This window comes from Streptomyces liliiviolaceus (genome assembly GCF_018070025.1).
GTDB classification, from domain to species: domain Bacteria; phylum Actinomycetota; class Actinomycetes; order Streptomycetales; family Streptomycetaceae; genus Streptomyces; species Streptomyces liliiviolaceus.
The window spans coordinates 2,240,594-2,355,936 of the sequence record NZ_JAGPYQ010000002.1 but is presented as its reverse complement, the minus strand read 5'-3'; the positions used below and the strand labels follow the sequence as shown (position 1 = coordinate 2,355,936).

Sequence of the window (115,343 nt, the reverse complement as noted above, 5' to 3'; positions counted from 1 at the left end):
GCACTCGGGCGGACTCTTTTGCCGAACAGGGCTGTCGCGGTGAGGACTGCACTCGTCAACACTGGTCCCGGACCTTCGACCTCGGCCGCGTCACCTTGCGTCGCTGCGGGCCTTCGTTTGCTGTTCATGCTCGAACTCCCATCGCTGGATCTCGCTCTCTTCAAGGCAACCGCTGTGAGTGAGATGACGCCGGACTTCGCCCCGGACTTTTGGCCGGACTTTCCGCATGGAAGGACTCGTGACGATTCATTACCGCTACCGTCGGGATACGACGTAGCACCGGAGGCACGAAGTGACCGACCCGACGAACTTCGATCTCGCATGCTCAGCACATGGTTGGGACAAGCCCACGGACTTCCTGCGAGCATTCGACATGACCGCGAACGTGCTCGGCGAGGCCGTCACGTTGACGGAACGCCAGTTCCGGCGGTGGCGTCTTCCGAAGCCTCCCGGCCCCCGTGCGCGCTCTTGGCGCGTCCTGCACGCGATGTTCGGAGTGAGCCCGCAAGAGCTGGGGTTACCCGGCCCTCCACCGGGTGTGGCGGTGGGCTATGCCCCGCCCCGCATTACTCAGGAGAATCTCACTGTGGGCCGACGCGATTTTCTGGCCGACTCGATTGGAGCCGCCGCGTCTGTCGGTTTGCCGCAATCCGGACTGACGAGAGCACCGTCCGGCCGGTCCGACGCCGTCGGCACTCCGCACCTGCTTGAACTGCGTGAGGGCCTGCGCTCGCTCTACCACCTCGACAATGCGTATGGCGGCGGGGACGTCTTCCGTCTCGCGGAACGGCACCTGCGGCGGGTGCGCCGTGTCATTAACACCGGCCGATACCCCGACACGATCGGCAAGCAGCTGCATCTGCTTGCAGGGGAGACCGCGGAGCACTGTGCATGGCTCGCCTACGACGGCGACCGCCAAGCGCAGGCCCGTGCCTACTGGGGCGAAGCGCTCACCACGGCGGCGATGATCCGCGATTCGTCGCTGGAGATCCTCGTTATGTCCGGTCTGAGTCTGCAGGCCAGTTACGAGGGCCGTCCCCGAGAGGGACACGACCTTGCCCGAGCTGCACAGGAACGCGCCGCTGCCTTTGACTCACCCATCCTGCAATCGGTCATGGCCTCGCGGCGGGCCCGTGCTCTCTCTGTGCTGCACGATGCGACGTCAGCCCGCCAGCAGCTCGCCGACTCAATGAGATTGGTGGACCGCGCTGGCCGCGGTGGCAGGCCTGGCCCTCAGTGGGCTGCCTTCCACGGGCACGCCGAACTCGAATACCACCAGGGCCTCATGTGGGCCGAGCTCGGACACCACGGCCGTGCTGTTTCCTTTCTGCGCGCCTCGCTCGAACATCAGGACCGCATCTACGGTCGCAACCGCGCCCTCTACCGGCTCACACTCTCCCGGAGCCTGATTGGCGCCGGTGAGGTCGACGAAGGCGCCGACCATGCCGTCAGCAGCCTCGGCCACCTCGACGAGGTCGAGTCCGGCCGTGTCCTGCGCCGACTCGGCGAGGTGCGGGCGAGCCTCGACAGCGAAGATGCTGTCGCAGCCCGCGAGGCTTCCGAGGCCCTCGCGGAATACGTAGAGGAAAGGGCAGCAGCATGACGAACGCGATTTCGTACCACCGGTATAACAACGGCGAAGCAGCCGACCAACTTGACACGTTTATTTCTGCGTACGAGGAGGTCTACGCAGAACCCCCGTACAGCGAAGGACCGCGAGACGTCGCCGAGTTCATCGAGCACTACGGGACACACGCCGCCAGGCCAGGCATGCGCCTCGTCCTGGCCCAGGACGGTGCCGAGATCGTCGGCTTCACCTACGGGTACTACCTCGATGCCGAGACTCGGTGGTGGCGCAACCTCATAGACGTCAAACTACCCAAAGAGTTCATGCACGAGACCGGCTTTCGCACATTCGTGATCATTGAACTCGCGGTACGCAAGGCGTGGCGCCGCCGCAGTATCGCAGCCGGTCTTCACACGCAGCTCCTCGACGAAGTCGGCGCCGAGCGGGTCACCCTAACTGTGCGGCCCGAGCCCGAAGCCACCGCCGCGCAGTCCGCCTACACCGCATGGGGCTACCAGCCCATCGGCACATCCCATCCGTGGCCCGATGCTCCCCTCTACACCTGCATGGTCCGCGAACTACGCAAGGGTCATGTCCTCGGCTCGTAGCACCCCAAATACGTGAGTCCCGGAGTCTGCAACTCCGGGACTCACACGGTACTGGCTCCAGGTCAGGCGTACTTGGACCTGAAAGGTGCCCCATCCGACCTCACGGTCGAGGCCCACGCTGGCGGCTGCCGCGCCGCCGACAAATGACAGCGCCCCGTGGACCGCGACGAAGCCCGCCGATTTCTCACTTCAGGCTCCCGAAGCCGTGGACGAGTGGTCGCGGGCGCGCTTTCGGGCTCTTGGAGCGTGGCGGAAGCGGACGCTGACTGCTACGGCGGGAGTATCCACGGCGTGCGTACCTCTTGGCATGGGACGCAGGCACTGCCTCCGCCGACGACAAGCCCCGGCCCCTGCCCGTAGCATCTTGCCGCCCGGGGGCGATAGCAACCAATGGCCAACGGTGCCGCATACGGCAGGTTGAAAGTTGGTTTCACTCTGGCCGAATGAGGGGCCCTGCTGAACTAGGGTCTCATGGAGACGCCATAAGTGGTGCTGCTATCTAGTCAGTGCAGAGAATGTGGCACGATTTTCGAGAACCTACAGCTGAGTAGAGGCAGTATTTCGCCGGAGGCAGACAGGGAAAATCACCGAAAGACTGGCCAACGCTTCGACAGCATGTCAACGTGGGTGTCTTCTTGTAGGAAGTTCCGGTTAAATAGGTGGTGCTTCGTGATTTACGCTCCGGTGAGTCGAGTATTTTGGCATCATCGTTGATCTGCTGCGCCTATTCCTGCATGAGGGGCGACTTGGGCTGTTTGGTCCATTTTTTGGGTCGGTTCTTTGCTGGCAGTTCCAGCTTCACTGAGGACGTCCGCGCCGATTATCGTGTCTGTAGCAAAGAGAAAGGCTTTTCCTCGATTGGTTCCCGCCGGTCGTCGCAGAGCCGACGGCGTCACATCACTGGCATGGTCCGCGCACATGGCTGTCTGGTGCTCTTCGGCGTGACCACGCTGGTCGATATTGTTGCTGCGGTGAACTCGCTGGCGCAGGCAATATCGCTGTCCTGTCCGTAACCCCTTCAAGGAGATGTCCGTGACACATAAAGAAATGACCGTTGGTGAGCTTATCGATTTTCTGTCCGGCTGCGACCGTTCCGCTCCCGTACGGCAAGCCATGAACCCCTTTTTCCCCATGGCTCACCGCCTCGAACAGGTAGTGCCGTTCACGGACAAGGAGGGGCAAATGGTCGTCTATCTCGCTGAAGGCCGGGACGCAGAAACTCAGCTCGGGCATCTTCCGCCCGAGGTGGCTGTGCTGCTGGCCTGGCAGTCCCCGGTTCAGCCGCCCCCGCGCCGCCCTCGACGCCGCGCCGGCGGCAATTGACTCACTCAGCCTTTGGAGGCGCCCCTGAACACCGACTTTTCCCTCGGCCCGTCCCTCCCGAACCCGGCCCAGCGCATGTACTGGGTCGGCCCTCGTCATCTGAGCGGTGATGACGGACGCCTCTGCGACACCGTCGCCGACACGCTCGCTGGCCTCGGCTGGACGAGCCTGACGATCGTCCGCGGACGGCGGGAGCCGGACGAGGATCCGGATGACCGGCAGGTCCTGCGCAGCACCGTGCTGCACCTCAGCCCTGACAGGCTGCGATGGGCGCAGTGGGTTTTGGCGGACGAGCCGTTCCACCTTGGCGGCCTGCCGATCGCCTGGCAGGTCAGCGCCCGCCAGGACGTGAGCAGCCCGCTTGCCCAGTGGTCCGCCTACTTCACTCCCGACCTGCCCGGAGAAGTCCTCGCCGACTTTCTCACCGCCCTCGATGCCCGTGAGCAGCCCGCCACTCCACTCGGTGACCCTGGGCGGGTGCTCGACGTGGTCAGCTCGCGCGGCTGGATCCGCGACATCGACCAGCCTGCTACGACAGCGATCGACCCGACGTTCGCCACGCACATCCGCCTCGGTGAGATCCCGCCGCTCATCCAGGATGCCGATCCATGGACCTTGACCGGCGAGGTGGATGAGCCGGGATTGGCCGGCTGGCAGGCATGGTCCGAACCGGTGCCGGGTGAGGGCTGCCTGTGGGCGGCCTCTTTCAGCGCCAGCGTGCCCCACGACCTCGTTGCCGCGTTCGCCGACTTCCTCAGCTCGACCGTACCGGTCCTGCGCCGTGTGCTGCCCGACAGTACGCGGGAGCGGCTCCTGCGTGCCCCGGCTACCTGACAGCAGCCGTACGGCGGGGTGGGCAGCCCTCATATATGCCCGTGGGGCCGGACCACCCTGTAGAGGGGTGGTCCGGCCCCACGGGCATGCGGCGTACAGGTCGGGGCGTCAGCGGGGTTCTGTCACCTTGGCGAGGGCTTTGTCGAGGTGGAACTCGACGAGGGTCGGGGAGCCCGAGAGGACCATGAGGACGGTGTCCGTGCGGATCGCCGTCTGTTTCACCGTGGTTGTCCGCCCGCCGGTCGTGAAGGTCAGGAGTTGGCTCCACCGCTCGGTGCCGAGCCGGGGCGCGGCCAGCTCCTGGGTGCTGACGTCGATCGCGGTGCCGTCAACGAGGACCTGGTACGCGGAGCAGCCGGTCATGGCACCGAAGATCTTTCCGGCTCCGGTGGACAGCTTCTTGCTGGTGTCGCTGTACAACTCCTCAGACAGCTCGCCGTCGCTGCCGTCGTCGTAAACGAAGGAGGCTTTCGCCTGCCGGGGAAAGCCGAGCGAGCCGAACATGGCCGTGTCGTCGCCCAGCTCGTCCAGCGCCGGGCAGCCCAGGACGGTCACCTCGCTGTGCCTGGTGGGGCTTTGGGGCTTGAGGACGTAGCCGTCGCCGAGATCGTGACGCGTAAGCAGCCGTGCTCGCAACGCGGTCGACGACAAGGGAGGGTTGGTGCTGCCGTCGCCCTGATGCCGAGGGCTGGCGACTGGTGCCGTGGTCGCGGGCTGGGTGGTGGCTCCGGGGGAGCAGGCGGGCAGGGCGAGGGCAAGGGCGGTGGTGCCGAGGATGGCGGCGATGCGAACGCGCATGCGGAGTTAACCCCTTGTGCTTGGCATGGGCTGGGCAGTGCGAGCCCTGGGGCCCGGCGGGGTCGTAGGAGTGGTGGTCAGCGCCCGAGGTGACGCAGGCAGTCCTCGAACGTGGCGTGAGTCGCGTCGGCGGGGCCGGTGCTGCGGTTGTACCAGGCGGTGTCGAGGCGTGACTCGTGTTGCTGGTGTCCAGCCCGGCAGCGCAGCCAGATCTGGTCGCGGCTTGAGATGATGAGCCAGTCCCGGTACGTACCGCACTTGGTGCAGGCGATCATCTGCTCGTCGAGGACGAGCGGCCACGGCCACGCCGTCATCCGGCCGGCCACCTGGTCATGGCTGGGGACGCGTAGGTCCGGTGGGAGGAAATCGTCGACGACGGTCGTCTGTCGATCGACTTTCTGGTGCCCGGCCGACATCTGCGACTCCTCGGGCACCTGGCCCGGCCGTTTGCCCCGCAGCTGCTGGTGCATGCGGAGGTGCTCGGTGAAGTCTGTGTTGCTCCTGGGGCGCATCCGGTTGAGCACTCTCATGGTCCTCCTCGGCCTTGTCCTCCTCGCGTCGTGATCGTGCCCCGGAGTCTCAGACGTCTTCAAGTCACAAATTCCACAGTCAGGAATGCCCACGTCGTGGTGTTGGCCGACGGGGTGGTCGTCCGGCTGCCCGGCGGTTGGGTCTCTGCGCCTTAGGCGTGACGGGTATGGCGTCGCTGGTGTCGGCGGGGAGATTGGCGGTGCGGCGTAGCCGCCAGACGAGGACGTCGCTGACGGAGTCTGCGGTGCCCAGTTCCCGGCGGCTGGCGGCGTGGGCCAGGAGGGCGGCCGGGTCGTGTCCGGCTGCTTCGGTGTCGGCGAGGGTGGCGGCGAGTGCGTACCAGCCGGGTTCGGCGATGACCTGTTCAGCCAGATCCGGCAGCGTTTCGTGCAGCAGTGTGGCTTGCCGTTGTAGCAGGAGGCGGCTCAGATGCCGACCATGCTGGTGGAGGGCACTGAGAGGAGGGGTGCTGGCGGATTGGTAGGCGGTGCGCAGGTGTTGGGCTGCCTGATGGGCGGCGGCGGCCTGCTGGGCGTGGCTTTTCTTGGCGTGCCAGTGGCCGATTGCGGTGACGAGGAAGAACAGCATGTCGATGACCATGGCGGTGGTTGCGCCGTCCTCGCCGCGGTCCAGCGCGGGACCGCTGTGAAGGAGGTCGCGGGCTGCCTGCCGCAGCCCCCGGTCGTGGCCGCGCTCGGCCCGGACGTGGGAGCGGGAGGCGCGCTCGAAGACGGCGGCAGCTTCGCGCAGCGAGTGCCAAGTGTGGGCGGCCGAAGTCAGGGCGAGGGCGTCCAAGACCTCGCCGGCCGCGGCGATGTGCGCGGCGGCGACCGCATCCGGGCCATGGTCGACGATCAGCACCGCCTGCCACGCGGCCGAAGTCGTGCGTCGCCGGGCGCCGGCCGGGCCACCCCCTGCCGCAGGCGAGGCCCCCGCGGGGACGGCCGAGGGCTGTTCGAGGGCGCTGGTGGACCAGCGCTCCCGGATACGGGGCAGAGAGAGGTCGGGGGCGAGGCGGGCGCCGGGGTAGAACACCGGCTCTCCGTCCTTGTTGCGGTCCTCAGGCAGAGCGACCTTGTAGCCGAGCAGGTCGCCGGAGGGAGCGGCTCGCTTGCGGACAAGGAGGCCGGCGGCGGCCAGTCGGCCGAAGAACTCCACCTCGCCGGATGTTCCGGCCACCGCATGCCGCACCGTCTCGCGCAGCTCCTCCCGCGCAGTGCGCTGCCGGCCCAGGCGCTTGGCCTTGTGGCGCTCCGCACTGGTCGGGCGCTGCGCTGCGGTTTTGTCGCCCTTGTTGAGCTGGCGCAGGCCCAGTTCGGCTTCGAGCGTGCGGGCCTGGGCCTGGACCCGGGCGGCGTCGTTGTGGAGGTCAGGCTTGTAGCCGTCCTCACGGACAAGCGTGGCGATGATGTGGATGTGGTCGTCGGCGTGACGGACGGCCACCCAGCGGCATCCTGCCCCCTGCTCGGGGTCGTCGATACCCGCAGCGGTGACCATGCGGCGGGCGATGTCGCCCCACTCCTGGTCGTCCAGGATGCGGTCTTCGGCGGCGTTGCGTACGGACACATGCCAGACGTGCTTCTTCGGCCGCTCGGATGCATCGATGTTCTCCAGAGGCTGGTCGAGTAGCTGCTGGAGCTGTTTGAGCGTGGCGTTCTGGTCGCGGCCGGGATCGAGAGCGTTGCTGTCCCAGGATGCGACGAGGTGGGGGTCGGTGTGCTCCTCGAACTTGCCTGGCCCGTAGAGGTAGTACAGGAGTCCGAGGGTGCGTTGCCCGCGTTTGTGGATCCTCGGGATCATGCCGGTGCTGCGTCCTGGTCCTGCTGGAGGAGCTGGTCGGTGGCGCGCTGGACGCGCTGGACAGCGCGCCGGGTGGCGGCGATGACGGCGTCCAGTTCGGGCGGGTGAGCGCCGGCGTTGATCGCGCGCGTGACCTGGTTGAGGTTGTTGCCGACATGGCCGAGATGGCGACGGGCGGCGAACAGTTCGGCGACGAGTTCACGGTGGCTGGCAATGGCGGCGGTGGTCGCGTCGAGGTCGTGAGCGGCAGCGAGGCCGCTGCGGGCGAGGAAGGCGGGCAGGGTGGTACGTGCGGTGGTCGCGGCGGCGACGAGTCTTTTCTTCTCGGAGTCGTTCAAGCGAACGCTGCATACGTAGGTGCGTTTGTGGGCAGGTGGCTTCGGCGAGCGCTTGCGCGAGGGCTTCTTCGTGGCGCGGCGCTCGCGGGGTCTCGGCTCCTGTGGCTGCGATCCTCTTTCGGTTACTGCCTCCCGGTCCAGCGCCCCCCGGTGCTGGACCGCTCCCGCCACCCCAGGGGCGGGCTCCGGCCAAGACGCCTTCCCCACCGGGGAAGAGTGTCTTGGCCGATAACTTGCTCGCCCCGGGACCGAGGTGGAGTCGGGAGCGGGTCTCGGGGTGGAGCCGTGTTCGGGCGGGTTCGTCATCGAGATTCTGACCTCATTGTGGTTACTGATCTATTCGGGGTGTTGTCGGAGGGGCTGACGGGGGGTGATCCCTGCGGTAGGCCGGTGGTATGAGGTATGCGCAGGGCGGCGGGCTGACCGCCGAGCGGCGGCAGTTCAGGGAACAGATCCGGTTCGAGGCCGGTGATCGGTTCGAGCAGGGCGAGAGAAATGCGGCCATTGCGAAGGACCTGCGGGTGAGCGAGCGGTCGGTGGAGCGCTGGCGGCGGGCCTGGCGTGAGGGCGGCAGGGCCGCGCTCGCATCTGCGGGAGCGCCGAAACTGCCCAAGCTCAGTGATGACCGGTTCACCGAACTCGAGAAAGAGCTGGCCCGGGGCCCGGCCGAGCACGGCTGGGAGGACCAGCGCTGGACCCTGGCAAGAATCCGGGCACTGATCTCATGGCGGTTCCAGCTGGACGTCTCGGCGGCGGCGGTGTGGCGGTTGATGCACCGGCACGGCTGGTCCTGGCAGTCGCCCACCCGCCGGGCTCTGGAACGAGACGAGGACGCTGTCGGGTTGTGGAAGAAGGACGTGTGGCCGCAGGCGGAATGACCGCGGCGGAGCTGGGGGCGTTCATCGTCTTCGAAGACGAAGCCGGGTTCGGGATGACTGCGGCACGGGCTCGGACCTGGGGCCGACGCGGGCAGACACCGCTGGTGCGGGCGCGCGGCCGGTCCTGGCGCCGCTACTCGATCGCCGCCCTGTGCTGCTACCGGCCCGGCGAGTCCTCCCGACTGATCTACCGGCCCCGCCGGCACCACAAGTACCGCGGTGTGGGACGCAACAGCTTCGCCTGGACCGATTACCGCGACCTGATCGTCCGCGCCCACATCCAGCTCAAGGCCCCCATCGTCCTCATCTGGGACAATCTCAACACCCACCGAGCTGCCGGAATGCGCCAGTACGCCGCCGCCCACGACTGGCTCACCATCGTGCAACTGCCTTCCTATGCACCGGACCTCAACCCGGTGGAAGGCGTGTGGTCACTGCTGCGGCGCGGCCCGCTGGCCAACATCGCCTTCACCGACGACGACCACCTCGAACGCACCCTCCGCCGCGGCCTGCGACACATCCAACACCGCCCACACCTGATCGACGGCTGCCTCACCGGCACCGGACTACAGCTGACCCACCACCCGACAACATCCCGAAGAGATCAGTAGGACGCGGCGCTGGATAATGGCAGGAGGCGCGTCTACGTCAGCCAGTTCCGGAAAGACACGGACAGACCTTTCGGGCCCCTCGACAAAGCACTGGCCGGTCGGCGCGAGGACGGCAACGTGTTGCAGTCGCCGGCGGATCAGGACGTCCGTCCAGACACCGGCCTCGGCAGCCGTGGACTGGTAAAGCGCTCAGGACGCTCCATCAAGTTTTGTCTCCTTGAGTTGAGATGAGGCCCGCTGCGGAAGTCAGGCACCCGGTACAGATAGAAGCGCCGGACTGCGGCGCTGGGCAGTTCAGCCGCATTCGAGGCAGCACTCGACGTGACGGCTCAGAACCCGAGCCATCTGCTGCTTCGTCGAAACGGCCCGCTTCGCGCTCAACTCGCTGCCGGCTTGCCTTTGTGCGGATCGGAGTGAGCGAGCATGAAACGGAGCTCCCGCTCGTACCGTGAACGGACGGTATTGAACCGGCGGCAGGTCTTCAACGCGCGGTGCTCCTTGTCGTCGTGGTGGCGTTACTTCGCAGCCCCTGGAGAACGAGACTCAGACGGTCGTTCCGGCCCCCTTTCAAGTTTTCGCGGCGGAGAATCTCCCGTAGCTGGACCCGGGTGATGGACTCATTACCGTCTCGTTCAAGCACGGCGGGAACATGGGGACGGACCTTCTGGATGAGCTGCTCCACCGACTGCTCCGGCTCGCGCGGCCGGCGCCGCATCTGTGGGATGCTGGTCTGATAGCCGTTTTGCTGCCCCGTGCCGGTCCCCGTGCCGGTCCCCGTGCCGGTCCCCGTGCCGGTCCCCGTGCCGGTCCCCGTGCCGGTCCCCGTGCCGGTCCCCGTGCCGGTCCCCGTGCCGGTCCCCGTGCCGGTCCCCGTGCCGGTCCCCGTGCCGGTCCCCGTGCCGGTCCCCGTGCCGGTCCCCGTGCCGGTCCCCGTGCCGGTCCCCGTGCCGGTCCCCGTGCCGGTCCCCGTGCCGGTCCCCGTGCCGGTCCCCGTGCCGGTCCCCGTGCCGGTCCCCGTGCCGGTCCCCGTGCCGGTCCCCGTGCCGGTCCCCGTGCCGGTCCCCGTGCCGGTCCCCGTGCCGGTCCCCGTGCCGGTCCCCGTGCCGGTCCCCGTGCCGGTCCCCGTGCCGGTCCCCGTGCCGGTCCCCGTGCCGGTCCCCGTGCCGGTCCCCGTGCCGGTCCCCGTGCCGGTCCCCGTGCCGGGCCCCGTGCCGGTCCCCGTGCCGGTCCCCGTGCCGGTCCCCGTGCCGGTCCCCGTGCCGGTCCCCGTGCCGGTCCCCGTGCCGGTCCCCGTGCCGGTCCCCGTGCCGGTCCCCGTGCCCCGATGCGGTTCGAGGCTCTTAGCAGGAACTTCTCGCGTAGGGGGACTCGTCCCAGCGTTGCTGGTGTCCTGCTTAGCAGCCTCCATGTCCGTAGCCCTGGTCCCCGTTCCGCGTACTGTGTCGTCACCGTGCGCTGCCATGCCTCCCGGAACGGTGGTCCCCTCGTTCTCAGGGACAGGCTCCTTCGGCGGGAGCGGTCTGCGGTGCCCGGTTACCTTGCCGGGACTGAGAGAACCGGCTCCGTGAGCTGGAGTTTCCGAGGTCTTTGGCGAGGGGATCGTCGCTGCCCTGGGGGCGCCGGGGACCGGGGACCAGGGAGAGGGAAGCGCAACCGTGGCGAGCGCGAGTGCATGCCGACGCGCGGCGAGCTGGTCGAGCAACTGCGCCCGTTGCGCAGGATCCGTGCCGACCGAGGCCCTGCCGACTGCCTTCGACAGCCGCCGGGACAGCCGCCGTCCGCGCCAGTTGTGCTGCTGCTCGGACGTGCGCTCGGCAAGGCGGGCGGCCAGCGTGACGGCGTGGATGGTCGCCCGGTCCCTGGTGATCTGCGCGGCGTCCCGGTCGCGTGTAGCGATACCCAGGCGGGACAGCAGTCGCTCGCGCGCCTCTCGTCCCAGGACGGCGAGCAGGCCATGGGAAGCGGCGCCGGGGGTGCGCAGGCGCAGCTCGATGCCCATGGCCTGGTGCCACAGCATCGCCGCCATCACCGGGCCGACGACGGCGCGGACGGTACCGCCGATGAGACCGCTCTCGGCGTAGGCGGGGATGATCTGCACGCCGGTGATTGCCCAGACCAGGGTGCCGGGGAGACCGGGGGATCCTTGCACAGCCAGGTTCTGACGGGCCATCAGCGCGGTCGCGAAGAGAGCGAGTTCGGCTGCTGCGAACATGCCGATACGTTCTGCGGTGCCGGCCATGTTGAGATAGTCGGCGGCGAAACGCCATGAGGTGTCGGCGCTGTAGGCGGTGCAACCAAGGGCTGCGAGTGCAGCGACCTTCACCGCCGAGTTGGTTGGATGTTTCCGCGGGCGGATGCTCCGACGCCGCACCGCCCAGGTCGTCAGCACCAGAGCGAGGGTGCCGGTCACGCCGACGGTGAGGAGGAAAGGCAGGTTCGGAGTGGCACCGAGGATCATGAGGTTGGGCATTCGGCCTTTCCGAGAGACGCAGGCGTCGATGCCGACGCCGCTGGGCGGGACACCGGCTGCCGTGTGCCGGGTTTAGCGGGAGCGGAACCGGCTTTGTTTGGGCCAGCCTTCTTTCGCTGGTTCTTAGGCCGTGGCACGCCGTAGGTGCGGTCGCGGTCGAAGACTCTGTTGGCGGCCTTCCGAAGCAGGTCACGGGCGTGTTTGTGGCTGATCTGCAGGGCGCCGGCGAGCCGGTCGGGACGCCAGCCGCGGACGTAGGCGTGGTCGATGACGACCTGTCTTTCGGCCTTGGTCAGATGCACGTCGCGTCCGTTGAAGAAAGCCGTCACACGCTGGTAGTCGATGCGCTGGGACAGCCCCTCGTGCCACGGTCGACGCTCGGCCTCCGTGAGCCCGCCCCAGATGCCTTCTTTGAGGCCGTTTTCCAGGGCGAAGTCGAAGCAGTCGCCACGCACGGGGCACCAGCCGCACAGCTCCTTCGCTTCGGCGATGGCCTCATGGTCCCGGGGGAGGGGGAAGAACACGGCGTCGGCGTCCTCGAAGTCCATGCCGTGGCACGCTGCGCGGGTGTGCCAACTGGTGCCGGCGATGCTCCGCAGACCGGTGTTCGGTTTCTCGTGCGCGGTGATGTGACGCAATGCAATCTCCGAATGTGCTGCCAGACCGCACTGTGCGGTGCGAGGCGGAAGTCGGGACCCGGCTTGGGTCAGATGCGGCATCAGGCGTGCCCGCATCCGGAGCGGGAGTGTGATGTGGAGCGGGTTCTCCGCAGGACGCACGACGGCTGGTTGCGCTGGTCAGGTCCGCGTGGACTGCTGGGCCCGATCCGGCTGTCGGGCGGTGGCGAGGTCGAGGCGGCCGGGGTGTGGAGTGGCCCGCGGGGCGGTGATGCGAACGTTGGCGTCGGGGCCGATCCGACGGCGGCGGCACGGCTCACCGGCCGGGGCCTGGCACCACTCGCAGCGGACACTCAGGGCGTCGGGCAGGCCCTGCGCGATGGCGGCTTCACGGGCTGCGCGGGCAGGCCGGTGTGGGGCCAGTGCTGCGCGGGCGGCGGGCGGTATACAGGAGCCGATCTCATTCAGCCGCGCCTTCAGCCGGGGGTCGATGCCGTTGCGACCGCTGGTGATCGCCCGTGCCTGGGCGGGTTGTGCGGTGCCGGCGGCGACCGCACGGCGGGTGCCGAGGAGTTCGGCGGTCCAGGCGGCCTGGTCGTCCGGATCGGCGGACGGCGTGGGGTCGGTATGCCGGGCCAGCCGGTCATGCCGGTAGTTCTCCCAGGGCCGGGCGATGTCCGCGGGCAGCATCTGGTACGGCGAGGTGCGGATGTGCTGTCGGGCGGCGACGCGGGCATCCCAGCCGTGCTGGGTGGTCATCGGCACGTCGCCGATCAGCTCGTGCCACTGGGCGAGCTGGTCGCGGGCTTCGCCCTGATCGGTGCGTATGGTGCGGGGGTCGAGGCGGCCGATGTAGGCCAGCAGGGCGGCGATTTCGCGGCGATCCATGGGTGGCTACTCCGTTCCGGTCGGCTCGTCGAGGGCGGCCAGGAGGGCGGCGGTGTGGGCCTCCACCCGCGTCATGCCTCCGGGCGCGGCGGTGTTCTTTCCGGGCACGGCGTAGAGGTTCGGGCGCCTGGGGGCGTGCTCTCGGGCGATCCAGGAGCACCAGTCGGTAGCCCAGGCATCCGCCGATTTCGGCGTGTGACCAGCCCGGTGGGCACGCCACTTCGCGTCGGCGGCCTGCAGACCCTGCTCGCCGAGGCGGTCGAGGTGCCCGTGCTGGCGGGCCCAAGCGTGGGTTGCTGGGTCGACCTGCCACTCGGCGGCTGAGATGACGGCAGCGCCACCACTGCTGTACCTCCGGTTCAAATCAGGTTCACTACGGTTCTGTATGCCGGTGACCGGTACATCGCTATGCCGGTGGCCGATACGTCGCTGTGCCGGTTTCCTTCTGGACCTGCCGGTTTCCGGTACTGCCGGATCCCGGACCCTCGTAGGGGATTCCGGCACCTCACGCGGGCCGATTCCGTACCTCCGCAGAGCCGAGAGTCGGATCCTCACAGGCCCGACGGGCTCGTCGGACACCACTGCGTTGCCGTCCTCCACCTTCTCCCGCTGCTGTTCTCGCCTGGCCTGCGCGGCTGCTTCGGCGGCAAGGGGCAGGCGGTAGACGGTGCTGCGCTGCGGGCCTACCAGGTCGTCAAGCTGTTCGAGTTCGCCAGCGACGAGCAGCCGTTCGATGGCTTCGCGCACCGTAGAGACCGAGGCACGCGTACGCTTGGCCAGGCTGGTCAGCGAAGCCCAGGAGATGCACTGGTCGTCGGCCACCCGGTCGGCGATCGACAGCAGGACCAGTCGCGCTGCCCCTCGGCTGGAGCTGTGCTCCCAGACCCACTCGCGGGCTTCGCTACTCATCGGCCGCTCCCAGTAACGCGGCGAGACTGTTGGTGCATCGCAGCGGGTGGGGTGTGCTTAGGCCCAGTGCGCAAAGGCGCCGAGACGGAGATGACTGCCGCCCAGACGAAACATATGGGTCTTCTGCGTAGGCTAGGAGGCATGCGAGGATCTCCTTCGGTGTTGCCACGCTGAGACGCCCCGTGGAAGGGATCAGCGTGGTGATGGTGGCGATGTCCGCCCTTGCCGGGGCGGCATGCCATTCAGGGGTCGGTGCCCGAAAGTTGCTGCTTTCGGGCACCGGCACCTTATGTACTGCTGGGCTTATGCAGGCTGGCGTTTTCCTGGTTTTCTGCTTGTTCGCGCAGACGGCCTGCCTGGCGGGGGACGACGAACATACGCACGGCTCTCTACCAAGGTCCAGACTTAGTTCTCAAACTCTGTAGAAGTCGTGTGAGCTGCGGGTGCGAGAGCGCAGAGAGTCGCGAGACAGTTCTTAACGCCTCTACATGCTAGGAAGCGCAGGGGAGGGATTCACTCGCCCGGCGCTGCCGCAACGAGAGCGTCAGGGAGTTGGCTGGCCAAACGCGTGCGCACGGTAGATGAAGATCGCCAGCCAAACCGGCATTCATGACGCGCATTGCAAAATTCGGATGGGACTGGCGCTGCGGGCCTCGGCCTACCCAGCCACTCAAATACCTGCCCGTCAGGCTCGGCCACCATGGCGAGAACGATGAACTCCTCCTACGGGGACCGGTCACCCAATTCGACCTTTCGAGGGAAGGTGTGGGGTGTCCGATGCCACCTCGTCAAGATGCTCTCGACGAATCCCGATGTCTTCAAGGATCGCAAGCGCCACTAGCTTTCCTGAGCGGACACTGTTGAAGCCTGGCCGCTCCAGTTGCGGACGGCAGTAAACAGCAAAATCACCGCATCCGCTGGCCACCATCGGTGTCTGCGGCGAGTGGTCTCGCCGGATTTCATGGCCCCTCGCATACACCTGGCATACCCGCTGCCGATTGGCGTCATCGGCCGTCTCCTGGGCTTCCCTGAGGACCAGCGGCTAAAGGGTTGTCTCGTAAATGATCTCTGAGTGGCTTCGGGCATGGTGAGCTGCTGTACGGCGAGTGGCTATCCGGCGAGGGCGAGGTTGCGCAATCGTGCGATACCGAGCATGGCGCGCTGGACGCCGTCGTCTCTGAGGCGGCAGTCACGGAGGAACCTCCAGTTGTTCTTACGGGCTAAGACGTACTCGACCGAAAGCTTTGGACCCTTGACCGGACCGGCACGTGTGCCCAGGTCGCGTGCCCGGCTTCGTCTCCGCGGTACTGCCCGATCTCGGCAGTGAGGCGGGGCACGAGGAACAAGCCTCCTCCGAGTCAGGTAGTGGTTGATTCATCTCTCCGATAGTGATCAGGAAGGGAATCCCGCCGTGCGAAATCTGGCCACTCAGTCGATGCCGGTGCGGTGCGGTGACGTCGACGCGCCAGGTCAATACGGCGAGAGCCTTCTCCTCGACAACGTTGGCATTGGGCGCATCGGTGAGCAGTGCCGGCAGCTTCATGGCAGCGAACCGGTCCGAACGGCGCATGGTGTCGGCGGCCCCGTGTTCGGGGCCGATCCGGAATTCTAGGAAGTTCTCCATGCCGAGAATGTGAGGCGCGGTGGGTGTCGTCCCGGCTGCAGTTGTCCGCAGGGTGGAGGGCAGGGGCGTGGCGTCGGGGGTCGCCACAGTCGTTCCGTCCTGTCGGATGGCGCGTGATCGAGCGTGGTTCGGTAGTGGTGAGCGTGCCGAGGGGCGGGAGCGTGGGATGAGGCTTCCGGCCGCATGCGAGTGACGTTGCCGCTTCGAGGGGTCGCACCTGGACGTCGTGTTCGCCGCGAGGTGGCGGTCGGCGTCTGCGCCAAGTAGGCCTGTAGGCAAGTGAGTTCCTCTCTAGTGCTGCGGCAGGGGAGCCGAGTGAGGCATATGCGTGCTGCCCATTCCCATGTGGAAAATTGATTTAACAGTGGCGTAGAGTGATCGCGCAACTAGCTAACGTGCACCACCCGCTTGCCGGGCACCGTCACCCGACCTGCGCCGTTGCACGACTCCTCGTGCTCGCAAGTCGCCTACGCCGGAGGTGGGTTGGCGCCTACACGGTCCTGCCTTGCGCGATGTCTGGCGGACCGTGATCTATCCGTGGGGAGCGCAATGGATGGTCGGGAACCCGAGCAAGAGCCGCAGACCCTGGCCGAGAAGATGGAATATTTGATCGACAACGCCTTCGCGCCGGGTGAAGCGCCCTGGGGTGACAGAGCCTCCGACCGTGCTGTCGCGGCGGCCATCAACGGCTTTCACCGGCGCACGGTTGTCTCGCACGCCACCATGGGCAAGATGCGGTCCGGTGCCATCGATGGGAGCACCTCGGGGCCGTACGTTCCCGGACAGCCCATCATCAACGCCGTCGCGGAGTTCTTCGACGTTGACCCGCTGTTCTTCAAGCCGCAGCACGAGGTCGTGAAACGAGTCTTCGAGTCGCTCAACTTCCTGCGCGCAGTGCACCGCGGCGATGTGCAGGGTCTCGCCGGCCGTGGAGTCACCAGCGGCCTGTCGGCTGACCTTCTCGCCTATCTCAACGACGTGGCAGCCGAACTGTCCGACGACACACCGCCGTCGTAGCGCGTGAAGCGCCCTGCTGTTGACCTGCGTCCCGAGAAGCGTTCCTGAGCGGGCAAAGACCCCGCGCTCTCCCACCCGAGGTGCCTAATGTCTTCCCTGCGCCGGCTGCGCAAACAGCTTGTAGAAGACCTCGACGGCTTCCCCATCCCTCAGCCCTTCAGCATCCCCGCTCTGATCCGAGCGATGGAAGGGCAGCTCGACCGCCGGATCCTATTACGGCCCATGCCGCCAGAGCTCACCGCGCCCGGATCGGCATGCGGGCTCCGCGTGAAGATGGCCAACGGGGCAAGCCTGGTTCTGTTTCCCCTGCGCAGCACCCAGTACCACCAAGAGCACGTCATTCTGCACGAACTCGTCCACGAGTGGTTCGACCACGGCGGCACCATCAGCCCCGTGGAGTTCCAGCGGATGACCCCACACGTGGGTACCAACCTGATCAGACGCTTCACCCGCGATATCCCCATCGCAGCGCGCACCACGTACGAGTCCGAACAGGAACTCGCCACGGAGGTTTGCGCCAACATCATCCGCGATCTTGCCGCGCGCCAGAACCGAGCCACCGACGACCTGGTCGGCCGCTTAGAAGCCAGTCTGTCCCACCCGTTCGCCCGCCGAAAAAGAAGGAAGAACCAATGAGTATCGCCCCGTATGTCGTCGCACTCCTGTTCTGGTTATCCGCCTTCTGGCGTCTGTCCTCAGCGCTCTGGGGCGACCACCGCCGCCGTGCCCTATGGGGTATGGTCATCGCCTTCGCGGCGGTCTGGACGCTGAAGACGCCGCTGGTCGACTACGGCATGGACCACAGCGGTATCAACGACCTGTCGAGCATCGTCAAGCACGTCATCGCGATCGGCGGGATCTACTCGCTACTCAGCTACGTCCTCGCCATGTACGGCAGCCAGGACGAGGCTTCGGGTGAGCGGTACGTACGCGTCTCCCGCATTGCGTCAAAGGTCGCACTGAAGGCGGCCCTCGTCACTATCGCCTGCCTTATCTTGCTGTTCGCATTCACCATCGACCGTGGTAAACCGACCGAACACTTTGTCACCGGTCACGCCGGCGAGATCGGCATGACGGTCTACATGTCGCTTGTGTACCTCTACATGAGCGGCGCCGCAGCAGTCGCCGCTTACCAGTGGGGCAGTGCCGTCCGCCGAACCACGAACCGGCTCATGCGTGTTGCGCTCGGCATGATGTGCACCTCCATGGGCCTGGCCGTCCTCTACGCCCTGATCCGCACCGCGTACGTCTTCTACGTCACGGTAGCCACCCCTACCGATCAGATCGCAGACCTTCAGGAGAGCATCACCGAGCCCCTGCAAACCGCGCTGTTCCCGCTGCTGCTGCTCGGCCTCACCGTTCCTGCGTCGCGTGCGCTCGTCGACCATGTTCGCGCCCTCACTGCGCTCGCCCGCCTGCACCCGTTGTGGCGTGACCTGGCCGTCGCTTTCCCCGGCCCGATCATGCTCAAGCCGACTCGGTCCAAGCTCGGAGCCACCGCCGACCGCCTCCACGACATATTCCGTTTGGACCAGTCCGCCAATGATCGCCTGGCTCGGTACGTCACCGAGATCCGAGACGCCATCGCTGAACTCCAGTACTACGCCCCAGCCGATCTCCTCGACCAAGCCCAGCAGTACGCCCGCGATCACGCCGCACGGGAAGCCACCGACACGGACATAGCTGCCGTCGCTGAGGCCTACTGGATCCGTACCGCACTCGCACTCAAAGCCCGAAGCACCTCGCCCGCTCCTACACAAGCCGACTTCTCCTCCGCCTCCGGCGGCAACTTCGACAGCGAAGTGCCCTGGCTTCAGCAGGTCTCCACGCACTACCGCACCGCTGGCGGCGCTGCTGCGGAACTGTCGTCGGCCCCGCAGCCGGCCGCCTCATGACCACCGCGACAGCCGACCTCGACGTTCACGTCATCCTCCGCCAGGGCTCGGAGATCCTCCTTGCCTTGCGGGCTGGCGATATCTACGGCAGCGGCCAGTGGGCCGCGCCCTGCGGCAAGGTCCACCCCGGCGAGACGCTGGCCGAAGCTGCCGTACGCGAGGCCACCGAAGAACTCGGCATCACTATCGATGCCGGCGACCTCGCCGTCGCTCAAACGGTCCATATGCGGCATGGTGCTACCGACCACCTCGGCGTGTTCTTCGAGGCGCGCACCTGGCAAGGGGCCCTACGAAACCGCGAGCCTGACAAATGCGCGGCCGTACGCTGGTTCCCCCTTACCGGCCTGCCGCACCCCGTCATGGACTACTCGGCCGCAGGTATCCATGGCTACCTCACCGCTCCCGGCGCTCTGAGCAGTTATAACGACGCGAGGGAGGCCAGGACAATAAGGCCGGCCGCTGGCACACCTGCCGGACATGACGCTCACGATTAGCGCCGCTTCCCTCGAACCACCCGCCCAGCACTCAGTTTCATCGCCGACGGCGACCGACATCGAACCGAGGCGGTCCTCGATCTCGCCGCGGCTGCGGGTGTGGCCTCGTATCGGCCAATTCGATGCATACCTGTACGCCCGTCGCTACGGCCTTCGTACTGGTCAAGTGCATCTGTGACGGAACACAGGATCAGACGAAGGCCACTCTCACGTCCGGCGCACAACCCGAACGTCCAGCAAGCTCGAGGCCGCGTTCGACCGCAGACGTTAAACGCCAAGCTAAGTATCAGCCGCGCATCGTCAGTATGACCTCACGCGTGTTGCTCTGGGAGAGTGCGTTGAGGCTGCCGAGCATCACGGTGCGTTCGTCGATCACTGCGATCTTCTGGTGCATGACGTGAATGGAGACAACAGTCTGATCGATGGCGCGCAGATAGTCGCGCTGCTGCCGTCGACCATGCTCACTTTCGTCGTTCAGGTAGGGGGCGGGTCAGGAGGTAACCGGAGATCGGGCCCAGATCCTCGTTCGCTAGAAAACGGGCGTCTGACCAGTCGCGTTGCTGGATGGGTGCGAGCAAGGACTCGATCGTGCACGACCATGCTTGGCACAGCGCTCGCAGGAAGAGTCCGTACAGGTCTCCCGACCAACGCCACCACTGCTTCTGCCAGGTGAGCGTGCGGTCATTGCGGGCCGATTCGTAAGCAGGGTCGCACGCCGTGACGCTTGGGAAGACATCGGCCAAGGGTGGGGCGAGTATCGAGTTGAAGATGGCGAGCCAGTTGTCGGGCAGCCTGACTGTTTTCCCGGACGCGAAGATGTAAGCCACTGGGGGTCGGCTCCGCAGGGCCAGAGGTGTACCGGCGGCCAAAAAAATCTCGGTCTTGCTTGCGGCCCAGTCGGCTATATCGTCTGGTCTCAGTACACCCTCTGATATGAGAGCGAAGGCGATGTCGCCGGGGAGTTCGTTGAACGCCTTCGTGAAGGTGTTGGCCAACTCAAGTTGCACGGGGTCGCCGAACTCTCCGTTCTCACGCAGTCGCTGTTCCTGTCGTCGCATCCAGAGCCGGACCTGGTCTTGGTCCGCGACGAGTTGCGCCTTGTCCCGGGAGGCGCGACTGGGCCGGCCGGCGAGATATCCGGAGAAGGACGTCGACGTGTCGGCGAGCAGGCCGTTCACTGTGACAGTGCCCCTGAAGGTGCGCCGTGTCGTGTGACGCAGGCTGTTCCAGAGTGTGGCGAGCCCGATGCGTTGTCCTTTGTCGTCCAGTAATTCGGTGGCTTGGCTGGTGAAGTCATCTCGTACCTGAAGGCGCTGCTTTTCCTCCCCGGTGCGCCGGCTGACGGCTGAGGGGGGGTAGAGGCGGTCGAAGACTTCCTCTGGTGATCCCGCAGCCAGCGAGAACGGGGTGAGGATATCGGGGTCGGTGGAACCGGGCTCCCAGGTGTGGATGGGAACTGAGTTCTCCAGGGCCAACCGGCGGACGAGCTGGGTGAGTAGGTCATCCTCGGTTTTATAGAGCAAGCCAAGTACGTCGTTGGGACTTCTCTTGAGTGTGACACGGACGGTTGTCCCCTCCGGGACCCAGTCGTGCAAGGGCAGTGGTGTCAGGAGGGGGCGATGGGAGGGGCCCTCGAAGGAGAGGCGTCGGGCGTCCTGCGTGGAGGAGTCATAGCGGCGGGTGATCAGCTCGATGCGGTCACCTAGCAGGAAGACGGAGAAGAAGCCGATGCCGAACCGGCCGCTGGGCTGGAAACCGCCGTCGGCCAGTCCGGGGAGCTTATTGCGGATGTCGGGGGAGCTCCAACCGCTCCTGCCGAAGTCGAGGAGACCGTGAATGAGAGTCTCCTCATCCATGCCCACGCCGTTATCGCGCATTTCGAAGCACCAGGCGCCGTCAGCTTCGGTGAGTTTGACCTCGATGCGTCCGTCAGCGAAGCCGGGTTGCAAGGCGCGCCGGGCCTGGACCGCGTCCTGGGCGTTCTGCAACAGTTCCCGGACGCCAACCTCGGGTTCGTCCCCGTACAGCTGTTCGCCGCCCAGCCCTTTGACCAGTGCGGGAATGTCCGAGACCTTGATCGTCGCGTCGATGGGACGCCAGCCCTGTACGCGGAAGAGTTCGGCGAAGCGCTCGGGGGAGTCCACTCCGGCGACCGCACGAGCCGCCAATCGGTCCCGGCCGAGGTCGTGCAGGAGGGAGTCGACCGACCTCAATTCCCGGTCCACACCGCGGAGATATTCGAGAGCCAGCCACCAAGAGGCGGCATCTCGCGGGGTGAAAGGGCGCAACGAGGTGTACCGGACGCGGTCGCCCTCGCGACGCGGGCGACTGACGTGCTCCTGGAAGCGCCAGTGCTCGCGTGCCGTGCCCTGTGGATCACGCAGGGAAAACAACAGAGTTGGAGCCCGGCGGCTGTCGATCTGGGTCGCGTCGGCCAGCCGGAGGACGCAGGCCAGCTTGAGCGGCTCGATGGTCCATTCACTTGGCTGCCAGGGCAGCGACCCAATCGTGTGGCGGAACTCGCCTGGCAACCGGCTTACAGGCCACCAGTGGCTGGCGGCGAGGTCGCCGATCAGGGGGCCGTACACCTCGCGAAGGGGGACCTCTCCGATGAGGTGGATCTCGTTGCCGGTGCTGGTAGGCCAGGGCTGGTCCACCAGCCGCCGTGCCTGCTCCGCATGCGTTTGACGGATCGCGGCCGCCCGGCATGCCTCGGCTATTTCCGCAGGCGGCGCGTTCAACTCGTCCGGCTCGGGCCAGCAGCCCCTCCGGTCGTAGTAGGCCACCGACACCAGATCATGCCAGCGCTTGCCGCCCAGAGTCTCTTGCACGCTCGTCCCGTACGCTGCGGCCCCCATCGCCGTGTCGTGCAGGACGAAGGCGCAGGCCAGCACGTACGCCTCGGCGGGGTTGAGCATCACCTCGCCCCCGCACACGAGATCGGCCGTTTCCCACAGGGCATCGACATGACTGATGTCGTGCACTGTGAAGTCGGGCATGCTGTGCTCGTTCTCCTTGAGGAGAACCGCGGCCTTACGGCGCAGCTCGACATACGACGTACGGAGCTGCTCGCGCTGTTCGGCGTGGATGTCCCCGTCAGGACGTGCGGAGAGAGTTTCGCGCCACAGGGACGTGCTGGTGTAGCTGTGCTCGGGCACCGTGAACAGTCACCTCATAGCCGGCAGAAGGAGAAGTGCGGCGAGCACCCACATGGCGATCACCGAGACGATGATGAAGAGCAGCACATAGGTCTCGTACCAGCGCAGGAAGTTGCCCGGACGCGGACGCTTACGGAATCCGGGACCGACCACCTCGTCGGTGATATCGCACTCCTCATTGCGGAAATCGAGCCAGGCCAGGGCTCCCACCAGGATGAGCGTGCTGGTGAAGGCGGCAACCACCGTAGCTAGGATCAGCAACCCGATGACCCCGCCTCGTGCGGTGGAGGCCGGCACGTCCCAGTTCCGGTAGCCGACGAAGAGGGCCAGTGCCGCACTGACAAGTGCCGTGGCCAGCGTCTGATAGAGCGCCAAGAAGCGGTGCGCATTCTCGTTGACCGCGTTGATCTGTTGAAGGATGTACCGGTACCTCTCCAGCGCGAACTCGCGACGGACCTCGTCGGCTTCCGGCCCCGCTTCCCCCGATGTCATTCCGCCCCCGCCTGTATGACCCCTCGTCAGAATAGATAACTTGCGTCTGCTTGGCATCCTGTGTGGCACAGCTGACAAGGACCATGGTGGAGAACCACGAGATCCACGCCGCGAACGCCAAGATGCTCGGCCACGGGCCGGTGGTCGCCGGAGCTGCTCCCCTTGCGGCCTGGAACCGCGGCTTGGGGCCGGCTGTTCTCTGGGCGAGCCGAGCGGCCGCACTGATAGCCGCTACCGCGCTCTGTCTCAATGCCCGCACCGCGGCTGGCCGCCGTCTGTCGAAATTCCCTCCAGCTGCCTTGGCACCGAAGTTTCGGTCGCAGCCAAGCGAACGGTACGACAACAGAGCCCCTACAGGATCCCGACGAACTCGCGGGCGAAAGCATTCCTATGAGTGCGGGAACCAGTTGCCGAGGATCGCCTGGATTAGTCCATCCCCTGCGGGCACGTGGAACAGACCTTCGCGACTACCTCGGCAAGCCAACCGATGCCATCCCCGCACGCGCGGGGAGTATGTGAAACTGACGCCCTGCCTGGGGCCATCCCCGCTCTAGCGAGGAATTCGTGCATTCTCGAAATATTTTCGGGTTACGGAAAAATTAAGCTCCTGCCTGGCGGACGCTTCCGTGTGCGATGGGCAGGGGAGCAGGTGTGTCCGGTGCTTTTCATACGTCAGACGATTGCATGTTGCTGACGCCTTGCCTGTTGGGTTTTCTAAATGGTTAGCAGATTGATCGTCTCGTCGGAAAGTGCGAAAAATTTTGACCGAAGCGACAACTGTAGAGACAGGTCGCGGATGCTGCGTACGGCTCACCACTGTATGGGCGGAGGTGGCACTTGATCCGTATACCCACGCTCGCATTCCGACGGGGCCATGCCCGCATTCGCGGAGAGTAGCCTGCGAGGGCAACCAGTCACCGCATGAGCCGGGGGCCTCCCCGCGTGTGTGGGGAGCAGTACGCCATCGAGCAGGGCCTGCCGGTCGTGGCGGGTCCATCCCCGCGTGCGTGGGCAGCAGCGCATCCTCAGCTACACCCTCCACCGGATCGCGGGTCCATCCCCGCGTGCGTGGGGAGCAGGCCGTGGAGGGACTTGGTGACGTCCGGTTCCAGGGTCCATCTCCGCGTGCGTGGGGAGCAGTCCCGCAGCTGCGACGCCGCTTCCTTCAGGTCGGGTCCATCCCCCCGTGCGTGGGGAGCAGGTCATGTCGACGGCCCAGCAGGGCGTCTCCGGGGGTCCATCCCCGCCTGCGTGGGGAGCAGAGCTGCACCGCGACGGTGTCGCCGGAGGCGCGGGGTCCATCCCTGCGTGCATGGGGAGCAGCTCCGTGACCTGCGCGTTTACCGTAATCCAGCTCGGTTTCTGAGTACTTTCACTGACTCTGGCAATTTGCTTGAATTGGGCATTGGTTGCATTTAGTTTCTGCCGAATCGGCGGCGCTTTGATGCTTTGCTCCAGCCGGGTGGGGGTTCGCTGTTCTGGGGTGGGGTGTTGTTGTTCGGGCGTCGGATGAGGGTGAGGCCTTCGTGGTCGGTGGGGTGCCAGGCGTGGTCGTGGGTGCGGAAGGTGAAGCCCTGTTCGTTGTTGGTGGTGTGGGCGAGTAGGGCGCGGCCTTGGCCGGCGTATTGCTGGACTTCGTCCCACAGGGCGTCGCGGATTCTGGCTGACGGGTTGCCGATGAAGACGCCTGCGGAGATTTCCAGGAGCCAGCGGGTCAGGAATCCGCGGAGGCCGGGCGGGCAGTTGGTGAGGACGATGACGGTCACCAGATGACTGCTTCGTCGGCGTCACCGTAGTTCCGTCCGGCGGCGACTTCGTGGCCGCCGTCAGTCTGGAGCGTGACGCGGTCTTCGTCGCTGTGCCTGTTGCTGCTCGTGTCGTTCGGCAGGAGGAGGTGTTTGATGTCGTTGACGCAGCGGTTCAGCAGCCCGGTGTCGTTGATGCGGTCCCGTAGGGCGCGGCGGGTGCGGGGGCCGACGTCCTCGTCTGCTTCGGCCGCGATGTCGAAGGCGAGGGGGATGCCGATCTCGGTTTTGTAGAGGTCGGCGATGTCCAGGACGAAGGAGAGCTCGTGGCCGGAGTGGACGAAGCCGAGTCCGGGGCTGCATCCCAGGGAGGTGACGACGGCGTGGGCGATGCCGTACATGCACTGGGCGGCGGCGGTGATGGCCTGGTTGACGGGGTCGCCGCTGGTGAAGTCGCCGGGGGTGTACTTCCTGCCTGACCAGCGGACGCCGGTGCGGGCGGCTTGGACGCGGTAGCAGTCTTTGACGCGGTCGCCTTCGCGGCCGAGCAGCTGTTGGCGGGTCAGGCCGTCCGGATCTTCGTCGGGGAAGCGCAGCCGGTACATGGCGCGGGCGACGGCGAGGCGGCTGCTCATGTTGGCCCACCTGGTGGCCTGGGCTTCGAGGAGGGCGGCGGAGCGGCTCAGTGCCCTGCCGCCGGCGTAGTAGCGGACGCCGTGTTCACCGACCCAGACGACGCCTGCGCCGGTTTCGCCGAGGACGCTCATTGCCTGGTGGGTGATGCGGGTGCCGGGGCCGAGGAGGAGGGTGCCGATGGTGGCGGAGGGGATGTGGGTGGTGCCGTCGGCGTCTTCGGCGGTGATGGCGTTGGCGTCCCGGTGGATGGTGCAGCGTTCCAGGTAGATGAAGGAGAGACGTTCTGCGGTGCGGGTGAGGTGGCGTGGGGTGAGTGCGGTGCGTTTGCCGACGGTTGTCACGGGCTCACTCGGTGGTCGTGGGCAGCGGGGCGAGGGTCATCAGGCCGCAGCCGTATGCCTTGGCTTTGCCGAGACCCTGGGTGAGGGTGTGGCGCAGGGCCTCGGGGTCGGTGACTTCGAGGCGGCCGTCGAAGGTGGCGGTCACCACCGTCACGCGGTGCCGTTTCGGGCCGGCTTCGTCGGATTTGGAGAATGCCAGGGAGCGTGGCTCACGGACGGTCAGCTCGTGCCGGTCACCGTGGTGACGGTGGCCTTTATGTGTTGTGCCGCTGGGCAGGAGCCGGTTCTCGTCGCTCTTCTCCACGATCCGGAAGCCTGAGCGTTCTTGGCGGTCGAGGAGCCATGCCTTCTGGTGGACGGGGGTGCGGTGGGCGGTGCGCTTGGTCGGTTCGCCGTCTTTGCGGCGGATGTAGTGGACCGGGTTGGCGGTGAGCCGGAACGCCCAGGTGCCGCCCTTGGTGAGGCGTTCGAGGAACGGGGCGTAGGGGCGGGTCTGCCAGCCGGGTGTGTCAGGGTCGAGGGCGGCGGTGGGCCAGCCGGCCTGTTCGACGAGGTGGGTCAGGTCGGGCCGCTCGGGGCTGACGATGTACAGGAAGACTTCGGCGCGCGCGTTGTGGTCGAGGCGCCACAGCACTCTCGGCCCGTCGGTTGTGGTCGGCAGCAGGCCGGGAAAGGACGACATGGCCGCGGCGTGCAGCGACTGGGGTGAGGAGAGCAGCCGGCGGGCGCCTGGGCGTCCGGTGTTCACGCGGAAACGGGTCAGATACATCAGGCGGTCTCCTCCTCCAGTCCATCGAGCGGGTCATGGTGCGGCACGGTGTGCCCGGGCGGGCGTGCGGGGCGTGCCAGTGGGTTGGGGACGTTCACGGTCGTGCTGAGCACGGTGCGCAGGGCGTGCCGGCGGTGTTCGGCGGCGAAGCTGAGCGGCTGGTCACGCAGTACGTCTTCCTGCCCGTCGCGTTCGGCGCTGGTGGCCTCCCGCAGGATCACCAGCGTCACCGTGGGCCGGTCGCGGTGGCGTTTTTGGTGCCAGGCGGACGCCTGCCAGGGCTCGTTGCGCAGCGCCTGGTCGAGACTGATGCCGGGGTGGACGCCGAGTTCGACCGGGAGGGAGGGCGGGCAGGAGCGCCGGCCGAGGTAGGGCGGGTAGACCGGTGCGCGCAGCGCGGTGTGGAGTGTGGTGAGGAGTGTGTGGTCGCCTTCGAGGGCGGCGACGAAGACGGCGTCGGCGAGGTAGAAGCGTTCAGAGAGCGGCATGGACTTGCCGGTGACCGCGTGGTGGGCGGTCTGGAAATCCCGTATGCGCGTGCCCGGCTGGTCAATGCGCACGCCGAAGCGCAGGGCGCTCAACGGTGCCAGCCCGGCGTCGTCACCGCGTTGGAGGCCCTGGGCAGCAGCCAGCATGCCGATCACCCCGCTCTTGGTCGGGGCCGACTCGGTGGTACGCCGAATGAAGCGGGCAGAGGCCCCCCACGCTTGCAGAGGGCCGGCCAGCCGCAGGCTGAGCACGCTCATGCGGACTGTTCCATGCGGTCGGCGACCGCCTCGCCGACCGCCTCGACGAGCGCAGTAAGACTGCCGGCTTCCGTGCCGATCCCTGCGAGCTTCTTGGTGTTCGGGCCGACGCGCAGCACCCAGGTCAGGGTCGACTCCCCGTCGCCGTAAGCCCGCTCGATATCGGAGATGTAGTTGGCCAGGCGCGCGGCTGCCTCCCACAGATGTCCGCTTCCCTGTTCGGCGGATACGGGCTCTTCGAAGGCCGCGACGAAACTGATGGGGCGAGTGGTGCGGAGCTTGATGACGACCGCGTCGGGGAGGGTGTGGTTGCCGAAGGTGTTGATCTTCCCAGTGGGCAGAGAGGCGACGAAGCCGTGCAGAAATGCCTCGACCGCTCGGCGCACCGGAGCAATGCGGGGTTCGTCCGCCCGCAGCCCTTCGCCGAGGTTGGCGACGAGCTGGTGGACGCCGAGCGCGGCGTAGCGGTAAAGGGTGGCGGAGTTGAAGTCGACGGCACCGATCATTCCGGCTCCGGGCTCCGCGTCGGTGTTGCGGTCGTCTACGGCCGTGTAGTAGTCGGATTCGTTGTCCACCCGGTGCACGCTGATCGCGTGGGCGACCTGGACGGCGGCATCGACATTGATGTCGGCGGAGTCGGCGACCATGCGGCCGAACAGAGCGATGTCGACGGAGTGACGGGTGTCGGCGATCTGCTTGGCGCGGGCCTTGTTGTCCTTGTCCTTGAGGAATTCCTTGATGTCGGCGGCACCTTCGACGGCGAACGCGGCGAGACCGTCGAGCTGCCGGGCACTGAGGAACATCAGGTACTTGGACTGAGGCGGGGGCTCCTCCGCGCCGTTCTTCTCCTCGTTCGCCTTCCGCCTGGGCACTTCAATCTTGGATCCCGTGGCCCCCTGGATCACCTCGGCTGCGAGCAGGAGAGCCTCGGCATCCCCCAGTGAGGGCTCCAGCGCGGTGATGCGGGCGGCGAGGACTTCGGCGACCTTCTTCGTCCGGACGCCCAGCTCGCTCGGGTCCAGGAGCTGCTCGTCGCCGAAGTATGAGCGGGTGGCACGCTTCCACGCCTGACTGGAGACACGGGCCCGGGGTACTCCGCCGTACAGGGCGGACTTCGGCGCGCCCGTGTCGTCGCGGTTCAGGTTACTGGGCGGGACGGTCTGCAGAGCATGTACATCGAGGAAGATGCGGTTCACGAGGCGTCCTTGTCGGAGGTGTCGGCGGAGAGGGGCGAAGTGCTGGACGCGCTGTCTTCGGGGTCGTGCTTGTCGTCGGGGGCGCGGTAGGCGTGGAACGAGCGGCCCCAGGCGCGGCGTACGGCGTCCTGGCCGCCCGGTTGCTGCCAGCGGTAGAGCTGCTCGGCGAGCAGCGCGTAGTCGAGAGCGATGTCGTTGCCGCGCAGCAGCAGGACGAGGTCGCGCAGCCGCTGGGCGAGGGAGGGCAGATCTGGCGCGGTGCCGGCGCGGACCAGGCGTTTGCGGACCGGCTCGGCGATCTCATCCTTTGGCATCAGACCTCGCACAGCAGCGCCCAGGCCCCTCGGCTTCTCGCGGCGGTGGCGCAGGTGCATCGCCGTTGGGCGTGACTGCTGGTGCAGGGCCCACAGGGTGAGGGCGACATGGACGGCGTCCTCCGCGCGGGTCAGCTCGTCCTCGCTCGGGGGGCGCCCGCAGTCGTGCAGTTTCCTGTGGAGCGGGCCCGTGTCGGCCAGGCCCCACAGGTCCGGTACCTGCTCGTACTTCTTGCCCGCTCCGCGGCGCAGCCTGGCCAGCGCTGCCACCGCATGGGCCTGGTCCGTGAGATAGCCCCGTTGAAACGGGGCGATGATCTCGCCGGTGCTCTCGCCGGTGATCTGTGCGAACCATCGCTGAATGGTCGGCACAGTGGCGGTAACGGTGGTCATGCGTGCTCCTTCGCAGCACAGGAGTCAGAGCCGAGCGCGGGGCCGGAACCGGTTTCCCGGCCGGAGTACGGATAGCTGAGGGCTTTGTTGAGGCGGCTGCGGAACCATTGGTCGGCGAGCGCGGAGTTCAGCCACAGGGAGCCCTTCTTCGCCTCGATGGTCCGGCCTTCCCACGCGGCCGCGCCCGCCTGGGCCAGCTGCTGCTCGCCCAGCCGTGTGATCAGGCGGTGCGCGTCCCGCTGCCAGACCTTGCGCTGCTCGTACGGGTCGTCGGCCTGGGCGAGGTCGTGGAGCCAGGTGCGGTACGGGCCGTCCAGCGCGGCGAAACCGAGATCGCGAGCGGTACCCCGGAGCGCCTCCGATTCGATACCTGAGGCGCGGGCCAGGTCGGTGGCAAGGTCACCGAGGGCGGTGACGGCTCCTTCCGCGTCGGAGACCGCATCGATGGCCTGCTGCGCGTACGCACGGTCTTGCTGGTGGAGGAGCCTGACCGCCAGGGCGAGACGGTCGTCAGCGATCTCGTCGATCACGGACTGCTGGGTGCCGTAGAGAGGGCCGATGACACGAGCCCGGATGAGAAAGCCGCGCGGCAGCTCTCCCTCGGTCACCAGCCGGGCCACCCATTCGAGGACACCCGGCCGCAACCCCTGGGCAGCCTCGGAACCCTGAGTGCTCTCCGTGCGGTTGACGATCAAAGCAGCAAGCCCTCGCCATGCGGCACGTGCGGGATCGTGCTCGCGCGGCAGGTAGACCAGTGACTCACCGCGTTTCTTCTCCTGCGCGGGACTGCGCCGCCATGCGGTCATCGGCTCGTGGGTGTGCATGTTGTGTGCGGTGAGCGGGTCACCGTAACCGAGGACGACGCCGTACGCTCCGTCCGCGTCGAAGTGGAGCCGCAACCGCCGCGTCTGCCAGGTGTACAAGTCCCGTACGCCCGAGGGATGCCGCGCTCCGTGGACGCCGGGACCTGATGGTTCCCGGCGCCAGGCGGGGCGGTCATCGGGGTCGAACCGCAGGCCGGTGGTGTCCGCGGCGATCAGGTTCAGCAGCAGGGTTTCCCGCAGGGTGCTGCCTTCGGCGAAGACCCCTCCGAGGGTGCCGGTCCAGCCGACCCCCAGCGGATACACCTTGCCGTTCTTGGCGCGGTCGTCGCCGTCGACGCCGGTCTTGATGCCGGAGGTGTCGTAGGCGTGTGTGTGGACGATCCAGCGGGCGGCCTCGGCGAAGCCGAGACGGTCGACGGCCGGCTGGCGGGAGCTGAAGAAGGGCTCGCCGTTCGGGACGTCGGCGACGATCCGGTTGAGGGAGAAGACTTCGTCCCGTGCCGTGCGCAGGTCCGCGACCTGGAAGAACGGTGTCACCGGGTGCAGCAGGTCAAATCGGTCGCGGTGCTGCGCAAGGTATGCGGGAACGGGTGCGAAGCAGTTGTCATCGGCCCACAGGTCCGACCAGTGCTCGATGTCCCGCGGCCCGTCGAGAGCGTCATGGGCGAGGGCGAGGAGGAGGCGCAGGAGGGCGAACTCCTGCGTGGGAAGGTCCCCGACGATCCGGCGCAGTCCGTCAGCCTGGGTGAAAACCTCGTGCAGGGAGAGCTCAGTCTGGGTGCCGTCCAGTTGCTGGACCGGTATCCACGGCCGGGTGGTCAGATCGAACGACACCCGGGACGGCGCCTCGGACACCAACTCGTCTTCCGCCATGCGCGCGGTGCTCGCCGTGCTTGCTTCAGTCACTGCTCACCTCAAGGCCGTCCCGCTGGCTGTAGTGGAGGGAGAAGCCTGCCAGGCGGGTCTGACAATCGGCGTCGAGCGCGAGAATCAGCTGGCCGGCGAGCCAGGGGCTGTCCTTCGCCTGCCAGGCAGGCACGTAGAGCTTTTCGAGTTCTGTGATCGCCCGGTCCATCACGTCGCCGTACGAGAACTGGATGGGCAGACGTAGCCCGCACCCGGCGGCCGCCCGGGCCGCCTTCGGCGACGGGACCCGGTCCAGGGGCAGTTCCAGCCCGCCCCTGCCCTTGTCCAGCCACGGCACCGTGGCCAACGACCCGTCCAAGCGGCGCTGTACGACGACGACTTCCAGGCTTTCCTTGCTGTCCCGCACCTGGGCCCTGCCCGCACGGGTGTCGTCCGCGTCGCCCGCTCCGGCCGCGATCCAGCCGATGAGCGGCCGCCCTGGCTTTTGGACGTCGCCGAGGCGGAACACCTGGGCGCGCTCCGCCTGATCCGTGCGGTGCCGCTTCTGCTGCTCAAGTGCCTTTGTCATCGCCTCGGCCCAGCCCTCGGGGCCGGTCGGCGCGTCGCCGTACGCTTCCTGCACCAGCGCGCTGATGTCGCGGGGCAGTTGCACCGGTCGGCGCGCACCCTCAAGGTGGGGCAGCAGCACGGCCGCCGAGCGCAGCAGCGCGTACGCCCCGTACACGGCGACCGAGCCCCGCACCGGCGTCGGCACCTCGCTACCCCAGTCCACGCCGGTCACCAGGCAGTTCGCCGTGCGCAATCCTTCGGGCCGGTGTCCCTGCCCTGGGCCCCGTTGGTGGCGGTGGAGACGTCCCATGCGCTGGAGCAGCAGGTCGACCGGGCACAGGTCGGTGACGAGCAGGTCGAAGTCGACATCGAGGGACTGTTCGGCCACCTGGCTGGCGACCACGATGTGCTTGACCGGGCGACGGTCTCCTGTCTTCCCGGGCGGGCCGAAGCGGACCAGCAGGTCGGCGTCGTTGGCCGCCCGGTCGATGTCGAGGAAGCACGAGTGCGCGACGGTCACGTGCTCGTCACCGAACCGCTCGCGCAGCACCCGGGCGGTGTCCAGGACTCGCCGGACGGTGTTACGGACCACCAGGACACAGCCGCCGCGGTCGAGTTCGGCGGCGAGCCGGTCGGCCAGGACATCCAGATCCTCGTCGAGAGGCTCGACGTGAACGGCACCGCCCCGCGCGGACGCGGCGGGGCGCTCCATCACGGGGTGCCGTCCGGCCGCAACGGCGGTCAGCAGGGGATAGGCGTCGGTCTGCGCCACTGCCTCGAACTCCGCGGCACCGGCGCCCGAACCGGCCACGGTGACCGCTCCCGCGTAGGCCTCGGCGAGCTGACGGCGCCGGGCCGCGGGCAGCGTCGCGGACAGCACCACCACCGGAACCCGGTAGGCACCCAGCCACGACAGCACCCGGTCCAGATAGACGCTCATGTACGTGTCGTACGCGTGCGCCTCGTCGATCACGACGACCTTGCCCGCGACCGCGAGATGGCGCAGCGCCAGGTGCCGGCTCTTCAGCCCGGCGAACAGCAGTTGATCGACGGTCCCGGCGACGAACGACGACAGCATTGCCTTCTTGCGGCCCCGCAGCCACTCGTGCGCGACCAACTCCGCGGGAGCGGACCGCTTTTCGTGCCGTGGCCGCCACTCGGGTGTCTCGGCGTCCGTGTCCACGGCGGTGATCTGCTGCCGGCTTTCGCGCATCAGACCGGCGTAGTCGTCGTTGAGGGCAGCCTTGGAGTGCGCCAGCAGAACGGACAGCCGGGCGCCTTCCTCGGCGGGCAGCCGCTCCAGCCAGTCCAGCAGACGGGGAAACATCGCGTTGCCGGTGGCCATGGTCGGCAACGCGAGAAGCACACCGCCCGCGCCGGAGCGGGCCGCGAAGATCTCGGCAACGGCCAGCGCGGCCTCCGTCTTCCCCTCACCCATCGGCGCCTCGATCACCATCAGACCCGGCGCGGGCATCGAGCGGGCCAACCGGACCGCCGCCTCCTGCACGGGCCGGACCTTCGCCCCCGGCGGCAGATCGAAACGGGACGCGAAAACCTCCTCTACGTCCCCGGCCGGCTCGACGGGCCGCCAGGGCGGCGGCAGGCTCAGCCCCCGCCAGGCAGCGGCCATCCGCTCCTGGCCCGTACGGTGGATCTCCTGCGGAAAATACGGAAACAGCTCGGGATTGCTGGCAATCCAGTCGGCCATGATCACCAGAGCCGTCAGCAGCACCTGAACCGGCTGCGGCAACTTCACCGCCCGCCACGCACCCAGGCGCCGGCGTACGCCGTATTCGTCGGCGCACGCGTCGAGCAACTCGTCCTGCACCCGCTGCCACACCGGGCGGCTGGGGCCGGGGGTACGCAGCAGATGCGGGCGGTCGTCCAGTTCCTTGATCTGCCCATGCTCCGGAGGCACCCCGTGATGGCCGCCCGGCACGATGCCGAACTGCCCGGACTGCTTCCGCGTCCAGCCATGACGCTCTTCGAGCCACTCACCAAGCAGCACCTGCCCCGCCAGACCGTGCGGGGCCAGTTTGCGGTCGGCGCCGAACTGCCGCCGGGTGGGCATCTCCAGGCCCTCCCGACGCATCCGGTCGGCGAGCTGATCGACCTGACAGGCGAAAGCGGGAGTGGCCTTGCCGATGTCGTGCACGACCGCCAGCCACACCGCGAGAAGCCGGGCGTCCTCCTCCCCGCCGGGCAACGCCTCGGCCACCAGAGCCCGCACGTTCGAGGACACCCAGCGATCCCACAACAGCCCGGCCACGGAGCCGCTGTCCTCCATATGGCACCACAGAGGCAACCAGCCCTCGGTGTCCCGATCGTGCTTGGCCCACACGCTCCGCACCGGGCCCGACAACCGCCCGCTCAGCCCCGACCGGAGCTCCCCTCCACCCGTCATCCCTGATGCATACAGCCAAATCGCAGGCCACAACCGGCATACGAGGAAAATCCATTGACCGAGGAAGCCATTCCTGCGCAATCAGCGTGCCCGCACACGACAAGCCGTATCATCCGCCGATGGCTCTTCCACCGGGCAGAGCCCGCTGCACACTACGACCCGAACGAGCCTCTGTTATGACCTGTTTGCCGGAATCGATGAAACTGCTCGGAAACCGAGCGGAGCGACAGTAAAGTCCCAGGTCACGCAGTCTGCTCCCCACGCACGCGGGGATGGACCCGAGTCGCAGGCGGGGAAGTCGGCGAGACGTACCTGCTCCCCACGCACGCGGGGATGGACCCCCCGCCCTCCCGACCACTGTTTGACCTTCATGCTGCTCCCCACGCACGCGGGGATGGACCCGATCCGTCCCACGGTCGGCTTCTGGTCGGCCACTGCTCCCCACGCACGCGGGGATGGACCCTTGCGACGCGCGGCAGCCCGGTCGACAGAGTGCTGCTCCCCACGCACGCGGGGATGGACCCAGGACGGCATCCGCCGCCTGGAGACCTACATCCTGCTCCCCACGCACGCGGGGATGGACCCAAGATCCCGTCGGCGATCTGGTCGCTGGAGATCTGCTCCCCACGCACGCGGGGATGGACCCTCGACGAGGTGGTCGGCGAGAGCGCGGGCTTCCTGCTCCCCACGCACGCGGGGATGGACCCTGTTCGTGTAGCTCGGATTCGTAGTTGCCAATCTGCTCCCCACGCACGCGGGGATGGACCCTGCTGCGCCAGAGCGAGCACGCCCTGCGGGGTCTGCTCCCCGCGCACGCGGGGATGGACCCGCGTCACCTGAGGTGAGCCGCACGGTCGGGATCTGCTCCCCGCGCACGCGGGGATGGACCCATGCGGGTGACCTGGCAGTCTCCCGGGTTGAACTGCTCCCCGCGCACGCGGGGATGGACCCCATCCGGAGCAGGCCCGCACCCACGACCGGACCTGCTCCCCGCGCACGCGGGGATGGACCCAACCCGCCCGTAGAGGGCTACAACGAGGGCGGCTGCTCCCCGCGCACGCGGGGATGGACCCCGCGACCAGTCCAGGCAGGCGGCGCGCAGCTCCTGCTCCCCGCGCACGCGGGGATGGACCCCACGCCGGGCCGATGGCGCGCAACGCGTACGACTGCTCCCCGCGCACGCGGGGATGGACCCGCCCCCTCGGCGTCAGCCGGCGCCGCGCCCTGCTGCTCCCCGCGCACGCGGGGATGGACCCAAGGAAGACGGCCCCGAGCTGATCCAAGCCCCCTGCTCCCCGCGCACGCGGGGATGGACCCACGGGGCTCCTGGCCCTCGCCCAGCCCGTCACCTGCTCCCCGCGCACGTGGGGATGGACCCCCGTACCAGCTGGTGAACAGCCGGTCGTTGTACTGCTCCCCGCGCACGCGGGGATGGACCCGTGCCGCCCAGGTCGGCCATGTTCCGGCCGAGCTGCTCCCCGCGCATGGGGATGGACCCAGTGCGGGGTGGCTGGACTGGCTGGCCAACTGCTCCCCGCGCATACGGGGATGGACCCCACGAGGACTCCGGCACGTACGACGACGAGGGCTGCTCCCCGGACACGCGGGGATGGACCCGCGGCGGCCGGCCAAGTCGCGCAATATAGCTCAGCATTGCCGGTTAGGGAAACCGGCGATGCTGCGGATGCTGTGCAGTACGGGACCGTTTGTGGTCCGCAAACTGCAGAGACTTCGAACAAGGATGTATGCGTGCACGATGAAAGGCCCGAGGAGTTCCGGCTAAGGGGAGATCAGACATGGCAGGTGGCGGCGGCGTGTGCCACGGCCGCTGAGGTGGCGGCAGATCCTGACCTGTTTTTTCCGGCTGGAAAGGACGGCGAGCGGATAGGTATAGCAAAGCGGATCTGCTCAACCTGTCCCGTGCAAGGCGCCTGTCTTGAGAGCGCCCTGGAGTCCGGCGATGCCCATGGCATCCGTGGTGGTACGACAGAGGAGGAGCGTGGCGCTGGTGGAGCCCGATTTCAGTTGCGTTGCAATCCTGCACGCGTCGAAGCGGCGCTGTCGGGAAGAGATGTATTTCTCAACAGAGTTGAGCGGAAGGAACTCGTTCGCATCGCGATTCTAACCGCGGCGCCGCTTCACCGTGTTTCCGCCGCCCTGAAGGTGTCCGAGCCGCACGTCAAGAAGCTGTTGCGACGCGAACGACGCAACAGAGTTGATGGCTCGCCAGGTTTGGGTACCTCATCGCGGGATGAGCGTATGAAGGACTCGACTTGAAAGAACATGGCTCAACGCATGGCGGCCGCGAAACGGAGGTCGAATGCCAGTATCTGAGGGTTGATGAGGCAGCCTCGTACCTCGGTATGAGTCGGCGCTGGATGTACCGGGAGTCCCAACGTCATGGGTTGCCCCGCTACTACTTCGGCGGAAAGCTCAGGTTCCGGGTCGGAGATCTGGACAGTTGGGCACGGCAGCAGAAGATGTCATGAGCGGGGCCGGGAGGATCCTCCCGGCCCCGCTGTCGTTACAGGCCCTGATTGAGAACCTTTGCGGCGCGGCCGATCGACGCCGGCATAAGATGACGGTAGATCCGGAACGTCATGTTGATGTTCTTATGGCCCATCCAGTCGGCGACGTCCGTAATGGGTATGCCATTGGCCAGGCAGTTGGACGCAAAGAAATGGCGCAGGGAGTAGGCAGTCAGGCGGTGCGTGATGCCTGCCCGCTTCTTGGCTGCACTCCACTGATAGCCCAGGGTCGTGTGTGCCCAGTGTGCGGACCGCTGGGTACGGAGCAGGTAGCCGTCGTCGTCGGTGCCCTTCTCGTTCATGAAGCGCAGGAGTGACTTGCGCACGGTCCTTGGCATCGGAGTCTCGCGGAACTCTCCGGCCTTGCGATGTTTGAGGCGTGCTTGTTGACGCGTCTTCCCTTCGATCTGTTCCGTGACGCGGTACACGTCGTCCGAGACCATCCGGTCGGTGTTGGCGGCGAAGGCTTCACCGTTTCGAAGGCCGCAGCCGGACATGAGGTCGATGATGACGCGGAGCTCATCACTTGCCACTGCCTTGATGGAGTGGACCTCGTCCAGAGTCGGGATGGTGATCTTTCGCGGGACGTACTCCGGCGGGACCACGCCCTCGAAGGGGTTCTGAGGCAAGCCGCCCCGCCGGTGTGCGTCGAGGACGATCTTCTTCAGGGTGTCGAAGGCGTTCTGCTGAGCGGCCAGTCCGACGGAACGTTCCTCCATAGACATGATGAAGTCTTCAACTACTGTTGAAGTGAACGTGTTCACCCGGCGAGACTCCAGGACCGGAAGTACCTGACCGTGGAGCACTTGCTTGACCGACCGGATGCTGCCGGGTGCGTAGTGGCGCTGCCGGGCGAGCCAGGAGGAGGCGTAGGCCCCGAGGCGCTGTTGCCCAATCTCGCGCTTCAGGTCGGCCGTCGCGCGCGGGGTGCTGCGCTTCTCCTCGTACACCTTCGTCAGCCGGTCGAGTGCCGACTGCTGTGTGCTGTACCCCGTTTCCTCGCGCTGGCGGCCGGTGGCGTCGCGGTAGCGAATGACGTAGGGGTGCCGGCAGCGGTTCTGTCGCACGCAGGTGCAGCTCTTGAGGAAGCTGCCCATGCCGCGTGGGAGTTGGGTCGGCAACTGCACGTCTCCTGACTCATGCTGGGACTTTGCTGACCAGTGGCCCCACAGCATGGCCGTGACCTGCGGCCGCGCCAAACTACGGGACGTTGATGAGCATCTTCATCCGTACCTCCTGGAGGGCCTGGCAGGCGGGCGTCCTGCCTGCGTTCGTGCTGTTCGAAGGGTATGCGCGGGCGGTGGACCTTGGCGGGCCGTCAGTTCTCCGGGGCAGCTGTATGGGGGTCGGTGGGAGTGCCGTCATCGGCAGTATCGACCTTGAGGCGGCGAAGGTCACGCGCCCTGCTCGACGCTTCGGCAGGGCGGACCGCTGTTCGGTGCCTCGAACTCTCGCCAGGTCGTCCCGACCGATGGGCGGGCCGGGCCGGGGTGTGTCCGCTCCTCGAAGCCGGTGTGTCGGCGGAACCACCTGAACAACGCCGGAACACATCTCGCTTCAACAATAAACACAAAGGAAACATGCGACTCGTCCGGCAAGGGTAGGTTGCCCGAAACGCTGTCGTGTTCCGCTGTTCACGCCGCGTTCTTTTTCGGTATAGAGCAATTTATGCCTGAAATTCCTTTTGTCCTGCCGCCCTGAATCCTTAGACCAGAAGGAGCTGTCCGTGCTGGACCGCCCGCGCGAAACGAAGACACGTCGCACGGACGCCGCCGATCCGGCCAAAGGCCGCCCGCAGAGGCCGCAGCCCTCGCTGGCCTCCTTGCAGGGCGCAGCGGGCAACCGAGCTGTCGCGGCGGCGATCCAGCGTGCGTCGAGCGGTGCTCGCCCGGGTTCCGCGGGCGCGGATCAGCGGGAGGCGGGCTCCTCCGCGGTGGACGCCTTGGTGATCGGCAGGGGCCGGTCGAACTCCGCCCCCGCCGACCTGAACCCGGTCGCCGAACCGTCGCAGTCCTCCCGGGAGGGTCAGGAGACGCCCGAGGAGAGCCGTCGGACGGCGGCGTACCGACAGGTGGCGGCAGACGCGGCGGCTGAAGGCGGTCGTCGGCCGGGGGTGTTGGAGGAGCGTCGGCGTCGCGTTGGTGCGGTGGCGTCGGATGCTGCTGCGGAGGGGCGTCGTCGGGAGGAAGAGGCGGGGGAGCGCCGTCGGGTTGCGGCGGTTGCGGTGGATGCGGCGGCGGAGGGTGCTCGTCGGCCGGGGGTGTTGGAGGAGCGTCGGCGTCGGGTCGGTGCGGTGGCGTCGGATGCTGCTGCGGAGGGGCGTCGTCGGGAGGAAGAGGCGGGGGAGCGCCGTCGGGTTGCGGCGGTTGCGGTGGATGCGGCGGCGGAGGGTGCTCGTCGGCCGGGGGTGTTGGAGGAGCGTCGGCGTCGGGTCGGTGCGGTGGCGTCGGATGCTGCTGCGGAGGGGCGTCGTCGGCAGGAAGCCGCGGAGGCCGCACGGGAAGAGCCCGAGCAACGACAATTCATGGCGGTGCCGGTACTGCCTGAGCGCCATCGGGTAAATGTGGCGGCCTACGTACGGCCTGAGCGTCAGGAAGTCCAAGAAGTCACTGACGTGGAAGAGCGGACCGAGCGTGAAGACCCGGCCGTGGAGGAGCGTCGCCGGCAGGAGGAAGAGGCGGCCGCTGCCGAGCAGCGCCGCCGGGAGGAAGAGGAAGCGGCCGCCGCTGAGGAACAGCACCGCCGCGAGGAGGAGGAAGCGGCCGCGGCCGAGGAGCGGCGTCGGCAGGAAGCGGCGGCTGCGGAAGCTGTGGCTGCGCAGGGCGAGGATCAGCCGGACCGGAGTGAGCCTGAGACGGTACAGCCGGAGACCAAGCAGCATCGAAGAGGGCTTCGGCGCCTGGCCCGTGCCGGGGGGAAGCTCAAGAAGGTCGCCGGGAAGATAGGGCAGCTCTTCTCCACCTCCAAGACCGACAAGGCGAAGAAGGTCCTCGACCAGCCCGACACGGTGGCCAACCGCTTCAACGCGCCCACGGAGGGCGGCGTCCGGACGCACGGCCAGTCCACGGGGGACACGAGTCAGGTGCAGGCCACCGCGATCGTCACCCAGGTCGACACCGCGATCAACGCGGTGACCGACGTCCTGGGCGTGGTCAACGACGCGCGTGCTCTGAACGCCGCGCGCAAGGGCCGCAAGGGCGTGGGACCGGAGTCCCACAAGCCCAGGAAGGACATGCGCGGCAAGCCGCTCGGCCTGGCGCAGAACGTCGGCATGGTCGGCGGCGACGCCACCGGCATGGCCAACGCCGCCGTGCGGAACGCTGGCCAGCTGGGCGGGGTGGCCGCTCTCGGCGAGGCGACCGGCGCTTTCAGCATGTTCTACTCCACGGTGATCGCGGCCCGTGACTCCACGGTCATCTGGAAGACCTACAACAAGAACCGCGCACTCAAGGGCCTGGCGGAGGGACCCTCCGGCGAGACGCCGGTAAACGAGGGTCGGCTCCAGGACGTGCACGACCGGCTGGGCGAGGTGCAGCAGCAGACGGCCAGGGCGGCCTCGCGGGAGCAGGAGGGCGACGGGTCGGACGTCGTCGCGGCGGAAGTGGGCACGGCCGCCACACAGCTGGGGGCGGGCGTCCTCGAACTCAACCAGCAACTGCATGCCGAACTGGCCCAGATAATCCAGTACGCGCGGCACAAGCAGCACACCAAGATGGGCAAGCGCATCGCCAGCCTCGGGGGCAACACCGTGCGTACCGCAGGCGGTGGCCTCGCGATCGCCGCCGCAGCCGGAGCGATCGCCGGCCCGGCCGCACCCGCCGTGGCCGGCACGGCGGCGGCCCTCCTGGTCAGCGGCGCCCTCTACAAGGGAGCCAGGGCGGGCAGCAACCGGTATGTCGCCGCGCGGCACCCCGACCGGTGGGCCAGGCCCACGCCGGCTCAGGCCGAGGCCGCGACGGACGGGCCCGAGGCCGCCGCGTCGGTGTCCACGCCCGAACCGGCCACCCGCGGCGACGCGTTGAAGGAGTTCTTCAAGGTGACGAAATCCGTCCAGCAGGGCGAGCGTCACTACATGGCGCAGAAGCTCTACGCTCTCGCGGCCGGCCCCGACGTGCCCGCGAGCAGCAACACACCCGACGACGTCCGTGAATCGGCACGCGCGCTGCTCGGGGTCCTCAAGGCAGGCCCGACCCAGCACAAGCAGTCACCGGAGGAGTGGGCGGCGTCGCTCAACGACCCCGCACAGCAGACCGCCTGGGAGAAGGAGATCACCAACCAGCTCTCCTCGGCCTGATCTGCACCCGCGGAGAGGGCGACAGGACGCCGCACGAGATCCTGCCGATCCTCGACCGACAAGGGCACACAGCCTCCCGCTCGCCGACTTGCCCATCGGGAAAGTCGGAGATAGCTTTCCTGGTGGGAAAGTCGAGTGGTGACGGGTGAGTGAGGCATGGGCATGGCGATGGATGCCGAACAGGCGTGGCGGGATCTGCAGCGCATCCGGGTGCCGCAGGAGCGGGTGTACGACGAGGTCGAGCGGTCCGCCGCGGGCAGTCCGGGAGACCTCTGGGCCACGGCCGCGCTCATGTGGCTCTTCCTGGCCGTGCTCGGCCTGGACCTGCCCGGCTGGGCCGTGGGGCTGGTCATGGCCGCGTACGCCGCGCTGCTGGGCGGGGTGGCGGTGCTCCACGACCGACGCAGCCGGGTGCGCCTGCATCACACCCGGTGCACGCCGCGGATGTTCGCCACCTTCGTCGCGGGGGCGGTGGTGACCGGCGGCACGGTCCTGCTGTCCGGCCGGCTCGTCGACTCGCTGGAGCCGATGCCCGGCAGTCTGATCCAGGCCACGGTCTCGGCGGCGGTGTTCGTGCTGTTCGTCGGGCGGACGAGCCGCTGGTCGGCCGGGTCTGCGCGGGGCCGCGGCACGCATGCCGAAGGCACGGGCACGGGCGGCGCGGGAGTGGAGCGATGAGCATTCCCGTCGGGTTCGACGAGTTGATCCATCCCGCCACCCGGCTGTCGGTGGTCGCGCTGCTCGCCGCCACCGAATGGGCGGACTTCGCGTTCGTCCGCGACAGCCTCTCGCTCAGCGACTCCGCGCTCTCCAAGCAGCTGCACACCCTGGAGGAGGCCGGATACCTGGAGCTCCACAAGGAAGGGGGCGGCCGCAAGCGGCGTACCAGAGTGCGGTTGACGGACCACGGCCGTGCCGCCTTCGAGGGGCACGTCGCGGCCCTCCGCGCGATCGTCGAGGGCGCCGGTCCCGCAGCGGCGGGCGGAACAGCGCCACCACCGCCACGGCAGCGGCACGACTCGGGGGCGGGGCGATGACACCGAAGCGCCGACCTGCCCGGCCTGTCGGGCACGCCCAGCCCGTCGTCCGCGCGCGGGACCTGACGATGACGTACGGCGCCGTCGATGTCCTGCACGGCATCGATCTGGACATCCACCGCGGCGAGATCTTCGCGCTCCTCGGCCCCAACGGCGCCGGGAAGACCACGACGGTCGAGATCCTGGAGGGCTTCCGGCGGCGCTCCGCCGGCGAGGTGAGCGTCCTGGGCGCGGACCCGGAGCGCGGCGACGACGCGTGGCGCGGCCGGATCGGACTCGTCCTGCAGTCCTGGCGCGACCACCGCCGCTGGCGGGTCGCCGAACTGCTCACGCACTTCGCCACCTACTATCCCGACCCGCGCGACCCGGCCGAGCTGCTCGCCCTGGTCGGTCTCACCGAGCACGCGGGCCGCCCGGTGGAGCGGCTGTCCGGGGGCCAGCGCCGACGGCTGGACGTCGCGCTCGGCATCGTCGGCCGCCCCGAACTCCTCTTCCTGGACGAGCCGACCACCGGCTTCGACCCCGAGGCGCGGCACGAGTTCCACGTACTGGTCGAACGCCTGGCCCGGGAGGATGGCGTCACCGTGCTGCTCACCACGCACGACCTGATGGAGGCCGAACGGCTCGCCGACCGGATCGCCATGCTCGTCGGCGGCCGGATCCGGGCCTGCGGAACGCCCGCGGAACTGGCCCGGCAGGCCGCCGCCCGGGCCGAGGTCCGCTGGACGGCCGATGACGGGACGCCCCGCCGCGAGCGCACCGCGGACCCCTCGCGGCTGGTCTGGGAACTCCACCGGCACGCCGACGGCCCGATCGCCGGCCTGGAGGTCCGCCGCCCGACGCTGGAAGACACCTACCTCCACATGCTGCACCGGGAACCCGACGGCACCGACGTCACGGCACAGGCCGCGTGAAAGGGACACCCATGACGAACGCCTGGCGTGCCGGGATCCAGCGCGGCCGTATCGAACTGCGGCACCTCCTGCGCAATCCCAAGGAGATGTCCGGCCATGTGACCAATGTGGTCGTCGCCCTGGCGATCGCCGCCTACGTCACCGGCGATGTGCCCGGCACACATGTGCCGATGGCACACCTCCTCCTCGCGGGCTTCGCCGCCTACCTGCTGTTCCAGATCGGACTGGTCAACCTCCCACAGATCCTCGTGACCGAACGGGAGGAGGGCACCCTGCTGCGGCTGCGCGCCACCCCCGGCGGGATACCGGCCTACCTCGTCGCCAAGAGCGTGCTGGTGGTCGTCATGGCGACCGGCACCCTGGCCCTGCTCCTGGCCGTCGCGGCGCTGCTGGCGGACGGGCCGCTGCCGCACGGGCCCGGCGGCTGGCTGACACTGCTGTGGGTCACCACGCTCGGACTGCTCGCCGTCGTACCGCTGGGTGCGGCCATCGGCGCCGTGCTGCCCAACCCGCGCGAGGCACTGGCGCTGATCATGCTGCCGACGATGGCGCTCCTGTTCACCTCCGGAACGGTGTTCCCGATCACCTCGCTGCCCGTGCCGGTCCAGCAGGTGGCCTCGGTCTTCCCGCTCAAGTGGATGGCACAGGGCCTGCGTTCGGCGCTGCTCCCGGACTCCGCGCGGACCGCCGAGGCGGCCGGTTCCTGGGAACTGCCGATGGTCGCCCTGGTCCTGGCCGCCTGGGCGGTCCTCGGATTCCTCCTCGCGGTGCCCCTGCTGCGCCGCGCCGCCCGGCGCGAGTCCGGCTCCCGCCTGTCCGCGCGCCACCGCAAGGCGGCACAGAACGGCGTGCTGCCCGCGTAGGAGTCCGGTTCGCGTTCTCGCCAGGAAAGGTCCCACTGCCTTCGCGGCGGTGCCGGAGTACCGCACAGCCGCCGCCGCTCGCGATCAGGCCTCGGGCGCCGTGCGACGCCCGAGGCCTGGGACCGGGGGAGTCAGACCCCCGCCGAGCTCTTCGTGTCCGTCGAAGCCGCCGTCGCCGGCCCGGCGGGTGCGGGCGCCGGCGCGGGACCGCCTTCGCTGAGGCCGTACCTTCCGTGGAAGGCGCGCAGGAAACCGGGCGCGTACCAGGCGGAGTTGCCGAGCAGACGCATTGCCGCGGGTACGAGGACACCGCGTACGGCGATGGCGTCGAGGAGGACCGCGAGTCCGCTGCCGAGGCCGAACATCTGCATGAAGCTGAGCTTGGCCGTGCCGAAGGCGAAGAAGCTCACCGCCAGCAGACAGGCCGCCGCGCTCACGATGCGCCCGGTGTGGCCGAGACCGTTGACCACCGCGGACTCGTTGTCCTCGCCCTGGTCGTGGAGTTCCTTGATGCGGCTGGTGACGAAGACCTCGTAGTCCATCGAGAGGCCGAAGGCGATGCAGAACATCAGCACGGTCATCGACACCTCCATCGGCTGCGCGGTGAAGCCGAGCGGGGAGGAGAGGTGGCCGTCCTGGAAGATCCAGGTCATCACGCCGAGGGTGGCCGCGAGGCTGATCGCGTTCAGGACCAGTGCGCGCAACGGGTGCACGACGCTGCCGGTGAACAGGAAGAGCAGCACGAACGTGGTGAGGACGACCAGGGCCACCGCGAGGGGAAGCCGGTCGGCCACGGACTGCTTGGCGTCGACGAGTACGGCGTCCGGCCCTCCGACCAGGGGGTGCGTCCCGGCGGGCGGGGCGAGCGAGCGGACCTGCTCGACCAGGTCCTGGGCGTCGTCCGACTTCGGCGTCAGGCCGCTCACCACGCTGATCCGCTGTGCGTCGGGCCGGCCGAGGGCGGAGTTGGCGGGCCCGCTCGCCGCGGACCGTCCCTCGCTGTAGGTGCCCCCGCTGGTCTCGACCCTCAGCACACCCTTGAGCGCGGCCAGCCGACCCGCGTACGACGCGAGCGGCTCCTTGTCCACGGGCTGGTCGATGGCGATGTTCAGGGCCGAGTCCTCACTGCCCCCGAAGTTCTCCCGCAGCACCTGTGAGACCTGGCGGCTCCCGGCGTCCTTGGGCAGCACGCGTTCGTCCGGCGTACCGAAGGTGATGTTCAGCAGCGGGCTCGCCACGAACAGCAGCACGGCGAGGACGGGCAGCGCGGTGAGGGCGGGCCGCCGCATGACGGTACGGGCCAGCCGTCCCCACAGAGGCGTACGGGCGTCGGACCGCTGCGACTTGGCCCACGGCAGCCGCCCGCTGTTGACCCGGTGCCCCAGCACCTTCAGCAGGGCCGGCATCACGAACAGGGTGCTGAGGGCGGCGATGGCGACGACACCGACCCCGGCGAAGCCGAACGAGCGCAGGAAGTACTGCGGGAACACCAGCAGTGCCGCCAGGGCCGCCGCGACCGTCGCGGCGGAGAAGGCGACCGTACGGCCCGCCGTGTGCACCGTGCGCCGGACGGCGTCGTCCACGCTCGCCCCGGCCGCGAGCTGCTCCCGGAAGCGGCTGACCATCAGAAGGGCGTAGTCGATGCCCAGTCCGAGGCCCAGGGCGGTGGTGAGGTTGGTCGCGGTGTCGGCGACATCGGTGACACTGCCGAGCAGGAAGAGCTGGGCGAACGAACCCATGATGGCGATGATCGCGATGACCAGCGGCAGCAGGGCCGCGACCACACTGCCGAAGACGAACAGGAGCAGTACGAGGGTCAGGGGTATGGCGATCGCCTCGGCGAGGATCAGGTCGTCGACCACCTGCTTCGACAGGTCCGCGCCGACGGCCGCGCCTCCTCCGGCCTGGACGGTGAGCGTGTCCTTGTACGTGCCGCTGAAGGTGTCGATGACCTCCTTGGCGTTCTCCCGCTGTTCGGTCGGGTCGCCCCGCACATGGGCGAGCACCATGGCCTCGCGGCCGTCCTTCGAGCGCAGGTCGGGGCTGTTCGTCTCCCAGTACGAGACGACGTTGCTGAGCCGCTCGTCCTTCTTGAGGTCGGCCGCCAGGGCCCGGCCGCTCTCCTTGGACGCGGGGGTGTCGATACGTCCGTCGGGGGAGCGGACCAGCAGTACGAGGTTGACCTCGCCGCCGAACTTCTCGTCGATGACGTTCGCCGCTCGGGTGGACTGGGAGGCGGGGTCGTCGAAGCCGCCGCCCTTCAGCTTCTCGAAGGCGCCTGCGCCCACCACGCCCAAGAGGGCCACGGTCAGGGTGGCGACGACCAGGACCAGCCGAGATCGGCGGATCGCCAATTCGGCCATGCGTTCGAACACGGGATGTCTCCTTCGATGTTCCTCGGTGAAAGGCGAGAGCGTCGGCCGGACCGAAGTCGGCACGCTGCGTCGCGGCACGCCCTTCGCCCCGTCGAATGGGGGCGCGGGCCGCGCTCTTCGTCGCCGGGAACGACGCTAGTGAGACAAGCGCTTCTTTGGCAGGAGGAGATTTACCTGACAATGTCAGATTTTCCTGTCAGAACGTCATAACGTCAGAGCGTCAGGGTTACGTCTTCGGTCGCTTCCGGGGCGCCGAGAACGTCGGAGTCGTGCCGGATCGCAACTCCTGTGACAGGCAACCCAGTTGGACGTCCTGAGGATAGTGGGGCACGGCCAACTCGGGTGGCGCAACCGTCAGTCCGCGCAGGTGGTGCACTCCCTGCGCGAACACGACTCGACCAAGGTGCTGCCCACGGGGGACCTCGACGGCGTGCTGCGGGTCGGCCCATGGCGCATCCGTAGTGCGTAGGCACCAGGTCAGGTGAGTGGCTGGTCCAGGTGCACCAGAGGGAGACGGCGGCTGGGGACGATGCCCGGCACGGGCGCCGGAGGGGAGTGTGGGAGACGCGTGCATCTCACGTGACCCCCCACTTCCTTCCGGTGTCTGGAGTGATCAACAGGTGACGACAACAACGACGTCTCTGCCCGAAGCCGCACTTCCCCCGGCCCGCCTCGGGAAAGTGTCGATCGCCGCCCTCGGCGTCCTGGCACTGGCCCTCGGCGCCCTGCAGTCGGTGGTGGAGCCCGCGCTCCCGCTGCTGCAGAGCGAGTTGGGAGTCAGTCCCGCCGAAGGGGCGCTGGTCGGCAACACGTTACTCGTCACGGGCGCGGTCATCACACCCGTCGCGGGCAAGCTCGGTGACCGCTACGGCGGGAAACGGGTGCTGATCTGGCTGATGGCCGTGGTCTCGGCCGGTGGCCTGCTGGCCGGCCTGGCGCCGAACCTGCCGGTGCTGCTGCTCGGTCAGGTGTTGCAGGGTGTGATGGTGGGCGCGCTGCCCCTCTCCTTCATCCTGGTGCGCAAGCATCTCCCGCCAGGGGAGTCACAGGTGGCGATCGGAGTGGTCGTCGCGCTGTTCACGGGCGGCGGCATGGTGGGCATGCTGTTCGCCGGGCCGGTCGCGGAAGGACTGTCCTGGCACTGGATGTTCGCGCTGCCGACGATCGCGATCATCGCGGCGACGGTGGCCGTGAGCCGGCTCATGCCGCACGATCCGCCGGCCCTCTCTGACCACGGGATCGACTGGCCCGGTGTGGTGCTGCTCAGTGGCACGCTGCTCGCGTTCATGCTCGGGCTCGTGACGGTGACGAGGGACGGCGGTCTGCCGCCCCTGGCGGTCGGTGCCGTCGCGGTGGTCGTCGCCGCGCTCGCCGCCGGATGGGTGGCCGTCGAGCGCCGGGCGGCCTCGCCGATGGTCGATCTGCGCATGCTGGCGAAGCCCGCGATGTGGCAGGCGTGCGTACTCACCTTCGTCATGACCGTCAGCTCCGGGATGGTGCTGTTCCTGCTCCCGCAGCTGTTCGCCGTGTCGGCCGACGGCTACGGCTTTGGAGCGGACACCACCGACATCGGCCTGTTTCTGCTGCCCGGCGCCATCGCGGGAGCGGTCAGCGACTCGGTCGGCGGGCTCGCGGTGCGGCGCTTCGGCTCGCGTGCCGTGGTCGTCGTGGGCTCCGTCGCCACGGCGGCCACGATGATCGCCCTGGCCTGGCTGCACAGCGCGGAGTGGCAGCTCGTCCTCGCGAAGGTGCTGGCCGCGTTCGCCGCGGGCGTCGGCACCACGGCCCTGCTCGCCGGGACCGCCACCGCCATCGCGACCAAGGACATCGGCATCGCCACCAGCCTGCTCGTCGTGACACGCGTGATCGGCGTCGCGCTGGGCGCCCAGGTGGCCGGCGCGATCCTCGACGCCGGGGCCGGGCCGACGACGGGCCTGCCCGCCGAAACGGCCTTCGCCACGGGGTTCGCCGTCGCCGGTCTCGTCGCCGCACTGGCACTGCTCGTTGTCCGTCTCACGAAAAAGGGAGCCCAGGCATGACATCGACACCGACCGGTCCGTCGAAGGACATGAGGAACACGATGGACACGAAGAGTCCGGGAAATAAGAACACGGGGAACACGAGGAACCCGGTGCAGCGGAACGTCCTGATCTCCGGGGCCAGCATCTCCGGACCCGCGCTGGCGTACTGGCTCCACCGGTCCGGATGGGCGGTCACCGTGGTGGAGAAGGCGGGCGCACTGCGCGCGGGCGGTTACCCGATCGACATCCGCGGCACCGCGATCGAGGTCGTCCGGGGGATGGGGATACTGCCGCGGTTGCGGGACGCCCACATCGACTCGCGCCGCTGCACGTTCCTCGACTCCGACGGCGGCACGGTGACATCGGTCAGCCCGAGCGCCGTCGCCGGCGGTGTCGAGGGACAGGACCTGGAGGTGCGCCGCGGGGACCTGGCCGCGCTGCTCCACGCGCTGGTCCGCGACGACGTGGAGTTCCTGTTCGACGACTCCATAGACACCCTCGACACCCCCGACACGCTCAACACCCCCGATGCCCCCGATGCCCCCGGCCCGTACGGACAAGGGGTCGACGTCACCTTCCGCAGCGGGCGACGGCGTACGTTCGACCTGGTGGTCGGCGCCGACGGCATGCGCTCGCACACCCGGGAGCTGGTGTTCGGCCCCGAGGAACGGTTCCACCACTATCTCGGTTACTGCTTCGCCCTGTTCACCATGCCGAATTCCTTCGGGCTCTCCCGTGAAGTCATGCTGTGGAACACCCCGGGAAAGGCCGCGGCCCTGTACGCCGTCGGGGACGGCGACGAACTGCACGCCTTCCTGAACTTCCACAGGCCGCAACCACCGTTCGCTGCCCTCCGCGACCCCGGCGCCCAGAAGCAGTTGGTCGCCGCGGCCTTCGAGGGCGCGGGATGGAAGGTCCCCGACCTCGTCGACGCCATGCGTCACGCGGACGACCTGTTCTTCGACACGGCCGGTCAGATCCGTATGCCTCACTGGTCTCGTGGCCGTGTCGCGCTCGTCGGCGACGCCGCGTACGCGCCCTCGTTCCTCACCGGACAGGGATCGAGCCTCGCACTGGTCGGCGCCTACATGCTCGCCCACGCACTGGCCACGCACCGGGACCACACGGCGGCCTTCGCCGCCTACGAACGCGACACGCGTGGGTTCGTGGCCATGAACCAGGCACTGGTCGACAAGGGCGGGGCCTCGCTCTTCCCCACCACGGCACGGGCGTTGGAGCAACGCAACGCCAAGCTGCGCGACCTCGTCACCCTGCCCTCACCTCCGGCCCGAGCGGCCCATTCGGCCCTCACACTGCCCGAGTTCGCCCTCTAGTCGTGAGAACCAGGCGTGAGAACCAGCCGTGAGAACCAGCCGTGAGAACGGCCGGCCCCCGGCGGCGGATCACGACAGGCCGTCGGGGGCGGCGTGGGCCAGCCCCGTCCGGTAGGCGATGACGACGAGTTGGGCCCGGTCGCGGGCCTCCAGCTTCGTCATGGCGCGCTGCACATGGGCCCGTACGGTGAACGGGCTGAGGAACATCCGCTCGGCGATCTCCTGGTTGGACAGCCCGGTCGCGACCAGCGCCACCATCTCGCGTTCGCGCGGGGTGAGTACGGCGAGCTGTTCGGAGTGCTGCGGCAGGGCGTTGTCCGGCGTGGCCAGGAAACGTGCCACCAGGGAACGGGTCGCGGCGGGGGACAGCAGAGTGTCACCGTCGGCGATGGTCCGCACGGCGTCCAGCAGGTCCTCGGCCCCGATGCCCTTGCCGATGAAGCCGCCGGCCCCCGCGCGCAGCGCCTGGGCGACGTATTCGTCGGTCTCGTACGTGGTGAGGATCAGGATGCGGCTGGTCCGCAGTTCCGGGTCCGCGCAGATCTCCGAGGTGGCGGTGAGCCCGTCCACCTCGGGCATACGGATGTCCATGATCACCACGTCGGGGCGCAGCTCCCGGGTGAGCCGCACCGCCTCCCTGCCGTCGCCCGCCTCGCCGACCACGGTGATGTCGTCGGCGCTGTCGAGGAGCAGCCGGAAGGCACCGCGGAGCAGTGCCTGATCGTCGGCGAGGAGCACCCTGAGCGTCATGACGCATCCCCGCCGACCTTGTCGTCCTCGCTGTCCCCGCTATTCCCGTCGGTTCCGTCGGCTCCGCTGTGCCCGCCGGCCCCGGTGTCCTTGGCAGGCGGGAGCGGCAGCTGTGCGGAGACCAGGAAACCGCCCTCCGCGCGCCTGCCCGCGGAGAGCTGACCTCCCACCGCGGTGGCCCGCTCACGCATGCCGATCAGACCGAAACCGGGCGGCGGACGGTCCGGGGACGCGGACGCGCTCGGTACCGCGCGGGCACCCCCTCCGTCGTCGGCGACCGTGACGGTCACCCGATCGCGGTTCCAGGCCAGGCGCACCCGGGCGCTGCGGGTACCGGAGTGTTTGGTCACGTTGGTCAGGGCCTCCTGGACGATGCGGTAGGCGGTGAGGTCCACTCCCGGCGGCAGCGGCCTGGCCGTGCCCTCCTGGTGCACCGACACCTCAAGACCCGCGCGGTGGAAGGACTCGATGAGCGTGGGCAGCCGGGACAGCCCGGGCGCCGGTTCGGCGGGCGCGGCCGCGTCCCCGGACTGCCGCAACAGACCGACCGTGGACCGCAGTTCGTCGAGCGCGTGCCCGGTGGTCTCGATCAGCTCCCCGAGGCTTTTACGGGTCTGCTCCGGGCGCGTGTCGAAGAGGTGGGCGGCGACCGTGGCCTGCGCGTTGGCCAGGGTGATCTGATGGGCCACGAGATCGTGCAGCTCGCGGGCGATACGCACCCGTTCCTCGGCGACTCTCCGGCGCGCCTCGGTGTCCCGGCTCTCCTCGGCCCGCCGGGCCCGCTCCTCCACGGCCGCCAGATAGGCCCGGCGGTTGCGCACCGAATGGCCGAGCACGCCGGCCATCAGCGGGAACGCCGCCATCGCCCCTATCCTGCTCGCGTCCTGCCACGACAGGTCCCCGGTCACGGGGATGGACGCCACCAGCAGCACGACGGCACCGAGCGCCACCGCGCCCGCCGCGCGCCGTTCGGTGCGCGCGGCGAGCGAGTAGGAGTAGGCGGTGATCACGGCGGGAGCCGCGGTGAGCGGGCTCAGCAGAAGGCCCAGGGGCTGTACGAGGGCGGCGGCCGCGGTCGTGGCCGCCAGGGCGGCAAGGGGTGCCCGGTGCCGCAGCGGCAGCACGGCACAGGACACCACGGCGACGAACCAGGCGGCGAGGGGCGGTGCCGACAGCGTGTCGTCGACCTGGATCACACCGCCGAGCAGGCAGAGCACGAACGCCGTCGCCGGGACCGCGCCCTGCCGCCACCACGTGCGGGGTGAGCGCGGGCCACCGGCACCTGTGCTCGCCATGGCCGGTTCAGTGCCGGCCGGCGGGGAACTGCGGCACCGCCGCGCCCGGTCCGGTCGCGGGGGCCGGAGCATGCCTGCTCAGTGCCTCACCCTCGATGTCCACATTCGGCAGCACGCGGTTCAGGATACGGGGCAGCCACCAGGCCCGGTGGCCGAGCAGCGCCAGGACCGCGGGGGCGATCGCCATCCGGACCACGAAGGCGTCGAAGGCCACGGCGGCGGCCAGACCGACGCCCATCGTCTGGATGGTCGGGCTGCTCATCCCGACGAAACCGCCGAACACGCTGATCATGATGATCGCCGCCGCGGCCACCACGCGTCCGCTGTGCCGGAAGCCGGTGACGACCGCCTCGCCGGGGGACGCGCCATGCACGTAGGCCTCCCGCATCCGGGTGAGGAGGAAGACCTCGTAGTCCATCGCGAGGCCGAACACGATGCCGATGATGAGGATCGGCATCAGTGACATGACCGGTCCGGTCTGCTCGATGCCGAGCAGGTCCGCCGCCCAGCCCCACTGGAAGACGGCGACCAGGACGCCGAAGGCGGCACCCACCGACAGCAGGAAGCCGAGCGCGGCCTTGACCGGGACCAGGAGCGAGCGGAAGACCACCGCCAGCAGGAGGACCGCCAGGCCGATGACCACGGTCAGATAGGGGAGGAGGGCGTCGGACATGGCTTCGGAGATGTCGATGTTCAGCGCGGTGGTGCCGGTCACCAGGACGGTGGCGCCCGTGCCGGCCTCTACGCCGGAGACCGCGTCCCGGATCGCCTGCACCAGCTCCTTGGTCTCGCCGCTGTTCGGCGCGGTCCGCGGGACGGCGGTGAGGACGGCCGTGTCCTTCGTCCGGCTGAGCGTCGGATCGCCGACCGACGCGACCCCCTCCACTCCTCGTACTGTCCTGGCGACCAGGTCCGTGGCGGTCCGGGCGTCCTTGGACTCCGAGGTGTCCACGACCACGGTCAGCGGGCCGTTGAAGCCGGGGCCGAAGCCTTCCGACAGCAAGTCGTAGGCACGGCGCTGGGTGGTCTCCACCGACTTGGACTCGTCGCCGGGCAGCCCGAGTTCGAGGCTCAGCGCCGGCAGGGCGACCGCCCCGAGACCGAGTACGGCGGTCAGCAGCACGGCTCCCGGCCGGCGCAGCACGAACCGCGCCCAGCGGGTGCCGAGCCCGTCGCGGCCGGCCGCGACGGTGGGCGCCTGGTGTGCGTGCTCGCCGCCCGGCCGGTCGGCCCTGCGGACGGCACGGGACAGTACCCGCCGGCCGAAGAAGCCGAACAGCGCGGGTACCAGGGTCAGTGCGACGAGTACGGCGAGGGCCACGGCGCCCGCGCCGCCCAGGCCCATCTTGGTGAGTTCGGGGATGCCGACGACACCCAGGCCGACCAGGGCGATGAAGACGGTCGCGCCGGCGAAGACGACGGCGGAGCCGGCCGTGCCCACCGCCCGCCCGGCGGCCTCCTGCGGGTCGCCGCCCCGGGCGCACTCGTCGCGGAAGCGGGAGGTGATGAAGAGGGCGTAGTCGATGCCGACGGCGAGGCCCAGCATCAGCGCCAGGATGGCGACGGTGGACGTCAGGCCCAGCGGCACCGCCAGCGCGGAGACCAGGCCGAAGGCGATGGCCACGCCCACGACGGCGGTCAGCAGCGACAGCCCGGCGGCGACCAGCGATCCGAGGGCGAGGATCAGGACCACCGCCGCCACGGCCACGCCGATGATCTCCGTCGTGCCGCCCGGCTCCTCCTCCGAGTCCAGGGCGGAGCCGCCGATCTCCACGGTCAGTCCCGCGTCCCGGGCCCGGCTCGCGGCGCTTTCGAGGGCGCTCTTGGTCGGTTCGGTCAGGTCGACGGCGTCCACGGTGTAGGTGATCGTGGAGTAGGCGATGGTGCCGTCCTCGCTGACGGCGCCGGACTTGTAGGGGTCGGAGGCCGACGCGACCTGACCGCTCCCGTCGAGCGAGCCGAGGGTGTCCTCGACGGCCGCCCTGTTCTTCTGGGCGGTCACCCGCTGCCCGTCGGGGGCGCGGAACACCAACCGGGCCTCGGCTCCCTGGGAGTTGCTCTCGGGGAAGCGCTCGTCGAGCAGGTCGAACGCCTTCTGCGACTCGGTGCCGGGCATGGAGAGGTCTTCCTCCTCCCCGGCGGGCGCCAGTGCGGCGGCGGCCACGGCCAGGATCAGCACACCCAGCCACAGACCACCGACGAGCCGCCGGCGCCGGAAGGCCCACCGTCCGATCCGGTAGAGAAAAGTTGCCACCTGCAGATCACTCCAGACACCGTGAGGAAGGGGGGACGCGTGCGTTTCACGCGTCTCCCACACTTCCCTCCGGCGCCCCTGCCGGGCATCGTTCCCCGCCGCCGTCCTTCCCTGGTGCGAACGGACCAGCCGCACCCGTGTCCTGGTGCCCACGCACTACATCGGCTCGGCCTCAGTGGCCCAGAGTGACCCGCAGCGACGGCTGGAGGAGGTCACCGTGGGCTCGTACCATGTCGTCGCACAGGTCCCAGATGCGCTCGACCGGCAGGGCGGCGGCGGTCGCGGGATCGGCCATGGCGGCCTGGCGGATCGACCGGGGGTCGTCCTCGACCGCGGCGCGGACCACCAGCTCGTTCATGCTCAGGTAGTTGCGGTTGAGCGCCGCCAACTGGGCGGGCAGCGGGCCGACCCTGGTCGGCTGGACCCCCAAGTCGTCGACCAGGCAGGGCACTTCGACGATTCCGGAGGCCGGGAGGTTGTCGATCAGACCGTGGTTGGGGACGTTGCCGTAGACCGTGCGCGGGGTGCCGGTCACGATGCTGTGGATGATCTGCGGCGCGTACTCCATGGTGCCCTCGACGGTGAGGGGCGTACCGGCGGCGAGTGCCTGGCGGGTCTCCTCGTAGGCCGCGACGTTCTCGTCGACGATGCCGAGGTACGCGCCGATGGGGAGCCTGAGCCGTTCGATCTCGCTGTCGTGGTGCAGGTACCAGGGGACGTACTCGGAGGAGTGCTCGCTCGTCTCGGTCGGATAGAAACCGAGGCGCCGGTACATGTCGACGCGGACCCGGCGCCGCAACTGCGGGTCCTGCTCGATCAGTTTGTCCAGGAGCGGGTAGAGGTCGTTGCCCTGGTGCTCCAGGCGCAGCACCCACGCCTGGTGGTTGACCCCGGCGGCACGGTAGGTGATCTCCTCGTGCGGGACGCCGAGCAGTTCGCCCAGGTCGTGGATGGTCCAGTACACCGAGTGGCACAGTCCCACCACGCGGGTCAGCCCGGTGGCCCGGGTCAGGTACTGGACGTTCATGGCCATGGGGTTGGTGTAGTTGAGCAGCCAGGCGTCCGGGCAGAGTTCGGCGATGTCGGCGGCGAGCGACTTCAGCACGGGGAAGGTGCGCAGCGCGCGGAAGATGCCGCCGATGCCCAGGGTGTCGCCGATGGTCTGCCGCAGGCCGTGGCGCTGCGGGACCTCGAAGTCGGTCCGGGTGGCCTCGCCCATGCCGACCTGCACGATGTTGATGACGAAGTCGGCGTCCTGGAGAGCGGCGCGGCGATCGAGGTGAGCGGTCACGCGGGGGTGGGCAGAGCCGCTGCCCGTCCCGGTCAGCCGGTCCGCGATCTGCCGGGCCGCGCCCTCGGCGGTGGCGAGGCGCTCGGTGTCGATGTCGTGCAGCGCGATGTGGGCGCCCCGCAGTTCGGGGAAGGCCAGCAGATCGGCCAGCAGGCCCTGGGTGAACACGACACTGCCCGCGCCGACGAACACGATCTTCGGGGTACTGAGAGTCATCACAGGTTCTTTCCGTTACGGGAGAGTGCGGCCACGGCCTCGTCCCAGGTGGGCTGGGCCGGAGTGCCGCCATGGGCGCGGGTGGACAGCGCGCCGCACGCCGCGGCGAGGGCGAGGGCGTCGGCGGTGGACAGACCGCGCAGGTGCGCGGCGACGAAGCCGGCGTCGAAACTGTCGCCCGCTCCGACGGTGTCCACCGGCCGGGCGGGGATGCCGTCCGTGCGCAGCACGGTGAAGCCGTCGTGGGCGACGGCCCCGTCCGCACCGTTCTTGACGATCACGTGTGTGCCGTGCGCGGCCAGGGCCGCGGCTGCCGCCTCGATGGAGTCCGGCGCTGTTCCGGCAGCGCTCGACGAGGCGGTGTGCGACGAGGTGATACGCGACGAGACGGCACTTGACGAGAGGGCACTCGACGAGACGGCACTCGGTACGGCGGCGGCCGCCGAAAGGGCCAGGGCCTCCTGGGCGTTGGGCAGGAGGAAGTCGGTGACGGCGAGCGTGGCCGGCAGCGCGTCCGGCGCCCAGCCCCCCGAGGGGTCGTCGTTGGTGTCGAGGGAGGTGGTGGCTCCTCGGGAACGGGCCGCGCCGAACAACTCCGGCAGCGCCGCGGCCAGTTGAGGCAGCAGGAAGTACGAAGCAGCGTGGACGTGCCGGGCGGCGTGGAGCAGGGACTCGGGTACGTCTTCCGGTCCGGTGGCGGTCAGTGTGCCGGGGGAGGTGAGGATCGCCCGGTCGCCGTCCGGCCGGGTCAGGACGACGGTCAGGGGAGTGGCCAGTGTCGGGTCGACGCGCAGGGCGGTGGTGTCCACCCCGCGTTCGTCCAGAGCGGTCCGTACGAAACGGCCCGCGTCGTCGTCACCGATGCGTCCGGCGAAGGCCACCTTGAGACCGAGCCGGGCCGCGCCACAGGCCATGATGGCGGCCGAGCCACCGAGGGTGAGGAGTCCGGAGTCGACGAGTTGCTCGTGCTGCCCGAAGGACAGTGGCGCGTCGAGGGGACCGAGGACGACATCGGGGTTGGCGTCCCCGATGACGAGCAGGTCGAAGTCGAAGGTGTGCGGCATACGTCTTCCTGAGAGGGGGTGCGGGTGCGGGGGCGTACGGGCGGAACCGCGGTGGGCGGCCGGGCGGTGGACCGGGCTTCGAACCGGACCGAGAACCGGACGGCGGACCGGGCGGAGAACCGGGCGCCGGACCGGGCGGAGTGGGAGTGACGCCGGACGGGGCGGACTATCCCTTGAGGCCGCTCGACGTGATCGACTGGATGAAGGTCTTCTGGGCGAACAGGAAGGCCAGCAGCACGGGCAGCACGGTGATCATGTTGCCCGCCATGACCGCGGACCACCTGGTGTGGTGCTGTCCCTGGAAGGTCGTCAGGCCCAGCTGCAGGGTGTACTGGGTGTCGTGGTTGATGGCGATCAACGGCCAGGTCAGGTCGTTCCACGTGGTGAGGAACGTCAGGACGGCCACGGTGCTCAGCGCCGGCCGGGACAGCGGCAGCACGATCCGCCAGAGCACGCCCAGCCGTGAGCAGCCGTCGAGCCAGGCCGCCTCCTCCAACTCCCTGGGCAGCGACAGGAAGAACTGGCGCAGCAGGAACACCGCGAACGGCGTGACCAGCGAGGGGACGATCAACGCGCCCAGCGAGTCGATGAGTCCAAGGCGCTTCATGACCAGGAAGGTCGGGATCATCGTCAGCTGGAACGGGATCGCCATCGTGGCGAGCATGAGGGCGAGCAGGATCCGCGAACCGGCGAACCGCATCCGGGCGAAGGCGTAACCGCCCAGGGAGCCCAGCACCAGGTTGGACGCCACCGCGGTCAGGGACACGATCAGCGAGTTGGCGAACCACCGGGGGAACATCGCGTTGCCGATGACGTACCGGTAGCCCTCCAGGTCGATCCCCGACGGCCACAGCGACGGCGGGAACCGGTTGATCTCGGCGTCGCTCATGACGGAACTGAGCAGCAGCCAGATCAACGGGATCGCGAAGACCAGACAGAGCGGGGCGAGCAGGAGGTGCCAGGGACTGAACGGCAGCAGCCTCCGGCGCCGGCCCGGTCCCTCGGCAGATCCGGCGGGCGCGGGACCAGCGGCACCGGCGTACACGGGGCCCGAGGCGGACACGGCGGACGAGGTGGACGCGGCCGACGAGGGAGATGCTGCCGGCGAGGGGGAAGCGGTCGTCATCGTGCGGCTCCTTCGAGGTGCCGGTCCGTGCGGGCCCGGTCGCGCACGCTGCGCGTCAGCCGCGGCAGCGCGGCGAGCACCAGCAGGGCGAGCGCCAGGGCGTACGCCGCCGCCGCGCCGTAACCTGCCGTGAAGTTCTTGAACGCCTGCTCCCAGATGAAGTAGACGATCACCGTGGTGGATCCCAGGGGGCCGCCCTTCGTCGTGACGTAGACGAGGTCGAAGACCTGGAGGGAGGTGATGGCCTGCCACAGCAGGAGGAAGACCATGACGGGTCCGAGCGAGGGAAGGACGACATGGCGCAGCAGGTGCAGCCGCCCGGCCCCGTCGAGACGGGCCGCCTCGATGAGGGACGGCGGGACGTCCTGCAGCGCCGCCAGCAGCACCACCACGCAGAAGCCGGTGCCGCTCCACAGGGAGATCGCGAGCAGGGCGGCGAGCGCCTGGCCGGGGTCGTTGAGGAAGCCCTGGGGGGAGATCCCGATCTTGTCCAGGACGGCGTTGGCCGCTCCGAACTCCGGGTCGAGGATGAAGGAGAACAGCACTCCCTGCGCGGCGGCCGAGATGACGAACGGCACGAAGATGAGGGTCCGGTAGAGCCCGACGAGCCGGATGCGCCGGTTCAGGGCGAGCGCGAGCAGCAGGCCGAAGCCGATGCTCAGCGGTACGTACAGCACCGTGTACACGATGGTGTTGCGGACCGCCTGGTCGAAGTGCGGGTCCTGGGCGAGGGCCCGGTAGTTGTCGAGGCCGACCCATCGGCTCGGCGTCACGAGATCGTCGGCCTGGAAGGACAGCAGGAGCGACCAGACCACGGGGACGACACTCAGTCCGAGGATGACGAGGACGGACGGCGCGACGAACGCCCAGGCGGTCGCCGTCTCCTGCCGCATCCGGCGGCGTGGTGTGTGACGGCCCGGCGGGGCGCCCGGCGCGGTACCGGCCTTGCCGAGGAGGGGGCGTGTCCGCGTACGGGGGCTGCGCTTCTCGCCCCGGTCCGGGAGCGTCACGGGGGTGGGCAGGCGGGGCATGACAGGTCCTCTCAACGCGGTATGAGCAGGGCGGCGTTGGCTTCGTCCACGCAGTCGCGCAGGGCGTCGGCGGGGGAGCTGCGGCCGAGGAGCACGGCGGTGATCGCCTGGCCGAGCGACTGCGAGATCTGCGGATACGCCGGATGCACCGGCCGCACCCGCGCCGACTCCAGGGTCTTGGTGAACACCTGGAGCCCCGGGGTCTCGTCCTCCTGCTTCTGCCAGGCCGGCAGCGCCTGGGTGCCCCGGCTCATGGGCAGGCTGCCTGCCTCGATGTCCCACTGCACGTCCTGGGCGGGCCGCGACAGCCAGGTCACGAAGGTGCGGGCGGCCTCCACGCGGGCCGTGCCGTTGTCGAAGACGGTCCAGGTGTCCGGCCCGGAGATGGTGATGGGCCGGCCGCTGTAACTGGGCAGCGGTACGACGTGGTAGTCGACCTTCGCCTGCCGGATGTCGGGGAGTTGCCACGGCCCGGTGACGGCCATGCCCATACGGCCCGACAGGAAGACCCGGTACATCTGCTCGCTGCCGGTCTTGGCGTCGATGTAGACGCTCCGTGTCCTCACCAGGTCCTCGACCGTCCGCAGGGCCCGCAGTCCGGTGTCCTCGAAGCCGATCCGCCGTCCGTCCTTGCTGGTGACGTCACCTCCGAGGTCCCAGATCATCGGCCACAGCCGCCACACGGTGTCCTCGTCGCCCACGCCGGGCCAGCCCGTGCCGAAGACACCGCGCCCGCGGTCGGTGAGCTTGGCCGCCGTCCTCGTGAAGTCGTCCCAGCTCCAGCCGGGCCGGGGCAGCGGCAGCCCGGCGTCACGGAAGAGCTTCTTGTTGCACACGACCGCGAGGGAGTCGATGAGCGCGGGCGCGGCCCGCACCTGCCCGTTGAGGGTGACCGCCTCGCGGGCCGGCGCCCAGAAGTCCTTCCACGGAACGGGACCTGAGTGGAACGTGTCCGTCAGGTCCACCACGGAGGGACTGCGGGCGACGCTCGCCAGGTCGGAGCCGAAGATGTAGGCGATGTCCGGGAACGAACCGGAGGCGAGGGCGGCGGTGATCTTCTGCAGCATCGCGTCCGAGAGGACACCGCCGCCGAGGTCGACCCGGATCCGCGGATGCGTCCGGTTGAACTCGGCCGTCAGGCTTTCGATCGCGGCCCGGCCGGTGTCGGTCTGTCCGTGCCACACCTCGATCCTGACCCGGCCGTCGGCGTCGACACCGCTGCCCTCTCCCGCGCAGGCCGACAGGGCCGCCGACGCAGCGGCCCCTCCCACCACGGCCGCGCTGCGCCGCAGCACCGTGCGACGGGTCGGACGTGCAGAAGTGCCGCTCGGGCGATGTGCTGCGGCCATATGAGCCCCCAGGAGTACGTGCGTGAGGCGGTTACGGGACGGCGGTACGGGACGGTGGTGCGGGGCGCCACGACACGGCCGGCGGTGCGGTTCGGTGAGGTGACGCGCGCCGCCACCGGCGGCAACGGCGGTACCGGGGTGGCCGGTAGAGCGGGTTGCCCGAAAACACGGAGTGCGCGATGCGCGGAGCGCGGGCGGCGCCGGGACGATCAGCGCGTACGGTGCCGCACGCGCGGAGAGGTCGGTCCCTGGCGCCCGGCCACGCTCACGCGGCCGCCGAACGAGACCGTCCGGTGGGGGAGGGGGAGGAACATGATGAGCTCCAGAGACCGGGGGGTACGTCCCCGCCTCGGAATCCGCCGCTGTGCGGCCGTCCTGGCGACTTTGTCCGGGCTCACGGTGCGTGGACCGTCTACCGGCTGGGCGTCCCTCTCGCGCCAGGTGCTCGGCTGGCGTTGGATGGAGTAAATCGACCTGGTCCGGGCGTGTCAAGAGCCCTTGGGTAGACCTTTATCGAGCGTGACGGGCGCCGCCGCCCCAGGTCGCGCCGGGTCGCACGGTTCCTCCCGGGTGCGTACGGCGGAGATCAGGTGCGGCCGAGCAGGCGGTGCAGCGAGGCCTTGAAGCTCACCACGAAGGAGTCACGGGTCGTGTCGTCGAGGAGGTCCAGGGACAGATAGGGGTTGAGATCCTCCAGCTCGACCAGCAGCAGCGCGCCGTCCGGGGCGCGGCAGGCGTCGACCCGCTGGATGCCGTGGTCGATGTCGTTCCAGTCGATGAACCGCGCCGCGAAGTCCAGGTCGGCGGGCGTCGGTTCGTAGCGTTCGAGGTGCCAGCGCCGGTCGGGGCGGGGCGCGTACAGGGCGTACTGGAAGGTGTGGTCGACGTAGTAGAACGACACCTCGTAGCGGAAGTCGACGCGCGGCTGGACGAGGAGGCCCGGGCCGTCGTCGAACGCCAGGGTCCGCAGCCGCTCCCGGGGGACGAACTCCAGGCCTATCGAGTCCGCGCCGAGCTTCGGCTTCACGACGTATTCGGCCGCTTCCGGAAGCAGTCCGAGGTCCTGGGGCCGGTCGACGGTCGGGATCACGGGAAAGCCCTGGGCGGTGAGGTCGACGAGGTACTGCTTCCCGGCCTGGTCGCCCTTGCCCGTCAGCTGGGTGCAGACGGGTACCCCGCGGCCCGTCGCCCGGTCGCGGAAGGCGTCGTACGCGGCCTGGTGGTGCAGGACGGGCCCGCTGTTGCGGACCACGACCGCGTCGAAGCCGGGGGAGTCCATCAGCGCGGGCGCGTCGAGCGGGTGGCACAGGGCGAGGTCGAAGTCCTCGCGGAGCCGGGAGGTCAGGAAGATGTCCTCGTCGCAGTACCGGCGGCCCTTGGCGGGGTAGGCCAGATCGGTCACGAACAGCAGTCTGGGCCGGTCGGCTGCCATGGACACTCCCGGTGGTTCGGTCTCTGGCCTCCCATTACACCCCGGCCGATTCCACTCGCCGGACGCCGGGTTCCGGTGCGGGCGGGGTGCGGCAGGGCCCCCGGGGCATCTGGCCACGCGTCGGGCGGAGTTGGCCGGATACGGACTGCGTGAGCCGTTGACTAGAAAGCGCTTACCGAATACGTTCCGGTTCATCAGCGTGACCTGCATCCGGCACCGCGAACGCGAGAAGCGCCACTGAGTTCCGCTCGACCAGAAGCTCCGCCCCGGACGACGCTTCCGGCCCCACCCGGAAGCACCGGCCCGGACACCACCCATGAGCACGCTGACATCCGGCGGCCGGACGGACCTCTCTTCCCCCATGGAGGTTCGCCCGGCCGCCGGACGCTTGTCCGGCCGGAGGCTGCTGCGTGTCCGTGGGGCCGGATGACCTCCGGACCCAGGATGCCTCTCGGCCCAGGTCGCCTCTAGGCCCAGGCGGTCGTGGCCACGAACGAACTGTCCTGCCGGAAGAGATCGGTGCCGTCCGGTGCGTCCACGCGCAGCTGGTAGTTGTAGTGGCGCAGGTAGTAGCCGGGATAGTTGTACGACTCCAGCCGGACCGAGCCGGTGGCGCTGCCCGTGCGCGCGATGAACGTGGCGTCCCTGGCGAACGTGGACGAGCCGTCGTTCGCGTCGAAACGGCCCCGGAAGTCCCAGTGCCGCAGGTAGTTGCCGGCCGCGTTGCGGAAGGAGTAGCCGTTCCCGTCGGCGAGCCCCGCCACGATCGTGAACGTGGACGCCTGCTTCTCGGCGGCCGTGCTGGACGAGGTCACCACGGGGAGGTTGAGTAGGGCGGACTGGTCCTGCCAGTAGCGGGTGGTGTAGTTGCCCGACCGGAGCGAGCGGGTCACCCCTGTCGGCAGGCTCACCCCGCCGGAGACCGTCTCCTTGACCACGGTGAAGTGGCGCGCGGTACCGGAGATGCCCGGCAGAGCCCGGGGCGCGCTCCAGGTGGTGAAGGTGTCGTAGCTGTCGCTGTAGTAGTAACTGCCGTCGCCGTACCCGTCGAAGAAGATGCGCCACGCGCCGTTGTCGAGCTGGATCAGCGCGGCGCCTTCGCGAGTGCCGCCCCAGCCCGCCCAGTTGCCGGTCCGGCTGATGGTGTACGGCCCGGTGAGCGCGCCGGCCGTGGCGTACTCGATGTACTTCGACGTCTCGTTCTTCGTGAAGGCGTGGTACGTCGAGCCGGTCCGTACCACGAACGTGTCGATGTGGTTGGTGCCGATGCCGGACAGTGCGACCGGTGAACTCCAGGCAGTGAGAGCCGAGTTGGTGGCCCGCAGCCGGTAAGGGGTGAAGATCCACTCGTCGTTGGCGGTAGAGCAGGACACCAGGATGTTCACGCTGCCGTCGCTGTCGACGAACCACTCCGGCGCCCAGGCGCGCGACAGGTTGGAGATGGGGACCGGATAGTCGTACAGGAACGTCCAGTTGCTCCGGTCCGAGCTGCGGGCGAAGCCGATGGTGGTGCTGGTGTCCTGCCAGGTGTGGGTCGTGTAGGTGATGTAGTAGTAGCCGTCGGTGTGCTTGAGGATGCTGGCGTCCCGGATCCGGTTCGCCGGCGGGGTGTACGCGGAGGCCCTGAGGAGCCGGAAGTCCGTCGCGTCGTCCGACTGGTAGACGTTCACCGTGCCGTCGTTGCTGTTGAGGAACGGCACGATGGTGTAGCGGGTGGCGGAGCCGCTGGGCGGGGCTGCCGCCACGGCCGGACCGAGCAGCCCCGGCAGTCCGCCCACGGCGAGGGCCGAGACCGGTACGGCGGCCATGGCCCGCAGCAGGCTCCGGCGCGAGGGGGTGAAGGGCCGGGGCGTACCGGTCGCGTCCGGCGTGGCGGCGGATCCGGGGAATCCGGCGGGTCTGTCTGGCGTGATCATGTGCGGCTCTCCTAGGGGGCGCGTGCCTGCCGTTCGTGGTGCGGTGGGCGGTGGGCGGTGGGCAGTGGGGCTGGTGGTTCGGGTGCGGCGGTTCAGGTGACTGGCTCAGGTGACAGGCTCAGGCGTATGGCTGCTCAGGCGTATGGCTCAGGGGCCGGTTGAGGCGGGCGGTTCAGTCGGTCGGTTCAGAACCTCGCGCCGATCGGCGTGCCGTCCCGCGGGACCAGGAAGTCCCGCGCCGGGGGCAGTGAGCCGTCGGACGCACGCGGGCCGGTGACGGCGGCCGGGTCCGTGCTCACGACCGATGACTCGCCCCAAGTGCCGCCCAGATCCCAGGAGTTGCCCGAGGACGTGGTCGCGGGGCCTAGGGCGGCGGCCCGGGAGTCCGCGACGGAGAGGTTGGCGGTGAGGACCGCCGTCCCGCCCGAGCCGTCCGCGTCGAAGCCCGTGCCCGTGTTGCGGAACGTCGTGTTGCGACTCAGGGCGAGCGCGCCGGGATTGCCGTTGTCGGTGACGCCGTGCGCCGCGTTCCGGTACGCGACCGAGTTGCGCAGCGTGTGGGCCACCGCCGGGGCCGGACTCCCGCCGCCCAGCTTGAAGCCGTTGCCGTCGCCCGCGAAGTCGGGGAAGCCCCAGCGGTTGTAGCCGTTGCCGTACGCGATCGTGTTCTCCACCACGACCGGCGAGGTGAACTTCCAGGCGTCGTAACCGTCGTCCACGTTGTTCCACAGCCGCGCGCCCCGCACGACGTTGCCGGCCCCGCCGCCCTCCTTGATGGCCAGCCCGTCGGCGCTCTCGCCGTTCTTGCGCGGGTCGCGGTTGCCGTAACTGTCCAGGTCCAGGATCTGGTTGCCCGCCGAGGCGCCCTGGAGCTGGAAGCCGGACTCGTAGTTGTCGTGCGTGATGAGACGGGAGAACACGTTGTTGTCGCAACCGTCGCAGTAATAGCCGTACGGCCCGTTGACGATCTCCAGACCGGAGACCTTCCAGTACGAGGCCTCCTGGTGGACGGCGCCACGTTCGGCGCGCGGGATGCTGCCGCCGACCGGTGTGTGACTGGCCGGCAACTGGTCGCCGTCGATGACGACCCGTTCGCCCTGGTAGGGGCCCAGGGAGATCGGCTGCGACGCCGTTCCCGAGGTGGTGACGGTGATGTTGTCGGTCAGCGTGTAGGTGCCGCCGCGCACCGCGATGACGTCACCGGGCCCCGCCCTGTCGACGGCCTGCTGGACGGTCCGCAGCGGTTGTCCGAGGGTGCCCGCGGCGGAGTCGTCGCCGTCGACCGCCACCACGATGGTCGCCGCGGTCGCCGCGGTCGATGTGGTCGATGCGTTGGGCGCGGCCGGGACGGCCGTCGCCGGAGCCGGGGTCACCACGGCCGCCAGTACTGCACTCAGCGCTGTCCCTGTGAGCATGCCCGCAGTGCGCACGAGGCCTCCTTGTCTGCCGATCCGATCCGTATGTCGTCGCGGATCAGTGGTCGCCCGCACCGGGTTGGTTGCCGGGGCACATGGTCGCCCCCGGAGAGATCTGTCGATATGTCGAACAAGGTTCGGTGAGCCGGTCAGAACGTAGAGCGCGGTCGTGACCACGTCAATAACTTCGGCACGCCCGACCCGCGCGACCCGCCTCGCCCATCCAGTCCATCCGGCCCTTCCGCCCCGCCCGGCCACTCGCGGCGCGCTCGTTGCCGCCGGGTTTGGCGCGGCGGTGTCCGGCTACCCGGACCATGTGTCAGTGACAGAGCTTCAGGAACTCGTTCGCTTCCTTGAGGACCGGTTCGCCTGTGCGCAGGCCTGCACCGAGTGCGCGAGGGCGTGTGCCCTGCGTGCGAGCCTCGCCGACATCGACGGTCCCGAGGACCAGCAGCTGATCCGGCGCAAGAGCATCCTGTGCACGGAGGTCTGCGACGCGACCTGCCGACTCCTCGCGGAGCAGGTCACCCAGTCCGAGGACACGATGCGCTCCCAGGTCGAGTGGTGCCGCACCGTCTGCCTCGAAACCGCCCACGTCTTCGACCTCGTCCCCGATTCCGAGGGGAGCGCCCAGGCCTGCCGCGACTGCGCCCGTGCCTGTACGGAGTTCCTCGCCCGGCTGAGGTGACCCACCCGGGCCCGTCACCGGCATTCCCTATTTCTGGAACACGTTCTACGGTGTGCGCCGTCAGGTCCGGGCGCCCGCGGCAGCGGGCCGGGGAACCAGGGAGGCGCCGTGCATCTCGAATACACGCCGGAGCAGCAGCGGTTGCGCACCGAACTGCGCGCCTATTTCACCGAACTCGTACCGGACGACGTGCACGCCCGCTACGACGACCCGGCCGCGCAGAAGCGCTTCTACCGTGACACCATCCGCCGGCTGGGCGCCGACGGCTGGCTGGGCGTCGGCTGGCCGAAGGAGTACGGCGGACGCGGTCTGACGCCGATGGAGCAGTTCATCTTCTTCGACGAGGCCGCCCAGGCCGGCGTACCGCTGCCGCTGATGGCGCTGAACACGGTCGGTCCGACCATCATGAGGTTCGGCACGGACGAGCAGAAGGCGTACTTCCTCCCGAAGATCCTCTCCGGCGAGATCGACTTCGCGATCGGCTACAGCGAACCCGACGCGGGCACGGACCTGGCCGCCCTCAGGACACGGGCGGTCAGGGAGGGCGACGAGGACAGCGGCCACTACACGGTCGACGGGCAGAAGATCTGGACGACGAACGGCGACACGGCCGACTGGGTCTGGCTCGCCGTCCGCACCGACCCCGACGCCCCGCCGCACAAGGGCATCACCATGCTCCTCGTGCCGACCTCCGACCCCGGCTACTCCTGCACGCTCATCAACACCCTCGCCTCGCACGACACCACCGCCAGCTACTACGAGAACATCCGCGTCCCCGCCTCGCGCCGGGTCGGCGAGGAGAACAAGGGCTGGCGGCTGATCACCAACCAGCTCAACCACGAGCGCGTCACGCTCGCCGCCCACGGCACCATGGCCATCCGCGCCCTGCACGACGTACAGCGCTGGGCCATGGAGACCAAACTCGCCGACGGCAGCCGGGTCGCCGACCTGCCCTGGGTGCGCCGGACCCTCGCCCGGACCCACATCAGGCTCGACGCGATGAAGCTCCTCAACTGGCAGATGGTGAACGCCGTCCAGGAGGGCACCCTCACCCCGCAGGACGCCTCCGCGGTCAAGGTGTACGGGTCCGAGGCCCGCCGTGACGCGTACGCCTGGCTCATGGAGGTCGTCGCCGTCGCGGGCGTCCTCAAGGAGGGGTCGGCGGGCGCGGTCCTCCACGGCGACCTGGAGCGCGGCTACCGCTCGGCCGTCATCTTCACCTTCGGCGGCGGAAACAACGAGATCCAGCGGGAGATCATCTCGTGGATCGGCCTGGGGATGCCGAGGGTGCGGCGCTAGCCGATGCGTGGGCGGTGCCGTCAGATGGAGGTGCCGACGAGGAATTCGTCGTGGACCTCGCGGACGCGCGCGATCACGTCGGCGGCGGCCAGCGGCCGGGGCGCGGCGGCGAACAGCTCGGCCAGGCCCTCGACACCCTCGTCGGCGCGGGGCCGCCACTTGGCCACCCAGTCGTCGAGCACCCCGGCCAGGTCCGGCCGCCGCTCGATCGCGTAGCCCGTCAGGGCCTGCGTCCAGTCCTGGCTGCGGCGGGCGTCCCTGCCGAACTCGGTGCACAGCTCGGCGAGGAACCGGTCCCCGTTGGCCTCGGCCAGCCGCCCGAACATCTCGTTGACGAGGGTGTCCACCGCGGGTTTGACCGCGAGATTGAGCCCGGCGAAGGCCTCGCCCCAGTCGTACGCGATCAGGAGGTGTTCCAGGGTCTGCCGCAGCGGCTGCCAGGCGGGGCCGTCCTCCCAGGCCCGGCGGGCGGTGGCGGTCCGTGCCAGGTCGTCGCCGTGCGCGTCGGCCAGCACCCTGGTCCAGTAGGCGATCCGCTGGATCCGGCGCATCTCGTCGGCGGCCTGGAAGTGCGCGCAGTTGGTGATGTACGACGAGGGCGCCATCTGCCCGACGTACAGGCTGACCATCTGCAGCACGTGCAGCGGGAAGCGCAAGGGGACGAACAGCGTCCGTAACGTGTCCACCCAGCCCGGGTCGGACCGTCCGGAGTCGGGACTTGCGAGGCCGGGCTGTCCGGAGTCGGACCGTCCGGGGGCCTGCGCCGCCGCGGTCCCGTTTTCCTCGTACCGGTCGACGAGCGCGTCCAGGTAGATCTCGCGGTCGTGCTGGAGCGCGACATAGTCGCGGTAGGTCAGTTTCGCCGGGTCGCGGAAGCCCTCCCAGTCGTCCACCTGGAGCGGCGACCCCTCCCGGTGCGCGAGGTACCACTTGTTCAGGGTCCACTCGGGGGACATCTCGAAGGGGACCGGATCGCGCCGGAAGTGGTAGTGGAACCTGCCGGTGACCACCTCGTAGGGCGTCGGCCTGCGCCGGACGTCCCCGAACATGCTCCAGGTCCTCTGCTGCCGCCTGTCCGCCGCACCGGTCATGGCTCAGTCCTGCCTCTCCAGGTACCAGACCAACTGCTCGTCGGTCTGCTTGAGGCGCCCGGCGAACGCCGCCAGCGCGGGCTCCAGTTCACTCAGCGGGAACGCCCGGCCCAGCTCCTCCTCCAGGCTGGCGCGGGTCAGCACGCACCGCCGGGGAACGCTGATCCGTACGTATCCGCCCTGATCGTCGACCGCCACCTCGGCGTCGGGATTGTCCTGTTCGATCGCGGCGGCCACCGCCTCGGCGAGGTCGCCGTCGATGCCGCGGATCACGGGTCCCACCCGCTTGTCGGCACCGGTGCCGGATACGGTCATCGTCTCGTCCTCACGCTTCTCGGGAGCTGTCGTGGCGGGCCTCGCCGTCCTGTGGGATACCGATCCGTACGGCGCCCGCGTCGGTGGCCCGGATCGGGTACCGGTGGAGCCGGCATCCGGACGGGTTGATGCCCGCGCCGGAGGTCAGGTCGAACTCCCAGCCGTGTCCGGCGCAGGTGAGGGTGTTCTCCTCCTCGTCCCACTTGCCGTAGGCCAGCGGGAACTCCTGGTGCGGGCACATCCCCTGGTAGGCGGCGAAGGACCCGTCGACGTGGTGCACGACGAGCACCCGCTCACCGGCGACCTCGGCCTCGACGAGATCGCCCTCCCACAGCCCCTCGGCCTCCGGCACGTCGAACCACCGCACCGGAGCGCCGCTCATGAGGCGTACCCCACGACCACCACGTCCAGCGGCTTCACACCCGCGCTCACCACGGTGGCGTCGTCGGGCAGTGTCCTCCCGTCGTGCCGCACCCGCAGCGGCCGGTCCTGCGCCGCCACCCGGCGGTCGACCACATGGTGGGCCACCTTGTCGGCGACCACGGTCATCGGGTCCGCGTCGTCCACCGGGACCAGCAGCACCACCAGGTCCCCGTCGAACAGGGCCTGCAGAGGAAACAGCGCCATCGCCGAGCCTTCCCTTCCGCCCGGGTCGGCCGGGTCATCACGTACATCCGGTTCGTTCGAGTCGTCGGCCCCGGCGTCAGCCGCGGGCGGCGGCGTGGTCGTCGGGTGCGGCCTGCGCCCAGGCGTAGTCGGTGGCGTCCCGGCCCATCTCCTCCGGCGACAGGCTCATGTAGGCCAGCGCGCCCTCCATCGTCGGCGGCTGGATCTGCCCGCCGAGGAACCGGTCGATGACGGTGGTGTGCCCCTGGAAGCGCCGCGGAGCCTGTTCGAAGACCCACTGGCAGGGCGCCGAGCAGAAGACGTACCGGCGCCCGTCCCGGTCGAGGATCTTCGGCAGCGGGCTGGCGAGCCTGCCCGCCCGGTATCCGGCGGGCGCCACCACCGGGACATGACACAGATTGCAGATCATGGGGAACGTCTCGGGCAGGGTGGCCTCCGGACGGCCCGCCCTGAGGTTCGCGGCGATGACGTCCCAGTGCCCGCCGAAGGTGTCGTGCCAGCCCGGGTACTTCTCTTCGAGCCACTCCCGCTCCTCGGGAGCGACACCCGCGTCGGGGTTCCACCAGACGGTCGGGCGCCAGTACCAGATGCCGAGCTGAAGGGCGTGGTGGTACCAGTCGAGTTCGGGCAGGAAGTGCTCGTCCCAGTACCAGGGCTTCTCCAGGCCGAAGTCACGGAACTGGTCCAGGAACTGCTTGCAGATCCACTCCTGCATGAACTCCTTGAAGGAGTGGCCGCGGTGCTCCAGCGGCGTGTAGTAGTCCATCGACAGCCCGGTCAGCAGGGCGAAGAGCCGCCACGACCGCCAGAACATGTGGTCCACCAGCTGCTGCGCGGCATCCTTGCGGCCGTGCTCCACCAGGAGCTTGATGGTCGGTTCCCCCTGCTGGGAGTGCCGGGCCTCGTCGGTCTGGATCGACGAGATCAGCGCCCCGAAGTCCACGTCCCCGACCTTCATGGCGTCCGCCGCCATCCCGAGGAACTGCAGGTTGGTGAACCCGGTCTCGAACGTGAAGGTCAGCTGGACGGCCGTGGACACCGCGTCGTTCGCGGTGAACATGTCGTCGAACAGGCTGCGGGCGGCGACCGCGCCCCACTCGTTCGTGTGCAGCGCCTTGTGCGCCCAGTCCGCCCGCGGCTCCCTGGCCAGCAGCCCGTGGGGGAAGTAGGTCTGGATCTGGCCGTGGCGCATCTCGTCGAGGGTGCCGAAGGTCGCCATGTTCCGCCACGCAGCCGCGCGCCCGAACCGGCCCATCCGGGACTCCGCGAGACTCGCCAGGTACTCCGGGATCGCGATCACGCCGTAGTGCGCGATGATCGCCGACTTCCACCCCGGATCCAGCTGCTCGTACACCTTCGACCGCCCGATGACGGCGTTGACCGCGTAGACACCGGCGTCCTTGCCGTACTGGTTGTGCACGTACTCCGGGTACGTGACCTTGTACGGCTCGTCCCACACCCACCACGCCTCGGCCGGCAGCCCGAAGCCGTCGGAGAGCTCGGCCGGCCAGACCTCCTCCTCCTTGACATAGGACAGGGACCAGTTCATGTCACGGGTCAGGTCGTACCACTCGGAACGGGCAAGACGCGGCATGCGCCGTCTCCCTCCGTACGGGGTGCCGGCTCGTACCACCGGCCTGTGCCGATCGGTGACGTCCACTCATGGCTATCACCGCGACGGTGCCCGCGCCATATGCGTGTCGGTAAGCAGAAAGGGCCGTTACGGTTGCATCCATGGATGGGGAGCACCACGGCGATCCGGGTCTGTTCGGTCCGGACTCCGTGACCTGGCAACTGCACGGCGACCCCATGATGTGGGTCGCCGGGATCCGCGCGCTCTACCTCCAGGCGCTCCATCCGCGCGCGGTGCGCGGTGTCATGCAGAACTCCGACTTCCGCAAGGACGCCTGGGGCCGGCTGATGAGGACGGCCCACTTCGTCGGCACCACCACGTACGGGACGAAGGAGGCGGCCGAGAAGGCGGGTGCGCGCGTGCGGAGGATCCACACGATGCTCACGGCGACCGACCCCGGCACGGGCGAGCGCTACGGCATCGACGAACCCGCGCTGCTGCTGTGGGTCCACTGCGCCGAGATCGACTCCTATCTGCACGTCCTGCGCCGCTCCGGCCTCCGGCTCACGGACGCGCAGGCCGACCGGTACATCGGCGAACACCGCGTCAGCGCACGCCTGGTGGGCCTCGACCCCGCCGACGTACCGTCCGACCAGGCGGAACTGGCCGCCTACTTCGAGAAGACGCGGCCGGAACTGACCGCAGGACCGGAGGCGCGGGACGTCGACGACTTCCTGCGCAGACCGCCCGTCCACCCGCTGCTGGTCCCGGCGCGGGCCCTGCTGTGGCGCTGGGTGGCGCAGACCGCGTACGCCTCACTGCCGCCCCACGCCCATGAGTTGTACGGAAGATCCGTACGGTCGACCCGGGCGGTGACCCGCCGGCTGCGCCTCACGGGCACCGTGCTGCGCTGCGTTCCCGCACGTCTGCGCTGGCAACTGCCGCCCAAACACATTATCCGCGCCATGTCACGGCTCGGCCCCGGCTCGCGCCCCGCACCGTACAAAGTCGGACCATAGCTCGTCATACTGGGCGGGCCAGGGGAGGGCGGGTCCGGACGACGGGGGCGATCGCGGGAGATGGGGGAGACCAGGCTCATCCAGGGCCGGTACCGATTGCTCGACCTGATAGGTCGGGGCGGCATGGGAGAGGTGTGGCGGGCGCGGGACGAGTCGCTGGGCAGACAGGTCGCCGTCAAGTGCCTCAAACCACTGGGCCAGCAGCATGACAACGCGTTCACGCGGGTGCTGCGGGAGCGGTTCCGGCGCGAGGCCAGGGTCGCCGCGGCCCTCCAGCACCGCGGGGTGACCGTCGTCCACGACTTCGGTGAGTCCGACGGTGTCCTGTACCTGGTGATGGAGCTGCTCGACGGCCGCAATCTGAGCCAGCTCCTGGAGGACAACAAACAGCATCCCCTGCCGGTCGGCGACATCGTGGACGTCGCCGAACAGGTCGCCGCCGCCCTCGCCTACACCCACCAGCAGGGCATCGTGCACCGCGATCTGAAGCCCGCCAACATCATGCGGCTCGACGACGGCGCGGTGAAGATCTGCGACTTCGGCATCGCCCGCCTCGGCCACGACATCGGCTTCACCTCACGCCTCACCGGCACCGGCATAGCCATGGGCACCCCGCACTACATGTCGCCCGAGCAGATCGGCGGCACCGAGGTCGACCAGCGCAGCGACCTCTACTCCTTCGGCTGCGTCCTGTACGAGATCGCCACCGGCGCCCCGCCGTTCGACCTCGACGACGCGTGGGCGGTCCTCGTCGGACACCGGGACACGGCACCCGAGCCGCCGCGCAGCCACCGGGCCGAACTCCCCGAGTTCCTCGACCGGATCATCCTCGACCTGCTGGCCAAGGAGCCCGGACGGCGCCCGCACGACGCCCGCGAGCTGGGCCGCCGGATCGGCGCGGGCCGCACCACACCGGCGTACGTGCCGACCATGGTGTCGGCGCCCCTGCGGCCCGAGGCGGTGAGGTGGCCCGAGGTACGGGAGTGGCCCGAGGCGGCGGGACGCCCTGGGACGACGGCACGTCCTGAAGGGGCGGGGAGCCCTGGGACGGCCGGGCGGCCCGTCGCCCGCGAGGCGCGGCTGCCGTCCTGGACCCGCGGCATGACCACCGGCCACAAGGCGACCGGGACCGGCGCGGGGCTGCGCGCCACACCGCCGGATGCCGCCGCGGGCCTCACCGGCGACTGGATCGCCCGCACCGACACCCGCGGCGCCCCGGACCCGGCGCCCGCCGAACGGCCCACCCCGGCACCCGAGTTGCTCACCGCGCTCACCGGCCGCCACAACGCGGGGCTGAGCCTCGGCCGGCTGAGCCGCTGGGCGGAGGCGGGCGAGGTGCACCGCGCCGTCGCCGCCGAACGCGAGCACGCCCTGGGGCCCGACCACCCCGACACCCTGGCCAGCCGCTACGAGGTCGGCTTCACCCTCAGCCGCACGGGCCGCCCCGCCGACGCGCTGCGCGAGTACACGCACGTGGCCCGCACCAGGGAGCACGTACTCGGCCCCGAACACCCGGACACCCTGGCCGCCCGCCAGGAAATGGCGTACGTACTCGGCCAGTTGGGCCGTCACTTCGAGGCGCACCAGGTCTATACGGGCGTGCTCGCCACCCGGGAACGCGCCATGGGACCCGACCACCCGGACACCCTGCGCTGCCGCCACAACCTCGCCTTCAACCTCAGCAGGCTCGGACGCCTCGACGACTCGTACCGGATGGCGAGCGAGGTCGCCACGGCGCGCGCCCGCGTGCTCGGCGCGAACCATCCAGACACCCTCGTCACCCGGTACGAAGTCGCCTACGCACTCGGCCAGTTGGGGCGGTGGACCGAGGCGCTGGGCACCTACCAGGAGGTCGCGGGAGCCCGGGCGCAGGCCCTCGGGCCCGACCACCCGGACACGCTCGCCGCCCGCTACGAGGTCGGCATCAGCCTCGGCAGGCTCGGGCACAGCGCGCAGGCCCTGGAGCTGTACCGGGGGCTGATCGACGACCGGACCCGGGTGCACGGGCCCGCCCATCCCGAGACCCTGCGCGCCCGGCACGGCCTCGGGGTCAACCTCGGGCGGCTCGGCCGGTGGGAGGAGGCGCTCGCCGAGTCCCGTGACGTGTGCGCCATCCGGGAACGGGTCCTCGGGCCCGATCACCCGGACACCCTGGTGAGCCGTCGCGAGGTCGCCGTCGGGCTCGGCTGGCTCGGCCGGTGGGGGGACGCGCTCGCGGAGTACCGGCAGGTGGCCGGGGCGCGTGAGCGGGTGCTCGGCGCCGACCATCCCGACGCGCTGGCCAGCCGGAACGACGAGGCGCACTGTCTGGAGCAGTTGGGGCGGGCGGGGGAGGCGGCGGCGTTGTACCGGAGGGTGGCTGCGTTGCGTCAGCAGCGGGTTTCCGGGGCCTGGTGAGGCACCGGGCTGTCTTTCGGCTCACGTGGGGCTGCGCCCCCCCGGCCCCCCGGTTGTTTTCGGGTGCGGGCCGGTGGGGGCTGGGCGCGCCGTTCCCCGCGCCCCTGGGTGGGTGGGGGTCGGGCGGATTTGCCGGGTGCGGGCTGTCCGTGGCTGGGCGCGCCGTTCCCCGCGCCCCTGAGGGGGGTGGGGGTGGGCGGGTTCTTTTGGGTGCGGGTCGGCCGTGGCTGGTCGCGCAGTTCCCCGCGGCCCTGGGTGGGTGGGGGCCGGGCGGATTTGCCGGGTGCGGGCTGTCCGTGGCTGGGCGCGCCGTTCCCCGCGGCCCTTAGGGGCTGGGGCGCCCCCACATGGGTGTCCGCCGGGTGCGTGTGGGGGTGGTCGGTGTGGATCTTTGCGTGTTACCTAGGGGGATGGGTGCTCACGAGGGATACCGGGAACACGACGTCGTCATTGTCGGCGGAGGGCACAACGGGCTGGTGGCCGCCGCCTATCTGGCCCGCGCGGGGAAGTCCGTGCTCGTTCTGGAGCGGCTGGCGAACACCGGCGGCGCCGCCGTGTCGACGCGGCCGTTCGCCGGGGTCGACGCCCGGCTGTCGCGCTACTCCTATCTGGTCAGCCTGCTGCCCCGGAAGATCGTCCGGGACCTGGGCCTGGACTTCCGGGTCCGCGGCCGCAACGTGTCCTCGTACACCCCCACCGAGCGCGGCGGCCGGCCCGCCGGACTGCTCGTCGGGGGCGGCGAACGGCGCACCCGGGAGGCCTTCGCCAAGCTCACCGGCTCGGGCAGTGAGTACCAGGCCTGGCAGCGCTTCTACGGCATGACCGGCCGCCTCGCCAAGAAGGTCTTCCCCACCCTCACCGAACCGCTCCCCACCCGCGACGAACTGCGCCGCCGCATCGACGACGAGGAGGCCTGGCGCATCCTCTTCGAGGAACCGCTGGGGATCGCCGTCGAGGACACCTTCGCCGACGACCTCGTCCGCGGAGTCGTCCTCACCGACGCCCTCATCGGCACCTTCGCCGACGCCCACGACCCCACCCTGCGGCAGAACCGCTGCTTCCTCTACCACGTGATCGGCGGCGGCACCGGAGCCTGGGACGTCCCGGTCGGCGGCATGGGCGCCCTCACCCACGCGCTGGCCACCGCCGCGCGCAACGCCGGCGCGGTCCTTGCCACCGGACACGAGGCGCTCCGGGTGGAGACCGACGGACGCGCCGCCGAGGTCACCTACCGGACCGCGGACGGCGAGGGAACCGTCGCAGCCCGGCACGTGCTCGTCAACGCCTCCCCGCAGGAACTCGCGCGACTGACCGGCGACGAGGCGCCCACCCCCGCCGAGGGCGCCCAGCTCAAGGTCAACATGTTGCTGAAGCGGCTGCCCCGGCTGCGCGACACCTCCGTCGACCCGCGGGAGGCCTTCGCCGGGACCTTCCACATCGCCGAGGGGTACGAGCAGCTGGCGACCGCGCACGCGCAGGCCTCGTCCGGTGTGCTGCCCGAGGCGCCGCCCTCCGAGATCTACTGCCACTCGCTGACCGATCCCACGATCCTGGGCCCCGACCTCCAACAGCAGGGCTACCACACGCTGACCCTCTTCGGGCTGCACACACCCGCCCGGCTCTTCGCCCAGGACAACGACGGCGTACGCCGCGAACTGCTGAAGTCGACCCTGGCGCAACTGGACGCACACCTCGCCGAACCGATCGTCGACTGCCTGGCGACCGACGGGGACGGCCGTCTGTGCATCGAGGCCAAGACCCCCCTCGACCTGGAACGCGACCTGCGGCTCCCCGGCGGCAACATCTTCCACCGCGACCTCGCCTTCCCCCACACCCAGGAGGAGACGGGCCGCTGGGGCGTCGAGACCGCCCACCCCAACATCCTCCTCTGCGGCGCGGGCGCGGTGCGGGGCGGAGGAGTGAGCGGGGTACCGGGCCACAACGCGGCCATGGCCCTCCTGGAAGCCCCGTAGGGGCGCCTCAGGGGCGCGGGGAACGGCGCGAGCAACCCCCACGACCCGCGGTCGCATCCGCTACGGCAGGACCAACGGCGGGGGCTGTTCAGGGGCGCGGGGAACGGCGCGGGTGACCCACCACGACCCGCAGCCGCGTCCGCTAGGGCAGGGCCGACGGCGGGCGGCCGCCCCAGGGGGCGCGGGGAACTGCGCGGGCGACCCCCACGACCCGCAGCCGCATCCGCTACGGCAGAGCCGGCGGCGGACGCGGCAGGTCGTGGGGCCGGGCCCGCTCAGTCCGAGGACACCACCCACCCCACGGCCTCGACGCGCGCCGAGTCCGCCGGACGGCCGTCGTCGAACAGGACACGCCCGTCGTCACCGACCCGCAGCGCGTCCACGTACGCACCCCGCCCCACATACAGCCGGTCCGTCGTGTACCGCCACCGCAGGACGAGCCGCGCGGCAGCGGGAAGGTCCGCGCCGACCCGGTGCCACACCCGGCCCGACCAGCCGGTCACCGATCCGGCCGGATGCCCGGCGGGAGCCTCACCGTCGCGGACGGTCGTGAACGGCACCGCCTGCCACGTCTCCCCGCCGTCCGCCGACGACTCCAGGAAGAGCGCGTCCGCCTGCGGTTCGGTGTCCCACCACAGCGCGCACCGCAGCCGCCCGCCGGCGCCCACGTCCAGCGCGGGCAGTGTCAGCGTCGCGGAGGCCGCGGTCGCCATGCCGGAGAACCAGGCCGCACGCCCCCGCGCGGGCCGGACCGGAACAGCGCGGGCCAGGTTGTTGGCGGCGGCGACCCGGGGAGCCGAACCGGAGCGCCAACTGCGCACCGGATGAACGGAGTTGCCGAGGAGGACGAGGAACGAGTCGGTCGTCGGGTCGAGGACGAGCGAGGTCCCCGTGAAGCCCGTGTGCCCCGCGGTGCGCGGAGTGGCCATCGCGCCCATGTACCAGTGCTGGTAGAGCTCGAAGCCGAGACCGTGCTCGTCGCCGGGGAAGGCCGTGTTGAAGTCCGTGAACATCAGGTCCACGGACTCCGGCTCCAGGATGCGCGCCCTGCCGTACACCCCGCCGTTGAGCAGCGTCCGGCCGAGTACCGCGAGGTCCCACGCGGTGGAGAAGACACCGGCGTGCCCCGCGACACCGCCCAGGCTGTACGCGTTCTCGTCGTGCACCTCACCCCATACGAGCCCCCGGTCGAGCCCCGACCACGGCTTGCGGGCGTCCTCGGTGGCGGCGATCCCCGGCTTCCAGGAGGCCGGCGGGTTGTATCGGGTGCGGCGCATGCCGAGCGGCGCGGTGATCTCGGTGCGGAGCAGGACGTCCAGGGCGCGGCCGGTGATCTTCTCCAGGACCAGCTGCAGCGAGATCAGATTGAGGTCCGAGTAGAGGTACTTGGTGCCCGGCGGATTGAGGGGCGCCTCCTTCCAGACGAGTTGGAGCTTCTCCTCGTACGTCGGCGCGCTGTAGAGCGGGATCCAGGCGCGGAACCCCGAGGTGTGGGTGAGCAGTTGGCGGATCGTGATGTCCTGCTTGCCCGCGCCGCCGAAGTCCGGGAGGTACGAGGCGACCTTGCCCTCCAGTTCCAGCGTGCCGCGCTCGATCTGCTGCACGGCGAGGATCGATGTGAACAGCTTGGACACCGAGGCCAGGTCGAAGACCGTGTCCTCGGCCATCGCGATCTGCCGCTCCGCGGGGAACTCCACGGCGGTGTCGGTCTTCTCGTCGTACGCCGAGTAGCGCACCGCCTTGCCGATCGGCTCGTGCAGGGCGACCGTAGCGCCGCGGCCCGCGAGCAGCACGGCACCCGCGTACCAGGGGTACTTGGGGGAGGGTGCGAGGAACGACTCGGCGTCGGTGACGAGTTGGCGCAGCGGGCCAGGCAGCAGGCCGGCGCGTTCGGCGGAGCCGTGGCGCAGGGTCGGGTGCTTGGAGCCCCCGGCTCCGTCGCCCTTGCCCGTGCCGGGCGCAGCCGACGCCGCGGGCAGAGGCGCCAGGATCAACGCGCCTCCCAACGCCGTCAGACCGCGCCCCACTTGACGGCGGGTCGGCCCGCCGTCCGCTCTGTCCCCCGTCGATGACATCGATGCCATTGAAGAGCCTCCCGTCACGCCGTCACGCCGCTTGAAAGTATTTTTCCGCCCACACCGTGCCCGGTGAAACTTTTGTGTCAGAGGAGGGCGGTGTCAACGGTGGCGCTCCGACTCGTCCACGGTCCAAAAAACTGACGGTCCATCAGAAAAGCTCTTCCCTCGTCCACGGGACTGCGGCATCCTGCGCCCATGCAGACGGAGTTGAGCAAGAAACTGGGAGTCGAGCACGCCCTCTTCGGCTTCACGCCGTTCCCCGCCGTCGCCGCTGCCATCAGCCGGGCCGGTGGATTCGGTGTGCTCGGCGCGGTCCGCTACGCCGACCCCGATGAACTCAAACGGGACCTCGACTGGATCGAGGCACACGTCGACTCGATGCCGTACGGGCTCGATGTCGTCATGCCCGCCAAGAAGGTCGAGGGTGTCACCGAGGCCGACGTCGAGGCGATGATCCCCGAGGGGCACCGCCAGTTCGTCAGGGACACCCTGGCCAAGTACGCGGTGCCCGAACTCGACGAGGGGGAGGCCTCCGGCTGGCGCATCACCGGCTGGATGGAACAGGTCGCCCGCACCCAGCTGGACGTCGCCTTCGACTACCCGATCAAGCTGCTGGCCAACGCGCTCGGCTCGCCGCCCGCCGACGTCATCGAGCGCGCCCACGAGAAGGGCGTGCTCGTCGCCGCCCTCGCGGGCAGCGCCCGGCACGCGCGCAAGCACGCCGAGGCGGGCATCGACATCGTCGTCGCCCAGGGCTACGAGGGCGGCGGACACACCGGCGAGATCGGCTCCATGGTGCTGACCCCGGAGGTCGTCGAGGCCGTGGCGCCCCTGCCCGTGCTCGCCGCGGGGGGCATCGGCAGCGGACAGCAGATGGCTGCAGCGCTCACACTCGGTGCCCAGGGTGTGTGGCTCGGCTCCATATGGCTGACCACCACAGAAGCCGATATGCACTCGCGCGCCGTGACCCGGAAACTCCTGGCCGCCGGGTCCGGCGACACCGTCCGCTCGCGCGCTCTGACCGGGAAACCCGCACGGCAGCTGCGTACCGAATGGACCGACGCCTGGGACGACCCGAACGGGCCCGGCACGCTCCCCATGCCCCTGCAGGGACTCCTGGTCGCCGAGGCGCTCTCACGGATCCAGAAGCACGAGGTGGAACCGCTGCTCGGCACACCCGTGGGCCAGATCGTCGGCCGCATGAACAGCGAACGCGCAGTCCAGGAGGTCGTCGACGACCTCACCCGCGGCTTCGAGGAGGCCGTGGACCGACTCGACCGCATCGCCGGAAGGAGCCACGAGTGAGCCAGCCCCCCAACGGCTTCTGGTCCCAGGCCACCGCCGACCCTGAACGCATCGTGCTCGTCGCGACCGACGGCGAGGAGTGGACCGCCGGACGGCTGCACGCCGAGGCCAACCGCCTGGTCCACGGACTGCGCGCCGCCGGACTCGAACGCGGCGACTCCTTCGCCGTCGTGCTGCCCAACGGCGTCGAGTTCCTCACCGTCTACCTCGCCGCCTCCCAGGCCGGCTTCTACCTCGTGCCCGTCAACCACCATCTGGTCGGCCCCGAGATCGCCTGGATCGTGGCCGACTCCGGGGCCAAGGCCCTCATCGCGCACGAGCGGTTCGGCGACGCCGCACGCCACGCGGCCGACGAGGCGGAGCTCCCCGCGGACCGGCGGTACGCGGTCGGTGCGGCCGGTACGACGAGCACGGCCGGTGCGATCGAGGGGTTCCGGCCGTACGGCGACCTCCTCGACGGGCAGCCCGGGACCGTGCCCGCGGACCGGACGCTCGGCTGGGTCATGAACTACACCTCCGGCACCACGGGGCGACCGCGCGGCATCCGCCGACCGCTGCCCGGCAAGCTCCCCGAGGAGACGTATCTCGGCGGTTTCCTCGGCATCTTCGGGATCAAGCCGTTCGACGGCAATGTGCATCTGGTGTGCTCGCCGCTCTACCACACGGCGGTCCTGCAGTTCGCGGGCGCGTCCCTGCACATCGGGCACCGGCTGGTGCTGATGGACAAGTGGACGCCCGAGGAGATGCTCCGGCTCATCGACACCCATCGGTGCACCCACACCCATATGGTGCCGACCCAGTTCCACCGCCTGCTCGCGTTGCCGCAACACACCAGAGAGGCCTACGACGTGTCGTCCATGCGACACGCCATCCATGGCGCCGCCCCCTGCCCGGACCATGTGAAACGGGCCATGATCGAGTGGTGGGGCCACAGCGTCGAGGAGTACTACGCGGCCAGCGAGGGCGGTGGGGCCTTCGCCACCGCCGAGGACTGGCTGAAGAAACCCGGCACGGTCGGCAGGGCGTGGCCCATCAGCGAACTCGCCGTCTTCGACGACGACGGCAACAGGCTGCCGTCCGGCGAACTCGGCACCGTCTACATGAAGATGAGCACCGGCGGATTCTCCTACCACAAGGACGAGACCAAGACGAGGAAGAACCGCATCGGGGACTTCTTCACCGTCGGCGACCTGGGATATCTCGACGAGGACGGCTATCTCTTCCTCCGCGACCGCAAGATCGACATGATCATCTCCGGCGGGGTCAACATCTATCCCGCCGAGATCGAGGCCGCGCTGCTCACCCACCCCGCCGTCGCCGACGCGGCCGCCTTCGGGATCCCGCACGACGACTGGGGCGAGGCGGTGAAGGCGGTCGTCGAACCCGCGCCCGGCTTCGAAGCGGGCGAGGCGCTGGCCGCGCGGATCCTCGAACACTGCGCACAGCAACTCGCCGGGTACAAGCGCCCGGGGAGCGTCGACTTCATCGAGACGATGCCACGCGACCCGAACGGGAAGCTGTACAAACGACGGCTCCGGGAACCGTACTGGGAGGGTCGTACGCGACCGGTGTGAGGCCCCGGCACGGATGTGGGTCGGTGCCATACGGCTTCGGCCCACATGTGCTCCGGTGCCATGTGCTACCGGCCCGTATGCGCTCCGGTCCTGTGTGGTCCCATGCCACCCCATGCCACAGGAGACCGTCCCCATCGCCCGTCCCGGAGCCGGTCCCGGAGCCCGTGCCGCCCGGCTTGACCTGCGACCTGGACGGAACCAGGATCAAGTCCCATGACGCCTGGACACGGCAGCACGGTTGACGGGGTACTGCGACGCAGCGCCCGGCGCACCCCGGCTCGCGCAGCGGTCACCTACCGCGAACGCACCTGGACCTACGCCGAACTCGACGAGGCCGTCTCCCGCGCGGCCGAGGTACTGCGCTCCTCGGGACTCGCCCCGGGCGACCGCGTCGGCGCCTACGGGCACAACTCCGACGCGTACCTCATCGGCTTCCTGGCCTGCGCCCGCGCCGGGCTCGTCCATGTGCCGGTGAACCAGAACCTCACGGGCGACGATCTCGCGTACATCGTCGGCCAGTCGGGCAGCACCCTGGTCCTGGCCGACCCGGATCTCGCGGACCGGCTCCCCGACGGCGTACGGGTGCTGCCGCTGCGCGACGCCGAGGACTCGCTGCTCGCCCGGCTGGAGTCGACACCCGCCTACGACGGCCCCGAGCCGCGCACCGAGGACCTGGCGCAGCTGCTCTACACCTCGGGCACGACGGCCCTGCCCAAGGGCGCGATGCTGACCCACCGCGCGCTGGTGCACGAGTACCTGAGCGCGATCACCGCCCTCGACCTGAGCGCGGGGGATCTGCCCGTGCACTCGCTGCCGCTCTACCACTCGGCGCAGATGCATGTGTTCCTGCTGCCGTACCTCGCGGTCGGCGCCTCCAACACCATCCTCGACGCCCCCGACGGGGACCTGTTGTTCGACCTCGTCGAGGCCGGCCGGGCGGACAGCCTCTTCGCGCCGCCCACCGTGTGGATCGGTCTGTCGAACCGCCCCGACTTCGCCACCCGCGACCTGAGCGGACTGCGCAAGGCGTACTACGGGGCGTCGATCATGCCGGTGCCCGTCCTGGAACGGCTGCGGGCCCGGCTGCCGAAGCTGGCCTTCTACAACTGCTTCGGCCAGAGCGAGATCGGTCCGCTGTCCATGGTCCTCGGGCCGCACGAGCACCGGAAGAAGCGGCTGGACTCCTGCGGACGTCCGGTGCTCTTCGTGGACGCGCGGGTGGTCGACGAGGACGGCAAGGACGTGCCCGACGGCACCTCAGGTGAGGTCGTCTACCGCTCGCCGCAGCTCTGCGAGGGCTACTGGGACAAGCCCGAGGAGACGGCCGAGGCCTTCCAGGACGGCTGGTTCCACTCCGGCGATCTGGTGGTGCGGGACGCCGAGGGGTACTTCACCGTCGTCGACAGGGTGAAGGACGTCATCAACTCCGGCGGTGTACTGGTCGCTTCACGGCAGGTCGAGGACGCGCTCTACACCCACCCCGAGGTGGCCGAGGCCGCGGTGGTCGGGCTGCCCGACGAGCGGTGGATCGAGGCCGTCACCGCGGTCGTCGTACGCCGCGGCGAGGTCACGGAGGACGAACTGCTCGCCCACGCCCGGGAGAAGCTTGCCCACTTCAAGGCGCCCAAGCGGGTGGTGTTCGTGGACGAGCTGCCGCGCAACGCGAGCGGGAAGATCCTCAAGCGGGAACTGCGGGACCGGTTCGGGGAGGGTTCCCAGGTGGCGGCCCCTGGCGACCTTGACTCACCGGTGACCGAATCTTTGCCGGGCGAACCCCCGCCCCACTGAACTGAATCCGCCGGTGGGCCGTACCAGTTACGTTACGGCGGTCCGACCACCCGAGCCTGGTCCGCCCAGCCACCACCGGGTTTCGCACGGAAGGACCTTCGGGTTGTCTAGCACCACGAACTCTCACTCATTGCCGGACCTGGACCGGACAACCCCGAAGGAACCCGAGATGCCCGAGGCAGTGCCTCCGGCGGACAGCACATCCACGGAGAAGGCGGACCCTTCCGCCGAGCCGGCAGCCCCGGCCGCCGACGGGGTCGGGAAGCCCGCCGAGGCAGCGGACGCGCCGACCGGTGCGGCGGTCGCCCCTGTCGAGGCCGAGGACGAAGAGGCCCCCGCCGGGGAGGATGAGGCCGCACCCGCCAGCGCGCACATATCCACCGACGCGGAGGCGCCCGCCGACGCCGACGAGGACGCCACAACCGGCGCCGAGGAGACGGCCGAGGCACCCCCCACCCCCCGCGGCTGGCGCGCCAAGCACCCCGGCGCCGCCCGGACCGTGACGTACACGATCACCTCCCTCGCCGCGCTGCTCGTGCTCTTCGCGCTGCTCATGCCGAACGACCCCGACCGCTTCCGGCCCGCCGTGTTCCTGCGGCTGCCGGTGGAGGCGATCTTCGGCGCGGCCGTCCTCATGGTCCTGCCGAAGACGCTGAGGCTGATCACCGCCGTCCTCGCCGGTCTGAGCCTGGGCGCGATGACCGTCCTGAACCTCCTCGACCTCGGCTTCAACGAATTCCTCGGACGCGGCTTCAACGTCGTACTCGACTGGACCCTGTTCAACGACGCCCGGACGTACCTTGAGGACTCGATGGGCAAGACCGGGGCGGTCGCCGTCGTGATCGCGGTCATCGTGCTCGTCGTCGCCATATTCGCGCTGATGGCCCTCTCCGTCGTCCGGCTCGGCAACCTGCTGGCCCGGCAGAGCGGGCGTGCGACCCGTGCCACGCTGGTCGCCGGCACGGTCTGGGTGGCCTGCTCGGCGCTCGGCGTGCAGTTCGCGGGGGTGCAGTTCGCGGCCCGCAGCACCGCCGGCGCCGTCCAGAACCGGGTGGACCGGGTGCAGGCGACCCTCAAGGACGAGGCGGAGTTCGCCAAGATCGCCAAGAAGGACAAGTTCGCGAAGACACCGCCGGACCAGCTCGTCCCCGATCTGCGCGGCAAGGACGTCATCTTCGCCTTCATCGAGAGTTACGGCCGCAGCGCCATCGAGGACCCGGTCATGGCGCCCGGGGTCGACGCCGTGCTCGACGACAAGACGGCGGAGCTGACCGAGGCCGGGTACGCGGCCAAGAGCGGCTGGCTCACCTCGGCGACGTACGGCGGCAGCAGCTGGCTCGGCCACTCCACGTTCCTGTCCGGGCTGTGGATCAGCAACCAGGCCCGCTACCGCACCGTCACCGCGGGCGATCACCTGACGCTCACCGGTGCCTTCCAGCGCACCGGCGACTGGCGGACCGTGGGCATCATGCCGGGCGTCCAGAAGAACTGGCCCGAGGGCTCGTTCTACGGCCTCGACAACGTCTACGACTCACGGGAACTCGGCTACAAGGGCCCCAAGTTCAGCTGGTCGACCATGCCCGACCAGTACGCCCTCAGCGCCTACCAGCGCCTTGAGCACGGCAAGAAGCGCGACAAGCCGCTGATGTCGGAGATCATCCTGACCTCCAGCCACCAGCCCTGGGCCCCGATCCCCAGGACGATCCCCTGGGACGAGGTCGGCGACGGCTCGGTCTACAAGGACATCCAGAAGGAGGGCAAGAAGCCCGCGGACGTCTTCTACGACTCGACCAAGGTCAAGGAGGAGTACGGCAAGTCCGTCGAGTACTCCGTGACCAGCCTCATCGACTACGTGGTCAAGTACGGCAACAAGAACACCGTGCTGGTCTTCCTGGGCGACCACCAGCCCCTGGCCAGGGTGAGCGGCGACGACGCCAACCGGGACGTGCCGGTCTCGATCGTCGCCCACGACAAGTCCGTACTCGACAAGATCGACGACTGGAACTGGACCGAGGGCCTCAAGCCCGACGACACGGCGCCGGTCTGGCGGATGGACTCCTTCCGCGACCGCTTCCTGATGGCGTACGGCTCGACGCCCCACCCGTAGGGGGTTTAGTAACTCCCGCACACATGTGGGTCCGGATCCATGTGGTCCGGACCCACATGCCCTTCGGTGTGGTGCTATCGCGGGCGCAGGTCCACGATGCGCCTGATCTTGCCCACCGACCGTTCCAGCGACTCCGGTTCGACGATCTCGACCCGCGCCGAGACGCCGATGCCGTCCTTCACGGCCGCCGCGATGGAGCGCGCGGCCTCGTCGCGGATCTCCGGGGTGGCGCCCGTGCGGGCCTCGGCCCGTACGGTGAGCGAGTCGAGGCGGCCCTCGCGGGTCAGCCGCAGCTGGAAGTGCGGGGCGACGCCCGGTGTGCGCAGGACGATCTCCTCGACCTGGGTGGGGAAGAGGTTCACCCCGCGCACGATGACCAGGTCGTCGCTGCGGCCGGTGATCTTCCGCATCCGGCGGAAGACCCGGGCCGTCCCGGGCATCAGCGTGGTCAGGTCCCGGGTCCGGTAGCGGATCACCGGCATGGCCTCCTTGGTGAGGGAGGTGAACACCAGCTCGCCCTCCTCGCCGTCCGGCAGCACCTCGCCCGTGAGCGGATCGACGACCTCCGGGTAGAAGTGGTCCTCCCAGATGTGCAGTCCGTCCTTCGTCTCCACGCACTCCTGGGCCACCCCGGGGCCGATCACCTCCGACAGCCCGTATATGTCGACCGCGTCGATGGCGAACCGCTCCTCGATCTCCCGGCGCATCTCCTCGGTCCAGGGCTCGGCACCGAAGATGCCCACGCGGAGCGAGGTGTGGCGCGGATCCACACCCTGCCGCTCGAACTCGTCGAGAATCGTCAGCATGTAGGAGGGCGTCACCATGATGATCCCGGGCTTCAGGTCCTGGATCAGCTGGACCTGGCGCGCGGTCATGCCGCCGGACGCGGGGACGACCGTACAGCCGAGCCGTTCGGCGCCGTAGTGTGCGCCGAGCCCACCGGTGAACAGGCCATAGCCGTAGGCCACATGGGCGATGTCACCGGGCCGGCCGCCCGCCGCGCGGATCGAGCGGGCCACCATGTCGGACCACATGGAGAGGTCGTTCTCGGTGTATCCGACGACCGTGGGGAGCCCTGTGGTGCCACTGGAGGCATGGATACGGCGAATACGGTCCCGCGGCACGGCGAACATCCCGTACGGATAGTTGTCGCGCAGGTCCGCCTTCGTGGTGAAGGGGAAGCGGGCCAGATCGGCAAGTGAGTGGCAGTCCTCGGGCCGCAGCCCCGCCTTGTCGAAGGAGTCGCGGTAGAACGGCACGTTCTCGTACGCGTGCCGCAGGGTGGTCCGCAGCCGCTCCAGCTGGAGCGCGCGCAGGCCGTCGGCGTCGAGCCGCTCGCCCGCGTCCAGCAGGTCCGTCACATCCGCCACAGGCCTTCTCCCTCACCCCTGGACCATTTCGGGCGACCGATCATTCGGTCGTGTCCTTGCGGATCAAGTAATCCAGCCGTACGGGCGGCCGTCAAGGCGTGCGACGGGAACCGGGTCCGCCGATCACCCCTCTTCCCTGCCGAGCGGACGAGCGGGCGAGCGGTGTCCAGGCGCAGGAGTATGAGAAGGAGGACCGCGGGTGTCACGTACTGGGGGAAGGGTCGCCGGGGTGGGCGGGCTGGTCGCCGTGCTGGCGCTGGCCTGTCTCGGCTGGGCGGTGTGGGCGACGGCCTCCGCCGGGCCCGGCGAGGGTGAGGACGCGCGGACCGGCGGTGTACGGACCGGGGGTACGCGGACCGAGGACCCGCGGGTCGCAGGGGTGAAGGTGCCGTGCCGGGAGGCGTTGCGGTTCGCGGATCAGGAGCGGCTGCCGGCCGGGGCGAAGGACGCGTCCTGCGTCGTGCAGCACGGCATCGACACGTTGTACGACGTCCGGTTCCGTATCCCGCGGACCGACCTCGACACCTGGCTGGCCGACGCCTACCCCGACATGGAGTTGCGTACGGGCTGCGTCCAGGAGGACGCCGACCGCTGCGGGGTGCTGACCCTGGACCCGTACGCCGAAGGGGGCGCCGTGGCGGTGGAGCTGACGTTGCGGGACGGCAGCGACGGCCTCGCCCTCGTCCACTACCGGCCCTTCAACACCTGAACCGGCCCGTCAGCGTGGGGTCTGCGCCGCGTCCGCCGCCACCGACCGTGCCCACCGGTAGTCCGCCTTGCCGCTCGGGGACCGCTGGATGGAGTCGGTGATCACCAGCTGGCGCGGGATCTTGTAGCCCGCCAGATGGGTACGGCAGTGGGTCTGGATCTCGTCCAGGGAGGGCCTTCCGCCGCCTTCGCGCAGCTGCACCACGGCCGCCACATGGTTGCCCCAGGTCTCGTCGGGCACTCCGGCCACCAGCGCGTCGTACACGTCGGGGTGCGACTTGAGCGCCTGCTCGACCTCCTCCGGATACACCTTCTCCCCACCGGTGTTGATGCACTGCGAGCCGCGGCCCAGCACGGTGACGACGCCCTCCTCGTCGACCGTCGCCATGTCGCCGAGCAGCACCCAGCGCTCGCCGTCCTTCTCGAAGAAGGTCTCGGCGGTTTTCCTCGGGTCGTTGTAGTAGCCGAGGGGCACGTGCCCGCGCTGTGCGATGCGCCCGGGTTCGCCGACCGGGACCGGCTCGTACGTCGCCGGGTCCACCACCTGCGTACGGGAGTTGACCTGGATGCGGAAGCCTCGGCCGGGGCCCGAGTCGGCGGTCGCCGTGCCGTTGAAGCCGGACTCCGAGGAGCCGAAGTTGTTGAGCAGCATCACGTTCGGCACGAGGGCCTGGAACTGGGCGCGCACCGTCTCCGACATGATCGCGCCGGACGAGGAGACGCTGAACAGGGAGGAGCAGTCGGTGCCCTTCATGGACCCGTTGAGCGCGTCGATCAGTGGCCGCAGCATCGCGTCGCCGACCAGCGACACGCTGGTCACCTTCTCCTTCTCGATGGTCCGCAGCACCTGGTCGGGCACGAACTTGCTGTGGATCACCACGCGTTGACCGAAGTGGAAGCCGATGAACGCGGTGAGGGTCGAGGTGCCGTGCATGAGCGGAGCCGTGGGGAAGAAGGTGATCCCGTCGCCGCCGGCCGCCACCCGCTCGGCCAGCTCCTCCGGCTTCTTCACCGGCTCGCCGGTCGGAGCTCCTCCTCCCAACCCCGAGAAGAACAGGTCCTCCTGACGCCACATCACACCCTTGGGCATCCCGGTCGTGCCGCCGGTGTAGATGATGAACTGGTCGTCGGCCGACCGCTCCGGGAAGCCCCGCCCGGGGGATCCGGTGGCTTCGGCGGCCGCGAAGTCCAGCGCCGGCAGCGCGGGCGCGTCCGGGTCCGGAACTCCCACGCGCACGAGGAGGCGCAGTGCCGGGGTGCGGGGCAGGGCCGCCGCCACCCGGTCGGTGAACTCCGCGTCGAAGACCAGCGCCACCAGGTCGGCGTCCTTGTAGAGGTAGATCAACTCCTCTTCGACATAACGGTAGTTGACGTTGACCGGCACGATCCTGGCCTTCAGGCACCCGAGGACGGTCTGCAGGTACTCGATGCCGTTGTAGAGGTGCAGTCCGAGGTGCTCTCCGGGGCGGATGCCGCTGTCGATCAGGTGGTGGGCGACGCGGTTGGCCGCCGCGTCCAGCTCGGCGTAGGTGAGGCGGCGCTCGGCTCCCGTACCGGGATGGTCGAGGTGGACCAGCGCCTCACGGTCGGGGACCGCGTCGACGACCGACTCGAACAGGTCGGCAAGGTTGTACTCCACCGCTCCTCCAGACCCCGGAGCAGGCCCCGGCAAGCATCGACGGACATCGACGTGCGCCGAGACGGGCGTGGGGCGTATCGGCCGCGCGTCGATGAAGGGACGTGCGTCATCGCTTCGCCGGTCATCAGAGCAAAGCCCGCCACAACTGTGAAGGGTCCGCGCACAAGAAATCTGACTGTCTGTCAGAAAACCCTTGAACTGCTTCGGCGCCTCCTGCAACCTGTTCTCGTTCCTGAGACGGGAGGACGGCTATGGGTGGGACGGAACACCTCACCGTGCAGCGCGAAGGCGCCACACTGGTGCTCACGCTCAACAGGCCCGAGGCCAAGAACGCGCTCTCGCTGCCGATGCTGGTCGGCCTGTACGACGGCTGGGTCGAGGCCGACGAGGACGACGCCATCCGCTCGATCGTCCTGACCGGTGCGGGCGGCGCGTTCTGCGCGGGCATGGACCTCAAGGCCCTCGCGGGCAAGGGGATGGAGGGGCAGCAGCACCGGGAGCGCCTCACGGCCGACCCCGATCTGCACTGGAAGGCGATGCTGCGTCATCACCGGCCGCGCAAACCCGTGATCGCAGCGGTCGAGGGCCACTGTGTGGCCGGCGGTACCGAGATCCTCCAGGGGACCGACATCCGGGTCGCGGGGGAGTCCGCCACGTTCGGGCTCTTCGAGGTGCGGCGCGGGCTGTTTCCGATCGGGGGCTCGACGGTGCGGCTCCAGCGGCAGATTCCGCGTACGCACGCGCTGGAGATGCTGCTGACCGGGCGGCCGTACTCGGCGCGGGAAGCCGCCGACATCGGGCTGATCGGGCATGTCGTGCCCGACGGGACCGCGCTGGAGAAGGCGCTGGGTATCGCGGAGCAGGTCAACGCGTGCGGGCCGCTGGCCGTGGAAGCGGTGAAGGCGTCCGTGTACGAGACCGCGGAGATGGGGGAGTCGGAGGGGCTGGCCGCCGAGCTGAAGCGGGGGTGGCCGGTGTTCGACACCGCTGATGCGAAGGAAGGGGCTCGGGCCTTTGCCGAGCGGCGGCCCGCGGTGTATCGGCGGCAGTGAGCCTCGCCGTGGCGTGTCGTGGCCCGCCCTCGCCCCCGCCCCCGCCGCGCTTCGCCTCGCCGTTGTGCCGCTTCGCGGGAGGTCGGTTCGTCGCTGCGGGTCCGTCGTGGCTGGTCGCGCAGTTCCCCGCGCCCCGTACGGGGCGCTGCCCCTGACGGGGGCGAAAGTCCCCTCTGCGTGTGAGGAGAATCCGTGCCCGAAGTTCTCAAAGCTCCCCTTGTCGTCGAGTTTCCCTTCACCCGGTCCCTCGGGCCCGTCCAGAGCGCGTTTCTCACCGGGCTGCGCGAGCGCGTCGTCCTGGGGGTGAGGACCGCCGACGGGCGCACGCTGGTGCCGCCCGTCGAGTACGACCCCGTCACCTCGGAGGAGTTGAGCGAGCTCGTCGAGGTCGCGGCCACCGGGACCGTCACCACCTGGGCCTGGAATCACGAACCCCGCCGGGGGCAGCCGCTGGACCGGCCGTTCGCCTGGGTGCTGGTGCGGCTCGACGGGGCCGACACCGGGCTGCTGCACGTGCTCGACGCCCCCGGCGGCCCCGACTCCGTGCACACCGGTATGCGTGTCCGGGTCCGCTGGGCCGGCGAACGCTCCGGCGCCATCACGGACATCGCCTGCTTCGAGCCCCACGACGAGGCCACCGCCGAACTCGCCGGCAGCGACGGCCGGTTCGAGGATCTGGTGACCGGCATCGTCGCACCCGCCCGGCTCGACTACACGTACTCGCCGGGCCGTGCCCAGAGCGCCTACCTCCACGCGCTCGCCGAACGGCGGGTCGTCGGGGAGCGCTGCCCGTCGTGCCGCAAGGTGTACGTCCCGCCGAGGGGTGCGTGCCCCACATGTGGTGTGGCCACATCGGAACGGGTCGAAGTAGGTCCGCGCGGCACAGTGACCACCTACTGCATCGTCAACATCAAGGCGAAGAACCTCGACATCGAAGTGCCGTACGTCTACGCGCACATCGCTCTCGACGGCGCCGACCTCGCCCTGCACGGCCGGATCGGCGGCATCCCCTACGACCAGGTGCGCATGGGGCTGCGGGTCGAGCCCGTCTGGTCGGACGGGGGCGGCCACCCCGACCACTACCGGCCCACCGGCGAACCCGACGCGGACTACGAGACGTACAAGGAGCTGTTGTAGATGCCCGCACCGAGGTCCGCACCCCGCCCGCTCAGGGACATCGCCGTCGTCGCCTTCGCGCAGACCGACCACCGGCGCACCAGCGACGAGCTCTCCGAGGTGGAGATGCTCATGCCGGTCCTGCACCAGGTGCTGGCGCAGACCGGGCTGAGGACCAGCGACATCGGCTTCACCTGCTCCGGCTCCACGGACTATCTCGCGGGCCGGGCCTTCTCCTTCACCATGGCCCTGGACGGTGTGGGGGCCTGGCCGCCGATCTCCGAGTCGCATGTGGAGATGGACGGCGCGTGGGCCCTGTACGAGGCCTGGACGAAGCTCCTCACCGGCGACGCGGACACCGCGCTGGTGTACGCGTACGGCAAGTCGTCCCCCGGCTCCGTACGCGATGTGCTGACCCGGCAGCTCGACCCGTACTACGTGGCCCCCCTGTGGCCCGACTCCGTCGCGCTGGCCGCCCTCCAGGCGCAGGCGCTCATCGACGCGGGCGACACCGACGAGCCGGCGCTCGCCGCCGTCGCCACCCGCAGCCGGGCCGCGGCGACCGACAACTCCCATGCGCAGCTGCGTGGTTCGGTGCCGCACGGCGAGTACGCCGTACGCCCTCTGCGTACCGGGGACTGTCCGCCCATCGGCGACGGAGCCGCCGCCGTGATCCTCGCCGCGGGGGAGCGGGCCCGTGAACTGTGCGAGCGGCCCGCCTGGATACGGGGCATCGACCACCGCATCGAGGCGCACGGCCTGGGTGTACGGGACCTGACCGACTCGCCCTCCGCGCGGCTGGCGGCGGAACGGGCGGGCGCCTTCGAACGGCCCGTGGACACGGCCGAGTTGCACGCGCCCTTCAGCTCCCAGGAAGTGGTGCTGCGCAAAGCCCTGCGGCTGGGCGACGACGTCGACGTCAATCCGTCCGGGGGAGCGCTCGCCGCCCACCCCATCATGGCCGCGGGCCTCATCCGGATCGGCGAGGCCGCCGCCCGGATCGGGCGCGGTGACTCCGACCGGGCACTGGCACACGCCACTTCGGGGCCCTGTCTGCAACAGAACCTGGTCGCCGTACTGGAAGGAGACCCGCGATGAGCCCCGCAGCGAGCCCTGGGACGAGCCCCGCGACGGGCCCCGCGACGGGCAAGGAGCCCGTGGCCGTCGTCGGGATCGGCCAGACCAAGCACGTGGCGGCCCGACGGGACGTGTCGATCGCGGGACTCGTCCGTGAGGCCGCCCGACGCGCCCTCGACGACGCCGAGTTGACCTGGGCCGACATCGACGCCGTCGTCATCGGCAAGGCGCCCGACTTCTTCGAGGGCGTCATGATGCCCGAGCTGTACCTCGCCGACGCCCTCGGCGCGGTCGGCAAACCGATGCTGCGCGTCCACACCGCGGGCTCCGTGGGCGGCTCGACCGCGCTCGTCGCCACGAACCTGATCGCGGGCCGTGTCCACGGCACCGTACTGACCCTCGCCTACGAGAAGCAGTCCGAGTCGAACGCCATGTGGGGCCTGTCCCTGCCGATCCCCTTCCAGCAGCCCCTGCTCGCCGGAGCGGGCGGCTTCTTCGCCCCGCACGTGCGCGCCTACATGCGGCGCACCGGCGCCCCCGACACGGTCGGCTCCCTGGTCGCGTACAAGGACCGCCGCAACGCGCTCAAGAACCCGTACGCGCATCTGCACGAGCACGACATCACGCTGGAGAAGGTCCAGGCCTCGCCGATGCTCTGGGATCCGATCCGCTACTCGGAGACCTGCCCGTCCTCCGACGGCGCCTGCGCGATGGTCCTCACCGACCGGGCGGGCGCGGCCCGTTCGCCGCGGCCGGCCGCCTGGATGCACGGCGGCGCGATGCGCAGCGAACCGACGCTCTTCGCGGGCAAGGACTTCGTCTCCCCGCAGGCCGGCAAGGACTGCGCGGCCGACGTGTACCGGCAGGCGGGCATCGCGGACCCCCGCCGGGACATCGACGCGGTCGAGATGTACGTCCCGTTCTCCTGGTACGAGCCCATGTGGCTGGAGAATCTGGGCTTCGCCGACGAGGGCGAGGGCTGGAAACTCACCGAGTCCGGGGTCACGGAACTGGACGGCGACCTTCCGGTGAACATGTCGGGCGGGGTGCTCTCCACCAACCCCATCGGTGCCTCCGGGATGATCCGCTTCGCCGAAGCCGCACTCCAGGTGCGTGGGCAGGCCGGAGAACACCAGGTCGACGGCGCACGCCGGGTCCTCGGGCACGCGTACGGCGGCGGCTCCCAGTTCTTCTCGATGTGGCTGGTCGGAGCGGCGCCGCCCACCTCGTGAATGTCCTTCTTACGTGGCCTGTGCGCGGCAGGTGCCGAAAGCTAGGCTGGCCGCGGACGACGAACCGGGAGGAGCACGGACGTGGCCGAGAGCACCATCCAGCAGCACCCGCTCGCGGGCTGGGACAAGCCGGAGCTTGACCTCAGCAGCGCCGACTGGCATTCGAGCAGCCGCGGGCAGGGGGATGTCCAGATCGCCTTTGTCGAGGGTTTCATCGCGATGCGCAACAGCGGCCGCCCGGAAAGCCCGTCCTTGATCTTCACGCCCGCGGAGTGGGGCGCGTTCGTGTCGGGGGCACGGGAGGGGGAGTTCGACCTCACCTGAGATCCGGTCCCGCCCGAGGGGGGAGTTTCCCGTCCCTTTTTCCGGACACGCGATCTTCGACCCCTTCCTGGGGCCCGGCCTGAGCGAGGCTGGCCACAGGAAGCGGAAGAAGACGTTCCGGAGGCGAGAATTCCATGAACACCCTGCCGGTCATCGCTGCGGTCGACGGATCGGACGACAGCCTGCGCGCCCTCGACTGGGCCCTCGACGCGGCCCGCAGACGCGAGGCGCCCCTGCGCGTGGTCCATGTGCGGGAGTACGGGCCTCTGCTGCGGCCGGAGACACTGGCCGCCGTCCAGCCCGAGCCGGACACCGATCAGGTGCTCGACCTGGTCCGTGACCGGCTCAAGGGGCTGGGCGAGGACGCGCCGGTCACGGAGTACCTCGCGCTGGACGGCGCCCCCGCGGGTCTGCTGCCCGGCCTGGGCTCCGACGCGCAGCTGATGGTGTTCGGCTCCCGGGGCCGCGGCGGTTTCGCGAGCCTGCTCCTCGGTTCGAACGGCACGGCCGCCGCGCGCGACGCGGAGTGCCCCGTCGTGGTGGTCCCCAGGCCCGGACGCGAGGTGCACGACTCGGAACTCGTCACCCCAGGGCCACGGGTGGTCGTCGGGCTGCACGTGGACAGCCCGAACAGCGAGGCCCTCGCGTTCGCGTTCGCCGAGGCCGCGCGGCGCGAGGCCCGCCTCCAGGTGCTCGCCGTGTTCCCCTGGCCGGTGCAGTCCGGCGACCTCGTCCCGTCGCCGGTCGTCGACGAGGACGCCATCGAGTCCGAGACGAGGACCCTGACCGCGGGCTTCGTCGCACCGCACGCCGAGCGGCATCCCGGGGTCGGCGTCGACCTGTACGTACTGCCCGGCGACGCGGCGGGCCAGCTCGTCGCGGCCTCCCGAGGGGCGGACCTCGTGGTGGTGGGCCGCCACCGCCGGCGCCTGCTCGCACCCGCCCGCATGATGGGCTCGGTCACCCAGGCGGTACTGCTGCACGCGGCGAGCCCGGTGGCGGTGATTCCGCCGGAGACGCCGGAGACGCCGGAGACGCCAGAGACGGCGGAGACTGCGGAGGGCTGAACGGGCCCGAAGGCCTGCATCATGCCCTCGCGTACGGTCGGCGGACCCCGGCACCACGAACGGCACAGGAAAACGGCATAACCTCCTGGCATGAGCGGAGCGAGCGGTGGAACGGGCGCGGAACGTGATCTCGGTCGGCTGCTGAGCGGTATGGAACCCGCCCTGCACCCCGGCCGCTACGTCTTCACCACGGTCCCCGGCCGCACGGCACCCCCGGGTCTCTCGCCCGTCGTCACCGTCGTCGAGGACGAGGGCCTGACCCTCGTCGTCGAACAGGAGGGCGCCGACGCGGCACGCCTGGCCTACGACTATGTGGCCGGGTGGATCACCCTGCGCATCCACTCGGCGCTGGACGCCGTCGGACTCACGGCCGCCGTCGCCCGGGCCCTCGCCGAAGAGGGCCTGAGCTGCAACGTCGTCGCGGGCTTCCACCACGACCACCTCTTCGTCCCGCACGAGCGGGCCGCCGAGGCCGTGGCCCTGCTGGAACAGCTGGCCGAACGCTCCGGGCGGTAACACCCGGACGGGCCCGCGGCACTCGCCCCCGGCGTACGCTGAGGTGCCTGTAAGCCACGGTGCGCACCGTCTCCCCGCGTCGGCCGCACCACCGTGGCAGGGGGTGCAGCATGGGGCGGCAGGGCATGCGGAGCAGTAGAACGCTCTTCGAACGCGAGATGGAACTCGCCGCGGTGGACGAGGCGTTGGGCGAGGTGACCGGGCTGCGCACGGGCACCTTCGGACTCGGCGCGGACCCTCTCGGACTCCGTGCGATCGCCACCGGCGTCCGCACGGACATCCCCGGGACCCACCGGCCCGACCGATCTGGTGCCGGGCCCCACCGAGAAGACGCCGCGCCACAGCGGGACGCCGCCCTTCCCAAGAACACCGTCCCTCCCAAAAACGCCCTCCCCACCAGGGACGCCCTCCCTACCAGGGACGCCCTCCCTACCAGGGACGCCCTCCCTACCAGGGACGCCCTCCCTACCAGGGACGGCACCCCTCCCAGGGACGGCGCCGAGCCGCCCGGCCGGCCCCGCGGCGGACTGCTCGCCTTCGCCGGACGCGCCGGAATCGGCAAGACGAGCCTCCTCGCCGAAGTGCGCAGGCGCGCCGAGGCCAAGGGCTGCACGGTCCTGTCCGCACGAGGCGGCGACCAGGAACAGCGCGTCGCCTTCCACGTCGCACGCCAACTCCTCCAACCCCAGCTGGCGGGCGTTCCCGAGGCAGAACTCCGTACCACGCTGGGCAGTTGGTACGCCATCGTCGGACCCGCGCTCGGACTGTGCGCGACCACCGAGGGCTCGCCGCCCGACCAGCAGGGCCTGCGCGACGGACTCGACTGGGTCCTCACCCACCTCGCCGTGCGCCGCGCCCCGATGGTGCTCGTCCTCGACGACGCGCACTGGGCCGACCCGGAGTCGCTGCGGTGGCTCGCCGCGTTCGCGCCCCGCGCCGAGCAACTGCCGCTGCTCCTCGTCGTCGCCTACCGCCCCGACGAACTCCCGGACCACGCCGAGGCGTTCAGGGGCCTGCCCGGCCGTGCGGGCGGACGCCCCCTCGATCTGGAACCGCTGAGCGCCGACGCCGTGGCGCGCCTGGTGCGCGAGAGCCTCGGTACGCGGGCCGACGACGCGTTCTGCCGGGAGTGCTGGGCCGTCACCGCGGGCAACCCGTTCGAGACCGTCGAACTCACCGCGAAGGTACGCGACCGCGGCCTGGCCCCGACCGAACCGGGCGCGCACCTGCTGCGTGACCTGGCCGCCGCGGTCAAGGGCAGCGGGCTCATCGCCCGCCTCGAACGCCTCGGCACCTCCACCGTCCGCTTCGCCTGGGCCTGCGCCCTCCTCGGCACCGAGATCTCCCCGACGCTCGCCGCGGCCGTGGCGGGCCTCGGCGCCGAGGAGGCCGCCGACGCGGCGGACGCCCTGCGCGACGCCCGTATCCTCACCGGCTCCGGGACGGACGAGGGCCTTCTCGAATTCGTCCACCCGCTCATCGCCACCGCCGTCTACCGCGCCATCCCCGGCGGCTTCCGGGTCGCCCTGCACGGACAGGCCGCCTGGTGCGTCATCGACGCGGGGCTCGGTCCGTCCGCCGCCGCCCGACACCTCATGGAGACCCATCCCGACGGCGACACCTGGGTCGTCCAGCAACTGCGGGCCGCCGCCCGCGAGACCCTGCGCGCCGGAGCACCCGACGCCGCGCGCCGCCACCTGGCCCGCGCCCTGCGCGAACCCCCGCCCCTCGCGGAACGCGCCGCCGTCCTCTACGAACTGGGCTGCGCCTCCCTGCTCACCGAACCGGCGACCACCGTCAACCATCTGCGGGCCGCCCTCGAAGAGCCGATCGACGACCCCGCGCTGCGCCACAACGTCGTCTACCGGCTCTCCCAGGTCCTCGCCCACAGCGACCGGCTCGGCGAGGCTTCCGACACTCTCGCCCGCGAGATCAAGGTGACCGGGGACGTACGCGTACGGCTGCGGATGCAGTCGGAGCAGTTCATGTGGGACGCCTTCCGGGCCGACGAACCCGAATCGCCGGCCCGCTCCCGCCGGCTGGCCCGGCTCGCCGACCGGCTCACCGGCCGCGATCTCACCGAGCGCTATGTGATCGGCCTGCGCGCCTGGGACGCCACCCTGCGCGGCGAACCCGCCCACATCGCGGTCCACCACGCGGAGCGCGCCCTGGCCGGCGGTTTCGGCTGGGCCGAGGCCGACCGCGGCTTCGAGGTGCCCGTCCTCGTCGCCCTCACCTTCATGTACGCCGACCGGCCGGGGCGCACCGAGGAACTGTTCGCCGCCGGGATCGCCGACTTCGAACGGCAGGGCTGGCACGGCGCCCACCTCTCCTTCGGCTACACCCTGCTCGCGTACGTACGCTTCCGCCGCGGCCGGCTCGCCGAGGCCGAGGACTTCGTCCGCGCGGGGCTCAGGCTCGCCGAACGGGTCGGCCCCGGCACCCCGGCCCACTGGTACGCGGTCGGCATCCTCGTCGAGGTCCTTCTCGCCCGCGGCCGGCTCACCGAGGCCGCGCAGCTCGCCGAGGACCACGCCTTCGAGGAACCGTTCCCCGCCGCCGTCGTCTTCCCCGATTCCCAGACCGTGCACGGCGAGCTGCTGCTGGCCAGGGGCCTGACCGGGGACGCCGCCGCCGAACTCGCCGCGGCCGGGCGCCGCCTCGATCCGCGCGGCATGCGCAACCCCGCCTGGTGCCCGTGGCAGCTGCACCTGGCCCGCGCCGAGAGCCACGACGCTCCCGAGCGGGCAGTCGCCACGGCGGCCGACGCGGTGCGGCGGGCCCGGCTGTACGGAGCGCCGTCGGCGGTCGGCCAGGCGCTGCGCGCGGCGGCCGACGTCTCCTCCGGCCTGGCCCGCGTCAACCTCCTCGAAGAGTCCGTCGACCAGCTGGAGCGCTCCCCGGCGGCGTACGAACTGGCGTGCGCGCTGGTCGCCCTCGGCGCGGAGCTGCGCCGCGGCAGCCGTCCCGGGGAGGCCGCCGAGCACCTCTACCGGGGGCTCGACGCGGCCGTGCAGTGCGGCGCCGACGGGCTGGCCGAGACGGCGCGCGACGAGCTGGAGGCCGCCGGACTGCGGCCCCGCCGCCTGCACAGCGCCGAGACGGACACGCTCACCGCCCGGGAGTCCGCGGTCGCGGAACTGGCCGTGCGGGGCCTCACCACGGCCACCATCGCCGAACAGCTCCGCACGGAGGAGACGACGGTGGTACGGCTGCTGTCGGCGGTCTACCGAAAGGTGGGGACGGAGCGGACGGGGCTGCGAGCGGCGTTGGGGACGGCGAGAAGGGAGAGCCCCGGGGCTTAGGCCCTGTCTGACGATCTCCGTGGGTGGCCGCCGACCCCACGGCCGTACGCCCTCCGATGCACGTACCATTGCGGCATGTCCTTCCTCCGCCGCCGTAGCGCCACTCCCGCCGGGCCAGACTTCGACGTTCTGGCCATGGATCCGGGCGACTGGCCGGGCAATCTCGGCGCGGGCCTGCTGCCCGCCCCCGATGGCAGCTGCCAGGGTGTGTTCCTGCGTTACGACCTGTTCGGCGGCCGCGGTCCGGCGATGATCATCGGCAATCTGCCGGAGGGCTCCCCGGCCCGGGAGGTCGCCGAGGGAGAGGTCCCGTTCGAGGTGGCCCAGCTGCTGCAGGCGCTGGAGAACGACGAAGAGGTCGTCGTCACCGGCGCCGAGGACATGCCGGTCATGCAGGGGGACAACCTCCTCATCGTGCGCCGGCTGAAGCTCTCCGAGACGCGTATCTCGTGTGTGCAGTTCGACCGCAGCGACAAGGTCCTCGTGACGATCGCCGCCTGGGACCGCCCCATCACCGACGACCTGTACGCGCTCCTCAAGCCGCTGCCCGCGGAGCTGTTCCAGCAGGGCTGAACCTCCTGAACCCCTCCAGCGGGTGAGCCACCTCTCCGCCGCACACCGTCTTTGTCATGACCCTTGCCGCTCGGGTGATCGGACCTCTAGCGTCAGGGGTCATGTCGTTTCAGTCATCTGAACCACGCGACGCGCGATCGACCCGAGAACTCTCCCTACCCTCCCGAAGAGCCACGCTGAGGACCGCAGTTGGCGGTGCGGCCGGTATCGCCCTGGGGTCCGGCGCCCTTGGTTCCGGAGAGGCGGTGGCTGCGGATACGCCAAATACATCGGATGTGTCGGCGGTGGCGTCACCACCGTCACCCGGACTCTCGTCCCTCTGGTACACCGCCCCGGCCGACGACTGGGAGCGTGAGGCGCTGCCCATCGGCAACGGCGCCCTCGGCGCCACGGTTTTCGGGACGCTCGCCTCCGAGCGACTGCAGCTCAACGAGAAGACCCTCTGGACCGGCGGCCCCGGTTCGGTCCAGGGGTACGACCACGGCAACTGGCGCGACGCCCGTCCCGGCGCGATCACCGCCGTGCAGGACCGCATCGACGCGGGGACCCGTCTCGACCCCGAGGCCGTCGCCGATGAACTCGGCCAGCCGAAGGCCGGGTACGGCGCCCACCAGACCTTCGGCGACCTCCACATCGACGTGCCGGACGCACCGGCGACGCCCCCGGACACCTACCGACGCGCACTCGACATCGCCGACGCCGTGGCGACCGTCGTCCACACCCACCAAGAGGTGAGCCACCGGCGGGAGTTCTTCGCCTCGCACCCCGACGGGGTGATCGCGGGACGGCTGAGCGCGGACCGGCCGGGCAGTGTCGCCCTCACCCTCCGTTACACCTCGCCCCGCACCGACTTCACCGTCACGTCCGCCACCACCGCGGCCGGCGGAAGGCTGACGGTGCGCGGCGCCCTGGCCGACAACGGACTGCGCTTCGAGGCGCAGCTCCGCGTCCGCGTGAGCGGCGAGCGCGGCGCCGTCACCGCGAACTCCGACGGCACTCTGACCGTGACGGACGCCGACAGCGCCTGGTTCGTGCTGGCCGCCGGTACGGACTACGCCGACACGTACCCCGGCTACCGGGGCGAGGACCCGCACGCGGCCGTCACCCGGGCCGTCGACAAGGCGGGCGGCGAACGCTTCGAGACGTTGATGGCCCGTCATGTACGAGATCACCGGGCCCTGTTCGGCCGCGTGGCGCTGGACGTACGCGCCGAGGTCCCCGACGTCCCGACGGACCAGCTGCTGGCGAACTACACCGGCGGCGCCACGGCCACGGACCGCGCCCTGGAAGCTCTCTACTTCCAGTACGGCCGCTACCTCCTGATCGCCTCCTCACGCCCCGGCTCACTGCCCGCCAACCTCCAGGGCCTCTGGAACAACAGCACGTCACCGCCCTGGTCGGCCGACTACCACGTCAACATCAACCTGCAGATGAACTACTGGCCCGCCGAGGCCGCGAACCTCGCCGAGACCACGGCGCCCTACGACCGCTTCGTCGAGGCGCTGCGCGCACCCGGACGCCTTATGGCGAAGGAGATGTTCGGCTCGCGGGGCTGGGTCGTGCACAACGAGACCAACCCGTACGGCTTCACCGGCGTGCACGACTGGCCCACCGCCTTCTGGTTCCCCGAGGCCGCCGCGTGGCTGACGCAACAGCTGTACGAGCACTACCGGTTCGGCGGGTCCGTGGAGTATCTGCGCTCGACGGCGTACCCGGTGATGAAGGAGGCCGCCGAGTTCTGGCTCGACAACCTGCGCACCGATCCCCGCGACGGCACGCTCGTCGTCACGCCCAGCTACTCGCCCGAGCACGGCGACTTCACCGCGGGCGCGGCCATGTCCCAGCAGATCGTGCACGACCTGCTGACCAACACCCTGGAGGCGGCCCGCACCCTGGGCGACAGCCCCGCGTTCCGCGCGGAACTGGAGAGGACCCTCGCCGACCTGGACCCCGGCCTGCGTATCGGCTCCTGGGGTCAGCTCCAGGAGTGGAAGGCCGATCTGGACGACCCGGCGGACGACCACCGGCACGTCTCCCACCTCTACGCGCTGCACCCCGGCCGCCAGGTCGAGCCCGGCAGCGCGTGGGCCGACGCCGCGAAGGTCTCGCTCACGGCACGCGGGGACGGCGGCACCGGCTGGTCCAAGGCCTGGAAGATCAACTTCTGGGCGCGGCTGCGCGACGGCGACCACGCGCACAAGATGCTCGCCGAACAGCTCAAGTCCTCGACCCTGCCCAACCTCTGGGACACGCATCCGCCGTTCCAGATCGACGGCAACTTCGGAGCGACGTCCGGAGTCGTCGAGATGCTGCTGCAGAGCCAGTACGACATCATCGAGATTCTCCCCGCGCTGCCCGCCGCCTGGCGGGACGGCTCGGTCAGCGGGCTGCGCGCCCGCGGCGGCGCCACCGTCGACATCGCATGGGCCGACGGCCGCGCGACCCGCGTCGCCCTGACCGCCTCCCGCACGCGACGCCTCACCGTCCGCAGCGGGCTGGTGCCCGACGGCGAGACCACGTTCAAGGCGATCGCGGGCCGGACCTACGTCTGGGGCGCACCGCCCGGCGCTTGAGGAACCCGGTGCCGACCGGACACTCGGCCCGGCGCACCGAGGAAGTGGAAACCGGGTCGCGGGTGCATGAGGAAGTCGTGGTGGGAGATGTTCCACGCGTAGGCACCCGCCAGCCCGAACGCCACACGATCGCCGGCGCGCAGTTCCGATGCGGGGACGTTCCTGGCCAGGACGTCCTTCGGGGTGCACAACTGGCCTGCGAGTGTGACGAGTTCGCCTCGCACGACCGGCCGGTCCCACGGATGCGGCCAGTCCTCCACCTTGAGCAGGGTGCAGGGCTGGTCGTGCCCCTTGGTCGCCGGAGTGCGCAGGTGATGCGTGCCGCCGCGGACCACCGCGAACTCCTCGCCGTGACTCGGCTTCACGTCCAGGACCTCGGTCGCGTACCAGCCGCAGTACGCCGTCAGCGCCCGCCCTGGTTCGATACGCAACGTCAGATCGCTGTGCCGTGCCAGAAGTCGGGCGAGACCGGTCCCGTACGCGGCCCAGTCGAAGCGTTCGTCGGGGGCCGCGTAATCGACCGTCATGCCCCCGCCGACATTCACCTCCGCCAGGTGTACCCCGTGCCGCTCCGCCAGCCGCACGGACCAGTCCACGATCGACTCGGCCACCGCGAGCAGCTCAGGAGCCCTCAGTCCGCTGACCAGGTGGGCGTGCACACCCTTGAGTTCGAGATGAGGATACGTGCCGTCGGTGAGCAGGCCCATGACCGTGTCGGCCCGGGCCGGGTCCAGGCCGAAGGGGGAGGGGCGCCCGCCCATGGCGAGGGAACTCCCCGCCAACGAGCCCGCGGCGACCGGAAGATTGAAACGCGGCAGCACTCCCACCCGGCCGCCGGGGCGCACCTGCCGGGCCAGTTCGGCCAGCATGCGCAGCTCGTACTCGCTCTCCACATGGAAGCGCTCCACACCGAGGTCCAGCGCGGCCACGATCTCGGCGGGAGTCTTGCCGGGACCGCCGAAGGCCAGCGGGCGGCCCGGCACCGCCTCGGCGACATGGGCGAGTTCGCCGCCCGACGCGACCTCGTAACCGTCCACGTACGCACTCAGCGCGGCCAGGATCTCCGGCTCCGGGTTGGCCTTCGCCGCGTAGTACAGCTCGACGCGCTCGGGCAGACAGGCCCGCACGGCCGCCGCGTGAGCACGCAGCGCCGCCAAGTCGTAGACGTAAGCCGGAAGTTCACCGGAGGGGAGGGCGAGCACCCGGTCCCGTACGGCGTCGGTGGGGTCAGTCATCGGGCGCTCCCGGGGGCGGTGGCGGCGGCAGTGACCGGTTCGCCGAGGGGCGAGGGCAGACGGACGTATCCGGCCTCGCGGTCGGCCTTGCGCGCCCAGCGGGTCAGCAGGTTCGTCTTGGCGGGCAGGGGCACTCCCGCGAGCAGGGCGGCCAGCGGCGGAGGGCAGCCGTAGCGGTCGGCGTACGTGCGCAGGGCGCCGCGGACCTCGGCCCACAACGCGGCCTCGGCGCGGGGATGGAGATCGGCGATGGCCGCGAGCAGTTCGGCGACGTGGTTCACGAGCAGGCAGTAGACGACCCGGTCCCAGCCGCGCTGCGCGTCGTACGTCATCGGGCCCGCGACCTCGGGCGGCAGCGAGGCGAGGGTCTCGGCGTGCCGCTCGGGCACGAGCTTGGTGCCCTCCAGGTCACGGAAGAGGACCTGGGCGGGCATGCCGTCGCCGTCGACGCAGATCAGCACGTTCTGCAAGTGGGGTTCCAGTACGAGGCCGTGGTCGAAGTAGGCGGCGAGCACGGGCGGCACGAGGAGCCTGAGGTAGGCCGCCCACCAGTCGAGTGCGGCCCGCGGTCCGGCCCCGTCGAGGAGCCGGGAGATGTGCGCGGCGCTGGTGGGGTACTCGTCCGCCACGGCGCCCGCGAGCAGTGGGGTGGTGCCGGGCAGGAGCCGGTGGGCCAGGCCCTCGCGGACGATGACGCCGAAGCCTTCGAGCAGCTCGCGGTCCGGTGTTCCGTCGGGTCCTGCCAGGGCGAGACTGCGGTAGGCGGGCTCGCGGAGCACCGCGCTGCCGGGGAACCGCTCGGCCAGGTCGGCCAGGACCGGACCCAGTACCCGGGTGAGCGCGACGGCGCCGGACAGCTCGTAACTGGCGTTCTTGCGCAGGCAGTTGGTGATCCTGATGTTCAGGCTGAACTTCAGGAACGACTCGCCGTCGTACAGGGTCCGCACGGACGCCGTGGCGGCGAACGGCCTGCCGGTCTGCCCGAGGTCGAGGATGTCCCCGCGTCCCAGAGCCGCGCGCAGTGTCGGGTGCTCGCGCAGCATCTCGTACTGCCAGGGGTGCGCGGGCAGCAGCCGGTAGCCCTGGGGGAGTGAGGTGGGCGCGGTCAGCCGGTCGAGTGCGTCCAGGGCGCCGGGCTCCGCGGACTCCTCCGCGATCAGGTGTTCGCGCACGGCGAGGTGGCGCAGCGGGAAGGCCGCGCCGGCCTCCGGCGCGTAGGCGGGCCAGGAGTCCGCGTCCCCGGTGCGGGCCTTGGGTGTGGGGTGGAAGCGGTGCCCGAACAGCAGCGACTGCTCGGAGGCCAGATAGGCGGCGACGGGTGTGTCCGCCGCTGCCGGGCCGGTACCGCGCCGCACGCGGTGAGCCCCGGCCCGTACGGCGAAGGACGCGGCGATACTCCGGTGGCTGGAGTCGATCTGCTCCAGGAACTCCTCGTTGCGCACACCGGTCCGCAGGGACAGCTCGTCCTGTGTGTGCTCCGCCAGCCGCCGCCAGCCGATCTCGCTCCAGCCGCCATCGGCCGTCCGCTCACTCACCGGCCCGGTGAAGCGGTGCGCGCCGAGCATCGACGTACGCCGCAGCGCGACCCGCAGCAGCACACCGCGGCGGGGCAGCCGCAGCAGCAGATGGCGGTCGGTGAGGGCGGTCTGGTGCTCGGGGGCCGACACCTCGCGCAACAGGCAGTTGAGGAGCGTGTGCGCCACGACCTCGTCGGCGGTGGGGAGGTGAGCCTGCGGCGCGGGGTCGGGAGCGGGGCTGGGGGTACGGCGGGGGGTGGCGAGGGAGGTGCTACCGAGCGAGTCGGTCAGCGGGGGCATGTGCGGCTCCAGCAAGTGCGAAGAGAGCGAAGAACGGTCGAGCGTCCGAAGATCGGGGCGTCGGCCGGGGCGGGGGCCGGCAGCGCCGCGCCTCGACGCTCATGCCGAAGTCCCGGCGCGGAGCAGGTAGTTGGGCCCGCTGGTGTAGTGCTTGTTGATGTCCGCCGCGCCCGAGCGTTCCTTGCTGAGGAGCGTTCCGGCGGTGACCATCGCCTTGACCGGCAGGCGCGGCGCGTCCAGCACCTGGGCCCGCAGCACGGCACCGGGTTCGCCGGTCCCCGTACCGAGTCGTTCGATCGCCTCGGCGAGCCGGTCGCGCACGAGCCGCAGCAGCACCGGCAGGGGTGCCCGGCCGTGCCCCGCGAGCCCGAAGGCGTAGGCGCCCGCGCACAGATGGACCGTGATGGTGGTGAACAGGTCGACGACCGGCCGGTCGCCGTCGGTGAAGGTCCTGACGTCGTCGAAGTCCGCGGGGCCCGGCGCCGCGGCCCCCAGCCGCTCGCCCAGCCGCGCGCCGTTGATGCGCGGCCCGTCGTTGTCCTTCAACAGCAGCCGCAGCCGGGTACGGCCGTCGGGCCGCCGGTCCAGCACCAGCGAGATGTTCTGCTGGTGCGACTCAAGCGCGATCCCGTACCCGAACAGGGTGGTCTGCCAGTCGAAGAGCAGGGTCAGACACGCGTCGAGCAGCCCGAGGACGTCACCGTCGTAGAAACGGTCGGCGAGGTGGTCGGCGACCAGCCGTCCGCCCGGTGCTTCGGCCAGGAGGGCGGCCATGGGTACGACGGCGGAGTCCTGGAGGCCGTCGGGGTACCGGCGGAACAGGGCGGCGAGCAGTTCGTGCCCGGCATGCGCGTACACGGTCTCGTCGGCGTGCAGGATCGTGCGCGCGAAGCGCGGCTCGCGGTCGACGATCTGCTCGATCAGACGCTGTCCCGCGGCCCCGTCGAGGAGCGTGCCGGGCTTGATGGTCCGCCGGTTGCGCAGCCCCAAGCTGGCGGTGGCCAAAGGGAGTTTGACGTGCAGGAGCGGCTGGGCGGTCAGGGCCACGGTACGCATCGACAGGGTCGGTACGACGTCGAGGTGGGCCCGGTCGGCGAGCACGGCCCGGTCCGCCGCCCCGGTCGCGCGCAGGGCCTCCTCCAGCGCGGGCCCGACGGTCAACGGGTGCACGGGCAGGGCCACATGCGTGCCGTCGAGGCCCGTGAGCCCGAGCCGCGCGGGGGTGGGCCAGCCCTCCGGAAGCGTTCCGGTGACCGCGACAGCGTCTTGCGGCAGCGCGAGCCAGCGCAGTGCGAAGCGCGGAGCCATCTCCGGCGCGTACGAGCGGAGTTGGCGCTCGTCCAGCCCGGATCGGCCGCGGGCCGTGGGGTAGACGGGATGGTCCAGGTGGGCGGCGAGGGTGTCGTACGCCAGCCCTCCGGACATCCCCGACCAGCCTGCGGGCGAATGTCCATGAGTGTCCGTCAGCCGCCCGGCCACCTCGTCGCGGACCGCCGTGTGCAGCCGCATGGTGGCCAGCGTCTGACGGCACTCCTCGGCGAACGCGTCGAATCCGTCCCGGTCGAGGGGGTGGGCGAGACCGCGCAGGGCGGCGAGGATCGTGTCGCACGACAGGTAGGACACGGACTCCTCGGAGCCACTGAACTCCGCTACGAGCAACGGCAGTCGTGCCGCGTACTCGCACTGGAACCCGTCCTCGACGACCGGCAGCAGAAACGCCTGCCCCTCACCGGCGTCCCGTCGCAGCCAGGCGCCGTCCGGGCGGTGCACGAGTCTGCCCGACGAGCGCAGGCCGACGACGTCCTCGCGCAGCAGGGCGCCGAGCACCCGGATCACCAGTGCGCCCTCGGAACCGATCACGGCTGGATGTCCCACCGCTGACCGGCCAGGAACCCGGCCACAGCCTTGTCCACGTCCTCCTGGACGGTCCCGATGGCCCGCACCACGCCGAGGAAGTCGCGGTTGGTGCGGTACACCTCGTGCCGCTCACCGATCTCGCGGAGCGGCCGGTAGGTCAACCGCACCCCGCCGGAGTCGAGTTCGGTCGCGGCCGGGGCCGCCGTCAGCGTGCCCGCGCTCTCGGCGTACGGGTAGTCCAGGCGGGCCACGCCGTCGCGCCGCGCTCCGAGCGAGGCGGGCAGGGGCTCACCCAGGTGCGTACGCAGGATGTGCTCGAAGAGCGGGACATCCAGCAGGTGTGCCAGCAGCAGATCGCACTGGTCGCCTATGGCACGGTAGTTGACCTCGATGATCCTCGCGCGTCCCTCGTGCACCACGAACTCGGTGTGACAGGCGCCGAAACCGACCCCGAGTGCGTCGAGTTGGGCGAGCACCTGGGCGACGACCGGCTCGGGATGGGCCGCGACGAAGGTCAGTCGCTCCTCGATGAAGTACGGCGGCGGGGACAGCACGGTGTGGAAGCCGCCCAGGACATGGCGGATTCGGCCGTCGCCGAGCGTCTCCAGGGTGTACAGCTCGCCGGGCAGATACTCCTCGACGACCAGGGCGGCCCCGGGACGTCGGCCATGGATCTCCGCGCAGCGGGCCACCAGCTCCCCGAGGTCCTCGACGCGTACGACGTCCTCGCTGGCCACGCCCTCACGCGGCTTGACGACACACGGGAACGGCGCGGCGAGGGCGGCCACGTCCGTGTCCTCGGCGACCTCCGCCGACCACACCGCGTCCAGGCCGGCGGACGCGAGACGGCGCCGCATCTCCGCCTTGTCCTTGGTCCGCAGGGCGACCCGCCAGTCCTTGCCCGGCAGACCGAAGTAGTCGGCGGCCAGCGCGGTCTGGGTCTGCAGATGGTCGCTGTTGGAGAAGATCGCGTCGGGGCGGCCGAGCGTCGAGACGGCGGTGACGACGGAACGGAAGTCGCGGACGTCGCACTCCACGATGTCCGTCTCCGGGTACACGCGCCGATGGGTGTCCGGCTGGTCGGTGAGCACGGTCACGTCGAGGCCGAGCCGTGCCGCGGCGGGCAGAAACCCCTCGGTGACGGAGTCGGTGGGGTTACGGGCAAGCAGGTACATACGCACGCGGGAGAACAACTTCCGCTCGTGGGTGGGCGGGTGAGGACGAGCGGCAGGCCGGTGGGGCGTGGTGAGGCAGGGCTCTGCCCGCGCAGGTGCGGCCTGTTCGGGCGCAGTCACATTAAGTGAAATCAGGTTAGGCATGTTCTGTTTCTCAACCGGCCATGGACGTGCTGTGACGTGCGCCTCCCTTGATCGTTGCTCAGGGGGTGTCGTCACGCACCGCTGTTAGCGATCTCTATACTAAGGTAAGGCTTACCTGCTTTTCCTGCTTTCCCCCATGCACAGGAGTACCGATGACCGTGGCCCTGGAGACCGTGTCGACCGGTGCGCCCACGACCGTGTCAGGCCTGCTCTCCGACACGTATCGGCAACTGGTCCAGGTGTGCCCGGCGTTGACGGTGCGCATGGCGGACCCGGCATCGGACTTCACTCGAACGGGCCTGAGCGGCGCGGAGTTGACGAAGAATCAGGAGGCCCTTGAGGCGTTCCTGTCGGCCGAGGACTCCCGCATCCGGGAACGCTACGACCACGTCCCGCGCCGCGATGTCGCCGCGTCCCGCGCCCTGCACGACTACGCGTGGTCGGTCGGCCTGCTGATGAGCGGCGTCTGGTATCTCACCGGCCGGGTGCCGCGTGTGCGCCCCGAGGACGTGTGGATCGAGCTGTCGTCCGGCACGTTCGAGATCACCCCCGGGTCGGACCTGGCCTGTCTGCCGGACGACTCGGCCGGCGTGCTCCCCGGCGTTCTGACTGTTCCTCACGAGGAAGCACTGCGGGCGGAGTTGAGGGTCGCCGTCGCCGACCACATGGAGCCGCTGCTCTCCGCGATCGGTCCCTACATCCGGCGCGGCCCGCGCGCGCTGTGGGGCCTGGTCACCGACGACCTCGTCTCCGGTATCTGGTACCTCGGCCGCATGCTCGGCCGGGAACCGGACTCCGTGCGGGCCGCCACCGCGCTGCTGCCCTCCGCCGTCGCGCCCTTCCCCGGTGGCGCGGACTTCCGCCATCTCACCGGCGGCGACGGCCGGCAACACCCGACCCGCACCCGTATGGGCTGCTGCCTCTACTACACGATCCGCCCCGCCGAGGCCTGCGCCACCTGCCCGCGCACCTGCGACGCCGAGCGGCTGCGCCGGATCGAGTCCTGAGACCCGGCACAGCCCGCCCCCGGCTCACGCGGACGGCATCACCCGCACATCGGCGGCCCGGACGAACGCCACCCGGTGCCCGAACTGGATCTCGTAGTACATGTCCGAACCCCGTACCACCCGGTGCGGTGTCGTGTCGAAGGTCGGCGCGTAGAAGTACTCGCCGGGCACCTTGTCACCGACCGCGTACTTCTGCCCCGCGAGCAGCTTGTACGGCAGCGGCGACACCGACTGGACGGGCACACCCTCCGGGTACGCCTCCTTCTCCGGGTACGCCCGCCCGTACACCGGGATGTCGGTCAGCCCGGCCTTCGGGGTGATGACGGCACCGGCCGCGTCCACCGCCGTCGGCTGCTTGGCCGGGTTCTTGAACCAGGCCTTCTGGCCGAGGTACCAGATCGCGGTCCAGTCGCCGTCGCGCCCGGCGACCGCGTACCGCTGACCGGTGGAGACCCGCGAACCCAGGTCGTTCACATCGGTGGTGGAGTCACCGCCGCCGGGCCGCAGACCGATGTCCTTGATCAGCGGGGCGTCCTCGCGCGGCTCGGTGTAGAGGCGTACGGCGCTGGATCCGTGGGCGGCACAGGGCTGACCCGCCGTGACGCACCCGGTGAACACCGGCTGGTTCACGGCGAACTTCGGCGCGACGGTCACCAGCCCGCCCTTCGGCCCGGCCGTCGCGTGCAGCGGCTTGCCGAGCAGCGCGAAGTAGTGCTGCCAGTCCCAGTACGGGCCCGGGTCCGTGTGCATCCCCGGGATGGTCGCGGTCGTCGTACCGGGCACGGTGTCGTGGCCGAGGATGTGCTGCCGGTCCAGCGGGATGCCGTACTTCTTGGCCAGGTACGTCACCAGACGCGCGGACGACCGGTACATCGCCTCCGTGTACCAGGTGTCGGGCGCGGTCAGGAACCCCTCGTGCTCCAGGCCGATCGACTTGGCGTTGATGTACCAGTTGCCCGCGTGCCAGGCCACGTCCTTGGCCTTCACGTGCTGGGCGATGTGCCCGTCGGTGGAGCGCAGGGTGTACTGCCACGACACATAGGTCGGGTCCTGCACCAGGTTGAGGACGCCGTCCCAGGCGCCCTCGGTGTCATGGACGACGATGTACTTGATGCTCTGGGACTTCGGCCGGTTCCCCAGGTCGTGGTTGCCGTAGTCGCCGTCCCCGAACTCCTCGTACGGCGCCGGAATCCACTCGCAGGACACCGTCGACGGACACTCGGTGGTGCCCGCCGCCGGAGCCCGCAGCCCCGCCGCCCTCAACTGGGCGGTCGCCGGCCGCAATCGGGGCTGAGCGGCGAGCGTGATCCGCTGCCCCGAGTCCGTCGTGCGCTCCTCGCCGCGGCGGATCACGTCGAAGACGTCGTCGGCGTACGTCGCCGCCGTCGCCGTGTCGTCGGCGCCCGAGTAGCGCGCCACCGCTCCGTACCAGTCGGCCGTGTCGGCACTGAGCGGCTCGCCCAGCTGCTTCTGGGCCGCCGCCAGCAGCGCGGCACCGCCCGCCACGTTCGCCGCGGCGTCCGTCCGCAGCCGCTCCGCGGGAAGGCCGCTCAGCTCGGCGGCCTTCGTCAGCGTCTTGAGGCGCGCCGGAAGCTCGGCGTTCGCCGGAACCCGCGTGTCCGACTCCGGCGTGCCCGACTCCTGCGTGCCCGACTCCCGCGTGTCCGGATCCTGAGCGTCGGGCAGGCGGGGGCCGCGGGAGTCGTCGCCCCGCGCGTCCTCCGTACCGTCGCTGTGGTGCGGTGCCACGGTCCGGGCGATCGCCGTGCGGGCGTCGGTCAGATGCATCGGGCCGTAGCCGCCCGTGACGCTCGGAGCCCCCTCGTGCGCGTCCCACCGGGACTGCAGATAGGAGACGGCCAGGAGCACGCTCTGCGGTACGTCGTAGTCATCGGCGGCGTCGGCGAAAGCATTCTGCAGACGCGCGGAGGGCGCGGACGCCGGGCTGCCGTCGCCGTCGTACGGGGCGGCACCGAGCAGGGGCAGCAGCAGTGCGGCCGAGGCGACGGCACCCGCGGTCCGGCGGGCACGTCTGTGCCGGGCGGAAGTGCTGGGGTCGGTGGGGGATCCTCGCAAAGCAGGCCTCCTGGGACGATCGGGCGTGACGGTGCGTACGGGGGCGGGTGTGCGTCAGTGGTACCGGCTGTCCGACGATCCGTCAATCATTCCCAGAGGCGGATGATTTCCCACGTCAGCGGTGGGGGATTCACCGCTTTCGGTGCGGTGGTGACCCGGCCTGCGAGGCGTCAGTGGAGTGGACCTCTGATGCCGAGGCGGTGGGAGGGGCCGCGAAGCGACGCGGCGGAAAGGCGGCGGACGGGCCGCGGAACAGGCGGCGGACCGCCCGCAGAACAGGCTGCGGACACGGAGAAGGCCCGCGGTGCGCCCTGTCCCTGGGCGTACCGCGGGCCTTCGTCCCCGTCAGCGAGTACCGACCGCCGCGCGAACGGCCTTGCGGGCCATCTGGCAGTCGTCGTGCAGCCGCCTCAGCAGCAGCCGCTGTTCCTCACCGGACGGCGCGGCGCCCGGGTGGGCCGGTCCCGGTGCCGCCGGAGTCGCATCCTGCATCGACCGCTGCACGGCCGTCTCGTACGTACGGATCTCCCTGGTCAGGACGAGCATCAGGTTCACCAGGAACGCGTCACGCGCCGCGGGACCCGCCGACTGGGCCAGCTGGCTGATCTGCCGGCGGGCGACGGGCGCCTCCCCGAGGACCGCCCACAGCGTCGCCAGGTCGTACCCCGGCAGATACCAACCCGCGTGCTCCCAGTCCACCAGCACTGGACCGGCCGGTGACAGGAGCATGTTCGACAGGAGGGAATCGCCGTGACAGAACTGGCCCATGCCCTGGCGGCCGGCCGAATGCGCGATGCCGTGCACCAGTTTCTGCAGGTCGCCCATGTCCCGGTCGGTGAGCAGCCCCAGTTCGTGGTACCGGGAGATCCGCGCCGCGTAGTCCAGCGGGGCGTCGAACGTCCCCGCCGGCGGACGCCACGCGTTCAGCCGGCAGATCGCGCCGAGCGCGGCCCTGATGTCCGCACGGGGCGGGGCCTCCACCGGATGCCGGTTCAGCGCCGCCACCCGTCCCGGCATCCGCTCGATCACCAGGGTGCAGTTGTCCGGGTCCGCCGCGATCAGCCGGGGTACCCGCACCGGCGGCCGGTGCCGCACGAACGAGCGGTATGCCGCTATCTCGTGCCGGATCCGCTCGGTCCACACGGGAGAGTGGTCCAGTAAACACTTGGCCACCGCGGTGCTGCGCCCTGTCGTGCCCACCAGGAGCACGGAGCGTCCGCTGCGGCGCAGCACCTGCACCGGAGCGAACTCCGGGCAGATCCGGTGCACCGACGCGATCGCCGTACGCAACTGGGCTCCCTGGGGGCCGGACAAGTCGAGTCTCCCGCTGAGCGGTGGCGTCCCGAGCCCCGGAATGCGCCGCGTCCGGCCGGCACCGAGCACGGGGGCCGCCGCGGGACGCGCGGGGTCGAGGTACGGGCCGCCGCCGACCGGGCGGGCGTGCAGCGACCGGGGTGGGGCGGACACGGAGGACGATGCTGTGTACATGGGCGAGACAGATCCCTTCGTGTGCCGGCGAGTTGCCGCGCTACCCGCCCCGGTCGCGCCGGTACACCCTGGGGAATGTCCCTCGGCGACCGGGTCGGGGTGGCGCGTTCCTACCTGACACCCGGCGCCCACTGGCACACCATCTGGCGTGCCCTGGCGAACCCTGGCGAATAGTCGCTCAGCAACTGACAGACGGTTACTGTCAACTCAGCCGAGAACCTGGGGGCTTGACGTGAGCGGACAACCCAACACCCGACTGTCGGACCTGTTCGGCCTGGCCGGCTGGTCCAAGGGCGAACTCGCGAGGCTGGTCAACCGGCAGGCGGCGGCCATGGGCCACCCCCAGCTGGCGACGGACACCTCAAGGGTGCGGCGGTGGATCGACACGGGAGAGATCCCGCGCGATCCGGTGCCACGGGTGCTGGCAGCACTGTTCACCGAGCGTCTCGGCCGTGTCGTGACCATCGAGGATCTCGGTCTGGTCCGGCACGGGCGTACGGGGAAACGGCCAAGCGGCGGGAGTGCTGAACATCCCGACGGTGTGCCGTGGGCGCCCGAGCGGACTGCCGCGGTCCTCACCGAATTCACGGGAATGGACCTCATGCTCAACCGACGCGGCTTGGTGGGCGCGGGCGCCGCGCTCGCCGCAGGATCCGCCATCAGCAGCTCCATGCACGAGTGGCTGCACACCGATCCGGCCCTGGTGGCCGACGCCCCTGACACCGACGATCCCCTGCACGCCGACCCCGCCGGGTTCGACCGTTACGAGGCCGCCCCCATCGGGTCGCAGGAGATCGAGGAACTGGAGCGCTCGGTCGAGGTGTTCCGGGCCTGGGACGCGTCCCGCGGTGGCGGCCTGCAGAGAAAGGCTGTCGTAGGACAGCTCAACGAAGTGGGAGGCATGCTCTCCTACCGGCACCCCGACCATCTGCAGCGGCGCCTGTGGGGCGTCGCCGCCAATCTCGCCGTGCTCGCGGGCTGGATGTCGCACGACGTCGGCCTGGAGCCCACGGCTCAGAAGTACTTCATCATCGCCGCGCACGCGGCCCGGGAAGGCGGTGACCGGCCCCGTGCGGGCGAGGCGCTCTCGCGGGCGGCCCGTCAGATGGTGCACCTGGGCCGGCCCGACGACGCGCTCGACCTCATGAACCTCGCCAAGTCGGGATCGGGCGACGAGGTCCTGCCGCGTACGCGGGCCATGCTCTGCACCATCGAGGCCTGGGCGCAGGCGTCACTGGGCAAGGGCCAGGCCATGCGGCGCACCCTGGGCGAGGCGGAGGACCTCTTCGTCTCGGACAAGGGCGACGTGCCGCCGCCGAGTTGGATGCAGCTCTTCGACGAGGCGGACATGCACGGGATGCAGGCCCTGGCCTACCGGACGCTGGCGGAGCACGACCCGGCCGCGGCCGCCGTCGCGCAGCGCCATGCCAAGGAGGCCCTGGCGCTCCGGGAGAAGGGCCGGGACCGGTCGAAGATCTTCGACCATCTCTCGCTCGCCTCCGCCTGTTTCATCGCCGACGACCCCGAACAGGCCGACCGGTACGCACGCCTGGCCCTGACGTCGATGGGGTCGAACTCCTCCCATCGCACCTGGGACCGGCTCCGCGAGATGTACCGGCTGACGGGGCAGTACTCCAGCTATCCGAAGATCCACGAGCTGCGTGAGGAGATCAAACTGTCCCTGCCCAAGGGCTCGTTGAAGTCCGGTTCGTCGAAGCCGAGGGGCGGCGCAGGCGGCGCGCGGGCATAGGGGGCTTGCGCGCCGAGACCGCCGAGAGACCGAGACCGCCGAGAGAGAACGACGAGAGCGACGGGACGACCCGGGCCGCCTGCCTCAGGATTCCTCAGGTGGTGACCCGGGCGACGAGTACGCAGGCGTCGTCCTCGCGCTGCGTCTCACCGAACTCCTCCACCACGATCCGTACGCAGTCCTGTGCGCTGCGGGCCTCCTGGAAGCGGGGGGCGAGGTCGAGCAGGCGGCTGACGTCCGCGGTGCTCTCCACCGTGCCGGTCGCGTCCGGGCGGCACCCCCACCGTGCGGGGACCAGTCCGTCGGTGTGCAGGAGGAGCAGGTCGCCCGGTTCGAGGGGCACTTCGGCCTGCCCGTAGACGGCACCCGAGGTGGCCCCGAGCAGGACGCCGTCGGGCGGGGCGAGCATCCGCCCCGTCCCGTTGCGGAACAGCAGCGGGGCGGGGTGTCCGGCCTGCGCCCACACGAGGGTCCGGCTCTGGGGCCGGTAGCGGCAGCACACCGCGCTGCCCAGGGCGGGCTGGACGGAGGCGTCGAGTAACTGGTTGAGCCAGGACATCAGCTGGCCGGGTTCGGTGCCCGCCACGGCCATGCCGCGCAGCGCGCCGAGCAGCATCGCCATGCCCGAGGTGACGGCGACGCCGTGGCCGGTGAGGTCGCCGACGCTCAACAGCGTCTGCCCGTCGGGCATGTCGAGGGCGTCGTACCAATTGCCGCCGATCAGCGTGCTGGTGGAGGAGGGCAGATAACGGGCGGCCAGATCCAGTGTTCCCGGGCCCTGCCGCGGGAGTGTCGGGGAGCCGCGCCACGGCGGCAGGACGGCTTCCTGCAACTCGACCGCGAGGCGGTGTTCGGTCTGCGCGGCCTGCCGTTGGCGCTGCAGCGAGTCACAGGTCTCCGTCACGGTCCGCTGGCTGCGGCGCAGTTCGCTGACGTCCCGCAGGACGGCCCACATGGAGGCGGTGCTGCCGTCCGCGTCGAGCACCGGCTCACCCATCATGTGCACGGTCCGTACGCCGCCGTCGGGCCGGACCATGCCGAACTCCCCGTCGATCGGCTTGCCGTCGATCAGACAGTCCGTGACCATCGAGGTCAGCCTCGGCCGGTCCTCGTCCAGGACGACGGAGGGCAGTTCGTCGAGGGTGAGCGGGGGAGCGGCGGGGTCCCTGCCGAGGATCTGGTACAGCTCACCGGACCAGGTCGCCTCGTCCGTCAGCAGGTTCCACTCGGCACTGCCGACCCGGCTGATCAGCGAGCCGCCCCCGGGGGAAGCGGGCGGCACCGCCTGTACGACGGGGAGTGCCGCCTCCCGCTCGGCGGGCACGGTCGAGGGACCGTCCCGCAACTGCGCCAAGTGCGCGTCGAGGTCGTCGAGCTGATGCATGGCCAGGTCGCACAGGGCGCGCTGCCAGCGCCGCTCCGGGTCCGTGCCGTCGGCCGGCGCGTCACGTCGTACGGCGTCCATGTCGCCCCGGAGCCGGCGCGTCTGCGAGATGAGCGCGTCGACCGAGCCGCGCTCAGGCGGCTGGGCGGCAGGGTGGTCCGCCGAGAGATGGGACGGCATGACGTACTCCGATACAGGCACGGTACGACCAAGGCAGAGGGAAGGACCGTTACGACTGTTGCACAGCCTGCGACGCGCTGTAAGGGATTCGGCAACACACGACAGGGTGGTGCCGCTGGCACGTGCCACCGTCCTGCCGCGGGAGCTGACCGGGGCGAATCCGGTACGCGGATCGACGGTCGGACCGTACTCAACGGTCGTACTCGACACGGGGAGCCGAGGGAGCGCGACCCACCCCGGCCGCTCCTGCCAGCCGCAGCACGGCGTCCAGCCCCCGGGGCGCGCCCGGCACGGCGCCGACGGGCAGCACGTAGGCACGGAGCCCGGCACCCGCCGCCCCACCGTCCTTCGCCGGATGATCACCCACCATCAGAGTCTCGGCGGGCACGACCCCCAACTCGCGGCAGGCGTGCGAGACCTCCGCGTCGGTCAGCCGTGCGAGCGTGGACCGCGTGTCCGCGTACGGCACCCAGTGCTCGGGTGCCTGCAACTGCGCGTAGAGCGCGTCCGCGCACGGCGCGAGCTCCCGCACCGACGCGTACCACGTGGTGAACGCGTGCCGGTGCGCGCGCTGTGCCCCGATGGCATCAGGGTCGGCCAGCCCTTCTTGTGCACGAGTCCATCTGGAAGTGCGGGCCGTGCTCCGCCCGGTGTTCTCGGGTGTGTGGTCGTCAGTACCGCTGGGCCTGGGACAGTTTCGGGG

At 69.9% G+C, this 115,343-nt stretch carries 92 protein-coding genes, 1 pseudogene and 1 CRISPR repeat array (1 of these 94 cut by a window edge); of the genes and pseudogenes, 42 read left to right on the top strand and 51 right to left on the bottom strand.

Annotated elements, in window-relative coordinates; all coding sequences use genetic code 11:
* Positions 1-292 precede the first annotated feature (292 nt).
* The 4 genes from J8N05_RS45540 to J8N05_RS45525 all read left to right on the top strand — a co-directional run bounded on the left by J8N05_RS45540 (position 293) and on the right by J8N05_RS45525 (position 4,332).
* Positions 293-1,603, top strand: coding sequence for a hypothetical protein (locus J8N05_RS45540; protein WP_210893790.1), 1,311 nt, complete (start codon positions 293-295; stop codon positions 1,601-1,603).
* Entirely contained in the window at positions 1,600-2,175 is a 576-nt protein-coding gene (locus tag J8N05_RS45535; protein WP_210893787.1) for a GNAT family N-acetyltransferase, read from the top strand. The genes J8N05_RS45540 and J8N05_RS45535 overlap by 4 nt, the downstream gene beginning before the upstream one ends.
* A 1,032-nt stretch (positions 2,176-3,207) precedes the next feature.
* Positions 3,208-3,498, top strand: coding sequence for a hypothetical protein (locus tag J8N05_RS45530; protein WP_210893785.1), 291 nt, complete (start codon positions 3,208-3,210; stop codon positions 3,496-3,498).
* Between the two features lie 12 nt (positions 3,499-3,510).
* Positions 3,511-4,332, top strand: coding sequence for a DUF317 domain-containing protein (locus tag J8N05_RS45525; RefSeq protein WP_210893784.1), 822 nt, complete (start codon positions 3,511-3,513; stop codon positions 4,330-4,332).
* A 108-nt stretch (positions 4,333-4,440) separates the two neighbouring features.
* Here J8N05_RS45525 and J8N05_RS45520 read toward each other — a convergent pair whose 3' ends face one another.
* The 4 genes from J8N05_RS45520 to J8N05_RS48270 all read right to left on the bottom strand — a co-directional run bounded on the left by J8N05_RS45520 (position 4,441) and on the right by J8N05_RS48270 (position 8,105).
* Positions 4,441-5,130 (bottom strand): hypothetical protein, encoded by a 690-nt coding sequence (locus J8N05_RS45520; protein WP_210893782.1) that lies wholly within the window; start codon positions 5,128-5,130, stop codon positions 4,441-4,443.
* 77 nt (positions 5,131-5,207) lie between these two features.
* Entirely contained in the window at positions 5,208-5,546 is a 339-nt protein-coding gene (locus tag J8N05_RS45515) for a hypothetical protein (protein WP_247707029.1), read from the bottom strand.
* 193 nt (positions 5,547-5,739) lie between these two features.
* Positions 5,740-7,461, bottom strand: coding sequence for a relaxase/mobilization nuclease domain-containing protein (locus J8N05_RS45510; protein ID WP_210893780.1), 1,722 nt, complete (start codon positions 7,459-7,461; stop codon positions 5,740-5,742).
* The gene (locus tag J8N05_RS48270; protein ID WP_210893778.1) at positions 7,458-8,105 is read right to left on the bottom strand and encodes a MobC family plasmid mobilization relaxosome protein; all 648 of its coding nucleotides are present in this window, start codon (positions 8,103-8,105) and stop codon (positions 7,458-7,460) included. The genes J8N05_RS45510 and J8N05_RS48270 overlap by 4 nt, the downstream gene beginning before the upstream one ends.
* An 89-nt stretch (positions 8,106-8,194) precedes the next feature.
* Between J8N05_RS48270 and J8N05_RS48340 the strand changes: the two genes are divergently transcribed.
* Positions 8,195-9,288, top strand: a protein-coding gene (locus tag J8N05_RS48340; protein WP_456339990.1) for an IS630 family transposase whose coding sequence is annotated in 2 segments (ribosomal slippage) — positions 8,195-8,656 and positions 8,659-9,288 — 1,092 coding nt in all. Because the reading frame shifts where the segments join, the coding sequence is not laid out codon by codon here.
* Between the two features lie 481 nt (positions 9,289-9,769).
* Here the strand turns inward: J8N05_RS48340 and J8N05_RS47775 are convergent.
* The 5 genes and pseudogenes from J8N05_RS47775 to J8N05_RS47770 form a co-directional block, all read right to left on the bottom strand.
* Positions 9,770-11,758 (bottom strand): hypothetical protein, encoded by a 1,989-nt coding sequence (locus J8N05_RS47775; RefSeq protein WP_407700013.1) that lies wholly within the window; start codon positions 11,756-11,758, stop codon positions 9,770-9,772.
* A complete protein-coding gene (locus J8N05_RS45480) occupies positions 11,743-12,396 on the bottom strand; it encodes a WhiB family transcriptional regulator (protein WP_210893774.1) in 654 nt (217 codons plus the stop codon). The genes J8N05_RS47775 and J8N05_RS45480 overlap by 16 nt, the downstream gene beginning before the upstream one ends.
* Before the next feature lie 159 nt (positions 12,397-12,555).
* The gene (locus J8N05_RS45475; RefSeq protein WP_210893772.1) at positions 12,556-13,263 is read right to left on the bottom strand and encodes a zinc finger domain-containing protein; all 708 of its coding nucleotides are present in this window, start codon (positions 13,261-13,263) and stop codon (positions 12,556-12,558) included.
* A gap of 6 nt (positions 13,264-13,269) precedes the next feature.
* Entirely contained in the window at positions 13,270-14,172 is a 903-nt protein-coding gene (locus tag J8N05_RS45470) for a helix-turn-helix domain-containing protein (RefSeq protein WP_210893770.1), read from the bottom strand.
* A 1,110-nt stretch (positions 14,173-15,282) separates the two neighbouring features.
* Positions 15,283-15,408, bottom strand: a pseudogene (locus J8N05_RS47770) (IS5/IS1182 family transposase); the annotation flags it as partial.
* 175 nt (positions 15,409-15,583) lie between these two features.
* On the opposite strand from J8N05_RS47770, the gene J8N05_RS45465 reads away from it, so the two are divergent.
* The 5 genes from J8N05_RS45465 (at position 15,584) to J8N05_RS45445 (ending at position 19,202) form a co-directional block, all read left to right on the top strand.
* Complete coding sequence (locus tag J8N05_RS45465) at positions 15,584-15,784, top strand: hypothetical protein (protein WP_210893768.1); 201 nt, start codon at positions 15,584-15,586, stop codon at positions 15,782-15,784.
* Positions 15,785-16,345: 561 nt separating this feature from the next.
* A complete protein-coding gene (locus J8N05_RS45460; RefSeq protein WP_210893766.1) occupies positions 16,346-16,813 on the top strand; it encodes a hypothetical protein in 468 nt (155 codons plus the stop codon).
* 87 nt (positions 16,814-16,900) lie between these two features.
* Entirely contained in the window at positions 16,901-17,449 is a 549-nt protein-coding gene (locus tag J8N05_RS45455; protein ID WP_210893764.1) for a toxin, read from the top strand.
* Entirely contained in the window at positions 17,446-18,708 is a 1,263-nt protein-coding gene (locus J8N05_RS45450) for an MAB_1171c family putative transporter (protein WP_210893762.1), read from the top strand. The genes J8N05_RS45455 and J8N05_RS45450 overlap by 4 nt, the downstream gene beginning before the upstream one ends.
* Complete coding sequence (locus J8N05_RS45445) at positions 18,705-19,202, top strand: NUDIX domain-containing protein (protein ID WP_210893760.1); 498 nt, start codon at positions 18,705-18,707, stop codon at positions 19,200-19,202. Before J8N05_RS45450 ends, J8N05_RS45445 begins: the two co-directional genes overlap by 4 nt.
* 286 nt (positions 19,203-19,488) lie before the next feature.
* On the opposite strand, the gene J8N05_RS48265 is transcribed toward J8N05_RS45445, so the two are convergent.
* From J8N05_RS48265 to cas3, 11 genes are all read right to left on the bottom strand, one after another.
* Positions 19,489-19,680 (bottom strand): phospholipase D-like domain-containing protein, encoded by a 192-nt coding sequence (locus J8N05_RS48265; protein WP_407700020.1) that lies wholly within the window; start codon positions 19,678-19,680, stop codon positions 19,489-19,491.
* Positions 19,664-22,360: an HD domain-containing protein gene (locus J8N05_RS45440; RefSeq protein ID WP_210893758.1), complete on the bottom strand. Its 2,697-nt coding sequence runs from the start codon at positions 22,358-22,360 to the stop codon at positions 19,664-19,666. Before J8N05_RS45440 ends, J8N05_RS48265 begins: the two co-directional genes overlap by 17 nt.
* Before the next feature lie 9 nt (positions 22,361-22,369).
* Positions 22,370-22,852, bottom strand: coding sequence for a hypothetical protein (locus tag J8N05_RS45435; RefSeq protein WP_210893756.1), 483 nt, complete (start codon positions 22,850-22,852; stop codon positions 22,370-22,372).
* Between the two features lie 1,415 nt (positions 22,853-24,267).
* Entirely contained in the window at positions 24,268-24,618 is a 351-nt protein-coding gene (gene cas2e, locus J8N05_RS45430) for a type I-E CRISPR-associated endoribonuclease Cas2e (protein WP_210893754.1), read from the bottom strand.
* On the bottom strand, positions 24,615-25,574 hold the full coding sequence (gene cas1e / locus J8N05_RS45425; RefSeq protein WP_210893753.1) for a type I-E CRISPR-associated endonuclease Cas1e: 960 nt from the start codon (positions 25,572-25,574) through the stop codon (positions 24,615-24,617). The genes cas2e and cas1e overlap by 4 nt, the downstream gene beginning before the upstream one ends.
* A gap of 4 nt (positions 25,575-25,578) precedes the next feature.
* Positions 25,579-26,343, bottom strand: coding sequence for a type I-E CRISPR-associated protein Cas6/Cse3/CasE (cas6e, locus tag J8N05_RS45420; protein ID WP_210893751.1), 765 nt, complete (start codon positions 26,341-26,343; stop codon positions 25,579-25,581).
* Positions 26,343-27,089, bottom strand: a complete 747-nt coding sequence (cas5e, locus tag J8N05_RS45415; RefSeq protein ID WP_210893749.1) for a type I-E CRISPR-associated protein Cas5/CasD — start codon at positions 27,087-27,089, stop codon at positions 26,343-26,345. Before cas5e ends, cas6e begins: the two co-directional genes overlap by 1 nt.
* Entirely contained in the window at positions 27,086-28,285 is a 1,200-nt protein-coding gene (gene cas7e / locus J8N05_RS45410; protein ID WP_210893747.1) for a type I-E CRISPR-associated protein Cas7/Cse4/CasC, read from the bottom strand. The genes cas5e and cas7e overlap by 4 nt, the downstream gene beginning before the upstream one ends.
* Entirely contained in the window at positions 28,282-28,992 is a 711-nt protein-coding gene (gene casB, locus J8N05_RS45405; protein WP_210893745.1) for a type I-E CRISPR-associated protein Cse2/CasB, read from the bottom strand. Before casB ends, cas7e begins: the two co-directional genes overlap by 4 nt.
* The gene (casA, locus tag J8N05_RS45400; protein WP_210894392.1) at positions 28,989-30,689 is read right to left on the bottom strand and encodes a type I-E CRISPR-associated protein Cse1/CasA; all 1,701 of its coding nucleotides are present in this window, start codon (positions 30,687-30,689) and stop codon (positions 28,989-28,991) included. The genes casB and casA overlap by 4 nt, the downstream gene beginning before the upstream one ends.
* 25 nt (positions 30,690-30,714) lie before the next feature.
* Positions 30,715-33,636 carry a CRISPR-associated helicase Cas3' gene (gene cas3, locus J8N05_RS45395; protein WP_210893743.1) on the bottom strand — a complete coding sequence of 974 codons (2,922 nt, stop codon included), beginning with the start codon at positions 33,634-33,636 and terminating at the stop codon, positions 30,715-30,717.
* A gap of 251 nt (positions 33,637-33,887) precedes the next feature.
* Positions 33,888-35,075: a CRISPR direct-repeat array (repeat unit 29 nt; unit sequence CTGCTCCCCGCGCACGCGGGGATGGACCC).
* Between the two features lie 310 nt (positions 35,076-35,385).
* On the opposite strand from cas3, the gene J8N05_RS45390 reads away from it, so the two are divergent.
* Together J8N05_RS45390 and J8N05_RS48260 are read left to right on the top strand one after the other, a co-directional pair.
* The gene (locus J8N05_RS45390) at positions 35,386-35,913 is read left to right on the top strand and encodes a WhiB family transcriptional regulator (protein ID WP_247706965.1); all 528 of its coding nucleotides are present in this window, start codon (positions 35,386-35,388) and stop codon (positions 35,911-35,913) included.
* Positions 35,910-36,125, top strand: coding sequence for a helix-turn-helix domain-containing protein (locus J8N05_RS48260; RefSeq protein WP_210893741.1), 216 nt, complete (start codon positions 35,910-35,912; stop codon positions 36,123-36,125). Before J8N05_RS45390 ends, J8N05_RS48260 begins: the two co-directional genes overlap by 4 nt.
* Positions 36,126-36,160: 35 nt before the next feature.
* Here J8N05_RS48260 and J8N05_RS45380 read toward each other — a convergent pair whose 3' ends face one another.
* A complete protein-coding gene (locus J8N05_RS45380) occupies positions 36,161-37,291 on the bottom strand; it encodes a tyrosine-type recombinase/integrase (protein ID WP_247706964.1) in 1,131 nt (376 codons plus the stop codon).
* A gap of 578 nt (positions 37,292-37,869) precedes the next feature.
* A complete protein-coding gene (locus J8N05_RS45375) occupies positions 37,870-39,045 on the bottom strand; it encodes a hypothetical protein (protein WP_210893739.1) in 1,176 nt (391 codons plus the stop codon).
* Between J8N05_RS45375 and J8N05_RS45370 the strand changes: the two genes are divergently transcribed.
* From J8N05_RS45370 to J8N05_RS45350, 5 genes are all read left to right on the top strand, one after another.
* Positions 38,974-40,458 (top strand): hypothetical protein, encoded by a 1,485-nt coding sequence (locus J8N05_RS45370; protein ID WP_210893737.1) that lies wholly within the window; start codon positions 38,974-38,976, stop codon positions 40,456-40,458. The two genes, J8N05_RS45375 and J8N05_RS45370, sit on opposite strands and share 72 nt — an antisense overlap.
* A 162-nt stretch (positions 40,459-40,620) precedes the next feature.
* Complete coding sequence (locus J8N05_RS45365) at positions 40,621-41,136, top strand: hypothetical protein (RefSeq protein WP_383949233.1); 516 nt, start codon at positions 40,621-40,623, stop codon at positions 41,134-41,136.
* Positions 41,133-41,495, top strand: coding sequence for a transcriptional regulator (locus J8N05_RS45360; RefSeq protein ID WP_210893735.1), 363 nt, complete (start codon positions 41,133-41,135; stop codon positions 41,493-41,495). The genes J8N05_RS45365 and J8N05_RS45360 overlap by 4 nt, the downstream gene beginning before the upstream one ends.
* On the top strand, positions 41,492-42,409 hold the full coding sequence (locus tag J8N05_RS45355; RefSeq protein ID WP_247706963.1) for an ABC transporter ATP-binding protein: 918 nt from the start codon (positions 41,492-41,494) through the stop codon (positions 42,407-42,409). Before J8N05_RS45360 ends, J8N05_RS45355 begins: the two co-directional genes overlap by 4 nt.
* Positions 42,410-42,420: 11 nt before the next feature.
* Positions 42,421-43,272 (top strand): ABC transporter permease, encoded by an 852-nt coding sequence (locus J8N05_RS45350; protein WP_210893733.1) that lies wholly within the window; start codon positions 42,421-42,423, stop codon positions 43,270-43,272.
* Between the two features lie 131 nt (positions 43,273-43,403).
* On the opposite strand, the gene J8N05_RS45345 is transcribed toward J8N05_RS45350, so the two are convergent.
* Positions 43,404-45,647: an MMPL family transporter gene (locus J8N05_RS45345; protein WP_210893731.1), complete on the bottom strand. Its 2,244-nt coding sequence runs from the start codon at positions 45,645-45,647 to the stop codon at positions 43,404-43,406.
* A gap of 304 nt (positions 45,648-45,951) precedes the next feature.
* On the opposite strand from J8N05_RS45345, the gene J8N05_RS45340 reads away from it, so the two are divergent.
* The 3 genes from J8N05_RS45340 to J8N05_RS45330 all read left to right on the top strand — a co-directional run bounded on the left by J8N05_RS45340 (position 45,952) and on the right by J8N05_RS45330 (position 49,002).
* Positions 45,952-46,116, top strand: coding sequence for a hypothetical protein (locus J8N05_RS45340; RefSeq protein WP_210893729.1), 165 nt, complete (start codon positions 45,952-45,954; stop codon positions 46,114-46,116).
* A 211-nt stretch (positions 46,117-46,327) separates the two neighbouring features.
* A complete protein-coding gene (locus J8N05_RS45335; protein WP_247706962.1) occupies positions 46,328-47,686 on the top strand; it encodes an MFS transporter in 1,359 nt (452 codons plus the stop codon).
* Between the two features lie 41 nt (positions 47,687-47,727).
* Positions 47,728-49,002: a Rossmann-fold NAD(P)-binding domain-containing protein gene (locus tag J8N05_RS45330; RefSeq protein ID WP_210894381.1), complete on the top strand. Its 1,275-nt coding sequence runs from the start codon at positions 47,728-47,730 to the stop codon at positions 49,000-49,002.
* Positions 49,003-49,071: 69 nt separating this feature from the next.
* On the opposite strand, the gene J8N05_RS45325 is transcribed toward J8N05_RS45330, so the two are convergent.
* From J8N05_RS45325 to J8N05_RS45275, 11 genes are all read right to left on the bottom strand, one after another.
* On the bottom strand, positions 49,072-49,752 hold the full coding sequence (locus tag J8N05_RS45325) for a response regulator transcription factor (protein ID WP_210893728.1): 681 nt from the start codon (positions 49,750-49,752) through the stop codon (positions 49,072-49,074).
* Positions 49,749-51,047, bottom strand: coding sequence for a sensor histidine kinase (locus tag J8N05_RS45320; protein WP_210893726.1), 1,299 nt, complete (start codon positions 51,045-51,047; stop codon positions 49,749-49,751). The genes J8N05_RS45325 and J8N05_RS45320 overlap by 4 nt, the downstream gene beginning before the upstream one ends.
* Positions 51,048-51,054: 7 nt before the next feature.
* Positions 51,055-53,301 (bottom strand): MMPL family transporter, encoded by a 2,247-nt coding sequence (locus J8N05_RS45315; RefSeq protein ID WP_210893724.1) that lies wholly within the window; start codon positions 53,299-53,301, stop codon positions 51,055-51,057.
* A gap of 172 nt (positions 53,302-53,473) precedes the next feature.
* Positions 53,474-54,808: an alpha-glucosidase/alpha-galactosidase gene (gene melA, locus J8N05_RS45310; RefSeq protein WP_210893722.1), complete on the bottom strand. Its 1,335-nt coding sequence runs from the start codon at positions 54,806-54,808 to the stop codon at positions 53,474-53,476.
* Positions 54,808-55,872: a carbohydrate kinase family protein gene (locus tag J8N05_RS45305; protein ID WP_210893720.1), complete on the bottom strand. Its 1,065-nt coding sequence runs from the start codon at positions 55,870-55,872 to the stop codon at positions 54,808-54,810. Before J8N05_RS45305 ends, melA begins: the two co-directional genes overlap by 1 nt.
* A 166-nt stretch (positions 55,873-56,038) precedes the next feature.
* Complete coding sequence (locus tag J8N05_RS45300) at positions 56,039-56,998, bottom strand: carbohydrate ABC transporter permease (RefSeq protein WP_210893718.1); 960 nt, start codon at positions 56,996-56,998, stop codon at positions 56,039-56,041.
* A complete protein-coding gene (locus J8N05_RS45295) occupies positions 56,995-58,029 on the bottom strand; it encodes a carbohydrate ABC transporter permease (RefSeq protein ID WP_210893716.1) in 1,035 nt (344 codons plus the stop codon). The genes J8N05_RS45300 and J8N05_RS45295 overlap by 4 nt, the downstream gene beginning before the upstream one ends.
* 11 nt (positions 58,030-58,040) lie before the next feature.
* Positions 58,041-59,378, bottom strand: a complete 1,338-nt coding sequence (locus J8N05_RS45290) for an ABC transporter substrate-binding protein (protein WP_210893714.1) — start codon at positions 59,376-59,378, stop codon at positions 58,041-58,043.
* A 586-nt stretch (positions 59,379-59,964) separates the two neighbouring features.
* Positions 59,965-60,810, bottom strand: a complete 846-nt coding sequence (locus J8N05_RS45285) for an ATP-grasp domain-containing protein (RefSeq protein ID WP_210893712.1) — start codon at positions 60,808-60,810, stop codon at positions 59,965-59,967.
* 467 nt (positions 60,811-61,277) lie between these two features.
* On the bottom strand, positions 61,278-62,618 hold the full coding sequence (locus J8N05_RS45280; RefSeq protein WP_247707026.1) for an AbfB domain-containing protein: 1,341 nt from the start codon (positions 62,616-62,618) through the stop codon (positions 61,278-61,280).
* A 293-nt stretch (positions 62,619-62,911) separates the two neighbouring features.
* Positions 62,912-64,156 (bottom strand): right-handed parallel beta-helix repeat-containing protein, encoded by a 1,245-nt coding sequence (locus J8N05_RS45275; RefSeq protein WP_247706961.1) that lies wholly within the window; start codon positions 64,154-64,156, stop codon positions 62,912-62,914.
* 301 nt (positions 64,157-64,457) lie between these two features.
* Between J8N05_RS45275 and J8N05_RS45270 the strand changes: the two genes are divergently transcribed.
* Together J8N05_RS45270 and J8N05_RS45265 are read left to right on the top strand one after the other, a co-directional pair.
* Complete coding sequence (locus J8N05_RS45270) at positions 64,458-64,829, top strand: four-helix bundle copper-binding protein (protein WP_210893709.1); 372 nt, start codon at positions 64,458-64,460, stop codon at positions 64,827-64,829.
* Positions 64,830-64,937: 108 nt separating this feature from the next.
* A complete protein-coding gene (locus J8N05_RS45265; protein WP_210893707.1) occupies positions 64,938-66,128 on the top strand; it encodes an acyl-CoA dehydrogenase family protein in 1,191 nt (396 codons plus the stop codon).
* 20 nt (positions 66,129-66,148) lie between these two features.
* Here J8N05_RS45265 and J8N05_RS45260 read toward each other — a convergent pair whose 3' ends face one another.
* The 5 genes from J8N05_RS45260 to J8N05_RS45240 form a co-directional block, all read right to left on the bottom strand.
* The gene (locus J8N05_RS45260; RefSeq protein ID WP_210893705.1) at positions 66,149-67,177 is read right to left on the bottom strand and encodes a ferritin family protein; all 1,029 of its coding nucleotides are present in this window, start codon (positions 67,175-67,177) and stop codon (positions 66,149-66,151) included.
* A gap of 45 nt (positions 67,178-67,222) precedes the next feature.
* Positions 67,223-67,534 (bottom strand): MmoB/DmpM family protein, encoded by a 312-nt coding sequence (locus J8N05_RS45255; protein ID WP_210893703.1) that lies wholly within the window; start codon positions 67,532-67,534, stop codon positions 67,223-67,225.
* Positions 67,535-67,544: 10 nt separating this feature from the next.
* A complete protein-coding gene (locus J8N05_RS45250) occupies positions 67,545-67,916 on the bottom strand; it encodes a Rieske 2Fe-2S domain-containing protein (protein ID WP_210893702.1) in 372 nt (123 codons plus the stop codon).
* Complete coding sequence (locus J8N05_RS45245; RefSeq protein WP_210893701.1) at positions 67,913-68,161, bottom strand: toluene-4-monooxygenase system B family protein; 249 nt, start codon at positions 68,159-68,161, stop codon at positions 67,913-67,915. The genes J8N05_RS45250 and J8N05_RS45245 overlap by 4 nt, the downstream gene beginning before the upstream one ends.
* Before the next feature lie 76 nt (positions 68,162-68,237).
* The gene (locus J8N05_RS45240; RefSeq protein ID WP_210893699.1) at positions 68,238-69,755 is read right to left on the bottom strand and encodes a ferritin family protein; all 1,518 of its coding nucleotides are present in this window, start codon (positions 69,753-69,755) and stop codon (positions 68,238-68,240) included.
* A 140-nt stretch (positions 69,756-69,895) separates the two neighbouring features.
* Between J8N05_RS45240 and J8N05_RS45235 the strand changes: the two genes are divergently transcribed.
* The 3 genes from J8N05_RS45235 to J8N05_RS45225 all read left to right on the top strand — a co-directional run bounded on the left by J8N05_RS45235 (position 69,896) and on the right by J8N05_RS45225 (position 75,123).
* Entirely contained in the window at positions 69,896-70,753 is an 858-nt protein-coding gene (locus tag J8N05_RS45235) for an oxygenase MpaB family protein (protein WP_210893697.1), read from the top strand.
* A gap of 60 nt (positions 70,754-70,813) precedes the next feature.
* On the top strand, positions 70,814-73,150 hold the full coding sequence (locus J8N05_RS45230; RefSeq protein ID WP_210893695.1) for a serine/threonine-protein kinase: 2,337 nt from the start codon (positions 70,814-70,816) through the stop codon (positions 73,148-73,150).
* 410 nt (positions 73,151-73,560) lie between these two features.
* Positions 73,561-75,123, top strand: coding sequence for a phytoene desaturase family protein (locus tag J8N05_RS45225; protein WP_210893693.1), 1,563 nt, complete (start codon positions 73,561-73,563; stop codon positions 75,121-75,123).
* 275 nt (positions 75,124-75,398) lie between these two features.
* Here the strand turns inward: J8N05_RS45225 and J8N05_RS45220 are convergent, their stop codons facing one another.
* Positions 75,399-77,207, bottom strand: coding sequence for a serine hydrolase (locus J8N05_RS45220; RefSeq protein WP_407700012.1), 1,809 nt, complete (start codon positions 77,205-77,207; stop codon positions 75,399-75,401).
* Between the two features lie 189 nt (positions 77,208-77,396).
* On the opposite strand from J8N05_RS45220, the gene J8N05_RS45215 reads away from it, so the two are divergent.
* The 4 genes from J8N05_RS45215 to J8N05_RS45200 all read left to right on the top strand — a co-directional run bounded on the left by J8N05_RS45215 (position 77,397) and on the right by J8N05_RS45200 (position 83,975).
* On the top strand, positions 77,397-78,506 hold the full coding sequence (locus J8N05_RS45215; protein ID WP_210893689.1) for an NAD(P)H-dependent flavin oxidoreductase: 1,110 nt from the start codon (positions 77,397-77,399) through the stop codon (positions 78,504-78,506).
* The gene (locus J8N05_RS45210) at positions 78,503-80,080 is read left to right on the top strand and encodes an acyl-CoA synthetase (RefSeq protein WP_210893687.1); all 1,578 of its coding nucleotides are present in this window, start codon (positions 78,503-78,505) and stop codon (positions 80,078-80,080) included. Before J8N05_RS45215 ends, J8N05_RS45210 begins: the two co-directional genes overlap by 4 nt.
* A 213-nt stretch (positions 80,081-80,293) precedes the next feature.
* Entirely contained in the window at positions 80,294-81,868 is a 1,575-nt protein-coding gene (locus J8N05_RS45205) for an acyl-CoA synthetase (protein WP_210893685.1), read from the top strand.
* Positions 81,869-82,037: 169 nt separating this feature from the next.
* Positions 82,038-83,975: an alkaline phosphatase family protein gene (locus J8N05_RS45200; protein WP_247706960.1), complete on the top strand. Its 1,938-nt coding sequence runs from the start codon at positions 82,038-82,040 to the stop codon at positions 83,973-83,975.
* A 74-nt stretch (positions 83,976-84,049) separates the two neighbouring features.
* Here the strand turns inward: J8N05_RS45200 and paaK are convergent, their stop codons facing one another.
* Complete coding sequence (gene paaK / locus J8N05_RS45195) at positions 84,050-85,345, bottom strand: phenylacetate--CoA ligase PaaK (protein WP_210893681.1); 1,296 nt, start codon at positions 85,343-85,345, stop codon at positions 84,050-84,052.
* A gap of 199 nt (positions 85,346-85,544) precedes the next feature.
* On the opposite strand from paaK, the gene J8N05_RS45190 reads away from it, so the two are divergent.
* A complete protein-coding gene (locus tag J8N05_RS45190) occupies positions 85,545-86,054 on the top strand; it encodes a hypothetical protein (protein WP_210893679.1) in 510 nt (169 codons plus the stop codon).
* A gap of 9 nt (positions 86,055-86,063) precedes the next feature.
* Here the strand turns inward: J8N05_RS45190 and J8N05_RS45185 are convergent, their stop codons facing one another.
* Positions 86,064-87,692: an acyl-CoA synthetase gene (locus J8N05_RS45185; RefSeq protein ID WP_210893678.1), complete on the bottom strand. Its 1,629-nt coding sequence runs from the start codon at positions 87,690-87,692 to the stop codon at positions 86,064-86,066.
* A 251-nt stretch (positions 87,693-87,943) separates the two neighbouring features.
* Between J8N05_RS45185 and J8N05_RS45180 the strand changes: the two genes are divergently transcribed.
* The 10 genes from J8N05_RS45180 to J8N05_RS45135 all read left to right on the top strand — a co-directional run bounded on the left by J8N05_RS45180 (position 87,944) and on the right by J8N05_RS45135 (position 100,527).
* On the top strand, positions 87,944-88,744 hold the full coding sequence (locus J8N05_RS45180) for a crotonase/enoyl-CoA hydratase family protein (protein ID WP_210893676.1): 801 nt from the start codon (positions 87,944-87,946) through the stop codon (positions 88,742-88,744).
* Between the two features lie 192 nt (positions 88,745-88,936).
* Positions 88,937-89,881, top strand: a complete 945-nt coding sequence (locus tag J8N05_RS45175) for a Zn-ribbon domain-containing OB-fold protein (protein ID WP_210893674.1) — start codon at positions 88,937-88,939, stop codon at positions 89,879-89,881.
* Positions 89,882-90,958 carry a thiolase domain-containing protein gene (locus tag J8N05_RS45170; protein WP_210893672.1) on the top strand — a complete coding sequence of 359 codons (1,077 nt, stop codon included), beginning with the start codon at positions 89,882-89,884 and terminating at the stop codon, positions 90,956-90,958.
* Positions 90,955-92,169, top strand: coding sequence for a thiolase domain-containing protein (locus J8N05_RS45165; protein WP_210893670.1), 1,215 nt, complete (start codon positions 90,955-90,957; stop codon positions 92,167-92,169). The genes J8N05_RS45170 and J8N05_RS45165 overlap by 4 nt, the downstream gene beginning before the upstream one ends.
* Before the next feature lie 81 nt (positions 92,170-92,250).
* A complete protein-coding gene (locus J8N05_RS45160; RefSeq protein WP_055617755.1) occupies positions 92,251-92,493 on the top strand; it encodes a DUF397 domain-containing protein in 243 nt (80 codons plus the stop codon).
* Positions 92,494-92,627: 134 nt separating this feature from the next.
* Positions 92,628-93,560, top strand: a complete 933-nt coding sequence (locus J8N05_RS45155; RefSeq protein ID WP_210893669.1) for a universal stress protein — start codon at positions 92,628-92,630, stop codon at positions 93,558-93,560.
* Between the two features lie 90 nt (positions 93,561-93,650).
* Positions 93,651-94,076: an ACT domain-containing protein gene (locus J8N05_RS45150; protein ID WP_210893667.1), complete on the top strand. Its 426-nt coding sequence runs from the start codon at positions 93,651-93,653 to the stop codon at positions 94,074-94,076.
* Between the two features lie 125 nt (positions 94,077-94,201).
* Entirely contained in the window at positions 94,202-97,381 is a 3,180-nt protein-coding gene (locus J8N05_RS45145) for an ATP-binding protein (RefSeq protein ID WP_247706959.1), read from the top strand.
* A 75-nt stretch (positions 97,382-97,456) separates the two neighbouring features.
* Positions 97,457-97,954 carry a hypothetical protein gene (locus tag J8N05_RS45140; protein ID WP_107019075.1) on the top strand — a complete coding sequence of 166 codons (498 nt, stop codon included), beginning with the start codon at positions 97,457-97,459 and terminating at the stop codon, positions 97,952-97,954.
* 176 nt (positions 97,955-98,130) lie between these two features.
* Positions 98,131-100,527, top strand: a complete 2,397-nt coding sequence (locus tag J8N05_RS45135; protein ID WP_210894376.1) for a glycoside hydrolase family 95 protein — start codon at positions 98,131-98,133, stop codon at positions 100,525-100,527.
* Here the strand turns inward: J8N05_RS45135 and J8N05_RS45130 are convergent.
* From J8N05_RS45130 to J8N05_RS45115, 4 genes are all read right to left on the bottom strand, one after another.
* The gene (locus J8N05_RS45130) at positions 100,497-101,762 is read right to left on the bottom strand and encodes a type III PLP-dependent enzyme (protein WP_210893666.1); all 1,266 of its coding nucleotides are present in this window, start codon (positions 101,760-101,762) and stop codon (positions 100,497-100,499) included. The genes J8N05_RS45135 and J8N05_RS45130 overlap by 31 nt on opposite strands.
* The gene (locus tag J8N05_RS45125) at positions 101,759-103,579 is read right to left on the bottom strand and encodes an IucA/IucC family protein (RefSeq protein ID WP_210893665.1); all 1,821 of its coding nucleotides are present in this window, start codon (positions 103,577-103,579) and stop codon (positions 101,759-101,761) included. The genes J8N05_RS45130 and J8N05_RS45125 overlap by 4 nt, the downstream gene beginning before the upstream one ends.
* Before the next feature lie 99 nt (positions 103,580-103,678).
* Positions 103,679-105,439, bottom strand: a complete 1,761-nt coding sequence (locus tag J8N05_RS45120; RefSeq protein WP_247706958.1) for an IucA/IucC family protein — start codon at positions 105,437-105,439, stop codon at positions 103,679-103,681.
* The gene (locus J8N05_RS45115) at positions 105,436-106,617 is read right to left on the bottom strand and encodes an ATP-grasp domain-containing protein (protein WP_210893663.1); all 1,182 of its coding nucleotides are present in this window, start codon (positions 106,615-106,617) and stop codon (positions 105,436-105,438) included. The genes J8N05_RS45120 and J8N05_RS45115 overlap by 4 nt, the downstream gene beginning before the upstream one ends.
* Positions 106,618-106,907: 290 nt before the next feature.
* Between J8N05_RS45115 and J8N05_RS45110 the strand changes: the two genes are divergently transcribed.
* Positions 106,908-107,762: a (2Fe-2S)-binding protein gene (locus J8N05_RS45110; RefSeq protein WP_210893662.1), complete on the top strand. Its 855-nt coding sequence runs from the start codon at positions 106,908-106,910 to the stop codon at positions 107,760-107,762.
* Positions 107,763-107,786: 24 nt separating this feature from the next.
* Here J8N05_RS45110 and J8N05_RS45105 read toward each other — a convergent pair whose 3' ends face one another.
* Positions 107,787-109,838 (bottom strand): N-acetylmuramoyl-L-alanine amidase, encoded by a 2,052-nt coding sequence (locus J8N05_RS45105; RefSeq protein WP_210893661.1) that lies wholly within the window; start codon positions 109,836-109,838, stop codon positions 107,787-107,789.
* A 345-nt stretch (positions 109,839-110,183) separates the two neighbouring features.
* On the bottom strand, positions 110,184-111,326 hold the full coding sequence (locus J8N05_RS45100) for an aminoglycoside phosphotransferase family protein (RefSeq protein ID WP_210893660.1): 1,143 nt from the start codon (positions 111,324-111,326) through the stop codon (positions 110,184-110,186).
* 232 nt (positions 111,327-111,558) lie between these two features.
* On the opposite strand from J8N05_RS45100, the gene J8N05_RS45095 reads away from it, so the two are divergent.
* Positions 111,559-113,076 carry a DNA-binding protein NsdB gene (locus J8N05_RS45095; protein WP_210893659.1) on the top strand — a complete coding sequence of 506 codons (1,518 nt, stop codon included), beginning with the start codon at positions 111,559-111,561 and terminating at the stop codon, positions 113,074-113,076.
* 94 nt (positions 113,077-113,170) lie between these two features.
* On the opposite strand, the gene J8N05_RS45090 is transcribed toward J8N05_RS45095, so the two are convergent.
* The 3 genes from J8N05_RS45090 to J8N05_RS45080 all read right to left on the bottom strand — a co-directional run.
* On the bottom strand, positions 113,171-114,640 hold the full coding sequence (locus J8N05_RS45090; protein WP_210893658.1) for a PP2C family protein-serine/threonine phosphatase: 1,470 nt from the start codon (positions 114,638-114,640) through the stop codon (positions 113,171-113,173).
* Between the two features lie 190 nt (positions 114,641-114,830).
* Positions 114,831-115,172: a hypothetical protein gene (locus J8N05_RS45085; RefSeq protein ID WP_210893657.1), complete on the bottom strand. Its 342-nt coding sequence runs from the start codon at positions 115,170-115,172 to the stop codon at positions 114,831-114,833.
* A 139-nt stretch (positions 115,173-115,311) separates the two neighbouring features.
* Positions 115,312-115,343: the 3' portion of a hypothetical protein gene (locus J8N05_RS45080; protein WP_247706957.1), read on the bottom strand. Its footprint extends 619 nt past the window's final position; only the last 32 of its 651 coding nucleotides appear in the window; its start codon lies off the right edge, out of view — the gene reads right to left on this strand; its stop codon occupies positions 115,312-115,314.

Excerpts from the sequence above, each read along its gene's own strand:
- J8N05_RS45245 (WP_210893701.1), bottom strand. The coding sequence starts at position 68,161 with ATGGCGCTGTTTCCTCTGCAGGCCCTGTTCGACGGGGACCTGGTGGTG.
- casA (WP_210894392.1), bottom strand. The coding sequence starts at position 30,689 with ATGGCGGAAGACGAGTTGGTGTCCGAGGCGCCGTCCCGGGTGTCGTTC.
- J8N05_RS45325 (WP_210893728.1), bottom strand. The coding sequence starts at position 49,752 with ATGACGCTCAGGGTGCTCCTCGCCGACGATCAGGCACTGCTCCGCGGT.
- J8N05_RS45460 (WP_210893766.1), top strand. The coding sequence starts at position 16,346 with ATGGATGGTCGGGAACCCGAGCAAGAGCCGCAGACCCTGGCCGAGAAG.
- J8N05_RS45285 (WP_210893712.1), bottom strand. The coding sequence starts at position 60,810 with ATGGCAGCCGACCGGCCCAGACTGCTGTTCGTGACCGATCTGGCCTAC.
- J8N05_RS45165 (WP_210893670.1), top strand. The coding sequence starts at position 90,955 with ATGAGCCCCGCAGCGAGCCCTGGGACGAGCCCCGCGACGGGCCCCGCG.
- J8N05_RS45330 (WP_210894381.1), top strand. The coding sequence starts at position 47,728 with ATGGACACGAAGAGTCCGGGAAATAAGAACACGGGGAACACGAGGAAC.
- cas6e (WP_210893751.1), bottom strand. The coding sequence starts at position 26,343 with ATGTATCTGACCCGTTTCCGCGTGAACACCGGACGCCCAGGCGCCCGC.
- J8N05_RS45145 (WP_247706959.1), top strand. The coding sequence starts at position 94,202 with ATGCGGAGCAGTAGAACGCTCTTCGAACGCGAGATGGAACTCGCCGCG.
- J8N05_RS45125 (WP_210893665.1), bottom strand. The coding sequence starts at position 103,579 with ATGCCCCCGCTGACCGACTCGCTCGGTAGCACCTCCCTCGCCACCCCC.
- J8N05_RS45155 (WP_210893669.1), top strand. The coding sequence starts at position 92,628 with ATGAACACCCTGCCGGTCATCGCTGCGGTCGACGGATCGGACGACAGC.
- J8N05_RS45235 (WP_210893697.1), top strand. The coding sequence starts at position 69,896 with ATGGATGGGGAGCACCACGGCGATCCGGGTCTGTTCGGTCCGGACTCC.
- J8N05_RS45470 (WP_210893770.1), bottom strand. The coding sequence starts at position 14,172 with ATGAGTAGCGAAGCCCGCGAGTGGGTCTGGGAGCACAGCTCCAGCCGA.
- J8N05_RS45520 (WP_210893782.1), bottom strand. The coding sequence starts at position 5,130 with ATGCGCGTTCGCATCGCCGCCATCCTCGGCACCACCGCCCTTGCCCTC.
- J8N05_RS45225 (WP_210893693.1), top strand. The coding sequence starts at position 73,561 with ATGGGTGCTCACGAGGGATACCGGGAACACGACGTCGTCATTGTCGGC.
- J8N05_RS45305 (WP_210893720.1), bottom strand. The coding sequence starts at position 55,872 with ATGCCGCACACCTTCGACTTCGACCTGCTCGTCATCGGGGACGCCAAC.
- J8N05_RS45510 (WP_210893780.1), bottom strand. The coding sequence starts at position 7,461 with ATGATCCCGAGGATCCACAAACGCGGGCAACGCACCCTCGGACTCCTG.
- J8N05_RS45110 (WP_210893662.1), top strand. The coding sequence starts at position 106,908 with ATGACCGTGGCCCTGGAGACCGTGTCGACCGGTGCGCCCACGACCGTG.
- J8N05_RS45280 (WP_247707026.1), bottom strand. The coding sequence starts at position 62,618 with ATGGCCGCCGTACCGGTCTCGGCCCTCGCCGTGGGCGGACTGCCGGGG.
- J8N05_RS45090 (WP_210893658.1), bottom strand. The coding sequence starts at position 114,640 with ATGCCGTCCCATCTCTCGGCGGACCACCCTGCCGCCCAGCCGCCTGAG.
- J8N05_RS45300 (WP_210893718.1), bottom strand. The coding sequence starts at position 56,998 with ATGACGACCGCTTCCCCCTCGCCGGCAGCATCTCCCTCGTCGGCCGCG.
- J8N05_RS47775 (WP_407700013.1), bottom strand. The coding sequence starts at position 11,758 with ATGCCCAACCTCATGATCCTCGGTGCCACTCCGAACCTGCCTTTCCTC.
- J8N05_RS45100 (WP_210893660.1), bottom strand. The coding sequence starts at position 111,326 with ATGTACACAGCATCGTCCTCCGTGTCCGCCCCACCCCGGTCGCTGCAC.
- J8N05_RS45205 (WP_210893685.1), top strand. The coding sequence starts at position 80,294 with ATGACGCCTGGACACGGCAGCACGGTTGACGGGGTACTGCGACGCAGC.
- melA (WP_210893722.1), bottom strand. The coding sequence starts at position 54,808 with ATGACTCTCAGTACCCCGAAGATCGTGTTCGTCGGCGCGGGCAGTGTC.
- J8N05_RS45260 (WP_210893705.1), bottom strand. The coding sequence starts at position 67,177 with ATGTTCGGGGACGTCCGGCGCAGGCCGACGCCCTACGAGGTGGTCACC.
- J8N05_RS45130 (WP_210893666.1), bottom strand. The coding sequence starts at position 101,762 with ATGACTGACCCCACCGACGCCGTACGGGACCGGGTGCTCGCCCTCCCC.
- J8N05_RS45515 (WP_247707029.1), bottom strand. The coding sequence starts at position 5,546 with ATGTCGGCCGGGCACCAGAAAGTCGATCGACAGACGACCGTCGTCGAC.
- J8N05_RS45215 (WP_210893689.1), top strand. The coding sequence starts at position 77,397 with ATGCAGACGGAGTTGAGCAAGAAACTGGGAGTCGAGCACGCCCTCTTC.
- J8N05_RS45360 (WP_210893735.1), top strand. The coding sequence starts at position 41,133 with ATGAGCATTCCCGTCGGGTTCGACGAGTTGATCCATCCCGCCACCCGG.
- cas5e (WP_210893749.1), bottom strand. The coding sequence starts at position 27,089 with ATGAGCGTGCTCAGCCTGCGGCTGGCCGGCCCTCTGCAAGCGTGGGGG.
- J8N05_RS45230 (WP_210893695.1), top strand. The coding sequence starts at position 70,814 with ATGGGGGAGACCAGGCTCATCCAGGGCCGGTACCGATTGCTCGACCTG.
- J8N05_RS45475 (WP_210893772.1), bottom strand. The coding sequence starts at position 13,263 with ATGGATCGCCGCGAAATCGCCGCCCTGCTGGCCTACATCGGCCGCCTC.
- J8N05_RS45455 (WP_210893764.1), top strand. The coding sequence starts at position 16,901 with ATGTCTTCCCTGCGCCGGCTGCGCAAACAGCTTGTAGAAGACCTCGAC.
- J8N05_RS45255 (WP_210893703.1), bottom strand. The coding sequence starts at position 67,534 with ATGACCGTATCCGGCACCGGTGCCGACAAGCGGGTGGGACCCGTGATC.
- J8N05_RS45295 (WP_210893716.1), bottom strand. The coding sequence starts at position 58,029 with ATGCCCCGCCTGCCCACCCCCGTGACGCTCCCGGACCGGGGCGAGAAG.
- J8N05_RS45375 (WP_210893739.1), bottom strand. The coding sequence starts at position 39,045 with ATGCTGCTTGGTCTCCGGCTGTACCGTCTCAGGCTCACTCCGGTCCGG.
- J8N05_RS45445 (WP_210893760.1), top strand. The coding sequence starts at position 18,705 with ATGACCACCGCGACAGCCGACCTCGACGTTCACGTCATCCTCCGCCAG.
- J8N05_RS45535 (WP_210893787.1), top strand. The coding sequence starts at position 1,600 with ATGACGAACGCGATTTCGTACCACCGGTATAACAACGGCGAAGCAGCC.
- J8N05_RS45450 (WP_210893762.1), top strand. The coding sequence starts at position 17,446 with ATGAGTATCGCCCCGTATGTCGTCGCACTCCTGTTCTGGTTATCCGCC.
- J8N05_RS45250 (WP_210893702.1), bottom strand. The coding sequence starts at position 67,916 with ATGAGCGGCGCTCCGGTGCGGTGGTTCGACGTGCCGGAGGCCGAGGGG.
- J8N05_RS45180 (WP_210893676.1), top strand. The coding sequence starts at position 87,944 with ATGGGTGGGACGGAACACCTCACCGTGCAGCGCGAAGGCGCCACACTG.
- casB (WP_210893745.1), bottom strand. The coding sequence starts at position 28,992 with ATGACCACCGTTACCGCCACTGTGCCGACCATTCAGCGATGGTTCGCA.
- J8N05_RS45150 (WP_210893667.1), top strand. The coding sequence starts at position 93,651 with ATGAGCGGAGCGAGCGGTGGAACGGGCGCGGAACGTGATCTCGGTCGG.
- J8N05_RS45200 (WP_247706960.1), top strand. The coding sequence starts at position 82,038 with ATGCCCGAGGCAGTGCCTCCGGCGGACAGCACATCCACGGAGAAGGCG.
- J8N05_RS45365 (WP_383949233.1), top strand. The coding sequence starts at position 40,621 with ATGGCGATGGATGCCGAACAGGCGTGGCGGGATCTGCAGCGCATCCGG.
- J8N05_RS45240 (WP_210893699.1), bottom strand. The coding sequence starts at position 69,755 with ATGCCGCGTCTTGCCCGTTCCGAGTGGTACGACCTGACCCGTGACATG.
- J8N05_RS48270 (WP_210893778.1), bottom strand. The coding sequence starts at position 8,105 with ATGACGAACCCGCCCGAACACGGCTCCACCCCGAGACCCGCTCCCGAC.
- J8N05_RS45220 (WP_407700012.1), bottom strand. The coding sequence starts at position 77,207 with ATGGCATCGATGTCATCGACGGGGGACAGAGCGGACGGCGGGCCGACC.
- J8N05_RS45320 (WP_210893726.1), bottom strand. The coding sequence starts at position 51,047 with ATGGCGAGCACAGGTGCCGGTGGCCCGCGCTCACCCCGCACGTGGTGG.
- J8N05_RS45355 (WP_247706963.1), top strand. The coding sequence starts at position 41,492 with ATGACACCGAAGCGCCGACCTGCCCGGCCTGTCGGGCACGCCCAGCCC.
- cas3 (WP_210893743.1), bottom strand. The coding sequence starts at position 33,636 with ATGACGGGTGGAGGGGAGCTCCGGTCGGGGCTGAGCGGGCGGTTGTCG.
- J8N05_RS45170 (WP_210893672.1), top strand. The coding sequence starts at position 89,882 with ATGCCCGCACCGAGGTCCGCACCCCGCCCGCTCAGGGACATCGCCGTC.
- J8N05_RS45435 (WP_210893756.1), bottom strand. The coding sequence starts at position 22,852 with ATGACATCGGGGGAAGCGGGGCCGGAAGCCGACGAGGTCCGTCGCGAG.
- J8N05_RS45350 (WP_210893733.1), top strand. The coding sequence starts at position 42,421 with ATGACGAACGCCTGGCGTGCCGGGATCCAGCGCGGCCGTATCGAACTG.
- J8N05_RS45140 (WP_107019075.1), top strand. The coding sequence starts at position 97,457 with ATGTCCTTCCTCCGCCGCCGTAGCGCCACTCCCGCCGGGCCAGACTTC.
- J8N05_RS45290 (WP_210893714.1), bottom strand. The coding sequence starts at position 59,378 with ATGGCCGCAGCACATCGCCCGAGCGGCACTTCTGCACGTCCGACCCGT.